Origin of the sequence: Aquamicrobium sp. NLF2-7 (genome assembly GCF_022359935.1) — a bacterium.
Lineage (GTDB): Bacteria > Pseudomonadota > Alphaproteobacteria > Rhizobiales > Rhizobiaceae > Mesorhizobium > Mesorhizobium lusatiense.
In genome coordinates this window covers 2517874-2631462 of the sequence record NZ_JAKSED010000001.1, presented here as the reverse complement: position 1 = coordinate 2631462, position 113589 = coordinate 2517874, and the positions used below count along the sequence as shown (strand labels likewise).

Below are 113589 nucleotides of genomic sequence, written 5' to 3'. Positions count from 1 at the left end.
AGGTGGAGCTGATCATGTTCGGCCCGATCCGCGAGGGCAACCGGCTGGAGCGGATGCTGTTCTGGCCCGACCGCAAGAGCATCGGCCTCAAGCAGGTTCAGGCAGCGCTCGCGGGCAGGGACCCGGACGCCACGGAGGCGGATAAGATCGCCCGGAAAAGCGTTGCCATGCAGGGCTTCGGCGCGCTGGAATATGTGCTGTACGGTACTGACGCCGATGAGCTTGCGACGGCGGATGGAGCCTATCGCTGCGCCTTCGGTGCGGCCGTGGCCGGCAACATCGCCGCCATCAGCGCCGAGGTGCGCGACGACTGGAACAAGCCGGACGGCTTTGCCGCGATCTGGGCCACCCCCGGCCCCAACAACCTCACCTACCGCAACGGCTCCGAGGCCGTGACCGAGCTTATGGGCGTGTTCATCAACGGGCTGGAAATGGTGCGCGACGTGCGCCTCAGGGGCTTTCTCGGCCTGCGCCCGGAGAAGGACAAGCCGAAGCAGGCGCTTTACTGGCGCTCGCAGGGCACCACCGCTTCGCTCGCCGCCAATCTCGAAGGTCTGGGCGACCTGTTCCGGGCCTCGCATCTGGCCGATGCGCTGTCGCCCGACGCACGATGGATCGCCGAATCCATCGAAATCCAGTTCACCAACGGCGCGGAAGCCGCCCGCTCGGTGAGCGGACCGATCGAAGAGGCGCTTGATGATCCCGCCCGGCGCGAAAAGCTCGATTATCTCAGCACCGTCACGTCCAGTCTCTCCAACCTGTTCGGTGTGCGGCTGAGCGGCGAGTTCGGGCTGACCGCCGGCTTCTCCTCTCTCGACGGAGACTGACATGCGCACGCCGCTGATCGACCGCCGCGACTTCCTGCGCGCCGCAGGCGCAAGCTTTGCAGCGGCCATGACCCCTTCGGCGTGGGCGCGCGCAATGGCAACGGACGCCGTTTTCGCCACCGCCTTCGTGCGCCGCAACGGCAGCTACGGAGCCGCCGTGCTTTCCGAGGACGGCAAGGTGCTGCATGCGATCGACCTGCCCGACCGCGGCCATGACGTGACCTTCGATCCGGTTTCGGGCCGGGCCGTGGTGTTCGCGCGCCAGCCCGGCACATTCGCCATGGTTTTCGACCACAAGGGCCGCGAGGAACCGCTGACCATTCCCAGCCTTCCCGACCGCCACTTCTTCGGCCATGGCGTGTTCTCGCAGGACGGCGCGCTGCTCTACGCGACCGAGAACGATTTCGACAATGCCGAGGGCATGATCGGGGTCTACGACGCCCGCTCCGGCTTTCAGCGCGTGGGCGAATTCCCGACCTATGGCGTCGGCCCGCATGAGCTTCTGCTGCTGGGTGACGGACGCACGCTGGCGATTGCCAATGGCGGCATCGAAACCCATCCCGATTTCGGACGCGCCGAACTCAACATCGCCACCATGCAGCCTTCCTATGTGCTGGTCGACCGCATCGGCGGCGAACTGATCGAGAAGCACGAATTGCCCGCCGAGCTGCACAAGCTCTCGATCCGCCATATGGACAGGGACGGCGCTGGCAATGTGTGGTTCGGCTGCCAGTATCGCGGCCCGGTGACGGACCTGCCGCCGCTGGTCGGCAAGGCAACGCGCGACAAGGGCATTCAGCTCATCGAAATGCCGCAGGATGTGCTGGCTGGCCTGCGCAACTATGTCGGCTCGGTTGCCGCCAACCCGCTGGCCGGCACCGTTGCCGTGACCTCGCCGCAGGGCAACACGCTTGCCGTGATCGAGGCAGCGTCCAGCAAGGTGCTGTCGGCACAGGACCTGACCGAGGTGTGCGGCATCGCCCCCGACGGCAAGGGCTTCCTGTCGACCACGGGCGGCGGCGTCATCGTCAGCCCGGATGGCGCGATGCTCAGCGATCCCGATCATGTCTGGGACAACCATATGCTGCGTATAGAGGCAGGCTGAAACCTGCACGGCCTCACAAGCTGTGCGGATTGCAATCGGGAATCTGGTTTCATGCGCACCTGCGGCATAGATTCAGGCCATGGCCAGACGTTCCGATTCGCCTCCTGTCGTTCCTGACGTGATCCCGCGCCTGCCGGGCTGGGTGACGGCGCGCGCCGACCCTGCCGATCCCGTCGGCGCGGCCTTCTCAGCCGGTGCCGCCCTTCATGCGCTCGACAGCCTCGTGCGCGCGGATCCGGTCTGGGCAGGCGCATGGCGGCACCGGCTGGCGCTCGACTGTGCGGCCGAGGCCTGCCGCATGGCGGGACGCACGGAGACGCAGGCCGCCCTTCGCGATGCCTGGTATCTTTGCCCGGCAAACGGCGACCCCGGGCCGGCCGGAAATCTTTTCGCGGCATGGCGACGGCTGGCCGGGCAGCGGCCACAGGCCGAGGCGGAAGGGCTGGCGACACTGGCCGAACTGATGGGGCTGCCCGGCGACATGGACTGGCAGGCAATCGCCGGCATGGTCGACACCGCAGCGAAATCCGGCAAGCCAGCCCCGCTGGCGGCAGCAGCTGCAACCGCCGGCATCATGGCGCTCGAACCCCGCACCGAGCTTCTGTGCTGGTGGCTTGTCGATCTGGTGCTGGCGCGCTGCCTTGGCTGGCAGCGGGCAGTGCCGCTTGCCATGACAATGGCGTTCACGCCCATCTTCCGCGTCGAAGGAGGACGTTCAAAGCGCATCAGGCCGGACGATCCGAAGTTCGGGCAGGTTCTGTGCGTGGCGCTGGTCGAGGCGGTTGCCTCCGCCCTGCGCGAGGCTACCACGCTGTCGCGCCGCGCCGCGAACCTGCTGGAAGTGGCGCCGAAGCTGAGGGCCAAGGGCGCTTCCGACGTGCTGGACATCCTGCTCGGGGACGACGCGCTGCCGGGCACCTTCGCTTCGCGCCGACTGTCGCGCTTTGCCTCCCGACGCCTTTTCGCACGGCTGGAACAGTTCGAGGCGGTGCGGGAACTGAGCGGGCGGGCTTCCTTCAGGATTTACGGGCTGTGACCATGACTGATCGCCCGCAGGATGAAGACAGGCCCCGCGCAGCGAAGCAGCCGCCTTTGCTGGACACTGAGCTTGAGCACCTTCCGCCGGAGCTGCGCTGGCGCGAGTGGATGGGCCGCGTCGAGGCGGTGATCTTCGCCGCGTCCGAGCCTGTGCCGCGCGATGTGCTGGCGCGGGTTGTGGGACGCGAGTGCAATCTCGATCTCATCATCGACGACATCCGCGAGGAACTGCGCGGCCGACCCTACGATCTGGTGCGGGTGGCGGGCGGCGTGCAGCACCGGACCCGGCCGGCCTTCGCCGAGGCGATCCGCACCGCTTCCGGTCAGGCTGCGGCAAAGTCCGCCCGCCCCCTGTCACAAACAGAGGCGCTGGTGCTCATGACCATCGCCTACTTTCAGCCGATCACGCGGGCCGAGCTTTCCTCCTTCTTCGCAAAGGAGATCAGCCGCGACCTGATCGCGGTTCTGCGCGGACAGGATTTCATCGCCTATGGCCCGCGCAGCCCAACACCCGGCGCGCCCTACACCTATGTGACGACGAAGACCTTCCTGTCCCATTTCGGGCTTGAGACCCTGCGCGACCTGCCCGATTTCGAAGCGCTGGAAGATGCCGGCCTGCTTTCACGCGAAAAGCTGCTTGCCGGCGAAATCCCGATCTCGATGGCGACGGAGGGCGGGGCGCAGGACGCGGACGAATAGTTTTCGCGCGTCCCGCAGTCTCAGGCTTCTTCGACGGGCTCCGCCGCAGGCTCCTTCACCCGATGCCAAGCCACATAGAGTGCCGGCAGGAACAAAAGTGTGATCGCGGTGCCGGCAATGATGCCGCCCATCATGGCGAAGGCCATCGGCCCCCAGAACACCTCGCGCGAGATCGGGATCAGCGCCAGACTGGCGGCGGCGGCGGTGAGCGCGATCGGCCGCATGCGGTGGGTGGAAGCGTCCACCACCGCATCCCACGGATGCTGGCCCTCGCGGATATGATCCTCGACCTGCACGATGAGAATGACCGAGTTGCGGATCAGGATGCCGATCAGCGCCAGCACGCCCAGAATGGCGACGAAGCCGAGCGGCTTGTTGCTGAGCAGCATGGCGACCGATACGCCGATGATGCCGAGGGGTGCCACCGCCACCACGAGGAACAGGCTCTGGAAGCTCTGCAGCTGCAGCATCAGGATGGTGGCCATCACGAACAGCATCAGCGGCACGACGGCCGCGATCGGCCCCTGGCTGTTGGCGCTTTCCTCTACCGTTCCGGCCGTTTCCACCTTGTAGCCGGCCGGAAGCCCGGCCGCAAAGGCATCGATCTTCGGCGAAATATCCTTCACGATCGTGTCGGGCATGGTCTTGTCGACGATGCCGGCGGAAACCGTGATGGTGGGAATGCGCCCACGCCGCCACACCACCGGCTGCTCCAGCTCGTAGCGGAAGTCGGCGATGGCGGCGAGCGGAACGGAGGAGCCCGTGCCGGTGGCGATCTGGAGATTTTGCAGCGTATCGATGGAATTGCGCTCGGCTTCGCGTGCCCTGACCACCACATCGACCAGATAAGTGGCGTCACGCACCTGCGTGATAGTAATGCCGCCGACCACGCTGTTCAGGGCGGTGGCGATGTCCTTCGACGAAATGCCGAGCTTGCGCGCCTTGTCCTGCAGCACGTCGACGCGCACCACGCGGCCGGGCTCGTTCCAGTCATAGGCGGCAACGCCCAGGCGGTCGTCGGTGTCGAGAATGGCTGAGAGCTGCTGAGCGTAACCGCGCACCGTCTGGATATCCGGACCCGAGACGCGATACTGGATCGGACGCCCGACGGGCGGCCCAAGCTCCAGATATTTGACGAAGGCATCGGTGCCGACGAATTCCCGCCGCAGCACGTCGTTGAACTGCTGGCGCAACCGGTCGCGTGCCTCGATATCTTTGGCGACGATCACCATCTGCCCGTAATAGGGATTGGAAAGCTGCACGTCGAAGGCCAGAACGAAGCGCACCGCGCCCTGCCCGACATAGCTGCTCCAGTGATCGATGTCGGGATTGTCCTTCAGCACCGTCTCCTCGAAGCGCACCATCTGCTCGCTTGTGTCGGAGATGGAGCTGTTTTCGGGCAGGCGCCAGTCGATCACCAGCTCGGGCCTGTCCGATTCGGGGAAGAACTGCCGCTCGACGAAGGTCATGCCGAAGAGCGCCACGGCAAACAGCACGACCGTGATGACGATCGTCAGCCAGCGGAACCGCATGGCGGCAAGCAGGGCGCGGCCAAAGACGCGCATCACCGGCCCCGGCTCCTCTGCCGTCTTGTGCTTCATGGTCGCGGGCAGCAGCGTCACGCCGAGCAGGGGCGCGAACAGCACCGCCACGATCCACGACACCAGCAGCGACACGCCGATGACGATGAACAGCGTATAGGTGTATTCGCCGGCCTGGCTGGAATTGAGCCCGATCGGAATGAAGCCGGCAATCGTCACCAGCGTTCCCGTCAGCATCGGGAAGGCGGTGTGGGAATAGACATAGGTGGCCGCCTTGTTGAGCGGATCGCCCTTTTCCAGCCGCGCCACCATCATCTCCACCGCGATCATCGCATCGTCGACCAGAAGGCCGAGCGCGATGATGAGGGCGCCCAGCGACACACGCTGCAAGGAGATGTCCATATAGGACATGGTCAGAAATGTGATGGCCAGCACCAGCGGAATGGATAGCGACACGACCAGACCGGCGCGCACGCCAAGGCTGACGAAGCTGACCGCCAGAACGATGACGACAGCCTCGAACAGGGCCTTGGTGAAACCTGAAACCGCGTGATCGACCACCTCCGGCTGGTCCGCCACCTTGGTGACGCCGATGCCGACCGGCAGGTCACTCATCGTCTTGTGCATCAGCTCTTCCAGAGCCTGCCCGAACTCCAGCAGATTGCCGTTCGGCTTCATGCCGATGGCCAGCCCGATGGCGTTCTCGCCATTGACCCGGAACAGGGATTTCGGCGGGTCGATATAGCCGCGGGTGATGGTGGCCACGTCCGAAAGACGGAAGAAACGGTCGTTGACGCGCAGGTTCACCGCGCGCAGATCCTCCTCCGAATTGAACTGGCCGCTGACCTGCACGCTGATGCGCTCGGGCCCCGCCTGTACCACGCCTGAAGGAGTTATGGCGTTCTGCGCCTGCAGGCTGTCCAGTATGGCCTGCTGGTCGAGACCGAGGGCTGCGATCTGCCGGGTCGAGAATTCCAGATAGATCGCCTCGTCCTGCGCGCCGATCAGCTCGACCTTGCCGGCGTTCTCGATGGTGAGGATGCGCGAGCGCACATCCTCGACATAATCGCGCAGCTGGCGCATCGACAGGCCATCGGAGGTGAAGGCGTAGATGTTGCCGAACACGTCGCCGAAGCGGTCATTGAAATAAGGGCCGTAGACGCCTTCCGGCAGCGACGAGCGGATATCCTCGAGCATGTTGCGCACACGCACCCAGCTCGGCTCCACGTCCTTCGCCTTGACGGTCGATTTCAGATTGACGAACACGACCGACTGGCCGGCCGTGGTCACCGAGCGGGTGAAATCCAGCCCGTCCAGCTCTTCGAGCTTCTTCTCGATGCGGTCGGTGATCTGGTTGAGGGTCTCTTCGACGGACGCGCCCGGCCAGTTGGCCTGCACCACCATGGTCTTGATGGTGAAGTTCGGGTCTTCCTCGCGGCCCAGCTTCACATAGGAAGCCACGCCCGCAATCAGGAACACGGCCATGAAATACCAGACGAGGGATCGGTGGTTCAAAGCCCAGTCGGAAAGATTGAAGCCCTTCAATTGCGCTTTCCTTCTCCCGCGAGCCGGACTTTCTGGCCCTCGACAAGTTCATGAACGCCCGCCGTCACCACATGGCTGCCCACCGGCACGTCATCCGTCACGAAGCCTGCCTGCGTGCGCTGAGCGACAGCGACTTCGTGGCGCGTCACCTGAAGGCTTTGCGGATCAACCAGCCATACGGACGTTGCGCCGTCCTTTTCGTAAAGAGCGCTGGGCGGAAGCACGACGGGCGCTGTTTCCGCGGCCCGGTGCGCCACGCGCACGGTGGCGCCCAGCCGGAAGCCCGGCTCGGGGTCCTGAAGCTCGATCCGGACACGACGGAGACGCGTCTGCGGATCGGCCTGCGGCGCCACCTCGCGAACCCTGCCCTTGCCGGTGACGGAAGGATCGGCCTGCAGCCGCACCTCGAATTCGGTGCCGGGGCTGAGCAGTCCGTTCAGCCGGTCAGGCACGTCGACGACCGCTTCGCGGATGTCCGGACGCGCCACCGTCAGCACGGGCTGTCCGGCTGCAACCGTCTCGCCCACCTCGGCATGAACTTCGGACACGACGCCATCAAATTCCGGGCGAAGCTGGGCATAGCTGCGCTGGTCCTCGGCCTTGTTCAGCCCCGCACGCGCTTTTTCAAGCCCAGCGGCGGCACTGTCGCGCGCCTGACGGGCTGCATCGTAGACCGCCTGCGATACGCTTCTGGAAGCCAGCAGCGCGCGCTGTCGCTCCTCGCTGGCCGCCGCACTCGCAAACTGCGCCTCGGCGCTGGCGAGATCGGCCTTTGCGGACTGCACCGCCAGATCGAGAGCCGAGGGATCTATCGCTGCGACCGTATCGCCCTTATGCACAAGGTCGCCGACATTGACCGGGCGGCTGGTGAGCCTGCCGAGCACCCGAAACGCGAGTGCAGTGCTGTAACGGGGTTCGATGGTGCCGGTAAAGCCGGTTTCCGCAACCGGGCTGGGCTCGACGATGGTGTAGATCACGGGGCGCGGCAGAGCTTCGGGTTCGGGCGCCTCAGCCTCGCTGCAGGCGGAAAGAACCAGAAGCGGGGTGGATGCAAGGAGCACACGCAGGAACAGGGATCGTCTCATGGTCACTTCCCCTCGCCGCCGGCGGACTGCTCGTTCAGTATGTCGACGACCTGCCCCTCATGCAGCATGTGGCCGCCTTTCACCACAATTGTCGCGCCCTCATCCAGCCCCGCGCGAAGGATCAGGCGCTCGCGCTCATAGGCCAGCACTTCGACCGGCGCGAGCGACACGGTGTTGCTATCGGGAGCCACCCGCCAGACCGCCGGGCGGCCGCGATCGGAGGTCAGCGAACTCCACGGCAGCACCACCACATCGTTCACCGGCAGATGCACGGCAGCGGTGGCCACCGCGCCAAGCGCCATCTGCGGCGGCGGATCGATGATTTCCACCTTGACCCGCACAGTGCCGGTGCGCGCATCGACCACCGGCGAAACCTCCCGGACACGGCCGCTCGCCTCGACTGACGGATCAGACAGGAGCTTGAGCGTGACCGGCGTTCCGGGCGGGCCGTGATTGACGAGCGTTTCCTGCACATCGAGCACCACGTCGCGGCCCCCGTCCTCGGCCAGAGAGAAGGCAGCCTGCGCTGCCTGCACCACCTGCCCCACCTCGACATTGCGTGCCGTGATGATGCCGGCCGAGGGCGCGCGCAATTCGGTATAGGAAAGCTCGTCGCGGGCATTCTCCAGCGCGCTTTCGGCGCTGGTCAGCGTGTTCTTCGCGGTCAGCCATTGCTGCTCGACCTGATCGAAACGGCTTCTGGTGGTAAAGCCCTGATCCAGCAACTGCCGCTGGCGCTGATAGGTGGCCTCAGCCTCGACCAGCAGAGCCTGCGCCGCATCGCGCGATGCCTGCGCGGCGCGCAGGTTGGTTTGCTGCTCGGCATCGTCGAGCTTCGCCAGAACATCACCCGGTTTCACATGGGTGCCGACATCGGCGGTGCGCTCCACGATCTGGCCGCTGACCCGGAATGAAAGATCGACATTGAGGCGGGCATGAATGTCGCCTGAAATTTCCAGAGGCTGGCTGTAGCTCGCATAGCCGACGGTCTGCACCGTCACCGCGAGATTTTCGGCCCTGACCGCATTCAGGGAACAACACGCAGCAAAAGCACCAGCAAGCAAGGGCATGCACAAGCGTCGAGACAGTCGAGACAATGGTTGTTTACCCATAGCGGACCCAGCTTTCCCGGCATTTCTGCGAACTTCACCGGCTGATGGAACCGGCCACATACAAGACATAACCATTCCGGGCCAGAAGTTAAAATTCCTGTATTTTCCAGCCGTTACAAGAGCATCCCTTGCAGAGGCAGAGGTAAAACTGCCCCTCATCCGATAACAAGGCAAAGATTTAGTACGCGCCACATGATTTCAAGGGCATCGCGGCCGGCAGGCGCAGCCCTTCCACAGACCGGGATGGCATGGGTGACGGCCATTGGACTCATTGAAGTTTTGAATTGGATATAAGGTGAGCGCAGAGGCTCACCTAGAGTCAGAACGGCTGAAGAAAGCGAACATCGAAGTCGCAGCCTCTGGCGGGCCAACGGAATTCCGCTGTTTCAATGGGAGATAATCGATGAAACCGTTTCAGGTATTGAAAGGCATTGCATGCGCTGCCTCGATGGCAGCATCGGTCCTCTATGCGGGGGCTGCCTTCGCCCAGACGACGATCGTTGTCGGCTACCAGCAGATCGTCGGCCCGTTCGTGGCGGCCATTGCCGACGGACGCTTCGACGAAGCACTGAAGGACACCGGCTACAAGGTCGACTGGCGCCAGTTCTCGTCGGCAGGCGATATTTCCACCGCGCTTGCGTCCGGCAACGTGCCGATCGGCGTGATCGGCTCGACAGGTGCTGCGGCAGCCGCCACGCGCGGCGTCGACATGCAGCTTTTCTGGATCCTCGACAATATCGGCAAATCGGAAGCGCTGGTGGCCCGCGAAGGCTCCGGCATCGAAAAACCGGAGGATCTGAAGGGCAAGAAAGTAGGCGTGCCGTTCGTTTCGACCTCGCACTTCCATCTGCTGGTCGGCATGGAGAAGGTGTGGAACATCGATCCGCGCGAGGTCAACATCCTTAATATGAAGCCGCCACAGATCGTGGCCGCATGGCAGCGCGGCGACATCGATGCCGCCTATGTCTGGCCGCCGGCTCTCTCCGAAATCCTCAAGACCGGCAAGGTCATCTCCGACTCCGAGGTGATCGGCAAGGAAAGCGTGCCGACATTCGACGCCCTTGTCGTGGACCGCAAGTTCGCGGCCGAAAACGCCGAATTCATGAACGCCTTCACCAAAGTTCTGGCTGACGCCTATGCCGACTACGCCAGGGACAAGGACAAGTGGACGGCGGATTCCCCGGAGGTGCAGGGCATCGTCAGGATGATCGGCGGCTCGCCCGAAGATGTGGTCGAAGCCCTCGATCTCCTCGTCTTCCCGAGCGCCGAGGAGCAGGCCTCCAATGTCTGGCTTGGGGGTGGCGCCGAAAGCGGCGCGGTGCGCGCTTTCACGGAAAGTGCTAAATTCCTGGTCGAGCAGAAGCAGATCGACCACGCGCTGGAGGACTACGCCCCCTTCGTGAACGCGGATTTCGCGACGGCGGCTTCGAAGTAGCGGCTGGAAGACCGGCCGGCGGCGAGATCGCCGTGTGTCCATCCGGACGCACAAGGGACGATCTGAAGTATTGACAGAGCATCGGAATATCCGAAATCCGGATTCCACGTTTCGGCCCGATGCTCTAACGCCGCCGGCTGTTCCCATACGGGACCGCCACGGTCCCGTAGCCACCGGCGCATGCCCTGAGGACATGGTGCGAGAAGGCAAGACATGGAAACGCTCAATGTAAGCAATGTGAACCTGACCTATCCGGGTCTCCACTCGGACGAAGCGGTGATTGCGCTGAAGGGCGTCAACCTGACGATCCACAGCGGCGACTTCGTGGTGGCGCTGGGCGCTTCCGGCTGCGGCAAGACCACGCTGCTCAACCTGATGGCCGGCTTCATGGCGCCGACCGCCGGCGACATCACGCTGGGCGGCCGACGCGTCACCGGTCCGGGCGCCGACCGCGGCGTGGTGTTCCAGAAGCATGCGCTGCTGCCCTGGCTCAACGTCATCGACAACACCGAATTCGGCCTCAAGCTTCAGGGCGTGCCGAAGGACCAGAGGCGTGAGCGCGCCGTGCGCAATCTGGCGCTCGTCGGCCTGCAGGACTTCCACAGGCACATGATCTACCAGCTTTCCGGCGGCATGCAGCAGCGCGTGGGCATTGCACGGGCGTTGACCTGCGACCCGGCCATGCTCCTGATGGACGAGCCGATGGCCGCTCTCGACGCGCTGACGCGCGAGACCATTCAGGAACTGCTGCTCAGGGTCTGGCAGCACACCAACAAGATGTTCTTCTTCATCACCCACAGTGTCGAGGAAGCGCTGTTCCTCGGCTCGCGGCTCATCGTCATGTCGCCACGGCCGGGCCGCATCACCCACACCTACGAACTCGACTTCAACCGCCGTTTCCTCGAAAGCGGGGATGCGCGCGCAATCAAGTCCAGCCCCGACTTCATCGAAATGCGGGAAACCATACTGGGGATCATCTATGGCGACGAGCGAGCATCAGGAAACCCGGAGCTGGCCCATGCTTGAGCGGCTGTCCAAGGCGAAATCCGCACAACCCGGCAAGGTCTATGGCGCACCGGGCGAGGGCTACAGCGGCCATATCAGCCTCATCACGGCACTGGTGCTGATCGCGCTGTGGTTCCTCGTCACCTCGATGGGATGGGTGAGGCCGCTGTTCCTGCCTTCTCCGATTGCCGTCTACAACAAGTTCATCCTCGCCATGACCGACGGCGTCGCCAACTCCACGCTCATCCAGCACACGCTCGCCAGCCTCGGCCGCGTCTTCGGCGCCTTCGCGCTGGCCTGCGTGACGGCCATTCCGATCGGCATCCTGATGGGCGTCAACCGCGTCGTTCGCGGCGTGCTCGACCCCATCATCGAGTTCTACCGGCCGCTGCCGCCGCTCGCCTATCTGCCGCTGGTCATCATCTGGCTGGGCATCGGCGAGTTTCCGAAAGTTTTCCTGATTTTCCTCGCCATCTTCGCGCCGATGGCGATCGCCGCCCGCGCCGGCGTGCGCTCGGTCTCGACCGAACAAATCCATGCCGCCTATGCGATGGGCGCAACCAGCCAGCAGGTGATCACGCAGGTCATCATGAAGGCGGCGCTGCCGGAAATTTTCACCGGGATGCGCATCGGCATCGGCGTCGGCTGGACGACCCTTGTCGCGGCCGAAATGGTGGCGGCCAGCCGGGGCCTCGGCTTCATGGTGCTGAATGCAGCCGAATATCTGGCGAGCGACACCGTCATCATGGGCATCATCGTGATCGGCGTCTTCGCCTTCGCCTTCGACCTGCTCATCCGCCATCTCGAAAAGGTTTTTATCCCGTGGAAGGGACGCATCTGACGGACCTTCGACCGAATGAACCTGACAAAAGCCGGCGCACCTCGCCGGCTTTTTTTATATTCGCACCCGCGTCTCGTGCTCCGTGCACATGCTTCGGGCGCGGTAGCAATTTCAGCAGAAGTGTGCTGCGGTTGTGCGCTCCGCATTGCGCGAAAATAGAGGATCGGAGCAGCCGCGCTGCTCCGCCATCCGATCAAGTGCCATTCACCACGCCGGCAAAAACCCGTCACGGACCAGTACGGCAAGCGCTGCCAATCACCCCTTGCCGAGCTCCGCGCGCGCATGCAGGGATGCTGCCACGCGCCCGATGATCAATCAGGCCGACAGCCCGGAGGCAAAGCTACGCAGCTTTCGCCATGAGCCCGGTCTCCATGCGGTAGGAGATCGCCTCCGCCACATGAATGCGGCCGATGCCCTCGCTGCCGTCGAGATCGGCCAGCGTGCGTGCCACTTTCAGCACGCGGTGATAGGCGCGGCCGGAGAAGCCAAGCTTTTCGCTGGCATCCTGCAGAAGCACCATTCCTCCCTGATCGGGGGTGGCGACCGCCTCGATCAGCGAAGGCGGGCATTGGGCGTTGGTCAGCGCTCCATCGGCACCCAGCGCCTCGAAGCGGGCTCGCTGGAGATCGCGCGCCCGCGCCACGCGCGCGGCGACGGCGGCACTCGCTTCCGACTTTCCCGGGCGGATCAGGTCGGCAGCCGAAACCGCAGGCACCTCGATCCTGAGATCAATGCGGTCCAGCAAGGGTCCGGAGATGCGGGCCTGATATTCCGTTCGGCATCGCTCGCCGCGCGCGCAGCGGAAACCGGGCTCGCCAGCCATGCCGCAGCGGCAGGGATTCATGGCGGCGACCAGCTGGATCCGTGCCGGGTAGCTGATGCGGTGATTGGCACGTGCGATCATGCAGGAACCCGTTTCGAGCGGCTGGCGCAGCGCATCGAGCGTCTGCGGCGAAAATTCGGGAAACTCATCCAGAAACAGCACGCCGTGATGGGCCAGCGATATCTCGCCGGGACGCGCCCTGAACCCGCCGCCCACCAGCGCCGCCATCGAGGCGGAATGATGCGGGGCGCGGAACGGCCGGCGATCGGTGAGCCGCCCGCCCGCCAGTTCCCCGGCAATCGACGCGATCATCGACACGTCCAGCAATTCGCGCGGGGAAAGCGGCGGCAGGATCGAAGGCAGCCGCTGGGCCAGCATGGATTTTCCCGAGCCCGGCGGACCGGTCATCAGAATATTGTGCTATATTAAATTAGATTATCTAATGGAAACCAATAGCTCTAACGAGTAGCAACGAAACCGATAACACGTTATAAACGTTATATGAATTCCATTCTCGCTTATTCCTACGTGCGTATGTCTACAAACCTTCAATTGAAGGGAGACAGCCTTCGTCGTCAGACGGAGCTCTCAAAGGCTTATGCTGAAGAACACGGGCTCCGATTGGTTTCGGATACGGAGCTTCAAGATATTGGTGTGTCTGCCTATAAGGGTGACAACGTTGCAACCGGTGCTCTTGGGAAGTTTCTAGCAAGCGCCAAGGCCGGGCAGGTCCCAGAAGGTTCCTATCTTTTGGTCGAATCTTTAGACCGACTCACACGCCAAGAATTGCTCCCTTCCGTCCAACTGCTTCTAGATATCATAGGCCTGTCTATCAACGTGGTTACTTTGCTAGATGGCAAGGTATACTCCAAAACCAACGCGGACATGGCATCAATGATGTTTTCCATCGCGTTGATGAGCCGAGCACACGAGGAGTCGCAAACCAAAAGCCGTCGAATAGGCGCAGCTTGGAAGGCGAAACGGGATCGGGCCGGGGAACAGAAACTAACAAAGATTTGCCCAGCTTGGCTGAGTCTTGCTGATGACAAGAAAACGTTTCAGGTGGTCAAAGATCGTCAAGAGATAGTACAGCGCATATTCGAATTAACCGATGAAGGCATGGGCTCATATTCCGTTACCAAATGGTTAAACCAACAGAGTATCCCGCCTTTTGGGCGAACCTCTTTGTGGAATCAATCATATGTGACGAAGATTCTACAAAATCGCGCTGTGCTAGGAGAATATCAGCCTCATGTCCTCATTGACGGAAGGCGTAGGCCAGAGGGCGATCCGATACCTGATTACTTCCCTCGCATTATAGATGAGGCGCTCTTCTATCGGGTTCAACAGGCTCGACGCTCCCGAGCATCAGGTTCAGGTGGTAGACGTGGGGAGACGCAACGCAATCTCTTCACCCATATCGCGAAATGCGGTTATTGCGGATCACCAATGCGCCTCATCAACAAGGGTAAGGGACCCAAAGGGGGCACCTATCTGAAATGTCATAAAGCATTGGCAGGCGGGGCATGTTCAAAGACCTCGTGGAGATATAATGAGTTCGAGCAGTCCTTCTTATTTTTTATTCGTGAGATCGACTTGGATGGCATCGTCAATGCCGCAGCTCGACTGGATACTAAAAAGAACTACGAACGCATCCAAAAAGGCCTCGCTGCAAAGCTTCAACATGAAAATCTGCGGCGAGAGCGATTGTTTGATCTTCTCGGCGATGAACGGCAGAATTTGTCCGTCCTTAAGGAGCGGCTTGTGACCGTTGAGCAGCAGATAAAGCAAATTCACGATGAAATTGCGTCCCTAGAACCTCCATCAGGAGAAGACAGTTCATATAAGCTGTCTTCCGCTGGGCTCCTTGATCTTATTTCCTCAATCCAAGGAGACGGTTCATTGGACAGGCGAGTAAAATTGGCTGCTCATTTAAAGTCTCTAATAAAAACCATCTCGCTAGAGACAGAAGGGGATGGCCCACGTCGCGGCGAAATCGATCGATGGATTGGAGAAGAGGACACCGAATTTAGAAACCGCTTCCTCAAATACCGAGAGGAAATGGACGAACAGTTTGGACGTACGGCACCCAGCTTTACGGTCCATTTTGTTGATGGTCGCTCACGTCTTGTTCGCGTTAGGCGCGGAAGTCCTACGAACTTTATTCAGATGCTTGCAGGCGACGGTATGGATTTCGGAGAAATCGGCAATAAAGTTGAGTGGAATGGAACTCGTGATCCAGGCTGGTACGTCGAGAATATTGAAATACATCCCCCCTCAAATCAGAGAAGTATACTGTAACATAAAAATCATATAATAATTCTCTTATATTATATTTATCTTTTCTATAACATAGTGAGTGTCTATCGACGCGTCCTGCGTGTCCCTCCCGGTGATCGCCGTTGTCATTTTCCGTCAAAGACCGGATGCCGGTTCCGAACAGAACGGAGATCAAATGATGGCAACCACAAAGAACACGTCCAAGGAACCGGTCACACTCGGTGAGAACGACATGACGGTAATCAAACAGGCGATTGCGGAGGGACGGTCACTGATCGAACAGGGGAAGACCAAGGTTGAGGCTTCCATGGCAATCTACAGCGCAATGAAAGATTACCCCCAAGAAACGGTGGTTTCAGCGATGATTGATGGAGCCGGGCTGACACCGAAAGGTGCACTGACTTACTGGTACAATTGCCGTCGTAAATTTATGAACGATATTTCATCAGAAAATATCCAAAAGTAAAATGTAGTTAAAATAAGTATAGAGGGCAGATAATGGATTATATAGCTATCTGTTGCCCTGTAACCTGTATACCTGGACATGGGAAGCGGAGGTTTCCCCATGTCCCTGATCAAACGTCCCAATTCCCGCTACTGGTACGTCCAGCTTCAAATCGATAACAGAACATTCGTACGTTCAACCAGAACCACTGAGCGTAAAACCGCCCTGAAGATCGCGGACAAGATCCGTGCTGATATTCATCAGGAAATCACTTTTGGCGAGATAAAAACCACCTCCTTCGGGGAGGCGTTAAGACGCTATGTCGATGGGAAAAGGGACACCCCGAACCACGCCAATCTCATTTCCCATGAAAAGACGATCCTTAAGATTATAAGTAGCACGACCCGGCTCGATGCCGTTACGACGTCTGTCATTGAGGAGTACATTCGTCGCAGAATGATTGAGGGGCGCAAGCCGCAAACGATAAAGCACGGGGTGAATTGTATCGTCGGCGCGATCAAAAAGGCCCGTAAGGACGGGTATGCGTGGCTGGCTGATGAAGAGCAAACTCAAGGATTTGCTGCGAGTGGCATTTGGAACCTGCCCTCCGGGCATGGTTCATCTGCTCTCGAAACTCGATCCTCGTGCTGAATCAGCGGAATTCTACAGAGCCGTGCACTTGGCGTTGAGCCGCGGGGATGTTCTCACCCGGATTTTGCAGCATTCGCGGACAATTGATCCCAGAATGGTTTTTGGGATTGCCTATCTGCCCACCGACAGGATTACCGAAAAGATCGCTGGCTATGCACTTCGGCGTGGCATCTCCGATTTCGACGTAGAGGAATTATCATGGCTGGGCAGGAGAATTGGGGATTTCGATCAATCCGGGGTGGTTTTGGATGCCATTTCCAAATCAAGCAATCCTCTCATGGCCATGCGAAAGGCAATCGCCAGTCTCACCTTTCCCAATCCTCCGTGGAGAGTGAAAGAACTTTTGCCAATCGAAACGGCAGAAGAGCTTTCGAGCATCGCCCGTCAACTGGGTAACTGCCTTGCCGATCATGACCAGTTTTATTCGTCCTGCGTCGATGTTCAGGCGGGGATCGCCTATTATTTTCGAACTCCCGGTGACGACTATCTGCTGATGAAATTCAGCAAGTTCGCTGGTCTGGGCTGGTATCTCGATGAGTGCCGGGGTCCCAAAAATCGACGGCCAACTGTGGAGGAAATCGATCATATCACCAAGACTGTATCCCACTTGGATGGCATCTGGTGCAGGCGATTGAGCTATCAAATGAGGTAGTGGATACGGGGTATGCTCTCCGTTCGGAATTCAGCAATGGAAAAAGGGGATTTAGATGAAACGACTACTTTTTACAGTATTTGCGACTTTTGTTGTTTCAGACGCAATTGCCGATGTTCCATTTAAGGAGCATTTAAACGGGGATTTAACGGTCAAAATTTCTAAGCTTACGAAGAAGCACATTAAGGAACTCGAACATGATATTCCCGGAAATCAGGGAAAGTGCGTTCGTTTCCAAATAATGGAGTTTCAGGATTACGAAATGAACGACGCTATAATGCGAATCCCAGCGAAGAGTCATGGGATTGAGTTCGAGTCACATGGTGATGGCAATATTAATATAATTTGCGCCCGGTTCACAGAAGATTACTATAATGAAAAAGGTAAACTAGATAGGTCTGTCGAATACGAGGAAATTGAGGGTTACTGAAATAGTAAAGTATCATTGGTAGCGATAAAATGAAGATCATGGTTGGTGTGCCTGCCAGAAACAAGTTGTGCCGGCGCATTTCTCAATGAAGAGTTCCCGGAACGTTCGGATGCCGTTAAATATGCTATTTTATAGGTTACAAGATTAAATGAACCATAAAACGTTATCATTGGAAATTGATGTCGGATCCGCTTCTGAGCGGGGTATGTGGAAATTCGGATAGGTACAAATCACAATTAAATGTGCAACATAACTCCGTTCGACTTCGCTAGTTGCGATCGTTAGATAGTTCCCTTTCTGGCGGGATTACGAATCCATGCAACGATACTTTCAAGAAATTGCCATACATCATCATGAGCAGGGTGAACATAATTCGGATCACTGGGATCACTACCCAACCGCTCAAGCATTGCGATGGTCCAGTCTGTCTTCTTGCCTGATACCGAAAGCATAGGAAGCCAGTTCTCAAGTTCACCTCGACGAACTGGGAATATTCCATAGTCCTCAAGATTGTTGAGTAGTTGCTCCGCTGCTGTCTTATTTTCGGCGTCAAGGATATCGATGCCACCATCTGATTTCATATTTTTCCCGGTGGCAACCAGTGCATCCTTGATAGCGGCCCTCTGCTGACCGTAACCCAAATGTAGAGCGGTTGGCACTTGGGCTGCCTTCAACCAATCTGTCCAGGTCACACCGCCATCCTTCACGAAATCGATATCGGGAATTGCTGCTGCTGGAACCCCAAATTGACGAAGCGGTGCCATCATATCCTTAATCGTCTGTTTGTTTTGCGCATTGATGAAAAGTATTGATGGATACTCAGGTTTACTAGAAGAAAGTCGATGGTAGATTTCTCCGTAAAATGCTCGATCATTATCGGATTCACAGATCACTACACCATCATGAAATAAACCCGAAATTACATTGGCGCTGCGCATGAGAGGGCGCTTGAAAAATGCTTCTAAACTTTTTGGATCGATCATCCGTGCGCGAGATTTGCTATTGCTATATTCAAGTCTCACTACACGCACAGTCGGAGAAGATTGAACGCACCCCATGAGGAAGTCGGAACTGTGAGTGGATGCCATTAGTGTGCCGCCACGTTCCTCGGCTAAACTAGCAAGACTTTTGCCAAGCTTACGAGCTAAAGGAGGATGCAAGAATGCCTCTGGTTCGTCGACAAGGATGGTATGGAACTCCCCTGAACAAATAGCTGTGACGATACCGGTAAACGCTTGCACTCCGTCGCTCGCATCTTTGATATAGACGGCATCAGCATGGAACTTACGAGCGTCTGCATTAAGCGACTGCTCATCCGCCAAGGGCTCCTTATCAGAGAGACGAATACGCAATTGCCCTAGATTGGTAGGATCTATCACAAAGTTCAGCGCAAAAGCCTCTTTAACAAGTGCCCGCACCTTTTGTCGTGCGAGGTCATCCTTGAAAAGATGCATTAGGACATTCTGAGATGGTCCAATAAGATCATGCCCCTGTTGATCATTGGTGAGGTTAAACCGTGACCTCCCATCTAATCTGATAACTCCCCACTTCAAATATTGGGTTGCCATCCAGTTTTTATCATCTTTTTCGCCTGCAATTCTAAAAAGATCATTCTCATCCATCTGAATAGTTTCTTGTCCGCCAGACGGGTTTAGTCGACCGAGAGTAACATATCCAGCTGGTAAATTCAGATTATTGAAATGTTTCATCTTATCTAGAGTAGAATTCATGCTTTCTAATGTTGGCCATTCGATCTGATAATCCTTCAGTATATGGAGACCTGTGGGAAAGGGATGAGTATTGAAAGCCTGTTCTAACTCTCGCAGGATAAGGCTTTTTCCAGAATTATTAGGTCCAACGAATATGGTTATCCCTTTTGCTGGCAAGCTAATGGGCCCAGTTTCGGTGAAATCTAGATCAATTGACTGAAGCATAGGACGGCTCGTAATTTAAGGATGTTTGTCCATATCACCACTACGGTGGAATACCACTACCGTTCTTTAGTGTGAGAGCGCACATCGCACCGAGCTGCACCGACACCGAAGCCGGCTATTCAAGGTTCACGGCCGCGCATCCCAGTGGGCCGCCGTTTCCCTGAAATCTGCTTGACGGTCAAGAAGGGCGAAGAACCGGCTTCGCTGCACTAGATGTCAAGGCGCGAGATGCCCACAAACCGGACCCCGTCGTGGTGGTTTCTTCCTGCGACTTAGAGATCGAAACCGTATGCCAGTTTGTCGTAGAATGAGCATAGCTTTCTGTAAAAAGACGAGTATGGATCGATGAAATCGCTTGGCTTATGGCCCAATATAAATTTCCTTAAAAACTCCAGATCTACGTTCTTCGGATCTTGGTAAGGAATGAATATTGCGACCTTTTCCGGAGGTGCCTCTTCTATAATTTCAGCAGTCGTCTTTCCTGACCAGTACTTTTCATACTGACTTTTGTAGGAAGACAGCGCGTAACTCTTCTTCGCAATCTTCTCGCATACAGCCCGTGCTGACGTATAGGGCGATCCATTGAGCGTTTCTGCGTTGTTAACGCCCACATCACGAAGATATCGAAAGACTGGTATAAATGTAGTGCTCGATCTTCGAAATATTGGGAATGCAAGCTTCAGAAGTTTCTCTGGATCAAAAATAGAATTATCCTTGGCAAAGTCCGTGTATACGTCGGAAAGATTTATTCCCTGATAGCCGCTCTCTGCGAGCGCTTTTTCTTCACGCTCAGCAAGTTTCTCTTTCTTTTCGATTTGAGCTTGCGCGATGCCGACACCGACGACGAATTCTACTTCCTCGCTGGTATCCAGTTCATCGATGTCAATTACCGAAAGCTTTTTCTCGGGTTTTTCGGACTTAACCAACTCATACATCTGCTCCTTGCAATATCGAAGTATGCGAGCTGGGATTGCTGTTTCTTCTTTTAGGCTTATCATCTGCTCCACTTTTTTCTGGATATTCGTCCCCAGTTTGCACCTGCTTAGGTTCAAGCAAAACTAGACGACTCTGCTCTCTGGAGAACTCATCGGACGTTCACCAACAAAATCGAGATGTCAACCGGGAAGAGGCCATCTTCGAGCGCAATCCCATGCGCAGATAGATTGTCACTTCTCCCGCGATTTCGGGGAAAGGACGGCAAGTTTCGGGTGGCGCTAGGAGCGAGCCGAACGGCGACAATTGGGGTCGAAAGCCGCCTTTACACTAATCGGCGATTGCAGGGATCGCTCTACATCCACGCAACTGATTCTCCAGCTATCTCATCAGCAGCCACAGAACGACGGCCGCCGCTATCGCGCCCGCTAGAAGCGGGGCGTGTCGCCGCAATTCCCAACCGAGATATTCCCGCCACGTCAGGGAACTCCGCCAGCGTCGGAAGCCCTTTCGCTGTGCAGCTTCGTAGGCTTTGTCAGCCCGCCAGCTCATACCGGCATCTTTCGCAATTAATATAGTACAATATCAGCAGATTGTGACCGCCTGCGGCCGCCACCTCCAGCGCCCGGCGCGCACTTTCCTGCCCCTTGATGTCGGCCAGATCCGGCAGGTCGGCGCTGCCGGCACGCACGCCCGGTTCAGGACGCGTGAGCACCTGCGTGCCCCGGAAATGATTGGCGAGCGCAATCAGGCTGCGCGGCGCCAGAAGATCGAACTCGCCGCCCGCCCACGCCGCCTCGGCCCCGCAATCATGAGGGCAGATCAGCCCCCGGCCCTCACCATTGGCGGCAATCGCCGCCGGCAGCGCCCCGGCGACCGAAGCGATGGCGCCGTCCAGCGACAGTTCCCCCAGAACCACATAGGCGCTCAGCGCCTCGCCCTGAATGACCCCGATCGCAGCCATCAGCCCCAGCGCAATCGGCAGGTCGTAATGGCTGCCTTCCTTGGAAGCTGATTAAGGCTTCCCATATACTCACGCAAACTCCTGTAAATTCCTGTCTCCTTTTAATTTCAATTATTTAATGGACGGCATATTACTTGATGCTAATTGACACTCCCCCTTGTTTCCGATGCCGTGGTGAGTATATGGTGAGTTAGAAATCATAGGCAGTCATTATCATTTGCCCAAACTCACCAAAGCCATAGTCGACCGCGCCGAGCTTCGGGAAAAACAGTACACGGTCTGGTGCTCCGAGCTGAAAGGCTTCGGGGTCTATGTCCATCCGAGCGGCCGTCGTACCTATTTTATCGACTATCGGACCGACGATGGAGTGCGGCGGCGCATGACCATCGGGAGACACGGCGCCCTAACCACGGAACAGGCGCGCAAGCTCGCAATCGAAACCATGGGAGGGGTGGTTCTCAAGAAGGCTGATCCGCTGGCTGAGCGGAGGTCCCGGCGGTCATCTATAACGGTGAGTGACCTGTGCGACCAATATCTCAAAGTAGTTGAGAGCGGCATGATTGTCGGCCGCAGTCGACGGCCGAAGAAGGCCTCGACCATCGAGATAGACCGTGGCCGCATCGAACGGCATATCAAGCCGTTGCTGGGCACGAAACGCGTCATCGATCTCACCCGTGCTGACGTGGTGAAATTCATTCGGGACGTGACCGCCGGAAAGACAGCCGTTCATAACCGCAGGGGGAAGAATGGCGCTCGCATTCTGGTTACCGGTGGGCCGGGGACAGCGGCGCGCACGGTCGGCCTTCTTGGAGCAATTCTGACCTATGCCGTTGGCGAGGGTGTCATCGAACACAATCCTGCCGCCAGTGTTCCAAAACCTGCCGACAATGTGCGCACCCGACGCCTCAGTGCTGATGAGTACCGTGCCGTAGGGAAAGTTTTATCTTACACAAGCGCTGAACTCGGGACACCGCAAGCGCTCACCGGCGCGTGGCTGTTGGCCCTGACCGGTTGCCGACTGGGTGAGATCGTCAATCTGACCTGGGATGAGGTAGATGAGACGTCAAGCTGCTTCCGGTTGAAGGACAGCAAAACCGGCCCCTCGGTACGGCCTATCGGCAAGGAGGCTTTTGACGTTCTTTCCGATGCCTTGAGAGTAGACGGAAACCCTTACGTGCTCCCGGGCCTTCGCAAGGAAGGGAATTACAATGGCCTGTCGGGCGCATGGCTGCGTTTTATGAAACAGGCGCAGTTGGAGGGAGTAACCCCACACACCATGCGTCACTCCTACGCTTCGATTGCAGGCGATATCGGTATGTCTGACAGCACCATCTCTTCCCTGCTTGGCCACTCCAGCGCGACCGTCACGAGTAAGTATGTCCATCGTCTCGACAGCGTGTTGGTCGCAGCTGCCAACAAAGTTTGCCGCGAAATCTTCCGACAGATGACTGGCAAAGGCGGCAACGTGATCGACATGCCGCGACGCGCCTAGTCGCGGCACCTCTCCGCAGTTGAACGCACCGGGGCGGAAAGCCGCTCTTCAGCCCAAGCGTCTAGGTCTTCAAGGCGATAGAGCGGGATACGCCCGTGGTATTGCATAACCGGCCCTCCCCCAATGGAGGCGAGATTGTTCAGGGTGGATACAGCAATCTCGATCCCGTGCTTCTCGGCCAGATATACAGGGACTTCTCTACGTCGCAGACGCGGTTTCTGTATGACACTCAAGGAACTGCGCGAGAAGCAGCAGACTATCGTCTCTGAGGCTCGTGAACGTCTCGACCAGATCAATGCCGCGACCGACGAGGCGCGTGCGAAGGAACTGGAAACCCAGCACGATGCAGCCATGGCCGAGTATGATCGCCTCGAAACCCAGATCCAGCGCGAGGAACGGCAGGCGAAGCTGGAAAAGGACGCTGAAGAGCGTCGCGCCCGCCAGCGTCCTATCTCCGGTGACGGCGAAGGCCGAGGGCAGGATGAAGGCGACAAGCCCGATTATCGCCATGCCTTCCACCGCTATGTGCAGGTTCGTGGCGACCTGTCGATGCTGAACGACGAAGAGCGCGCAGCACTGCGTCAGGGCGTGTCCGATCCGGAAGTGCGCATGCAGACCACGACAGGCGGTGCCGGTGCAGCCGGTGGATACACGGTGCCGACCGAACTCCAGAACCGCCTGATCGAATCCATGAAGGCATGGGGACCGATGTATGATGAGGACATCTGCACGGTGATGAACACCACCGGCGGCAATCCCATCGACATTCCGACCATCGACGACACGGCAATGACGGCCGAGCCTCACACCGAGGGTGGTGCGGTCACTGACGATGGAGGCAAGGATGCGACCTTCGGCAAGAAGACGCTCAATGCGTTTTCCTTCGATACCGAATGGGTCAAGTTCTCGTGGGAGCTGGCACAGGATTCAATCTTCAACTTCGAGACCCTGCTGGGCGGCCTGCTCGGCAAGCGCCTCGGTCGCACGGCCAACACCCAGCTGACCGTTGGCGCCGGCAGCACCACCGGGCCGAACGGCATCGTCACAGCCTCTAGCCTCGGTAAGACCGCTGTCGCGACCGCCGCCATCACCTATGACGAGGTCATCGACCTTGTGCATTCTGTCGATCCTGCCTACCGGCAGTCGCCCAAGGTGCGGTTCATGTTCAACGACAGCACCCTTGCCGCGCTGCGCAAGCTGAAGGATGGCGAGAACCGCTACATCTGGACGGCGGGCGATGTCCAGAACGGCATTCCCGGCACGATCCTCGGCTACCGCTACTCCATCAACCAGGCGATGGATTCGCTGGCGGCCGCCAAGAAGGTGATGCTGTTCGGTGACTTCGGCGCCTACTTCGTGCGTAAGGTCGGCGGCATTGTCATGTTCGTGGCTCGCGAGCGGTTCGCTCCCGACATCGGCCTGCTTGGACTGGCGCGCTTTGACGGTGAACTGGGCGACACCGCCGCCGTCAAGCACCTCATCACCGCAGCTTCGTAAGTTCGGCTTTGCAAGGCGGGCCGCTCCGGTGGCCCGCTCTCAAAACCGAAGGAGACAACCCATGAAAATCAGGATGCTGACATCCTTTGCCGGCGCTGACTTCAGCCTGTCGGTGAATGAGGAAACCGAACGGTTTTCCGAGGCGGAAGCCGTGCGCATGATCGAGGCTGGATTTGCGGTTCCGGCTGAGCGCGGCAAGGGCGAACGCGCAGTGAAGGTGCCCGCTCCGGAAAAGCGCGGCTGACGTGTCTCATCTTGTTGTCACAACTCCCGCGTCCGACATCGGTCTGGCGCCAATCGAGGCACTGCGGGCCGCTGCTGGTTTATCGGTAGGCGACACCTCGCGTGATGCTGAGTTGACAGCCCTTGGGCGTCGTATCTCGGCTGAAATCGCAGATGCGTGCCGTATCGCAGTTGGCGAAGGTGGAGAGCCGACGCTGAGGAAGGAAACACTCACCGAGACGTTTTCCGGATGTGGTGATGAGGTTCTGATCCTGTCGCGCCGCCACAATGTGAAGATCGCGACGATCACCGAAAATGGAACGATCGTGTCAATTGACGATCGTGGCCTGCAATCCGAGGCAGGACTGCTGGAGCGCTGGGTGAATGGATACAGGTCACGGTGGATCGCCCGCGAAATCATCGTCGTCTATGATGCTGGATTTGACACGGTGCCGGCCTCGCTCGTTGGCGTGGTGACAGATCTGGCAAGAATTCGCCTGTCGCAGGCATCGGTCGATCCGCTGGTCAAATCTGTGCGTGTGGAAGTCGAGGATATCGATACCGTCCAGACCGACCGATGGGTCGGTTCGGTGCCGGGATCTGCATCCAGCGGCCTGCCAGATGACATGATGGCCCGGCTCGCTCGCTTCGTAAATCCGGTGGTGTGATGGCAGATCTTTCGGACAGCCCTTCCGGCATGATCGCAAGGCTTGATGCTTCGTTGGCGAAACGCGGTGAAGATTGCACCCTGCGCCGCAAGGATGGCAATCCGCCGACTGACAAGGATGTGACGGTTCGGGCCTCCGTACGCGGCCTTCGCGGCGACGAGATCGTCGGGACCGCCACGCAGGCCTTTTCGAAGGCGGTGATTTCCATGACGCAAATTCTCGCCGCAGGATGGCCCGCTGGTCATGTTGCTGTGCCCGGTGCTGTCGATCCTCGCATTCCGCGCCCGAACGACTTCCTGATCGTGAAGGGCAAGGTGCGGCAGATCATGTTCGCGGATCCGATTGCCATTAATGGTGTCGTGGTGCGCGTCAACCTGACGGTGGCTGGCTGATGGCTTCAGGCTTCGAGTTCTTCGAGCGCGACCTGCGCGTTGCGACCGTCGGAATGGAGCCCGACGAGATCGATCGGGCGGTCGCAGCATTCGCGCGTCAGGAGCTGCGCCGGGTCATTGCCGAAGGTGTCGCATCGCCGGATTATGAGCGCTACGTCAACGGCGTTCATGGAGCGCTGGAGGAAGCCTACCGGTCTCCGGGCCAGATTCTGTACGAATTCACGAATTGGGCGCTGATGATCCGTTTTGCGCTCGACGAACTGCAGAAGCGCTCGCCGCGGCGGTCGGGCAGGTTTGCTTCATCGTTCATCGTCATCAGCTCCGGGCGCATTGTCACCGATTATCGCGCGATCGCTGCCGGGGCCGAGGTCATCATCGCCAACTTCCAGCCCTACACCCGCAAGGCGGAAACTGGCCTCCTGAAAAAGCCGAAGCGCTATGTGTTCGACGGCACGAAACGGATGCTGAATTCGCGCTTCAACGGCGTGTTCCGGGCCGAAACCCGGTTTCTGAACATCGGATCGGGTGTCCATCCGGAAATTCCATACATCCTGAAGGGTAATGTCAGGATCCGTGCTGCCGCTCAGAACAACCTCTCCAGCGCGTTCCGAGAAGGGCGTGCAACGCTTGCCAGCCGCAAGGATACCGCGGCTGGCCAGCCGCTCACCTATCCCGCAATCGTCATCAACAGCGCCACCTGATGTCCAGTCCTTCTGCATTTTCCGCCTTCAAGGGCGTTCTCGACAGTTACGCTGCCGGCACCGGTGCGCTTCCTGTCCGATATGAAAATGATTTCGTGCAGGACCTGCTCGACGAGAACACGCCTGCATGGGTGTACGTCGAGATCTACGGCGACAGCTACAATCAGGACACCATGGGCGCTCCCGGTGCCAATGTCTGGGAGGAAACCGGGGCGGTCTATCTGCATGTGATGGTGCCGAGCGGCACCGGATCGGCCGCGGCGCGCGTCCACGCAAACACGCTGCTCAACCTTTTCCGGGAAAAGCCGGTGAGCAACATCTTCATGCCTGAAATGTCGATCGGCGCCGGTGATCCGGGCCGGGATTTTCCCAATTACTTCGCGATCACGGCCACCATCGCGTGGACGCGGCGCGACATCACCTCGGCCTGAACGCGGCACTGCCGTCCATTCCACAAACTGAAGGAGAAGCGCCATGAGCTTTGCTGATGGTTCACAGGTACGGCTTGCCGATGTGTCGGAAGCCACAATCGGCACGATCCCTGCAACGCCTGCATTCCAGATCATGCGCTATCGCACCGCCAGTGTGCGCCTGTCGAAGCAGGTCGATATCTCTGATGAGGTTCGCGCCGATCGCAACGTGCCCGGCATCACCGATGTCGGCCGCAATGTCAGCGGATCGATCGAAACCCGGTTTTCGTACGGTACCTATGACAGGTGGCTTGAGCGTGTGCTGTGCTCCGAGTTCACGGGCGGGGTGCTGAAAAACGGCGTCACCCACAAGGCCGGCACCCTCGAAATGACCTACGAGCAGGGTGCGACCGACAGCTATGTCCGCTATCGCGGTTGCCGCTGGAACACGCTCGACCTCAACCTGCGCTCGCGTCAGCCTGTGCAGGCGACGTGGGGCATCATGGGCATCGGCAGTCCGACGCCGACCACGGCGATCATTACCGGCGCGACCTATGCGGCTGCGACCACCACCGAAGACTTCAACGCCGGCCTCAATGTGGCGAACCTTTCGATCCAGTCGGCGGCCATGGTCTCGTCGCCCAAGGTTCAGGCGCTGTCGCTGCGCATCAACAACAACATCTATCAGGTCGATGTCGTCGGCCAGTATGATGCCTATGGCCACGGTCTCGGCCGGTTCGAAGTGACTGGCAACATGACCGTACTGTTCGAGGATCTGTCGGCCTACACCGCGATCCTGAACCACGAAGATGTGACCATCGGTTTCGACATGGTCGATCCGGCCGGTAACAAATATGCCTTCGCCATTCCTAAGGTGAAATTCAACGATGGCGGCCCGGCCGCTCCGGGCAACGGCCAGCCTGTCGTTCTGGAGGTGCCGTTCCAGGCATTCTTCGATCCGACCAGCGCGGCCTCCATGTCCATCACGAAAACGGATGGCTGATCATGGCAAAGCGCAGCAAATCCGCCCGGCCGGAAGATGCCGGTCCCGAATCCATCCTGCCGCTGACCGATTTCCGGGGCGATCCGTGGGGCACCGGCAATGAAAAAGCCGTCGCCTTCCGGGCAGGCATCCTGTCATCGCCGGTTCCGTCCGAGTTCGCGCGGCGCATGCGCGATGAGGGCAAGGCGGAGAAATCCGGAATTGCGGGGATCGCAGATGGTCTGAACCGATCTGCGATCCTTGGCGATGTTGATGGACCGGACGCCCTGCTTGCCGCCGACACAGCATCTGATCAGTCGCAGGACTGATATCTGCGAAGATCGGCCGGGGCGCTTGTCGGGGCGCTCCGGCCACCAATCCCGACAAAGGAAATCCCCATGACGATCAAGCTCGGCAGCCTTGCGGCTGACCTGACCAAAGAACGTGAAGGCGAATGGATCGAGCCGAAGGAATGGCCCGGCCTCAATCCGGATAAGCCGCTGGACATGATGCAACTGCCCGGCGTGTCATTCCATGTCCGCTCTACGAACTATCCGCCCTATGTCACCGCGCGCCAGACCGCGCTCGAAGACATGAAGAAGGACTATCCCGACGACAAGGTTCCGCCCGAGGTTGCTGCTCGCATTGAGGGTCAGCTTGCCGTCGAACACCTGCTGCTGGGCTGGAAGGGCTTCGATATCGAGTATTCGCCCGGGGCCGTGAAAACGATCCTTGCCGCCGAAGAGCACCGCGTGCTGCGCACGATGATCTACTGGTGCGCCGGCCGTGTCGGCAAACGTCAGGTCGAGTTCGTGACGGATGCCACAAAAAACTCCGAAGCGCCTTCCGCTGGCAAATAAGCAGGAAGGCGCCAGAGCACGAAGAGTGGATCGAAGAACTCATCAGGGCCTATCCGGGCGAGAAGTGGCTGGAGCGGGCGGTTGAAAAGCCGCCTGCCGGAGCCGAGCCGGAAGCATGGCACGCCTTTTACCTGCGGGCGTGGCAGGTGCTTCGCTTCGATCGCCAGTATGGCGCATTCGGCGGGGAAACGCCGATCAGCTTCATGGCGCTGGACGGATATGCCCGCCGCTACGGCATCGAGGGCGAGGCGTTCGAGCGTTTCCTAGCATTCCTGACAGCGCTGGATGATGAGTGGCTGGAGTACACAGCAGCGAAATCAAAGATATCCATCTAGAATAAACTGAGCGCCCCAACCGCTTGGCATCTAGTAATAACTCTTGCGATCTCATTTTCGTCGCTGCCAAGTCGTTCAACTTTAAAGGGTGCGTTATCGTTCGCAAGAACGCCGACAAACGGAGAGGATCCTGCGTATCCTCCGAATGAATTTCGGGCGTTCACCGTTCCGCATACATAGATCGCACCGTCCGGGGTCATGGCCGCCGTGAAATCACCGAACCTTGCACTTTCTGGGTCCTTCAAAATCGCAGCGATGCCCTCTTTTACTCTCTCGGCTATTGCTGGCGATACAGGGATGCGGTCGTAAGCCCAACTTGCTGAACAGGTAACTGCAAATACTGCAGCGAGAATCATCGTTCGCATAACGCCCCTCCTGACACGGCAAGCAGTCTAGATCCTTCGTTGGAGAAATCCATTGGTCACACAGATTTCATCGCTGATTGTGCAGCCTGCCGTCGACGCATCAAAATATACCGCTGGTGCTCAGGACAAGGTTGCCGCCGACAAGGCCATGGCGGCATCTTCGCGCGAAGCAGGTTCGGCTGTCGTCGACACGTCGGCAAAGATCAGCACCAGTGGAGATGTGCTGGCACGGCTCTCACGTCAGTACGTCGAGGGATATGCATCGCAGCAGCGTTTCGAGCAGGGATTGCGGCAGCTCAATCGCGGGCTGGAAAGCGGCAAGATCAGCGCGGAAGGTGCTGAGCGCATCCTTGTTGGCATGAACCAGCGTCTCGGCCTGACCGCCAATGCGGCCGATCTCGCCGCCAAGGGGCAAATGTCGCTTGCTGCGGCCGTCGAGCGCGCCAACATTCAGATCGCCCGTCAGGCGAACGATCTGGTCGCTGCCGAGGCCGCCAGCCGTCGAATGCAGGCCGCGAATTCCAACACGATTTCGGCCGAGGCAAAGCGGGCTGCCGGCTTCAACGCTGGTCAGCAGTTGCAGGACATCGCCATGATGTCACTGATCGGTCAGGATCCGCGAACGCTGGCCCTCCAGCAGGGGCCGCAGCTTGCAACCGCCATTCAGCAGGGCGGCGGCCTGGCGGCGCTGGGTGCTGGTCTGGCATCCGTATTCAGCATGACAACCTTGCTGACGGTCGGGTTTACGGCTGCAACTGCTGCGACCATCCAGTGGGCCATGAAAGGCAAGGATGGAGCGAAGTCGCTTGATGATGCCCTGAAGGCTCACTCTGAATCCCTGCGGCTGCTTAAAGACCAGTACGGCGAACTTGGTGAGGCTGCGAAAACGGCAGGCAATGCTGGCGGCTTGGCCTTCACCGGCGCGACGAGCCGGGATGCTCAAACATTGATACAGGCTCAGATCCGCGAAAAAAGCGGGCCCTTTCTCGATACTCTGGGCGGCACCGGGTGGGTTAAGGGCTTTTTTGGAAATGGTGGCGGCATCGAAGCGCTGCGCAATCTGTCGGGTGATCAGAGGCAGTTCGCGGCACCCATGGCTGCTCTTATCGAGAGTGCGAAGAGCGGGAAAACCGATCTCGCGGCCTTCAATGAAGAAGTTGAGCGACTTTTTGAGCGGGCTTTGGGTAAAACCGACAATCCTGCCCGGCTGCGCGCGACGGCTGATGCTGTGCAATTGCTTGGTGCCAATGCATTCGAGGTGGGCGGGAAATTTGCTCCGTTCGCGGATGCGATCAACCGGCTGAGGGTTGAAGCGGCGGATGGGAAGCCAAACCTGTCAGCTTTCAACATCGAAATCGAACGTCTCGGCCAGCAGAAAGGCCTTCGCAAACTTGCAGATGAGGCGATCCTCGCCGGCAAGGAAATCGTCTCGCTCGCTGATAAGGCAAAGGCGCTGGAAGAAATACTGCGTCGCATCGATCGGGAGGAAACCCGCCCGGGCCTTGCCGACCGCCGCGCGCTGGGCGCCTATGTCAATCGACGCGCTGCTGATCTTGGCACTCTGAACGAACAGTTCGCGGCCGAGCAACAAATGGCCCGCGCACGCAGCAACGCCGAACGGCTCGCTGCCATAGAGGCGCAAGTGCGTGCCCGGGCGCGTGAGGATGGCGACTCCGGCGGCGGTTTGCAGGCTCGCGTCGACCGCGCCCTTGCCGAAGAGCGAACCCGACAGGAAGTCGAGGCGCGTGATGCTGCCATCCAGCGTGCCCAGTCGATAGAGCGCACGCTTCAGCAGCAGCGCATTGAACTCGACCTGATCGGCAAAACCGGTGGCGAGCAGGCTAAGCTTCGGTTCGAGTTCGAACGCATGCAGGAGCTGCGCGAGCAGGCGGCGCGCACCGGCGCTCCGATCGACCAGAAGGAGGTTGCCCTCATTCGCGCCGCTGCGGCCGAGATGGCCCGTTATGCGGATGCGCTGGCGATGGCCAAGCTCGGAAACGATTTGCAGTTCGAGCGGGATCAGTTGGCGCGCACTCCGCTCGATCAGCAGGTTGCCAGCCAGTTGCGTGGGATCGGTCAGGCCGTTGATCTGGATAGCGAGGCTGCACGCGAGATCCGTATCAATGCGATCCTCAAGCAGCGTGTGGGTATCTGGAACGAAATTCGTGACACCGGCATGGACGCGATCGACCAACTGGTGAGCAGCGCCAGCCGGGGCTTTGACGATATCGGTGAGCCGTTAATCCATCCAATCAGGGTGGCGCTGTGAGAGTTGTCGTCAACAATTACGGCGAGCCCGCAGAAGCCAGTGTCCATCAGAGCACTGACGCCGATGGTAATACCATGATCGAAGTGATGATGGAGAGGAAGATTGACGACCGTGTCCTAAGGTCGAGTTCGCCGGTACATCGGCAGCTTAAATCTATGGGACTGCAAACGCCGGTAACGCGGCGTTAGCTGGATCCGGCCGGTTTCGGCGATTTTAGCAGGATTGTGACGGGTTCGCTGCCAGCTGTGATGGTCATTATGCCGTTGATACCGACTTCCGCGACAATTTCCGTCTCGTCTGACGTTCTGATGACGTACTCGACAGGGTCAATATTCTGATTTCGCAGAACTATTTTATCACCCTTGGAGAGGTGGTGCTGCATCTTCTGGTTCATCAATACAGCCTGCGACAACCAGTTATTGAAAGCAAGGAAAAGCTTTGATGATTTCATGGCCGGCGACACTACCGCAGCGCTCGCTGCGTGATGGGTATCAGTCGGGCTTTGGCGACGGACGCGCTCGAACCGAGACGGATTCCGGCATTGCCAAGGTGCGGCGAAGGTTTTCTGCCGTTCCGAGGCCGCTGACATTCTCCATGCACATGAATGCCGCTCAGTTGGTCATCTTCAAGACGTTCATGACGACCGACACCGCTGGCGGCGTCATGCCCTTCACCTTCCCGGCGCAGGACGAGCCGGGAACATGGATTGTCCAGTTCGGCCGCGACATGCCCCGATGGGTGCCGCGCGGTATCGACTGGGTTGTAAGCTTTGATCTGGTGATTTTGCCATGAGAACCGTTTCCGAGAAATTCCGTCATGCGATGTTCGACCAGCAGACGGACGAACTGCCCGTGCTGCTGCTTACGATCGCTCACCCTGATCTGGGCAGCATATGGCGCTTGTCTTCCGACAATGCCGATCTGCTGGACGCAGAGGAGCAACTGCGCGGCACGATCAGCCGGGGACAGAACTACTATTTCTTCCCGATGGATGTGAGCCTGCCCGAGGATGGGGAGGATGCATCCAACGTCATCCAGATCACGCTGGACAACGTCACGCGGGAAATCACGCCGCTGCTCAAATCGACGGTGACGCCGGCGTCGGTGACGATCGAGATCGTGCTCGCCAGCGCACCGGATGAGGTCGAGATCGAGTTTCCGGATTTCGAACTGGCATCCGCTGATGTGGATGCCGGCTCGGTGGTGCTGTCGCTGACCGTCGATACGATGGCATCGGAGCCGTTCCCGGCTGACAATTTCACACCCTCATCCTTCGGCGGGCTCTGGGCTTCCACCTGACATGATCGATCTCAATCACTATGTCGGCCTGCCTTGGCGGGATCGCGGGCGCATGCGCGATGGCTGCGACTGCTGGGGGCTCCTGCGCCTTGTCTATGCCGGGGAGCTGGGCATTGGCCTGCCTGACCATTCGAATGGCTACGCCGACACGTCAGATCGGCCTGCCGTTGCCGGATTGATCGAGGCGGGGCTCGCAGACTGGATGCCCGTCGCTGCGGGGCGTGAGCGTCCACTCGATGCGATCCTGATCCGTCAGGCGCCGTGGCATGTCGGCATTATCGTCCGCAGGGGCCTGATGCTCCACATGCCCGAAAACCAATCGAGTTGCATCGAGCCATATGACACCGGCCGCTGGTCGCGTCGGGTCGAGGGCATTTATCGTCACAGGAGCGCAGCATGACCAAGCGAGCCAGTGTGAGCTTTCACCTGAACACCGATCTCTTCGAGGAGATGCTCAAGCGGCTATCAATGGCGCTTGATGCGGGACTTCCCGGTGATATTGCCGAGCAGTTTGTGAGCGCGGTGTATGCGGGAGCGGATATCGTCACTGTTCAGGTCGATGATGCCGTCGCAATTCGGACAGGGCATGTCTTCCTCGTCGCTCAGCCTACCGATCTCCTCACGGAATTCATGGCCGCAGTGCGCGCATATGATGCCGATCCGTCCCGTGTCCTCAAAACTCTTAGCCATCTCCAAGCCTCCGTCCCCGATGGAGATGATGAGGCTACTACGAAATGGCAGCCTTTCAAGCGAGGCGCTGAGTGGGGGCAGCCATGAACGCACTTGTCCGCGCGCCTGCCTCTGGCGAGATCCTTGGCCCGGCTGATGTGATCACCGTCACGGCTGCCGTGCATCCGCTGAAGCCGCATGCGGAGATCCTGATCCTGCCGGCGGGCCTGTCGCTGGCGGAAATCGTCGACGAGGTCTCCAGGCGCTGCCATGTCTCGCGGCTTGCACGCGGTGCGGATGTCTCCGTGTCGGGCCATGTGATCGATCAGGTCTTGTGGCCGAGGGTGCGGGTCAAATCCGGCGCCCATGTCACAGTGCGTGCGCGTGCTGGAAAAGCCATCGGCGGCATTCTGAAATCTGTACTCATGATCGCCTTGTCGGTGGCGGCGTCGTTCATCGTCGGTCCGGCCGGGCTGGGCATTGCCGCTGCTATCGGTGGCACTGCGGGGCAGGTTGTTGCCTCGCTCGCAGCCGGCGCCATCATGATGGCCGGTGGGTTTGCGCTCAACGCGCTGTTTCCGCCGACCCAGACCCGCTCGGAAAGCAATAACCCGTCCTATTCGATTTCGGCCGGAAGAAACGGTGCATCGAAATGGGGACCGATCCCGGTTGTGCTGGGCAAGGTACGCGCGCTGCCGAAGTATGCGGCGCTGCCTTACACGGAATTCGAGGGCGACGATCAGTATCTGCGGCTGCTGTTTGTCTGGGGCTATGGCCCTATAAACATCGAGGATATCCGCATCGGGGATACCTCCATCGCTGAGTTTGAAGGCGTCGAGATCGAGACGTTCGAAGGATATGGCAACGATCCGCAGCAGACCATCTATCCCTCCGAGGTGGTGCAGGACGATCTGTCGATCGATCCCGCGTACAATGTGCCGGTAACGCGCACATCGGCCGAAAACGCCGACGAGATCGTGCTGGATTTCGTGGCGCCGGCCGGTTTGTGTCATGTCAGCAAGAAGGGCAAGCGGCAGAGCAAGGTTGTCGACTTCAAGGTCGAGATGAGCCCGGCCGGCGCGAATGCCTGGGTCAACAAAGGCAATGTGCAGCTTCAGGGCGCTACGAACGATCCGGTTCGCCGCTCTTTCCGCTATGTCGTGTCAAAAGGCCGATACGACATCAGGATCACCCGCCTGACGGGCGATGAGAACACGACGACCGATTTTTCCGAAGTCACCTGGACCGCGATCAAAAGCTTCCGGGTTGGGGATCCGCCGATCTCCTTTGGCAAGCCCCTCGCCATCACGGCGTTGCGCATCAAGGCCTCGAAGCAACTCAACGGGGTGGTCGACACGCTGAATGCGCTGGTGACGTCTGTCGGCAAAAGCTGGAACGGGACATCATGGGTTGAGGCGCAGGAGACGCGCAATCCGGGCGACCTGATGCGGCTGGTGCTTCAGGGGCCGGCCAACGCGCGGGCAGTTCCCGATAGCCGCCTCGATCTGTCCGGGCTAGCCGCCTTTGCCGACCATTGCAGGGCGAAGGGCTATACCTTCGACATGTATCGCGACTTTACCGCGTCGGTGCGCGATACGCTGCGCGACATCGCGGCGGCAGGTCGGGGCGTCCCGACCTTCCGCGACGGGAAATGGTCGGTCACATGGGAGGACGCATCCGCCCCTGTCGTCCAGCATTTTACACCCCGCAACAGTCGGGATTTCCGCTGGAGCCAGACCTACAGGACCTTGCCTCAGGGCCTGCGGTGCAAGTTCGTCAATGCCGAGAAGGATTATATCGAGGACGAACTCCTGTGCTTTGCCGATGGCTACAACAAGGATAACGCCAAGCTCTATGAGCAGGCTGAGTTTCCGGGCGTCACGTCGGGTGAACTCGTCTACAAACACGGGCTCTACCGTCATGCCGACGCAAAAGAGCGCCCGGCTGTTTACACCTTCAGTGTCGATTTCGAGCATCTGGTTGCGCAGCGCGGCGATCGCGTGGCAATGGCCTACGATGTGGTGCGACAGGGAATTGCATCAGGTCGCATTCAGGCTGTGGCCGGCCAGCAGCTAACGCTTGATGAGCCGGCCATCATGGAGTCCGGCAAGCTCTACGGCATTCGCATTCGCCGCAGGGACGGCACATCGATCGTAAGGCAGGTGACGACCAATCCGGGCACCCGGACTGTCATCACCATAACCGGCACGCCGCCTGAAGCCGGAGATCTGTACACCTTCGGCATTCGCGATCAGGAAACCGGCATCTATCGCATCCTGCGCATTCGCCCCGGCAGCGATCTGTCGGCCGAGGTGGATCTCGTCGATGATGGGCCGAACGTCCAGACAGGCGACAGTGCTACCGACATTCCGTCCGGATCCGTGACGCCGCCGGCACCGGTGTCCAGTCTCACACCCTTCGGGTTGCGGGCAGAAAGCTTTGTGCAGGCCGGAGAGGTTGGCCGCACATATGTCGTGCGCCTGTATTGGCAGCCGGTTCTGGGGCCTGACTATACCTCCTTTGAAGTCAGCGGAACGAGCGATCCGGGCATCGTCCGCAAAGTTGTGGCAGGCGATCAGCAAGTTGCCGAATTCGACAACATCCAGTCGGGGCTGTGGAGCTTTACCGTCAGGGGGTTGATGTCAGACGGCGGCTATACGCTGCCGTCTGCTCCGCTCGTCGTGCCGGTCGAGGTGCCATATGACGATGTCGGCATAGAGCCCGTCGATCTCGACCGCCTTGAGCAGGACGTTAAGGGCTATTTGGATTGGGCTGGCTCCGGCATTCGCGAGATCGAACGCCGCCTTGAGGAATACGACCTCTGGATGGCCGATCAGGATTTCGGCAATGCCTATGACCGCCAGAAAATCCGCCAACAACTGACCGCGACATTCGACACGGCAAGGGCGGAGTGGACCTATGAGGTAAATGTCCTCGCTGCGGCAGATGCGGCGCTGTCCCAGCGCATTGAAACGCTGAAAGCAGACGTAGGAAACAACTCCGCTGCGATTACGGCGGAGGCGGTGGCCAGAGCGGGTGCAGATGCCGCTTTGGCATCAGATATATCCAGCCTTGGAGCCACGGTTGGTAACAACTCGGCTGCTATCCAGTCTGAGGCAACCGCACGCACCAATGCCGACAGCGCGCTTGCAGCGGACATAACAACACTCGACGCCAAGGTGTTTGACCCAGATACGGGCCTGCCATCTGTAGCGAGCGCAGTGGACGCGCTCTCGACTTATGCGGGGCCGGATGGCGTGCTGGCGGACGCGATTACTTCGCTTTCGGCGTCGAGTGTGCCCGGCGACATCGCCAAAGCAAACATGCGCATGGGTGTGATGTCTGGCCCGAGCGGTTATTCTCGGATCGCCTTCGAGACGCGATATGACGGGACCGGAGGCTATCGTGGCGCAGCCTTCGGTGCGGATACTCCTGCCGACCCGGGGCAGAAAACACGGTTCTGGATGCGGGCGGATCAGACCGTTGTCATGGATAGCGCCGGCAACGTGTCGGCAATGTTCGATGGCGGGTCTGCGTATTTCAACAATGCAAGAATCCGAAACCTGACGGCCGATCACATCAAGGCCAACTCACTGGATGCCGCGGCAGTGCTCCAGGATGGCACGCTTATAACAGACTTGATTGCAATCGACGCTCTGTCTGATCAGACCACGGCTGGTCCGTACACTGGCCAAATCCCCAGTACGGAGGCAACCATTCTCACGGTTCCGGTCGTCCGGACTTTTGCCGACAAGCCCGTGCATCTGTATCTCCGATTTATTGCGGATGTGAATGCCCGATCTGTTTCAGCCCCCGGTGCTGGTCCGATAACGCCATTTGTCAAGGTTAGTCGCAACGACGGTAAAATAGTGTACTATGAGGAATTGATTGCCTCCAAAGTACAGGGGGAGTCAGGATCAGTTTACACAGATGCAAAGTTTCGGGACTATGGTACGTGCATTGCTGATGTAGACGCGCCATTGGGCGCATTGACATACCGCATCTCTGTAGGTGGAGGTATTACAACTGGCGCTTGGTACAACCAGATAAGCGAAGCGTCGATCACCGCCCAAGCATGGAAGCGCTGATCCTCTCCCCACTAAGGTTACAAGTCACCCAAGGAAAATCTAATGGCATTGCTTGCTGATTACACGGCGGGCGCCGTCTCGGTGTCCGCTAATGGCACCGTTTTGACTGGTGTCGGGACCGCCTGGAAAACCGCCGGGTTTAAAGATGGTGACTGGTTTATCGCCAACGGCTGGGTGAACGTTGTCGCATCCGTTGCGAGCAACACCTCGTTGACGCTGGCTCAGCCGTGGCGTGGTGGGGCGTTGTCGGGTGCAGCGTACCGCCTGCGCTACATGTCGGACGGCAGCCGGGCCAGCGCACAGGCACGTCAGCTTATTGACCTGCTTGGAGGGTCCGGCAACCTCGAAGCTCTGGCGGGGTTGGATGGCGCCGCTGATCGGTTGCCTTATTTTACGGGCGTGGGGACTGCGGACCTAACTCCGCTGACCCCATATGCCCGCACCCTGCTCGATGATGCGGATACCGCGGCCGCTCAGAATACACTTGGCATATCAGGTGCCGGGCGCAGCGAGGCATTGCGAGGTGTGTTCGTGCCGCCATCTCCGTGGCCGACTGAGGACCTTACACCAGCAGCGGTGTTCGCGCAGGTTGGTGGACAAGGATATTATCAGATATCCCGTGACAAAGCCGGAGCGCCCGCTCAGACCCCGCCGGGATGGCCTCAGACATATGGGGCGATATGGGGCTTCATCAGCAGCGGGAATGGGTACACTTACAGTTGGCAGAAATTCACCGGTTGGAGTGGCAACCGCGAGTGGGTGCGCAAGGCTATTAATGCGACGACGTGGGGGCCGTGGTCTGAGGTCTACCATCAGGGCAGCGTGATCGGTGCCGTATCGCAGGTGAGTGGTGTTCCGGGTGGTGCTCTCTCGTCCGGCTGGCAGTCCAATTCCAATGGACTCTACAAAAGAGACTTTGACGGGACACAGATCTGCATAAAACTACAAGAGTTTTCCGTCGGAGTTAACTCCGCTGTGGGCGGCGAATTTGCCAGCATCGAAATCAACAGCGGCAGTTGGTCAGCGGCCTTTGTCGCCAAACCAGCGGTATCGGTATGGGCTGAGGCGGCCGATGGTGTTGGCAATTTCGGGGTGAGATCGGGCGTTGCTGCATCAGCCACACTCTGCCCGCGCTATCGCATAACCAGCCCGATCACAGTGGCGTCGAAAGCTTTCTCCAACACGATAATGGCTATTGGCAGGTGGTTCTGATGCGTATTTCATTATCCCCTCAGCGACGCGACGACGCGCTCACAGTCTCTCGCCATGGCGATATCCTGACCATCAACGGCGATACCGTCGATCTGTCAGGCATCCCGGATGGCGCCACCTTGCCGGCCGGCGCGATCGACAATGACTGGATCGTCGGCCCGGTCGAGCGGATCGAAGGCGTGCTGCATGTCACGCTGCTCCTGCCACATGGCGATTTCCCGTCGCCGGCAGTGGCCTTTCCGACTCCAATCACCCTCACCGGCAATGGCCCCGTGGCCTTGCCACACGATCCCGCACCGCAGGAGGCCGACCATGGCAACGATTGATCTGTCGCAGCTCATCACGGCCGAGACCAAGGCTGAGGCTGCGCGCTCTGCGACGCATGCCGCCATCAACGCCGAACGTCAGCGCCGGATCGAGACTGGCAAGGTCATCGACGGCGTCTATGTCACCGGCCGGGATGAGGATGCCCGCAACCTGACCAATCTGGCGCTGGCTGCCCAGATGCGCATTGCCGGCGGCGACACGTCGACAATCACCGTCTATCGCGATGGCAACAATGTCGATCACGAGCTGACACCGCCGCAGGTGCTGTCGCTATGGCAGCAGTCCGCCGATTATGTCTCGGCGCTGTATGCGGCCAGCTGGATAGTCAAAGCCATGGAGCCGCTGCCGGAAGATGTGACTGTGGATGGCCTGTGGCAGTAAACAATAGATTGCACAGGCCAACCTCTGTCTATTTTACTCTGCGTACCGTTGCCCGCATCTTTTTCATCGGAGCTACAGGCATCTGAGCGTCGCGTGCCAAACGGGATGCTCTCAGGCGCTCCGTCTTGCTGTCTCGTTTTGCGATTTCCGCATTCATTATTGCGCGGACGTTTTTAGTGATTTCGTCAGCCTTGGCCTCCTGCTTGTTGGGCTTGGGCTGAAACACGGCGTTGATCAAAGATTGGTTCATTGTCAGTCTCCCTAAAAACGAAAAAGGCCGGGAAATCCCGACCTTCTCCTAAGCGCCTCAAAGGCCAGTGCCAGTACATCCGTGGTCAAAGACCTGAAGCGCAATTCGTTAAGCGGCCTGAAGATTGGTGGCCGACATTTTGCCCGACTTTCTGTCGCGCTCAAGCTCGAAGGAAACCTTCTGGCCCTCAACCAACTCGCGCATTCCAGCGCGTTCAACTGCAGAGATGTGGACGAATGCGTCAGCATCGCCGTTGTCAGGCTGGATGAAGCCGAAGCCCTTGGTGGAATTGAACCACTTAACTGTTCCATTGTTCATAGCGATTTCCTTTCAAATCGACATAGAAGATCGCCGTCTGTCGGAATGACAAACGCCGTAAAATACGAATTTGAAGGGGAATATCGTGAGAGCGCCGAAGCGCGAAAACAAAGTTCTACAGCAAGTTCGATGGATGCTTACTATAGAGCAATTGCGGCTAACGCAAGGCTGTAAATATTTTAGGGGATTTTGTCTGGCGGCTTGGGAAGAATCCGGACCAAGTCATCATTCCCACCAGAAGCATAATTGCAGTGCCAGAGGCCCTGTATTGACGGTGCGATTCGCACGATCTGGCGCACCGTCTAGTTCCCTGCCGTATAGCGCGCCAGCCCTGCGGCTAATGGAGAAAAGCCGCAGGCGACCATATGAAAAGTTATCAGGAACGCAATGCTGTTCTGTCCGGCAATGGTTTGCTGACCCATGTCTGCATGATCATGGCGACAGTCTCGGATGAGAGCTTCAGTGTATAGCGATAGGTGGAGGCGTCGTAGATGCCTTCAGCATCGATCGTCAGCCATATTCCATCAATGTCATGCGTGATGGCTGTTGGCATCAGCGGCGAATTTCGGATCAGCTTTCTTCTTCCGGGCCTTTTGGCAGGCTCTACGTACATTTCCATGACTTGCCCCCGTAAAGATTGAAGCCCGCACAATAGCGCCGGCACCGCGGGGCCGTCCAATACCTCTTTTGGCTGATGCCAGAGAGGCCCACCTCCACAACGAAAGGAACTGACATGGACCGCAACTTTGAGCGGGCGCTTTCGCTCGTCCTGAGTCACGAAGGCGGATGGAGCGACCATAAGGACGATCCCGGTGGAGCGACCATGAAAGGCGTCACGCTGGCGAACTTCCGCCGCTATGTGAAGCCCAGCGCCACCAAAGACGATCTGCGCAGGATCACCGACGAGCAGGTCGCCACGATCTACAAGCGCCACTATTGGGACGCTGTGCGCGGTTCTGACCTGCCGGGGGGGATTGATTACGCCGTCTTTGACTTCGCGGTGAATTCGGGGCCTGACCGCGCAATCAAGTACCTTCAGGCGGTCGTCGGAGCCAAGCAGGATGGCCGGATCGGCCCTGATACGCTGGCAAAAACCCGCAGCATGATGCGTGCTACAATCATCAACAGCCTGTGCGACAAGCGCATGGCCTTCCTGAAGCGCCTCAAGACTTGGCCTACCTTCGGAAAGGGTTGGACCTCGCGCGTCTCTGGGGTGCGTTCCGAGGCCCTGAAGATGGCCGTTCAGCCCGACACGCCGCCACCGGTGGTGAAGGAGGTCGAAAAGGAAGTAGTCCCTGAGCGCGTCGAAACCAAGGTGAAAGAGAAATCCGACCTCTGGACCAAGCTCACCGGCGGTGGCGGTATAGCGGCCCTCGGCCTTGGCGGCATCTTCGGCATGGACTGGCAGGCGATTGTCGCCGGCGGCGTGGTCCTTCTGGTCATCATTCTGGTGCTTCTTCTCCTTCGCAGCCAGATCGTCGCTGCAGTTCGTCAGATCAAATCCGAGGTGTCGGGATGATGTCCTTCATCCTTTCACCCCTCGGCCGCCTGCTGCTCGGCCTTGTGTTTGTCGCCGGCCTTCTCGCTGCCGCGTGGTTCGATGGGTACGCATCGGGCCTGACGGGCTTTTCTGCGCCAACTCACTCTACCGTCACGGAAGCCGTAGGACTGGGATCGACTTCTGCTAGGGGAATGGCAACAACCACAAGCGCGCCAATGACGGCGACCGTGAAGGCGACTATCATGACGTGGATTGCGGTTTTCATGTTGCTTTGCTCCCACGAAGATGTTCCGCGCAAGCCATGACAGGCTCAAAGGCTGAAGCCGGGCGGGATAGACACTCGTCTGCCAATTCGTTGGCCAGCAGAGGAAACCGGGAAAATTCTGCTGTTTGCCATACCGCCGAGCCCGGTTGACGCGGCTTCAGCGTAAAACCAACGAGCGCTTTGGCGCAGGGTTCCCAAGAAATGCGGACAGTTTCAGCAGATTCGGTCCCTGCAAGGTCATCTATAGGTGGTTCGGATCGTTCTCTTGCACGATGTGGCGAGCGTCTCGTTCCAGAATGGCACCTAAAATATCTGCGACCTGTTTCAGCAGCGCCTGTGTCTCGTTGGTGTCAAGCTTTTCTACATGATCTGCCGCATCCATGACCTTCAGAAGAAGTTCGACGCCTCGTTGATGAAGCTGCATGTTCCCCTCCTATTGCTGGCCGATTTTATCGCGTTCAGCGCTTTAGAAAAGAGTGGGGAACCTTCTTGAACCGTGATCGTTAACAGGGTTCATTACGAGAGATATTGCCATCCTGCCCGCTGTCGAACGATCCCCTCGGCAGCGGGCTTTTTTTGCACTGGCATGGCCCATATGCTTATAGGGAGCTGGTCCCGGAGGGTTACACATGCCGATTTTCCAATCCGAGTGTTACGTCGTCGTCACTCCCGATAGTGATGCCAGGCACATCACACGGTTCAAAGACGAAAACGGAACGATCATTGAAGTCTCGGTGATCGCCTCTGATGTCACGTTGGAAAATCATGAAGTCATTAGCCGAGCTGCTTCCCTTATGAACCGAGCGGCATCTCCATACGTCTCGCGTCCGATTTTCTCTTTCGCTTACCCAGATGGTAAGGGCGGAGAGCTTGCCCTTGTGCAGAGTGAATTTCCAACCCCAGAAGCAGCCCGCGCTGAAGCCCTGCGCTCAGCGAAGGACCTCTACGACGAGGCTGTCGAGGCTGGGCAGCAGCCGTCAGGATGGGCGGTCAAGGTGCGCGATAATGACGGCAAACAAATCTGCGAGATATCGTTCGATGACGTGAAGGGAATGGCGGTTGCCTCCCCGTTATGAGCGCCTGTGGTGGCTCTCTACTTGGTCAGCGCGCTCATCTGCGGGAGCCGGATGGGTCGCGCTCTGCAAATAGCCGAGCTTGATACTCAAACCTTTCGCTGACGAGCTCTTGGCTTCGCCGTTTGTTCCTTAGCTCTCCCCAGACCCAATTCCTTCGCAAGGCGGGAGCGGGTTGCGGAATAGCCGGGAGCAACCATCGGATAATCGGCCGGCAAACTCCACTGTGCGCGATTCTCTTCCGGCGTCATGCCATGGTGCGTTGAAAGGTGCCGCTTGAGCGTTTTGAACTTTTTGCCGTCATCATGTGAGATGATGTAATCATGGTGGACCGATTTTTTTTTGGGGTTCACCGCAGGGATGAGGGAGGCGTGGGAGGCTCGTGCACGTGAAAAATATAGGTCCAAAAAACGAGCAGTTTCATAGTGGCCTTGATCAAGTGTTTGAACGCCTGAAAGACCTCATGGGTTCTGACCGCTCAGTGGCTTCCGCTGTCGAGCTTATAGCGATTGGCCAACGGCTGGAGAAAGACGGAAAGTTCGACGTCGGCGCCGCGGCAGAAATAGCCGACATATTAATGCGCAATCGTGATCCAAATGCTGCATTGGAATTTCTGGATCGTGTAGGCAATTATGGTCCGAAGACCCTGCTCCATCGAGCCGTGATAGGTGAGATCACCCGTCGAGCACGGGTAGGGTGCAGCTGAAGCTCTGCGCCACAGCAACAATGCAGGGGATCGCAACCTTGGCCACCAGAAGAAAGCTGTCTCGTGATATCCGCAGATCCCGCCTTGAGAAGAGGGAAGAACTTGAATCCAAGGTGGCAAGCTTAATCACAGAGCTGCTAAAAGCTCATGATCCAACACTACAAGCGCCGGGGATCAAAACAGCTTCGCACTTGGCTGCGGTAATTGCCGCCCAAATCGCCGTCCAGCCACAGTCAGTTCTGCGCTCTATGAACTCGCTGGAAGACTATCTAACGGAAATGGCCACTGATTTCGTGGTTGCTGTTGTTGACGCAGCGAAGAGCAATCGCGCTTATGGGATTAAGCGCTTCCATGCGGCAGCTCCGACTAAATCCGATGGTGTCCCGCTACCTGACGACTGGGCCGGACCAGTAGCGGGCTCAACACTTATTGAGCGACATTTTGGCATAAGCCGATCCACTCTGCATCGGTGGCACAAGCGGGGTGAGTGCGTCGCACTAAATGCCAAGACCAGCAAAAAGGCTGTGTTTCCGCTAAAGCAATTTCTCGATGGTAGACCGGTGGACGGCCTTGCAGAGGTAATCATCGCTTTCGGCAATCAAAGAAATGCCTGGCAATGGCTGGTTACTCCACATGAGGATTTGGACGGCCGGCTGCCTATCGATCTACTGATTGAAGGTGAACGCGATCTTGTGACAAATTTGGCGCGCCGTTCCCAAACATAACAAAGAAAAAGCCCGGCAGTTGCCTGCCGGGCTCTTTTGTTCAGACGGTAGAACCGATCTTAGAACGAGCGCTGGAAGCGGAGGTAACCACCCCAACCGTCCTGCTTGCCGCCGATCTTGTCGCCATTGATGTCACGTGCATAGCCAGACTCATAGACAACTTCCGGACGGATGTTGAAGCCGGGAACCAACGCGTAGTTGACACCAACGGCAGCACCGAAGTTCTCGTAGTCGTCATAGGCGAGCTGAACGTCGAGAGCAGCCTTTTCGCTGAACTGGTACTTGCCGCCACCCCAGACAGCCCAGTCACCTTCCCAGGTGCCGTAGTAATTGCTGCGGCCGATAACCCAAGCGCGATCATAGTCGTAGTCCTGAAGACCAGCCATGACCCAGAGGCTCAGAGCTTCATTGACGTTGAAATCAACGCGCAGCTTGCCAGCAACTTCACCGTAGTTGGAGTCGTAGCCGATGACGCCCGAGACCTTGCCCCAGCCCTGCGTGAACGAGGCGCCAGCCACGACATGCGGAACGTAGGAGTCGATCGTGAACGCTTCACCCGATCCTTCTTCCACGCCGATCGTGGCGGAGAAGCCGTTGCCACCGTCGAAGGTGTAGGCGATCAGATGGGTCTTGCCCGGCGTGTAGTTGACGCCAATGCCGTCGTTGATGACCGAGCCGGCCGAATCGGTCAGCGTCTCCATCAGCGAGTCGGTGTAGGCGATGGTCAGGCCACCGAGCTGGATGATCGCATGCTCAAGAGCCCAAGCCGACCCAGTGTCGGAGTAACCAACGGTGTTCTCAAAGGAATCGCGCTGGTAGTAAGTGGCGATGTAACCGCGCAGGGTACCGTATTCGGTCTCCGAACGGGCGTCGAAGGTGAGCTGAGCGCGCATGCGCTTGAAGTAGGTGTCGTTCCTATCGGCGATGCCGGCAAGGGCGTCCTTCTTGTCCCAGCTTTCGATGCCCAAAACGTCGCCCACGCCGATGTCGTAGCGCAGGTAGCCGCCGATCTTCAGGCAGGTCTCGGTGCCGGGGATGTAGAAGTAGCCAGCGCCGTACACGTCGCAGATGCGGACGTATTCAGCGGGTTCCGGCTCGGCCACGACGATAGCGTCGGCAGCACGGGCGCCGGAGACTGCGACGAGTGCCGCAGCGGAGCCGAGAAGCAGGCTCTTGATGTTCATATGTCTCTCCAGTCCAAAACTGAATTGTTTCCTAGTTGCCCGAAGGCAGATGGGTGAAAAGATCGTGCGAGTCGCCCCTCTTTCCGAAGCGATTGATTTCCCACTGAGACGATTCATTCAAGTCGAATTCGCCCCAAGATGGCTTCGCGCACTGTCATTCAGACGGGCGTGTTGCAATTTTGACACGATTGTGGCGGCGCCATTAATAATCCAGTAAGGATTTGCCATGCCACTCAGGCTAGACCAGCAATGACAGATATGCTTATTAGGATGCCTCGATCTCCAGTCGAGAGGAGGCCTTGCCGTGGGTGCCCTGCTCCCCGGTGAGGCTTCTGCTTTTTTGACAGCGAAATAATAGCCAACCATCCAAACACCGGGCAAAGGTACTGACTGGCAAGGGCGTGCGCACAGATGGACCGATACCCCCCCCCCCCGCAGAACCTGATTTCACTTTCTCAAGTTCATGGTGAGCAGGCGGTGAGTTATTATCTTTTCGTCGAGCTATCCAGTTGATTTTATTCAGATAATTCATCTTAGTGGCTGCCTTCCTTGGGCAGATCGGCAGGCGCCAGATTGACCGTCACGCGTTTGGCGGGCATCGACAGGCCGGAGGCATGAAGGGCGGCCTGCACACGCTCGCGGCTTTCCGCGACCGCCTTGTCGGGCAGGCCGACGATGGACATGCCCACCTTTCCCGGCGCCACCATGATCTGCACGTCGACGGGCACCGCCTCGATGCCCTGAAAGGCCACCGTTCGCACGCGTGAAACCATGCTATACCTCCCCTGTGCGTCCCCGGATCGCGCCCCGCGACGCCAAAACCCGACCTCGCCCGTCAGGCCGGACCTTCCCCTTGGTCAGGCACACAGGAAAGCACGATTTCTCAAAGCGCGCAAGAACAATACAGGAACAAATACCAGTTCCGGATGCACTCAGGTTGCAGACAATTGCAAAAGCGGAACAGACGTTCCTGCTGCCCCTGCGTCAGAATTTTCTCGATTCCCCTTGGGAAGCGCTCCGACCCGGGCGGCCGGCCAAAACCTTTCAGGTTCCGCGAGGCTTCGCCCTGCTGGTGGCCTGTGCCTGAAGCGGGTTCTCCGGCCAGACATGCTTGGGATAACGCCCGCGCATGTCGGAGCGCACATCGGCCCATGAGCCGCGCCAGAAGCCCGGCAGATCACGCGTGGTCTGGATCGGCCGGTGCGCCGGGGAGAGCAGTTCCAGCGTAAGCGGCACAGTGCCGCCGGCAATGGCCGGGTGGGTGGCGAGACCGAACAGTTCCTGTACGCGGATGGCCAGCACCGGCTGCTCGCCATCATAGCGGACCGGCACGTGGCTGCCCGATGGCGCATCGAAATGGGTGGGCGCCAGCACATCGATGCGCCGCTGAAGATCGTGCGGCACCAGCGCGGTGAGGCCGGCGATGAGCGCGCCGCCGCTGATGGAGGCGAGCGAGGCCGAGCCGGTGAGAAAGGGCAGCAGCCAATCCTCAAGCCGGGCGGTCAGCGCCTCGTCGCTCATATCCGGCCAAGGATCGCCAAGACCCTTGTGGAGCCATGACAGGCGCTGGCGCAGCGCCATTGCCTCCTTGCCCCATGGCAGGATGGAGACACCGTGCGCACGCACAGCATCGAGAACGGCTTCATTCGCCGCGTCGCCGGTCGGGGCGGGCAGCATGCGCTCGGCAAGCACGATGGAGCCCAGACGGCTCTGCTCACGCACCCGCACGCTGCGGCGCTCCAGATCGAACAGCGTGTCGCGGCGGCTTTCGATGGCATGGCCGAGAAGCGCGCGGATGTCGTCCTCGCCTACGGCGGCCGCGGCCGTGATGCGCGCATTCTGCGCCTTGCCCTGCAGATCCGCGACGACGAGAAAGGGTTCCGCAGCCAGCGGATCGGCCGCATCGAGCATCGCGCCCGAACCGTTGGCGAGCACGAAGCGCCCGCGCTCGCCGCGCGCCTTGGCGACGCGATCCGGCCATGCGTGCAGCAGCAGTGTGCCGGGCGAGGATGGGGCGTCGCTGTTCACGCCTCTGCCGGCGCTGCGCGTCAGCCGCTGCGCCAATTGCCGCGCCGCATTGGCGCGGGGGGATTTCTCGCCGGCAAAGCGCATCAGCCGCCGTTCCAGATCCACGCTGTCGCCGCCCAATCCGCGTTCGGTCAGGAGCACGGCGAGAAGGGCCGCGCCCCGCTCATGTCCACTTCGGGCAGCCTCGGCCACCATATGGGCAAGCCGCACCGGCAGAGCGAGGCGCCGCATCGCCTGCCCGGTTCCGGTCAGGCGGCCATCCGCATCGATGGCGTCCAGCGTGCGCAAAAGATTGCGCGCCTCATTGAGCGCCGGGCCGGGCGGAGGATCGAGGAAGGCAAGGCTTGCGGGATCGACAACGCCGAAGGCCGCGCAGTCCAGCAACAAGCCGGAGAGGTCGGCGGCGAGGATTTCGGGCGGCGTGAAGGCGGGCAGCGCCGCCGTCTGCTCGGCCCGCCACAGCCGGATCGCCCGGCCGGGCTCCGTGCGCCCGGCACGCCCGGCGCGTTGATCGGCCGAGGCGCGCGATACGCGCACCGTCTCCAGCCGGGTGAGGCCGCTGGCCGGCTCATAGGCGGGCAGGCGCGCCAGTCCGCTGTCGATGACGACGCGCACCCCGTCTATGGTGATCGAGGTTTCGGCGATGGCAGTGGCCAGCACCACCTTGCGGCGGCCGGCGGGAGGCGGGCGGATGGCGGCATCCTGCACCTTCGCGTCCATCATGCCGTAAAGCCGCACAATGTCGGTGTCGGCCGCGACGCGCCCCTCCAGCCGTTCGGCGGTGCGCTCGATCTCGCGCTGGCCAGGCAGGAAGGCAAGCACGCTGCCCGCCTCTTCCGACAGGGCCGCGCGGATGGCGGCGGCCATGGCATCCTCGACCGGCGTGCCGGCGGGGCGTTCCCGATAGCGGATGTCAACGGGAAAGGCGCGGCCCTCGCTCTCGATCACCGGGGCACCGTCCAGCAGCTTGGCCACGCGTACGCCATCCAGCGTCGCCGACATCACCAGCAGGCGCAGATCGGGACGCAGCGCGCCCTGTACGTCGAGCGCCAGCGCGAGGCCGAAGTCGCCGTCCAGCGAGCGTTCGTGGAACTCGTCGAAGATGACGGCCTTTATGCCGGGCAGTTCGGGATCGTCGAGGATCATGCGCGCCAGCACGCCCTCGGTGACAACAAGGATGCGGGTTCGCTCCGACACGCGCTTTTCCATGCGCATGGCATAGCCGACCGTCGCGCCCGGCTCCTCGCCCAGAAGTGCGGCCATGCGCCGCGCAGCAGCGCGGGCGGCCAGCCGCCGTGGTTCCAGGAGCACGATGGTGCCACCCTCACGCCAGCCGGCATCTAGCAGGCTCAGCGGCACCAGCGTCGTCTTGCCCGCGCCTGGCGGTGCAACCAGCACCGCCTTGTTGCCCCGCTCCAGCGCCGTGCGCAGATCGGCCAGAACGACGGTAACCGGAAGCTCCGGCAGCGAAACCTTGCTCATCGGGGGATCAGACCGGCTCCCAGCCGTCATGTTCGCCGGCACGGAAGATGGCGTCGATGACCTTCTGGTTCAGAACCGATTCCTCCAGCGTGAAGATGCGGTCTGTCCCTCCGCGAGCAGCCCGCACGAACGCCTCGACCTGAAGGCGATATTGCTGCGCGCCGGGGAAGCGGAACAGCTGCGCCGCATCGTGGTTCTGGTTGTGCAGCGTCACCACATGATCGTCATAGAGCCCGGCATTGAAGGGCGAAGCGATCTCGATGAAACCCCTGTCGCCATGGAAAACCATGATCTGGCGCGCGGCCATCTGCGTCGACAGATAAAAGGACAGCTCGAAGCTGCCGAAATCGGCGCGCACCGAGGAATAGATATCGGTGCCGAATGTCCGGTCACGCTCGATGCTGGCCTGCACGCGCTGCGGCTCGCTGCCGGTCGCAAAGCGCGTCGTCACCGTAGGGTAGACGCCGATGTCGGGCAGCGCGCCGCCGCCGAGATCGGGCTGGTTGCGCATGTTGTGCGGATCAACGTTGAAATAGGAAAAAGCACCCTGCACATGGCGCAGCCGGCCGATGGCCCCTTCCGCGATCAGTTCCCGCACCTTGATCCATTGCGGATGGTGAACGACCATGAAAGCTTCGCTGACCAGCACATTGTGACGGTCGCGCAGCCCAATCAGCGGGGTGATATCTTCCGCCTTCAGCGCCAGCGGCTTTTCCACCAGCACATGCTTGCCGGCCCCGATGGCCTTTGCCGTCCACTCGACATGCTGCGAGGTCGGCAGGGGAATGTAGACGCCGTCCACATCCGGGAAGGCCAGCAGTTCCTCATAGGAGCCGAAGGCATGGGGTGCGTTCCACTGGTCGGCCAGTTGCCGGGCACGGGCCGCATCGCGGCTGGCGATGGCCGCCACCACGCCATTGTCGGAACCGGCGATGGCCGGCAGCAATTGCTCGCGCGCGATCTTCGCCGTTGAAAGGACGCCCCAGCGGAACATGGTCCTGCCTCCAGAATTATCGGCCCGGATTTGCCCCAAAGGAGCGGAAAAGCCAAGCGGCCGGAAGATTACCTTTTAGCCGCGCCAGCGAAAGAAATCCACGAAGGCCCTGAGCGCCGGGCGCATCTGCTTGCGGCTGGGATAATAGACGAAGAAGCCGTCAAAGGGCGGGCACCAGTCCTCCAGCAGGCGCACCAGCCGCCCGTCGGCCAGAGGCTGGCGCACATAATCCTCGAAGACGAAGGCGATGCCCGCGCCATCGAGCGCGGCCTGGACGATCACCCGGTCCTCGCCGAGGATCAGCGGGCCATCCACGTCCATGACGATCTCCTCGCCTTCCTTTTCGAACTCCCAGCGATAGATGACGCCGCTGGAAAAGCGGAAGCGGATGCAGCGATGGCCAGCAAGGCCGCGCGGATGCCGGGGCCGTTCCCTGCCCTCGAGGCAGGAGGGAGCGGCCACCACCGCCCCACGCAGCTGGGGGCCGATGCGCACGGCGATCATGTCGCGTTGCAGGCTTTCGCCGAGCCGCACGCCGGCATCGAAGCCGCCTTCCACCACATCGGTGAAGCGGTCCTCGCTGACGATCTCCAGCGTGATCTCCGGATAGGCGGCGGCGAAGGCGGCAAGGCGCGGGGCGAGCGCCAGCTCGGCGGCAGTGCGCGGCACGTTGAGGCGCAGCTTTCCGGCAGGCCTGTCGCGCGCCTCGACCGCCTGTTCCAGCGCAAGATTGATTTCGGACAGGGCCGGCCGCAGCCGCTCCAGCAAGGCAACGCCTTCTTCAGTCGGGGCGACGCTGCGCGTGGTGCGGGCCAGCAGCCGCACCCCAAGCCGCGCCTCCAGCACCGACACGGCATGGCTGACTGCCGATGGGGCAATGCCCAGTTCCCGCGCGGCGGCGCGGAAGCTGCCGTGCTGCGCAACGACCGAAAGAACGGCGAGATGGGAAAGCTGGTTACGCGACATTGATCTAAAATATAGAATAGCCAATGCACAAACAAACGGATTATCGAACGATGATCCGGCTCCTATCTCTGCCTCATCCCACACAGGAGGCTTGCAGATGCAACCACGCAAACTTGGAACAGAACTCACCGTCAATCCCATCGGCCTCGGCTGCATGGGCATGAGTTTCGCCTATGGCGGACAGGAGGAAAAAGACTCCATCGCCACCCTGCACCGGGCCGTGGAGATCGGTGTCGATTTCTTCGACACGGCGGAAGTCTACGGCCCGTTCGAGAACGAGCGCCTCGTCGGCAAAGCGCTGAAGGGCGTGCGCGACAAGGTCACCATCGCCACCAAGTTCGGGTTCAGGATCAGCGACGAAGGCACCGGGGCCGGGCGCATGGCGGGCGTGGACAGCCGCCCCGAGCATGTCAAGGCGGTGGCGGAAGCTTCGCTGAAGCGCCTCGGCACCGATGTCATCGACCTCTATTACCAGCACCGCGTCGATCCCTCGGTGCCGATCGAGGATACGGTCGGCGCGATGGCCGATCTGGTGCGCGAGGGCAAGGTGCGCGCGCTCGGCCTTTCGGAAGTGAGCCCGCAGACCCTGCGGCGTGCCCATGCGGTTCACCCGATCGCCGCCGTGCAGAGCGAGTATTCGCTGTGGAGCCGCGAGCCGGAAGAGGAGATCTTCGCCGTCTGCCGGGAACTTGGTGTCGGCTTCGTGCCTTACAGTCCCCTGGGACGCGGCCTGCTGACGGGCACGATCCGCAAGACCGATGCACTGGGCGAAGACGACTGGCGCCGCACCCTGCCGCGTTTTCAGGCAGAGGCCATGGAAGCCAATGAACGGCTGGTGGCGCTGCTGGAACAGATGGCAGAGGGCAAGGGCGTGACGGCAGCGCAACTGGCGCTGGCCTGGGTGCTGCATCAGGGCGATTTCATCGTACCGATCCCCGGCGCGCGCCGCATCGCCCATCTCGAACAGAACGTGGCGGCAGCGCAGATCGCGCTGAGCGAGGCCGAGGTGGCCGAAATCGGGGCTGCCCTGTCACCGGACAAGGTGGCCGGCAAGCGCTACACGGAAGAAGCGCTGTCGCTCACCAACGGCTGATACGACTGCGGGCAGGCGGAGCGATCCGCCTGCCCGCTTCATCATGTCTTCAGGCCGTTCAGCCGCGCAGCGCGCCGCCGGTCTGCTTCTTGACATTCTCGACGATGCGGCCAGCCAGCGCCTCGAAATCCTCTTCGGTCAGCGTCTTTTCGACGGGCTGGATGGTGACTTCGATGGCGATGGATTTTTTGCCCTCGCCCAGCGAAGCACCCTCGAAAATGTCGAACACATTGACGTCGGTGACCAGCTTCCTGTCGGCGACAAGGGCTGCCTTGACCAACGACCCTGCCTCCACAGCCTTTTCAACTACGAAGGCGAAGTCGCGCTTCACCGCCTGGAAGGCGGAAAGCTCCAGCTTCGGCTTGGTGCGGGTCGGCTTGGCCTTGGCTTCAGGAACAGCGTCCACGAACACCTCGAAGCCGGCCAGCGGGCCGCTGGCGTCGAGTGCTTCCAGCACCTTCGGATGGAACTCGCCGAAATGGCCGAGCACCACCTTGGGACCGAGTTTTATCACGCCCGAGCGGCCCGGATGATACCAGCCAGGCGCGGCGGCCTCGATCTGCAAGCGGTCCACCGGCGCGCCGCAGGCTTCCAGCGCGGCGATGGCATCGGCCTTGGCGTCATAGACGCCGACCGGTGCGGCATTGCCGCTCCAGTAGCGGCCTGAGCCTTCCAGCTTCGCGGTGCCCCGGCGGATGCCTGCCGCAACGCGGCGCTGCTTTTCCGGCGTGTCGCCCTCATAGGTGCCGGAGACCTCGAACAGGGCGACGTCGCCCATGCCGCGATCCGCGTTGCGCTGGGCCGCCGCAATCAGGCCGGGCAGCAGCGAGGGGCGCATGTCCGACATGTCGGAAGCAATTGGGTTGGCGAGCTTCAGCGCCGCCTGCCCGCCGCCGAACAATTCAGCGTGCTTTGCCGGGATGAAGGACCACGTGACCGCCTCCAGCATGCCGCGCACGGCCAGAGCGCGCCGGGCGAAGCGGCTGCGGATCTGCAGCGTGGTGAGGATCTTGCCGTTGACCGCATCGTGGCTGGACAACGGCCGAGACTCGATCTCGTCGACGCCGTGGATGCGCATCACCTCTTCCACCAGATCGGCCTTGCCATCGACATCCGGCCGCCATGACGGCACCTCGACATCGACCACATCGCCATTGCCGAGCGGTTTGAAGCCGAGGCGGGTGAGGATCGACAGGCTCTCGTCCTTGGGCACGTCGAGGCCGGTCAGCCGCTTCACTTCCGCCAGCGGAAAGGAGACGATCTTCGGCTTATGTCCGGCATAGCCGACAACCTGCGCCTCGGTCGGCTCGCCGCCGCACAGGTCGAGAACCATGCGGGTGGCCAGTTCCAGCCCCGGCACCATGTATTCAGGGTCGGCACCGCGCTCGAAACGATAGCGGGCGTCGGTGATGATGCCGAGCGCGCGACCGGTGCGGGCGACGTTGAGCGCATCCCAGAGCGCGGATTCGATCAGCACCTCGGTGGTGTTCTCGTCACAGCCGGAAAGCTCGCCGCCCATGATGCCGGCGATGGATTCCACGCCATTGTCATCGGCGATGACGCACATCTCCGGCGTCAGCTGATACTCGCGCCCATCGAGCGCCAGCACTTTTTCGCCATCCTTTGCACGGCGCACCACGAGATTGCCGGCGACCTTCTTCGCATCGAACACATGCAGCGGACGGCCACGGTCGAAGGTGATGTAGTTGGTGATATCGACCAGCGTGTTGATGGGGCGAAGGCCGATGGCGATCAGCCGCTTCTGCATCCATTTCGGCGACGGGCCGTTCTTCACTCCACGCACAAGGCGCAGCGCGAAGCCGGGGCACAGGTCGGGCGCCTCGATGGTCAGCTTCACCGGCGTCTCGCCCTTGCCGGCGACGGCTGAGACCGGGCCGGTCTTCAGTGTGCCAAGGCCAGATGCCGCGAGATCGCGCGCGATGCCGTAGACGCCGGTGGCATCGGGACGATTGGGCGTCAGGTTGATCTCGATGACCGGATCGTCCAGTTCCGCCCAGCTTGCGTAAGACGTGCCGACCGGCGCATCGGGCGGCAGATCGATGATGCCGTCATGCTCGTCGGAAAGCTGCAGTTCGCGCTCCGAACACATCATGCCGTGGCTCTCGACGCCGCGGATCTTGCCGACCGAAAGCGTGACGTCGATGCCGGGCACATAAGTGCCGGGAGCGGCGAAGGCGCCAACCAGACCGGCCCGCGCGTTGGGCGCGCCGCAGACGACCTGTATGGGAGCGCCGGCACCAGTGTCCACCGACAGAACGCGCAGCTTGTCGGCGTCGGGGTGCTTTTCGGCGGTCAGCACCTTTGCAATGACGAAGGGCTTCAAGGCCGCCTTGTCGTCGACGGATTCGACTTCGAGGCCGATGGCCGTCAGCCGCTCGACGATCTCGTCCAGCGTGGCGTCGGTTTCGAGGTGCTCTTTCAGCCAGGAGAGGGTGAATTTCATGTGTCTGTTCCTTGCCGCGCGATCAGTTGCTCAGTCCGCCGAACAGGGTCGGCAGGTCGAGCGGGCGGAAACCGTAATGCTGGAGCCAGCGCACATCGGCGTCGAAGAAGGCGCGCAGATCCGGCATGCCGTATTTCAGCATGGCGATGCGGTCGATGCCCATGCCCCAGGCAAAGCCCTGATACTCGTCCGGATCGAGGCCTCCGGCGCGCATGACATTGGGATGGACCATGCCGCAGCCGAGAATTTCCATCCAGTCATTGCCCTCGCCGAAGCGCACCTCGCCCGGCCGCGAGCGATCGCACTGGATGTCAACCTCCAGCGACGGCTCGGTGAAGGGGAAGAAGCTCGGACGGAAGCGCATTCTGACCGACGGCACCTCGAAGAAAGCCTTGCAGAATTCCTCCAGCACCCATTTCATGTTGGCGACATTGGCGGTCTTGTCGATGACCAGCCCCTCGACCTGGTGGAACATGGGCGAATGAGTGGCATCGGAATCCTGCCGGTAGGTCTTGCCGGGAATGACGATGCGGATCGGCGGCTTCTGCTGTTCCATCGTGCGGATCTGCACCGGCGAGGTGTGGGTGCGCAGCACCTTGCGCTCGCCCTTTTCGTCCGGCTGGAAGAAGAAGGTGTCGTGCATTTCGCGCGCCGGATGGCCTTCGGGGAAGTTCAGCGCGGTGAAATTGTAATAGTCGGTCTCGATATCCGGCCCTTCGGCGATGGCGAAGCCGAGGTCGCCGAAGATGGCGGCGATCTCATCGATCACCTGGCTGATGGGGTGGATGCGGCCGCGCTCGGCCGGAGAGGAACGCACCGGCAGCGTGACGTCTACCTTCTCGGCCTCCAGCCGCGCGGTGATGGCGACGTCGCGCAATGCAGTCCGGCGGGCGGAGAGCGCCTCGGTGATGCGGTTCTTCAGGCCATTGATTGCCGGGCCCTTCACCTGCCGCTCCTCGGCGCTCATGGCGCCCAGCGTCTTCAGCAGTTCCGAGATCGAGCCCTTCTTGCCGAGTGCCGAAACCCTGACCGCTTCGATCGCGGCCTCGTCACCCGCGCCGGCAATCGCGTCCGACAGCGTTCGTTCCAGTTGATCGATATCAGTCATGATTGTCCTCTGGGCCGCTCGTGGCCGGTAGCTTGAAGAGATGGCGCGGATGCCGGTTCGGCATCAAGCGCATTTTTCAGGAAAGACGTGGCCTTCACCGCATAAAGCGCGTCCTTGCCCAGCAGCGTTTCCGGCAAAAGCCGCAATGGCGTCAGCCAGAGATGAAAGAAGGCGACGAGGCGGGCCAGCGGCGGCATGACGGCCGACGGAGCTGCGCCATGATAGGCGGCAAACGCATGGGCCGGCGTATCGGGAGAGATCGCACGCGCGGTAATTTGCAGGAACAGCAGCCACAGGTCGCGCGCCTGCGCCATCGCAAGCGGCATCACCGCTTCCGGCTCTTCCTCGAAATCCAGGAAACCGACGCGCCCGTCACCTTTCGCCGGATCAGGCAGGAACATGTCGCGCGGATGCGGCCTGCCATGGCAAAGTCCGGCCCGATGCGCATCGCCCAGCCCTTCGGCGAGCGTCACCAGCAATTCGTCGTGGGCGACGGGGTCGGCGGCGTGCAGGTCGCCGAGGCGCGCCTGCGTTACCCTGCCGACATCGGAAAGCACCAGAACAGCCTCGTTGCCGAACACGATGTCGGCCACCGGCAAACCGGCCTCCCGAAACAGGTTCATCTTGCGCCGTTCCCGCTCCACGCCGAGCGATCCCGGCGCGGCGCGCGAGGAGCGCAGGAAAACCGGCAGAAGCGGAGAAATGGCGCGATGAAGGAGCTTGCCGAAAGGCTGGCGCTCGACATCATAGCGCTTGATCCAAACGTGGCGCCCGTCGATATCGGCCCGCGCAACGCGCGCACGTGCATTCGCCGCCAGAAGGCGCACCAGCGTCGCCAGCCCTTCGGCGGAAAGCATATCCGTGCTGTCGTCCTGTACGGCCTTGCTCATCTCGTTCCATAAGAAAAACCCGCGCCAGCCCTGCCAGCGCGGGTTTCCCAAATCGTAGTGTTGCAGAACTTCGGGAAAACGCTGGCTTAAGCTACAGCGCTTTCAAAAGCGTTCGGCGTGGTGTCCTTGAGATACTCAAGCGCAGTCTTCGACTTCGCAACCAGAGCGGCGAAAGCCTGCGGCTCATGGATGGCCATGTCGGACAGAACCTTGCGGTCGATCTCGATGCCGGCCTTGTTCAGGCCGTCGATGAAGCGGCCGTAGGTCAGGCCGTGCTCACGCACCGCAGCGTTGATGCGCTGGATCCACAGGGCGCGGAAATTGCGCTTGCGGGCCTTGCGGTCGCGGTAGGCGTACTGCAGCGACTTCTCGACCGCCTGCTTGGCGATGCGGATGGTGTTCTTGCGACGGCCGTAAAAGCCCTTGGCGGCTTTCAGAACCTTCTTGTGCTTGGCGTGGCCGGTAGTGCCTCTTTTCACGCGCATGTCATGATCTCCTTAATATCGTTCCAACCGGCTCAGATGCCGCCGCCGTTAGGCAGGAAATTCCTGATGACCTTCTTGGCATCCGGCTCTGCGAGAACCATGGTGCCGCGGGCATCGCGGATGAACTTGTTGGACCGCTTGATCATGCCGTGGCGCTTGCCGGCGGCGGCCGAAAGCACCTTGCCGGTGCCGGTGATCTTGAACCGCTTCTTGGCGGAAGATTTGGTCTTCATCTTGGGCATTTTGCTTGTCTCCTTATCGGGCGGGTTCGCCCTTGTCTTCGCTCCGGACCGACCAAAGTCCGGAAAGCAAGCGAAACCGCCACGGCATGCCCTGCCGGGCGGTTTTCATGAACGGCGGGTCTATACGGCAATGCCGCACAAAGCGCAACACCCCGTCGTCAGCGACATGGCTTCAGGGCACCGTGAACAGAACCGGCAGCACGCCCGCCATCTGGGCGCTGTCGATCGATTCGAAGAAAGGCATGGCGAGCAGGAAGACCAGCCCGTCGAGAAGGGTGGTCTTCAGAAGTTTCGGCTGGAACGAACCGGTGTCGCCCTCCTCATAGAGCGACAGCCGGGGGAAGAAACGCGGCACCCGTGCCAGATAGGCTTCATAGGGCGCGCCGAGAACCTCCTTGAGAAACCGCTCCTCGCGCAGGATGACGACGTGAAAGGCCAGAGCGCACAAAAGCGCGAAGCCGAACATGGCGGTGAACGAGCCCATCTGGGCGCCGACGCCGGCAGCCGCCACGGTCGAGAACACATAAAGGGGATTGCGTGTGATCGAATAGGGACCGCCAGTCACCACCTCGGCAGATTTGCGGCCACCGATATAAAGCGTCGACCAAAGGCGGCCGACGATGCCGAGAAAGATCAGCAGAACACCGAACATCTCGATGGTCTCGTGCACCACGGATTCCGGCGGGAAAGTCGACTGCCCGAACAGCAGCAGGGCGCACAGGAGAACCAACAGCCCCGCCAGCATGTAACGGCGGGTGCGCTGATAGCGACTGAGGCTTTGCCCCTGTTGCTGCCGGCCGGAATCGGGAGTGGCATTCTGAACAGCAGGCATGGGCGGCATCCTCTCCACGGTTGGATGCCTCTGCAGCACAGTTGCGGCATAACGATGGCAGCAGCGCCGCAATGCGACCATCTCCTCTGCCATTTTCGATCATGCCCGGGTGATGCAGCGCCCGGAGGAGATAGCGTCAAAAGCAAACGGCGCCGCCATTTCTGGCAGCGCCGCAAAACTTTGCCGGCTCACGCGTCAGCGCGGTGCCAGCACCATCATCATCTGGCGGCCTTCGAGCTTGGGCTCGGCTTCGACCTTGGCGATCGTGGCGGTCTCTTCGCGCACCTTGTTGAGAAGCTGCATGCCGAGTTCCATGTGAGCCATTTCGCGGCCACGGAAGCGCAGGGTCACCTTGACCTTGTCACCCTCATCGAAGAACCGGCGCGCCGCCTTCATCTTGACCTCGTAATCGTGGTCGTCGATGTTCGGGCGCATCTTGATCTCCTTGATCTCGATGACCTTCTGGTTCTTGCGGGCTTCAGCCGCCTTCTTCTGGGTGGCATATTTCAGCTTGCCGAGATCGAGAATCTTGGCGACCGGCGGATTGGCATTGGGAGAAATCTCGACGAGGTCCAGCCCGGCCTCTTCAGCGAGCAGGAGAGCCTCGCTTGTGGCGATTTCGCCGCGATTGTTGCCGTCGGCATCGATGAGCTGGATACGGGGAACCTTGATGTCCCGGTTAGCGCGCGGCCCGTCCTTGGTGGGCGCTGCTGCTTTGAAAGGTCTGCGAATGGTCGTATTCTCCTCGAATTATTGATATGCGAGTGCGGAGGCGCCTTTGCGGGGAACGCCTATGTGGGGAACGGGTGCGCGGTGTCAATAGCACAGCAAACAACGAAAATCACGAAAATCCGTTGCGCCTGTCAGCATGAGGTGCAGAAAGCGCATGAGCGCTTTTTCATGCAGCCAGGCGCTGCGAGCAAGATCACCTTCCAGGGAAGCATAACATGAATACACGCCAAGTCGAGTTCGTGGATGTCGACGGCACAAGCATCGCCGTGCGCCGTCAGGAAGGCGACGCGCCGGGGGTCATGTGGCTTGGGGGCTACAAGTCCGACATGCTGGGCACCAAGGCCGAAGCGCTTGCCGAATGGGCAACGGGACAGGGTCGCGCCTTTCTGCGCCACGACTATTCGGGCCATGGCGAATCAGGCGGCGAGTTCGCAGACGGCACCATCTCGAAATGGCTGCGCGAGAGCCTTGCCGTTTTTGCCCGCCACACGCGCGGACCGCAGGTGCTCGTCGGCTCGTCCATGGGCGGATGGATTGCGCTGCGCATGGTGCAGGAACTGCTGAAGGCGGGCGAAAGCCGCGTCCGGGGGCTGGTGTTGATCGCGCCCGCGCCGGACTTCACCGCTGAACTGGTAGAACCGGCCATGACCGATGAACAGCGCCGCGAACTCGCGGAACAGGGTTATTTCGAGATCCCCTCAGACTATGTCGACGAGCCCTATATCTACACGCGCGACCTGATCGAGGACGGGCGGGCGAATCTCATGATGAATGCCCCGATCGACACGCACTGCCCGGTTCACATCCTGCAGGGCATGCAGGATGAATCGGTGCCGCATTCCCATGCGCTGAAGCTGGTCAGCCTCCTGCCGGCCGACGACGTCACGCTCTCGCTGGTGCCGGATGGCGACCACCGCCTGTCGCGGCCGCAGGACATCGAGCTGCTGATTTCAGCCGTGCGCGACATGGCAGCGCAAGCCAGCCGGCAAAATACCTGATCCCTTTCCCTCGCGAGCTTCCGCCATATGCGCATATCCATTCCCGTATCGGCCTTCGTGGCCGCCATTGTCGGCTTCGGCGGAACGCTCGCCATCGTCATTGCCGCCGCCGTGGCGGTGGGCGCTACCCAGTTGCAGACGGCAAGCTGGGTCACCGCGCTCTGCCTTGCCATGGCTTTCGAGACGGCATGGCTTTCATGGCGCACGAAAATGCCGGTCATCACCGCCTGGTCGACACCGGGCGTTGCGCTGATTGCCGCTTCCAGCGGCTTTTCCATGAACGAGGCGGTTGGCGCCTTTCTCATTGCCGGCGCGCTCCTCGTGGCCACGGCTCTTTTCCGTCCGCTGACCACGCTGATCTCGCGCATCCCGGCCTCGGTCGCCTCCGGCATGCTGGCCGGCATCGTCGTGACCTTCGCCACCGAAGCGGCAAAGACGGTGCCGCTCGACCCGTGGCTGATCGTGCCGCTGATTGCCGCCTTCTTCGTGCTCAGGCTGATCAACCCGGCCATTTCCGTTCTGGCGGTGCTGATCGGCGGCGGGGCCGCGGCTTTCCTGACCGGCCGCGTGGGCGGCCTGCCAACGCCGGAGATTTCGACGCTGACATGGATCTGGCCGGAATTTTCGGCCGGCGCCGTCGTCGGCCTCGCCGTGCCGCTTTATCTGGTCACCATGGCCTCGCAGAACCTGTCGGGCCTCGCCGTGCTGCGTGCCTCCGGTTATGAGCCCGACCCCGCCCCGCTGATTGGCGTCACCGGCCTTTTTTCGGTGCTGACCGCGCCTTTCGGAGCCTCGACCACCAATCTCGCGGCGATCTCGGCTGCCATCTGCACCGGACCGGACGTGCATCCCGATCCGGCCGAGCGCTGGAAGACCGGGCCATTCTATGCGCTCGCCTATCTGATCTTCGCTTTGTTCGGCGCCTCGCTGGTGGCGATCTTCGCGGTGCTGCCGCAAAGCCTCATCGCGCTGGTGGCGGGACTGGCGCTGCTCGGCCCCCTCACCAACGCCCTCACCATCGCCCTCCAGAAAGAAAACGAGCGCATGGCCGCGACCGTCACCTTTGCCGTCACCGCTTCGGGGCTTGTGCTGTCCGGCATCGGTTCCGCCTTCTGGGGGCTGGTGGCGGGCCTTGCCGTCCTCGCGCTCGACCACGTCAAAAAAGCCTAACGAAACCGGGAGCCTGCAAGGTTTCCGGCGGCTTTATCTTGAATCGCCATTTTTCGCTTCCCATGTTTTTTTCAGGCGGCCGGACCGGCCCGCTCCAACTGAAGGAACGCGAAGAACATGAACACGACTGCACTGATCCGCCCGGCATGGACGCCGGCGACCATCGCGCTGATGGTGATCGGCTTCATGGTGTTCTGGCCCCTCGGCCTCGCCATGCTCGCCTACATCATCTGGGGAGACAGGCTGGAAGGCTTCAAGAAGGACGTCAACCGGGCGACCGACGGCATCTTTGCCGGCTGCCGCCGTGGTGCCGACAAGGCGCAAGGCTGGGGCCGCACCCGCACCGGCAATGTCGCCTTCGACGACTGGCGCGAGAGGGAACTCTCCCGCCTTGACGAGGAACGCCGCAAGCTCGACGAAATGCTGAGCGAGTTCGATGAGTATGCGCGTGAGTTGCGTCGCGCCAAGGATCAGGAAGAATTCGATCGCTTCATGGCGAACCGCAACCGCTCGACCGCTCCGGCGACCACCGCAAGCACACCGAAGAAGCGTGGCGGGAAGTCGGACGACACCCTGCTCGACGACTGATCTCAGCCTTTCCTGCAACGAACGGCGTCGCCTTGCGGCGCCGTTTTCGTTTGTTCCTTCCGCCCGGCTTCAAATCACCCTTCATCCCGCCCGTTCATCCGGGGGACGAATCGACTATGGTGAGGTCATGTCATTCGGCTTCTTCCGCAATCTCAACCGACCTGCGAAGCCCGTGCCGCAGCAGCCGGAGCTGCGCGAGCATACGGTTGCCGGGCGCACGCTGCCGCTGCGCATCGTGGAGAACGGCCGCGCCCGCCGCCTGACCCTGCGCATCGATGCCGGCGGACAGGGATTGCGCATCACCGTACCGCCCGGCCTGCGCCGCAGCGAGGTGGACAATTTCCTGCATCGCCATCAGGGCTGGCTGGAAGAGAAGCTGGCGAAAGTGCCGGACAGGCCCAATGTGCGCCCCGGCGTGAAGATACCGCTTTACGGCGTGCCGCATCTGATCGTGCATGAGCCGGGCAGGCGCGGCACGGTCAGCGTGCAGGAGGATGAAGGCGGCCGGACCATCGTCGTGCATGGCGAGCGCATTCACCTGCCGCGACGGGTGGCCGATTTTTTGAAGCGCGAAGCCCGCCGCGAGATTGGCGCTCTGGTGGAAAAACACACCGCAACCGTCGGCCGCAAGGCCAAAGCCGTGCGCTTCAGGGATACCACCAGCCGCTGGGGTTCCTGCACCTCGGACGGTACGCTGTCCTTCTCATGGCGCATCATGATGGCGCCGCGACCGGTCATCAATTACCTGGTCGCCCACGAGGTCGCGCATCTGCGCGAGATGAATCACGGGCCGAAATTCTGGAAACTGTGCACGGAACTGTGCCCCGACACCGAGCGCTGCAAGGCATGGCTGAAACGCAACGGCTCCGCCCTTCAGGCGATCGCCTTCGAGTGACCGGCGCACCCGCCCTCAGCCGGCGGCGTTTCAATTGTCCCCGTCAATCGTCCCCGTCAATCGTCATTGGCGGCGTTGAGTTCGTCGGGATGAAGCGATTCGCCCGCGTGGCGCGGCCATGGCAGAAAATCGCGGTCGAAACCCTCGCCACCGAAGTAGTCCAGCGCCCGCTGACCTTCCGCACCGTCCATGCCGGCGCGCTGCAACAGCCAGGCGATGACCTCGCGGGCCTGCTCCAGCTTTTCTCTCGCTTCGCGTGCGGTGTCGCCGGTCATCGTCGTGTTCTCCTTTGCAAGGAGTATCAGGCGCGCTTGGCCTCGACGCAATCCCAGAACAGGGCTGCGATGTCGGCGCCGCCGAAGCGCTTCACCTCACGGATGCCGGTCGGCGAGGTCACGTTGATCTCGGTCATGTAGTCGCCGATCACGTCGATACCGACCAGAATGAAGCCACGCTCTTTCAGCGACGGGCCGATCGCCGCGCAGATCTCACGCTCGCGAGCGGTCAGCTCGGTCTTCTCGGCGCGCCCGCCGACATGCATGTTGGAGCGCGATTCATGGTCGGCCGGCACGCGGTTGATGGCGCCCACCGGCTCGCCGTCGATGAGCAGGATGCGCTTGTCGCCCTTGCGGACGTCCTTGAGATAACGCTGGACGATGAAGGGCTCGCGGAACATCTGCGAGAACATTTCCAGCAGCGACGACAGGTTCTGATCGTCGTCGCGCAGGTGGAAGATGCCCGCACCGCCATTGCCGTAAAGCGGCTTGATGATGATGTCGCCATATTGCCGGCGGAAATCGGCCACTTCCTGCGGATCCTTGGTGATCAGCGTCTCCGGCATCAGGTCGGCGAATTCGGTGACGAAGATCTTTTCAGGGCTGTTGCGCACCCAGGCCGGATCGTTGACCACCAGCGTGCGCGGATGGATGCGCTCCAGCATGTGGGTGGTGGTGATGTAGTCCATGTCGAAGGGCGGATCCTGCCGCAGCAGAATGACGTCCATCTCCGACAGATCGGTGCGCACCGGCTCGCCCAGCGTGAAATGACTGCCCTTTTCATCCCGCACCGTCATGTCCTCAAGACGGGCATATACCTTGCCATCCAGCAAAGAGAGGCGGTCAGGCGTATAGTGATAAAGCGCATGGCCGCGCCGCTGCGCCTCCAGAGACAGCGCGAATGTGGTGTCGCCGGCAATCGACACCGTGGAAATATGGTCCATCTGAACCGCAATTTTGAGGGGCATGGAAGGCTCTCCGTCGTCCTGAGGCGTGAGATATAAGGAACTTGATCTCACCTGCCAATGCGGAGGCTGGCGAACATTGTTACAGCCGTGAAATAAGATTTCATCAGATACTTTTCCTAAAGGCTTTTCTGGCAGGGTGGCCAAAGTTTCTTTTAAAACTTTTCAGGGTTCGCAATGCATATGCCGTTTGGCAGCCGGCAAACAAACAGAGACGGAAACGATCTCGCATTCACCGACCCCCTGACGGGACTGGGCAATCACCGCCGCTTCTTCGACCGGGTGGAGCGGCTCATCCGCGACAGGGCCGACGATCCTGCCCCGTTTGCCATCGGCATACTCGATCTCGACGGCTTCAAGCCGATCAACGACCTCTTCGGCTATCAGGCCGGCGACGAGATCCTGACCCAGATCGCCATGCGTCTCAGGGCTTCCATGGACAGCCAGTCTTCCGTGTGCCGGATCGGCGCCGATGAGTTCGCCGTGCTCTGCCCGATGGTGTTCAGCGAGGAAGCCGCGATAGAAAAGGCGCGCACGCTCATCGAGATCCTGTCCGCTCCCTATGATGTCGGCGACCGCACGGCCCGCCTGTCGGCCTCGGCGGGCTGCTCGCTGTTCTATTCGCAGGACGAGACAACCGAGATCCTGCTCAACAAGGCAGAAACCGCGCTCTATCACGCCAAGCGCTCCGGGCGCGGGCAGGTGGTGGTCTACACCCGCGAGATGGAAGAAGCAGCCAGAAGGCTGACGCATATCGAGCAGGCCCTGCGCCGCGCCGTTTCGGCCGGCGAGGTGGAGCCGCATTTCCAGCCTATCGTCGACCTGACGACGCGCCGCATCATCGGCTTCGAGACACTGGCGCGCTGGACCGATCCGGATATCGGGCCGGTCTCGCCCGCCGTTTTCATCCCGATCGCCGAAGAACGCGGCATCATCGGCCCGTTGTCTCAACTGGTCCTACGCAAGGCCGTGGAGGCCGCGAAGGCGTGGCCGGCAGACCTGTTCCTGTCGTTCAACCTGTCGCCGTCCCAGCTTGTCGACAACAACACCGGCAAGGACATACTGGCCATGCTGGAGCGCACCGGTTTCGACCCGCTACGGCTGGAAATCGAGATCACTGAAACCGGCCTGATGAGCGACCCGACCTCGGCCGGCAGAATCATCGATGATCTGCGCCAGCACGGCATCCGCATCGCGCTTGACGACTTCGGCACCGGCCAGTCATCACTGGGGCGGCTGCGCGAATTTCCTTTCAGCAAGCTCAAGATCGATCGCTCCTTCGTCTCCTCCATGCTCGATGACATGCCCTCGCAGCACATCATTCGCGCCATACTGGCGATGTGCGAGGGCCTTGGTATCGAGGTGGTGGCCGAGGGCATCGAAGAAGAAGAGCAGGCGGCCTGCCTGCTTCAGTTCGGATGCCTGTCCGGACAGGGCTATCTGTTCGGCAAAGCGGCCGACGCCGCCACCACGCTGGTCATCGTTCGCGAAGCCATGCGCACCGTTCTGCTGCCTGCCGCCAACTGACTTCTTGCCGCCTGCGAATGCGGCTTCTACTGGCGCCAGCTACAGGCGCATCTCCTCCCGATTCATCATAACATGAAACTGCAATGGCATTGCCTTACCTGACGGAAGGTGAATCGGAAGGCTTTCCTCAATATTGACGTTTACGCAAACGTCAAAGTTTGTTATGGCTTGGCTATTGTCGATTTCAGTGCGCGACGAGCGCCCTCATCATAAACAGGGGTGGAGGAACTGCATGCCCATCTACCAGTCACCGGTCCGCAACACGCTCTATCTTCTCAACGACGTGCTGGGCTATGAGCGCCATGCCGACCTGCCCGGCTTTGCCGATGCATCTGCAGACGTTGTCGAGGCCGTTCTGGCCGAAGGCGCGAAGCTTGCCGAAAATGTCATGCTGCCGCTCAACCGCGTCGGCGACACGGAAGGCTGCACACGCCACGACGACGGTTCCGTGACCACGCCGAAGGGCTTCAGCGAAGCCTACCGCCAGTATCGCGAAGGCGGCTGGATGGGGCTGGCAGCACCGGCCGAATATGGCGGACAGGGCCTGCCCTACACGCTCCATGCCGCTGTCGGCGAATATCTGTCGGCGTCCAACATGGCGCTGATGATGTATCCGGGCCTCACCCAGGGCGCGATCGCCGCGATCGTCGAGCATGGCAACGAGGAACAGAAGCAGACCTTCCTGCCGAAGATGATCGACGGCGCCTGGACCGGCACCATGAACCTGACCGAGCCGCATTGCGGCACCGATCTCGGCCTGCTGCGCACCAAGGCGGTTCCGAATGGCGACGGCACCTACCGCATTTCCGGCCAGAAGATCTTCATCTCGGCTGGCGATCACGACATGGCCGACAACATCATCCATCTGGTTCTGGCCCGCATCGAGGGCGCGCCGGAAGGCGTGAAGGGCATTTCGCTGTTCATCGTGCCGAAGTTCAGGCTCGATGCAGAGGGAAATCCCGGTGCCGCCAACGGCGTGTCCTGCGGCTCGCTCGAAGAGAAGATGGGCATCCACGGCAACGCCACCTGCGTCATGAACTATGATGAGGCCGAGGGCACGCTGCTGGGCGCCGAGAATGGCGGCCTCAAGGCCATGTTCGTGATGATGAACGAAGCCCGCCTCGGCGTCGGCCTGCAGGGCCTGTCGGTTTCGGAGATCGCCTATCAGAACGCCGTCGCCTATGCCCGCGAACGCCTTCAGGGCCGCTCGCTCTCCGGGCCGAAGAATCCGAATGGCAAGGCCGATCCGATTATCGTTCACCCCGACATCCGCCGCGCGCTGATGACCATGCGCGCCTTCAACGAGGCCGGCCGCGCGCTGATACTGTGGACGGCGCTCAACTCCGACATCGCCCACCGCTCGGACGACCAGAAGGCGCGCCAGACAGCCGACGACATGCTCGGCCTGATGACCCCGGTCATCAAGGGCGTGCTCACCGACAAGGGTTTTGAGCATGCCGTGATGGCGCAGCAGGTATTCGGCGGCCACGGCTATATCGAAGAGCATGGCATGAGCCAGTTCGTGCGCGATGCCCGCATCGCCATGATCTACGAGGGCGCAAACGGCATCCAGGCGCTCGACCTCGTCGGCCGCAAGCTGGCGCTGAACGGCGGTCGCGCCGTCCAGGCCTTCTTTAAGGAAGTTGGCGAGTTCTGCGATGCGAACCGCGCGGACGAAAACCTCGCGCCCTTCACCAAGGGCATCAAGAAGGGCCTCAACGACCTGCAGGCCGCCACCATGTGGCTGATGCAGAACGCCATGGCCAAGCCCGACAATGCCGGTGCGGCCTCGACCGACTACCTGCATCTCTTCGGCCTCGTCGCGCTCGGCTATATGTGGGGCCGCATGGTCAAGGCCTCGCAGGAGAAGCTGGCCTCCGGCGCCGACGATACCGCCTTCCACGAGAACAAGATCGTCACCGCGCGCTACTTCATGGAGCGCGTGATGCCGGAAACCAGCGCGCATCTCGCCCGCATTTCCACCGGCGCCGACACGATGATGGCGCTGCCAGCGGAGGCGTTCTAGAGTTTCAGGATTGGATCGTCCCCCTCCGCTTTTCTCATGAGGGGGACACTGGAGGAAAAGCATGACCAGTCCCGCCGAAATTCTGTCCGTTCCGAAACCCGACTGGGCGCAGGAAGACGTCGCCATGCTCTACGACATGGCGCACCGCTTCATGTCGGACGAGATCGCGCCGCATTACAACGCCTATGAGAAGAACGAGATCGTCGACCGCACCGCCTGGGAAAAGGCCGGCGCGGCCGGCCTGTTGTGCCCCTCCATGCCGGAGGAGTATGGCGGCGCGGGCGGCAGCTTCGCCCATGAGAGCGCGATCATCGAGGCCATCGGCCATGTCGGCGTCGACGGTTTCGGCATCGGCCTGCACAACGCGATCGTGGCCCCCTACATCCTCCATTACGGCTCGGAAGAGCAGAAGAAGAGGTGGCTGCCGAAGCTGGCGAGCGGCGAGCTGATCGGCGCCATCGCCATGACCGAACCGGGTGCCGGTTCTGACCTTCAGGGCGTACGCACCCGCGCCGACAGGGACGGCAACCAGTACCGCATCAACGGCTCCAAGACCTTCATCACCAACGGCCAGCTCGCCAACCTGATCATCGTCGTCGCCAAGACCGATCCGGACAAGGGCGCCAAGGGCACCTCGCTGATCGTGATCGAGACCGACGGGGCCGAAGGCTTCGAGCGCGGCCGCAACCTCGACAAGATCGGCCTCAAGGCCAACGACACCTCCGAACTGTTCTTCAACGATCTGCGCGTTCCCACCTCCAGCCTGCTCGGAACGGAGGAAGGTCAGGGCTTTATCCAGCTCATGCAGCAGCTTCCGCAGGAGCGGCTGATGATCGGCACCACGGCCATCGCCATGGCCGAGCGGGCACTGGCGCTGACCATTGACTATGTGAAGGAACGCAAGGCCTTTGGCCAGCCGATCCTCAATTTCCAGAACACCCAGTTCAGGCTGGCGGAACTGAAGACCGAGATCACCATCGGCCGTGTCTTCTACAATGACTGCGTGAAGCGCCATATCGAGGGCGGCCTTGATCCGGCCACCGCCTCCATGGCCAAATACTGGCTCTCCGACCTGCAGGGCAAGGTCATGGACGAGTGCCTGCAACTGCATGGCGGCTATGGCTACATGAACGAATATCCGATCGCGCGCATGTGGCGCGATGCCCGCGTGCAGCGCATCTATGGCGGCACCAACGAGATCATGAAGCTTCTGATCGCAAGGAGCCTGTGAGGAATTCCATGTCCACCTATGTCGCGGAAATCGAATGGAAGGCCAATCCGGAAGAGGATTTCCGGCGCGGCCGCTATTCCCGCGTACATGAAATCCGCTTCGACAACGGCCTTGCCATCAGGGCGTCGGCCTCGCCCTCGGTGGTGCCGCAGCCCTTTGCCGATCCCACCGCCGTCGACCCTGAAGAACTCATGGTGGCAGCACTTTCCTCCTGCCACATGATGTCCTTCCTCGATCTCGCCCGTCGCGCCGGCGTCACCGTACGCGCCTATCACGATGCGGCGGAAGGTATTCTGGAAAAGAACGCGGATGGCCGTGTCGCGCTGACCAAAGTGACGCTGCGGCCCCGCATCGACTGTGACGCGGACCGCGCCACGCTCGACGACTTGCATCACCAGGCGCATGAGGTCTGCTACATCGCCAATTCCGTCAGGACCGACGTTCGCGTCGAGCCGGTTTTTGAATCTACAGGGAAGGAAGCACATCATGGCTGAAGCCTATGTCTATGACGCGGTACGCACCCCGCGCGGGCGCGGCAAGAAGGACGGATCGCTGCACGAAGTGCCGGCGGTGCGGCTTGCCGCAAAGACGCTGGAAGCGATCCGCGACCGTAACGGGCTCGACACCGGCACGGTGGACGACATCATTTTCGGCTGCGTCGACCCGGTCGGCGAAGCAGGTGCGGTGATTCCGCGCGCCGCCGCCTTCGAGGCCGGCTATGACGACAAGGCACCCGGCATCCAGCTGTCGCGCTTCTGCGCGTCGGGCCTCGACGCCATCAATCTGGGCGCGGCCAAGATCGCGCAGGGCGCGGACGACATCGTGATTGCCGGCGGCGTGGAATCGATGAGCCGCATCGGCATGGGTGCCGCAGGCGGCGCATGGTTCATGGACCCGTCGGTCGGCTTCCCCGGCTGGTTCGTGCCGCAGGGCATTTCGGCGGATCTCATCGCCACCAAATATGGCTTCTCCCGCGACGACGTCGATGCCTATGCGGTGGAAAGCCAGAAGCGCGCCGCCCATTCGTGGAAGAAGGGCTGGTTCAAGAACTCGGTCGTTCCGGTCAGGGACCAGAACGGCCTCGTCATTCTCGACCATGACGAACACATGCGCCCCGAGACCGACATGCAGGGTCTTGCCTCGCTCAACCCCTCCTTCGTAATGCCTGGCGAAATGGGCGGCTTCGATGCGGTCGCCGTGCAGAAGCACCCGGAGATCGAGGCGGTCAATCACGTCCACCATGCCGGCAATTCCTCCGGCATCGTCGATGGTGCCGCTGCCGTGCTGCTCGGCTCGAAAAAGGCCGGCAAGTCGATGGGCCTGAAGCCCCGCGCCCGCATTCGCGCCTTCGCCAATATCGGCTCCGAGCCGGTGCTGATGCTGACCGGCCCGGTCGACGTCACCGAGAAGCTGCTCAAGCGGGCCCGCATGAAGATTTCCGACATCGACCTGTTCGAGCTGAACGAAGCCTTTGCCTCGGTGGTGCTGCGCTACATGCAGGCTTTCGACATTTCGCACGACAGGATCAATGTCGCCGGCGGCGCGATCGCCATGGGCCATCCGCTGGGAGCCACCGGCGCTATGATCCTCGGCACGGTGCTGGACGAACTGGAGCGGCGCGACCTCAACACCGCGCTGGTGACGCTGTGCATCGGTGCGGGCATGGGCACCGCCACCATCATCGAACGCGTCTGATCGGAGGGCAGAAGAATGACCTACAAGAATTTCACCGTCGAAACCGACGCCGATGGCATCGCCCTCGTTACCTGGGACATGCCCGACCGCTCCATGAACGTCTTCACCGAAGAGGTGATGCGTGAGCTGGACAGCATCGTCGACCGCGTGACCGGCGACGCCGCCATCAAGGGCGCCGTCATCACCTCCGGCAAGGACACGTTCTCCGGTGGCGCCGACATCACCATGCTGCAGAAGATGCTGTCCATCTTCGCCGAGGAAAAGGACAGCGATCCGGCCAAGGCCACGCAGAAGCTGTTCGAGACGGCCGGCTACATGACCGGCCTGTTCCGCAAGCTTGAAACCAGCGGCAAGCCGTGGGTCTCGGCCATCAACGGTACCTGCATGGGCGGCGCCTTCGAGCTTTCGCTGTCCTGCCATGCGCGCGTGGCGGCCGACAGCGACAAGGTGAAGATGGCGCTTCCCGAAGTGAAGATCGGCATCTTCCCGGGCGCCGGCGGCACCCAGCGCGTGCCGCGCCTGACCGACCAGCAGCAGGCCCTGCAGATGCTGACCACCGGCCAGACGCTGACGCCGAAGAAGGCCAAGTCGATGGGCCTGATCACCGAGGTCGCCGAGCCGGCCAAGCTGGTCGAGACCGCCAAGGGCCTCATCAGGAATGGCCTTTCGGCCGTGCAGCCGTGGGACCAGAAGGGCTTCAGGCTGCCCGGCGGGCCGATCTACTCGGCGGCGGGAGCCAATCTGTGGCCGCCGGCGATCGCCATCCTGCGCCGCGAGACCTATGGCAACTATCCGGCTGCGGCCGCGATCCTGAAATGCGTCTATGAAGGCCTGCTGGTGCCGTTCGACACCGCACTTCGCATCGAGCAGCGCTATTTCACCCAGATCATGCAGAGCCAGGAAGCAGCGGCGATGATCCGCTCGCTGTTCATCTCGCTGCAGGAGCTGAACAAGGGCGCACGCCGCCCCGAGGGCGTGCCGGAAACGAAGTTCAAAAAGATCGGCGTCATCGGCGCCGGCTTCATGGGCGCCGGCATCGCCTACGTCACCGCCAAGGCCGGCATTCCGGTGGTGCTTCTCGACCGCGATCAGGCGGGAGCCGAAAAGGGCAAGGCCCATTCGGAAAGCCTGATGGACGGCGCGATTAAAAAGGGCCGCGCCACGCAGGCCGACAAGGAAAAGCTGCTCGCGCTGATCACGCCCAGCGCCGACTATGCCGACCTCAATGGCTGCGACCTCGTGGTCGAGGCGGTGTTCGAGGATTCGGGCGTGAAGAAGGCCGCGACCGAGCAGGCGGAAGCCGTGCTGAAGTCGACGGCCGTGTTCGCCTCCAACACCTCGACCATTCCGATCACCGCGCTGGCGAAGAATTCGGCGCGCCCGAAGAACTTTGTCGGTATCCACTTCTTCTCGCCGGTCGACAAGATGATGCTGGTCGAGATCATCCTCGGCAAGAAAACCGGCGACAAGGCGCTGGCCGTGGCCATCGACTATGTGCGGGCGATCAAAAAGACGCCGATCGTGGTCAACGACACGCGCGGCTTCTTCGTCAACCGCTGCGTGCTGCGCTACATGGCCGAGGCCTACAAGATGCTCATCGAGGGCGTTCCCGCGCCGATGATCGAGAACGCCGCCAAGGCTGCCGGCATGCCGGTCGGCCCGCTGTCGCTCAACGACGAGACGGCTATCGACCTTGCCCAGAAGATCATGAAGCAGACCATTCGCGATCTGGGCGACAAGGCCGTCGATCCCCGGCAGATGGAGCTGGTCGACACCATGGTCGACAAGCACGGCCGCCTCGGCCGCAAGAACGGCAAGGGCTTCTACGATTATCCGGAAAAGCCGGCTAAGAAGCATCTGTGGGCGGGGCTGAAGGATCTCTATCCGCAACAGGACGCCGACAAGATCGACTTCGAGGAACTGAAGCAGCGCTTCCTGTTCGTCATTGCGCTGGAAGCCGCGCGCGTGATGGAGGAAAAGATCGTTACCGACCCGCGCGAGGCGGATGTCGGCTCGATCCTCGCTTTCGGTTTCGCGCCCTATACCGGTGGCGTGCTGTCCTACATCGACGGCATCGGCGTGGCGAAGTTCGTCAAGATCGCCAAAAAGCTGCAGAAGAAATACGGAGCCGAGTTCAAGGCGCCGAAGCTGCTGCTTGAAATGGCGGACAAGGGCGAGACCTTCTACCAGCGCTTCAACCCCTATGCTGGCACCGAGGCTAAGAAAGCCGCCTGATTCCATCAGGCGACTTTGTCTGAACCGGTAGCGGGCGTGGTGCAATGCACTGCGCCCGCGACCATCCCACCCGGTCCCACACCGGAAGGCAAAAGCGATGTATGTCTGGGCGCGACTGGCACGGGTGCTGGCCACGGCGAAAAGCCGGGGCGACTATCAGGTCGGCACCGAAACCCGCCTCACCTTCCGCTGCCTGCCGACGGACATCGACCTCAACCTGCATCTCAACAACGCGCGCTATATGATGCTGGCCGATGTCGGCCGTATCGACCTGTTCATGCGCGCCGGGCTCGGCAAGATGATACGCGAGCGCAAATGGGCGCCGATGCTGGGCGGCCTGCAAGCCGTCTATGTGCGCGAGATCCGCCTGTGGCAGCGCTTTCACGTCTATTCCGCCATCGAGACATGGGAGGGCACGCAGGCGCTCGGGCGTCACCGCTTCGTGCTCGAAAGCGGCGAGACCGCCGCCACGGTCGTCACCACGGCCGGCGTCTACGACCGGCCGGGCCGGCGTTTCCTGGAGATCGACGAAGTGGTCTCCGCCCTTGGCAGCGATGTCCGGCCGCGGCCCCTCAATGAGGACGAGAGCGCCTTCATGGCCTCACATATGGCCATGCGTTCCGCCGCGCGGGCGCAAAGCTGACGGCAAGCCTTGCCGCGGGTGGACAAGCCGGGGAGGTGGGGATAAAAATCGAAAGGTATTTTTTCCTGTTCAGGAGCTTCGAGGCGCATGCTCTCGCATGACCGCGTATGGGCCGCCATAGACGCGCTTGCCGAGCGTCATTCCCTGTCGGTATCGGGCCTTGCGCGGCGTGCGGGGCTCGATTCCACGGCCTTCAACAAGTCCAAGCGCCTGTCCGCAGACGGAAGGCCGCGCTGGCCGTCGACCGAATCGCTGGCCAAGATCATCGAGGCGACGGGCTCCTCGCTGGATGAATTCATCTCGCTCATCGATGGCAGGAAGGCCCTCGCCGACGCCCTGCCCGTTCAGCGGCCGTCCGTGCCGCTCGTCGGTTTTGCGCAGGCCGGCGCCGGCGGTTTCTTCGATGACGCCGGCTTTCCCGTCGGCCATGGCTGGGACCTGATCGAGCTGCCGGCACCCGCCGGCGGCCCCGCCTATGCGCTGAAGGTTCAGGGCGATTCCATGCTGCCGCTCTATCGCGACGGCGACGTGCTGATCGTCGAGCCCGGCGCCAGCGTGCGCAAGGGCGACCGCGTCGTGGTCAAGACGGTTTCCGGCGAGGTCATGGCAAAAGTGCTCAGCCGCCAGACGGCGCGGACGATCTCGCTGGTGTCGCTCAATCCCGCGCATGCCGACCGCGAGCTTTCCGTCGAGGAGGTGGACTGGGTGGCGCGCATCGTGTGGGCGAGCCAGTAGTGATGCGGCCCTTGCATGCCGCATTTGCAGTGACCTGCCTTCTGGGCATGGGCATGCTGGTCATGGCGGGCGGGCAGGCGCTGAACTCGCAGCCATCCGGCGCAATACCATCCGAAAGCGAAATCGTGGTCGACACGGACGTCGGCGATGTCATTTTCGGCGAGGACGTGCAGGACAGCGAACCCGATGCTCCCGAGACCCCGACGCAGGAGCCGCAGCCCGCCCTCCCCTTGCGGCCGATCGAGCCGGACATCATCGCCCCGCCGGAACTGGAACCGGCGGAGTTGGAGCGGTTGCCGCCGCGGGAGCCGCTGAGCGATCTGTCGCAGGCCGTGCCGCCCAAACCGAAGCCGAACGCCGAATGGCAGGGTGCAACGCTGTTCCGGCCTGTCGCCAGCGCGGCCGGGCGCATCTCGGCGCAGAACCGCTCGGTGACGATTGCCGGCATCGATCTTGTGGCTGCCGGGGAAACCTGTACCGATCAGGGCCGGCAATGGCCGTGCGGCGCCCGCGCGACGACCGCGTTTCGCGCCTTCCTGCGCGGCCGCGCGGTGATCTGCGATATTCCACAGGAAGCCGGCAGCGGCGAGTTCACCGTCCGATGCCGTCTGGGCAAGCAGGATATCGGCGAGTGGCTGGTGGCCAATGGCTGGGCGCGTGCCGACGCCGATGGCCCCTATGCGCAGGCAGCCGAAAAGGCGCAAAAGAGCGGCAAGGGCATATATGGCCATGCGCCGGACCTTTCGGGCCTGCCGCCGGCTCCACCTTCGGGCAGCGTGGAACTTCCGGAGGTGCCGGACAGCATCATCGAACTGCCCGGCCCCTCCGAAACCATCCCGCCTATGCAGCCAGACGACCTTCCAGCGCCTTCCCGATAAGCTCGCGCGTCTCGGCAATGCCGTAGAGGGCTGCGAAGGAGCCGAAGCGCGGACCACGCTCCTGACCGATCAGCACCTGATAGATCATCTGGAAGAAGGCGACGGAGACACCCGGTCCGCCCTCGGGGCTCTTTTTCGCATGATCCTGATAGCGCTCGATGGCGCGTGCCACATTGAGCGCCGCGTTCTGGATCGCCTCGCCGTCAGCGTCCTCGGGCAGGTCAGCCAGCGCCTGCGACAGCTTCGCCAGCGCATCGCGCTCCACCTCGTCGGGCGCGCGATAGACCTTGGACGGCTTCACGAAATCGTCGAAATAGCGGATCGCGTAGCCGGTCAGACGATCCAGCTCCGGATGCGTCTGCGGCGTCACGCCTTCAGCATAGCGCGAGATGAAGCCCCACAGCACGTCCTTGTTCTGGGCGTTGGAGACACTGACCAGATTGAGCAACAGCGCGAACGGCACTGGCAGGTCGATGGCCGGCGGGTTGCCGCTATGGATGTGCCAGACCGGATTGCCGAGACGGTTCTTCCAGTCCTGCTTTGGATAGGCCGACAGGAACTGGTAATATTCGTCGACAGCGCGCGGGATGACGTCGAAGTAGAGTTTCTTGGCCACGCGCGGCTTCTGGAACATGTAGAGCGCGAGGCTCTCGGTGGGCGCATAGGTCAGCCACTCGTCGATGGTGAGCCCATTGCCCTTCGACTTGGAAATCTTCTGGCCGTTCTCGTCGAGGAACAGTTCATAGACGAAATGTTCCGGCGCGCGACCGCCGAGGATCTCGCAGATGCGGTCATAGATCGACGCGTTGGTCTGGTGATCCTTGCCGAACATCTCGAAGTCGACGTTGAGGGCTGCCCAGCGCATGCCAAAATCCGGCTTCCACTGCAGCTTCACCGCGCCGCCGGTTACCGGGAGCGTGGTCTCGGTGCCGTCCTCGTCGTCGAAGGTGATGGTGCCGGCCTTCGCATCGACATGCTTCATCGGCACGTAGAGCACACGGCCGGTCTTCGGCGAGATCGGCAGGAAGGGGCTGTAGGTCGCCTGGCGTTCCTCGCCCAGCGTCGGCAGCATCACCTTCATGATGTCGTCGAAGCGCTCCGCAGCACGCAGCAGCACCTCATCGAAGCGGCCCGCCTTGTAATACTCGGTCGCGCTGGCGAACTCGTAATCGAAACCGAACGTATCGAGGAAACGGCGCAGCATGGCATTGTTGTGATGGCCGAAGCTTGCGTAGTCGCCGCCGAACGGATTGGGCACCGAGGTCAGCGGCATGTGCAGATAGGGTTCCAGAAACGCGCGATCAGGCACGTTGTCGGGAATCTTGCGCATGCCGTCCATGTCGTCGGAGAAGACGAGAAGCCGCGTCTTCACCTTGCCTTCGGTGAGGATGTGAAAGGCGTGGCGCACCATGGTGGTGCGGGCAACTTCACCGAAAGTGCCGATGTGCGGCAGGCCCGATGGGCCATATCCGGTTTCGAACAGGATCGTCTCCGGCAAGCCGGTTTTGGCATAGCGTGCGATGATTTTTTTCGCTTCCTCGAACGGCCAGGCTTTGTTCTCGCCGGCAGCGGCGAGAAGTTCCGGGTTGAGATCGAGGGCGTCGTTTTCGGCCATGTCGTTGGTCCTGTTGGTGAAGCCGGCTTCGGTGCCGGTCGCATTGCTCTATGCGGGCCGGCACGCAAGGTCAAATTTTTCCCATGCACAGGCCGGCTCAAACCCTTTAAATAAGCCAGAAAGCGGGATTTTTGGTGTTTTTCGTGCCTATTCGCCGCGCTCTTCCAAACTGACGCGCTCAAGCCCGCGCAGAACGCTTGCACGCCGCGAAGCCTGTTCTTATATACGCCGCAGTTCCATACGGGGCTGCTGCATGCCAGTGGACTGGTAAGGAAAACAAAGTGAACAGGGGCTTTCGCCGGAACGCCTGACAGGGTCCTTGAAAGCCTGCTTGAAGGAGAGACTGAGTAAATGGCTAAAGTAATCGGCATCGATCTCGGAACCACCAATTCCTGCGTCGCCGTCATGGACGGCAAGGACGCCAAGGTGATCGAAAACGCGGAAGGCGCGCGCACCACGCCTTCGATCGTCGCCTTTACGGCAGACGGCGAACGCCTTGTGGGCCAGCCGGCCAAGCGCCAGGCTGTCACCAATCCCGAAAACACCGTCTTCGCGGTCAAGCGCCTCATCGGCCGTCGTTACGACGACCCGGTCACCAAGAAGGACAAGAAGCTCGTCCCTTATCACATCGTCAAGGGCGACAATGGCGACGCATGGGTCGAAGCGGGCGACAAGAAGCAGTCGCCTTCGCAGATCTCCGCCATGATCCTGCAGAAGATGAAGGAAACGGCTGAAGCCTATCTCGGCGAAAAAGTCGAGCAGGCCGTCATCACCGTTCCCGCCTATTTCAACGACGCCCAGCGTCAGGCCACCAAGGACGCCGGCAAGATCGCCGGCCTTGAAGTGCTGCGCATCATCAACGAGCCGACCGCGGCCGCGCTCGCCTATGGCCTCGACAAGCGCGACGGCAAGACCATCGCCGTCTACGACCTTGGCGGCGGCACCTTTGATATTTCCGTGCTGGAGATCGGCGACGGCGTGTTCGAGGTGAAGTCGACCAATGGCGACACCTTCCTCGGCGGCGAGGACTTCGACATGCGTCTGGTCGAGTATCTGGCCGACGAGTTCAGGAAGGAGCAGGGCATCGACCTGCGCAACGACAAGCTCGCCCTGCAGCGCCTGAAGGAAGCGGCCGAAAAGGCCAAGATCGAGCTGTCGTCCACGACGCAGACCGAGATCAACCTGCCTTTCATCACCGCCGATGCCAGTGGCCCGAAGCACCTGACGCTGAAGCTGACCCGCGCCAAGTTCGAGAGCCTGGTCGACGACCTCGTCCAGCGCACAATCGAGCCGTGCAAGGCAGCCCTCAAGGATGCCGGCCTCAAGGCGGGCGAGATCGACGAAGTGGTTCTGGTCGGCGGCATGACCCGCATGCCCAAGATCCAGGAAGTCGTGAAGCAGTTCTTCGGCAAGGATCCGCACAAGGGCGTCAATCCCGATGAGGTTGTGGCCATGGGTGCTGCGATCCAGGGCGGCGTGCTTCAGGGCGACGTCAAGGACGTTCTGCTGCTCGACGTGACCCCGCTGTCGCTGGGCATCGAGACGCTGGGCGGCGTGTTCACACGCCTCATCGAGCGCAACACGACGATCCCGACCAAGAAGAGCCAGACCTTCTCGACAGCTGAGGACTCCCAGTCTGCCGTGACGATCCGCGTCTTCCAGGGCGAGCGTGAAATGGCGGCCGACAACAAGCTGCTCGGCCAGTTCGATCTGGTCGGCATTCCGCCGGCACCGCGTGGCGTGCCGCAGATCGAGGTCACTTTCGACATCGACGCCAATGGCATCGTCAACGTTTCGGCCAAGGACAAGGGCACCGGCAAGGAGCACCAGATCCGCATTCAGGCCTCCGGTGGCCTGAGCGATGCCGACATCGAGAAGATGGTGAAGGACGCCGAAGCCAACGCCGAGGCCGACAAGCAGCGCAAGGCGCTGGTCGAGGCCCGCAACCAGGCCGAGTCGCTGATCCACTCCAGCGAGAAGTCGCTGAAGGATTACGGCGACAAGGTTTCGGAAGCAGACCGCACCGCCATCTCGGAGGCCATCGCTGCGCTGAAGACCGCCACCGAAGGTGACGATCCGGCCGATATCGAGGCGAAGACCCAGACGCTGGCCGAGGTTTCCATGAAGCTCGGGCAGGCCATGTACGAGGCTTCGCAGAAGGAAGCCGCCGAAGCCGACGCCAAGGCGGATGCCGCCAAGGACGGCGACGTGGTCGACGCCGACTTCGAGGAGATCGACGAGGACGACGACGGCAAGAAGTCGGCCTGATCTGCGACAAAAACAGGAAAAGCCCGGTTCCGGCCGGGCTTTTCTGCAACTGTCAGCTTAAAAACGCGGCCATATCTTTGCCGGCTCTGGCATCAGGGCGGTGAAATACCTAAATCGAAGGCCGCAAAAGAAGAGCAGAGTGCCGGTTTCACGCGCGGCAGGCGCGTGAGGGGCCGGAAATATGCCGGGAACAGCGACCTTGGTCGCGCCGAGCGACAGCATTGCCGTTTCGGCGATTTGGAGCCATCGGGCAGAAGAACCAGGACAGGCTTTAAATGAAGGTTGATTTCTACGAGACGCTGGGCGTCAGCCGCAGTGCGGACGACAAGGAACTGAAGAGCGCGTTCCGCAAGCTCGCCATGCAGTTTCATCCCGACCGCAATCCGGGCGATGACGCCTGCGAGCATAAATTCAAGGAAATCAACGAGGCCTATGAATGCCTCAAGGACCCGCAGAAGCGGGCCGCCTATGACCGTTTCGGCCATGCGGCCTTCGAGAATGGCGGCATGAATGGCGGCGGCGGGTTTGCGGCCGGCGGCTTTGCCGACATCTTCGAGGACATTTTCGGCGAAATGATGGGTGGCGGGCGGCGGCGCTCGTCCGGTGGGCGCGAGCGCGGCGCGGACCTGCGCTACAACATGGAAATCTCGCTTGAGGAAGCCTTCACCGGCAAGACGGCGCAAATTCATGTGCCGGCCTCGATGTCCTGCGACGAATGCTCGGGCTCGGGCGCGAAGCCCGGCACCCAGCCGGTCACCTGCACCATGTGCGGCGGCCACGGCAAGGTGCGCGCATCGCAGGGTTTCTTCTCCATCGAGCGCACCTGCCCTCAGTGTCACGGACGCGGCCAGACCATCAAGGATCCGTGCGGCAAGTGCGCCGGGCAGGGTCGCATCACCGAGGAGCGCGCGCTGTCGGTCAACATTCCGGCCGGCATCGAGGATGGCACCCGCATCCGGCTCGCCGGCGAAGGCGAAGCGGGGCTGCGCGGCGGCCCATCCGGCGATCTCTACATCTTCCTGTCGGTGAAACCGCACGAATTCTTCCAGCGCGACGGCGCCGACCTTTACTGCAAGGTGCCGATCTCCATGACGACGGCAGCGCTCGGCGGCTCCTTCGAAGTCACGACGCTCGATGGCAGCCAGACGCGCGTGAAAGTGCCCGAAGGCACCCAGAACGGCCGTCAGTTCCGTCTCAAGGGCAAGGGCATGCCGGTGCTGCGCCAGACGCAGGTGGGCGATCTCTACATTCAGACTGCCGTGGAGACGCCGCAGAATCTCACCAAACGCCAGCGTGAATTGCTGGAAGAATTCGAGCAGCTTTCCAGCCAGGAAAATTCGCCGCAATCGAGCGGTTTCTTCAGCCGCATGAAGGATTTCTTCGAGTCCTTCGCTGAAAAATAAAGGCTGCTCCGTAACCGCCTTTTCCTGACGCAATCAGCAAACAGGCCCGGATTTTTCTTGAACCGGGCTCATCAGATGCTAAGTACCACCTTGGGGAGCGCAGGAGATTTGCATGGCTAAGGGAACCGGACTGCGCAAGACGCTTGCGGCAAAGTTCGACGACGAACTCAAGTTCTTCAAGGGCTGGATAGACAAGCCAAAGGCGGTCGGAGCGATCGTTCCCACCAGTTCCGTTACTGCGAGGCGCATGGCCTCTGTCATCGATCTCGGGTCCGGTCTTCCGGTTCTGGAACTCGGCCCCGGCACCGGCGTCATCACCAAGGCCATCCTGCGCCATGGCGTGAGGCCGGAGAACCTCTACGCAGTCGAATATTCAGCCGATTTCGCGCGCCATCTGCGCAACAATTTTCCCGGCGTGAACGTCATCGAGGGCGACGCCTTCAATCTCGACACCACGCTCGGCAAGGACGCCGATCTCACTTTCGACGCTGTGATCTCCGGCGTGCCGCTGCTCAACTTCCCGGTTCCACGGCGCGTGGAATATCTCGACGGTCTTTTGTCGCGCATGCCGGAAGGCCGGCCCGTGGTGCAGATCACCTATGGCCCGATGTCACCGATACCGCCCGGCCGTGGCGACTACACGGTCGAGCATTTCGATTTCATCCTGCGCAACATCCCGCCGGCACGGCTGTGGATCTACCGCCGCCGCACGCACTGATTTTCTGGCATTCAGCTTTCGCTCACCAGCCGGACGAATTCGCGTTCGGCTGCCGTCTCGTGATGCTGGCTGTGGCGAAGCATGAAGAACTTGCGCCGCGGCACTGGATAGTCCACCGCGACGAGCCGTCCCGCCTTCAGCGCATTCGACACCACCAGCCGCGACATGACCGTCGCACCAGCCCCCGATTCGACGGCCACGCGCACTGACTCGTTGGTGGGCAGCACAAGGCTGATTGAAACATCGGAGAGGCTGTGGCCATGCGCCGCCAGCATCGCCTCCAGTATGGAGCGGGTGCCGGATCCATGCTCGCGCATCACCCATGGCGAGGACCTGAGGTCCAGCGCATTTCCGTTTTTTCCAGTCGCCCATGGATGCGAAGGTGCGACCACCAGCGCCATGTCGTCATCGGCCACCGGCATCACGCCCAGCGCGTGGGCGTCCACCTCGCCTTCAACGAAGCCGATATTGGCCTCGCCCTTGCGCACCATGGCCGCTACCGTCTCGGTGTTGCCCATGGTCATGTCCACCGCCAGACCGGGATAGGCGGAACGAAACGCATGAATGATGCCGGGAAGCCAGTAATTGCCGACGGTCTGGCTGGCGGCGAGGCGCAGCGAGCCGACCTTGAGCCCGGCCAGATCGGCCAGCACCAGTTCGGCGCTGGCGGCACGCGCGAGCACGGCTTTCGCCTCTGCAAGGAAGGTGCGGCCGGCATCGGTCAGCGCGATGCGCCGCCCAACCCGGTCGAACAGCTTCGTCGCATAGCGCGCTTCCAGCGCCGAGACGGCAGCACTCGTGGCCGACTGGGTGAGATTGAGATCGGCGGCGGCCCGCGTCACATGCTCGCGCTCGGCGACGGCAACGAAAATGCGCAACTGCTCGAGCGTCATCGCCTTGTTCTCAGACCAGAAGCTTCACCAATACCAGACTGAAGCCAGCGATAAACACAAACGCGGAAAGCGCAAGCAGAAGCGGCCGCAGGCCGCGCGACCTGATCTCCGATACATTGGCGTTCAGGCCCATGGCGGCGAGCCCCATGGTGAGCATCAGCGTGGTGATGAAGGCCACATGCGGGCGCAGCGCATCCGGGATGCCGACAAAGCTGTTCCACAGAACCACGGCGATGAAGCCCAGCACGAACCAGGGCATCGGCGCGCGTCCTCCTGCCTCGCCTGCACCGGCCTCGCCTCCCTTTGGCCGACGGGCGGCAAAGCCCATGGCGAAAACCATCGGCGCCAGAAGCGCGACACGGGTAAGCTTGGCCACGGTTCCCGCCTCGCCGGCCTGCGGCCCATACTGGAACGAAGCGCCGATGACCTGTGCCACCTCATGGATGGAGGCGCCGGCCCACAGGCCGAAGGCGTTCTGGTCGAGACCGGCCAGCGCGCCCAGCAGCGGATAGGCCAGCATGGCAACGGTGCCGAACAGGGTGATGGACGCCACCGCGTAAGCAACATCTTCGTCGCGCGCATTGGTGACGGTATTGGCCGCCACGATCGCCGAGGCGCCGCAGATCGAGGTGCCGGCGGCGATGAGTTGGGCAAGCCTGCGCTCGACGCCAAGCAGGCGCGCCACCGCCATGGTGAACAGGAAGGTCGCGGCCAGCGTCACCGCGACGATGCCGAAGCCGGCAATACCGATCGAAGCGGCCTGATCGACGGTCAGCTGGAAGCCCAGCAGAACGATGGCCAGACGCAGCAATGTCTTCTGGCTGAAACGGATGCCATCCTTCGTATTGGCGGCAACGCCCACCGTGTTGGCGAACAGCATGCCGATGATGACGGCCAGAATCATGGGGCTGAAGATGACGAGACCCGGCATTTCACGCAGCGAATAGCCGGCTCCGGTAATCACGCCGACCAGCACCAGACCGGGCCAGATTCCACCGAAACGCCTGGCATTTGGGGCGGCGGCTATCGGTCCCGGCAGAAGGTTCTCGCTTGCAGACAATGCATTCTCCATTTCCTGTCATATGGGGAATGACATTTCCTGGATGAGCGATCCAACGCATTATTTGTATCGTAACGTTCGATTTTTCCGAACGATCGCCTTACGGGAACTATTGACGGCTTCTTTTCGGGCTTGATGCGGGCCGCACTCGCCGCCATGGTGCATGTGATATGCCCTTCGAGACACTTACCCCGCACCAACCCGATCTGCCGCATGCCGCGCCTGAGGCTTTGCGGGCGAGCGCTTTCATGGGGCTTTGGCAGGTGCGGCGCAGGCTGGTCGATCATCTGGGCCAGACACACCTTGCCTTTACGGGGCAGGCGCGCATCGGTGCGGATAGCTTTACCGAGACGGGCGAGCTTCACAGCAACCGCGGCATGATGGAATCGAAACGCTTCTATCTGCTCGCCATGGACGATACGGGCGCCGATGTGCGCTTTGCGGGCGGACCGGACTTCATCCGGCTTGATCTTGCGCCCGATCAGCGTGTGGTTCATCACTGCGGCGACGACCTTTACGAAGGCCGCTTCATGTTCCGCAGCCTCGACTGCTTCATCGAGTTCTGGCGCGTTGCCGGGCCCCGCAAGCGCTATGCCAGCCTCACCCGCTACGAACGGATTCCAGCCACGCCATGAACCCGCGACAAGATGCGGCTTGTGCAGTGCGGCATAGGGTGGTTCGCTGATCGTGGAAGCAGTTCGGGGGGTTATGGCGATGTACGAGCACATTCTGATTTCCAGCGACGGCTCGGAGGCCGCGCAGGCGGGCGTCGACCACGGACTGACGCTGGCGAAGAAGCACGGCAGCAAGGTGACGGCGGTCACCGTGACGGAGCCGCTCGGCGGCCAGTTCGCCTTCGCATCGGAATTGTGGGCGCCCAGCGAAACCGAGATCGCGGCCTTCGACGAATCGCAGGCCCGCATAGCCCAGCGCATTCTTGAACCGATCCGCCGCAAGGCCGAGGCGCTCGGCATCCCGATCGAGACCGTGCATATACCGTGGCGACTGGTGGCAGGCGCGCTTTGCGAAATCGCCGAGCAGAAGGGATGCAGCCTGATCGTCATGTCTTCCCATGGCCGAACGGGCATGAACAGGGTTATGCTGGGAAGCCAGACCGCCGAGGTGGTGGCCAAAGCCAAGGTGCCCGTTCTGGTGGTGCGCTGAGGCGGGAAAATTTCGCGTCAAATTCGGGGTGAAAGGAAAATGCCTGTAATCATCACCGAAATGAACCGATCCGAATCCTTAAGTCTGCTGTCCTCACAGCGGCTCGGACGTCTGGCCTGCTGCCTTGATGGCCAGCCCTATGTGGTGCCGGTAACTTTCGCGTCCGACGGAAATTATCTTTACGGCTTCTCGCTGACCGGAAAGAAGATCGAGTGGATGCGCACCAATCCGCGCGTCTGCCTTCAGGTGGATGAATTCGCAAGCCACGGCGAATGGCGCAGCGTGATTGTCGATGGCAAGTTTGAGGAACTGCCCGACCGGATGGGCTGGAAGCACGCACGCGACCATGCGTGGTCGCTGCTCAGCCAGCACGCCAACTGGTGGGAGCCCGGCGGCCTCAAGCCCGCCGACGAAAACCCGACGCCACATGTCTTCTATCGCATCATCATCGAAAATCTGACCGGCCGCAAAAGCGTGACCGAACCAGACTGATTCGTCACGGGGCAACACAGGCTCCAACCGCCTGCGCCAGCGCCTCGATCTCATCCTCGCCCGCGCCATTGCGCCGCCATGCAAGGCCGATCTCGCGCGACGGCTGCGGCTCGGCGAAGGGCACGATGCGGATGTCATTGCGGGCCGTCTCGGCCGGCACGGCAATCTCCGGGATCAGGGTCATGCCCATACCGTGCGACACCATCTGCAGCAGCGTCGCCATAGAGGTGGCGCCGAAATTGACGAGGCTGCGCCTGCCGGCCATGCCGCACACGGCCAGCGCCTGATCGCGCAGGCAATGGCCCTCTTCCAGAAGCAGCAGGCGCCCGGTGTCGACCTGCGCTTCCGTCAGCGGCGACATCAGCACGTCACTGTCATTCGTGGCGGTCGCCATGAAGAAGCGGTCGCGAAACACCGGCCGGGTGGCGATGCCTTCATGATCGATCGGCAGGGCTGCCACCACCACATCCAGCCGGCCCTCGGCCAGATCGGTAATCAGCCGGTCGGTCACGGCCTCCTTCAGCTCAACCTCGATGGCGGGATAGGCGCTGCGCAGATGCGGCACCAGCTTCGGCACGAGATAAGGCGCGACCGTCGGAATGATGCCGATGCGGACGGGACCGTCGAGCAGGCCTCCGCCACGACGGACCGCCTGCTCGAGCCGCTCGACGCCGGCAAGCACGCCGCGCACATGTTCCAGCACTTCCTCGCCCTTGCGGGTGAGCAAAATGTTGCCCCGGTTGCGCTCGACCAGCGTGACACCGAGAAAAGCCTCCATCTCCCGGATCTGCGACGACAGCGCCGGCTGGCTGACATGAACGAGTTCGGCAGCACGGCCAAAGTGAAGGACGGATGCGAGCGCCTCGAAATAGCGCATCTGGCGGAGCGTAATCATGATAAGAAAATCCTATCGAAGATAGTTGGAAATACAATTGGAAATTATCGTGAGGGCGTGGGAAAAGTGTTGTTAGAAGAGTTCTAAACGGACGTGAGCCGGCGCACAGCCTTTTCCGGTTCGTTGTCATGGCGGTGAAGAAACCGACGATCATCGTCCGGATCGCCGCCCGATTTTCACGAAGGCAGATCGAAACAGGAGGAACCATGTCTGATCGACCCACGCTGACCACCACCGCCGGCGCACCGGTGCCCGACAACCAGAACTCGATCACCGCCGGCGAGCGCGGCGGCGTCATGCTGCAGGACTACCAGCTCATCGAGAAGCTGGCCCACCAGAACCGCGAGCGGATCCCCGAGCGCGCCGTCCACGCCAAGGGCTGGGGCGCTTTCGGCACCCTGACCATCACCGGCGACATCTCGAAATACACCAAGGCCGCGGCGCTGCAGCCGGGTGCGGTGACACCGATGCTCGCCCGGTTCTCGACCGTTGCCGGCGAGATGGGCGCGGCCGACCATGAGCGCGACGTGCGCGGTTTTGCCCTGAAGTTCTACACGCCGGAAGGCAACTGGGATCTGGTCGGCAACAACACGCCGGTGTTCTTCGTGCGCGATGCCTACAAGTTCCCGGATTTCATCCACACGCAGAAGCGCCATCCGCGCACCAACATGCGCTCCGCCACCGCCATGTGGGACTTCTGGTCGCTGTCCCCGGAAAGCCTGCATCAGGTGACAATCCTGATGTCGGACCGCGGCCTGCCGGTCGACCCCACCTTCATGAACGGCTATGGCTCGCACACCTATTCGCTGATCAACGCCGCCGGCGAGCGCGTCTGGGTGAAATTCCACTTCAAGACCCAGCAGGGCCACAGGCACCACACCAACACGGAAGCCGAGCAGATCATCGGCCGCACCCGCGAAAGCTATCAGGAAGCGCTGTTCGGCAAGATCGAGAAGGGCGACTATCCACGCTGGAAGCTGCAGGTGCAGATCATGACGGAGGAAGAGGCCGAAAGGACGTCCTACAATCCCTTCGACATCACCAAGGTGTGGCCGCATGGTGAGTTCCCGCCGATCGACGTCGGCATCATGGAACTGAACCGCAACCCGGACAATTATTTCGCCGAGATCGAGCAGGCGGCCTTCTCGCCGTCCAACATCGTGCCCGGCATTTCCTATTCGCCGGACAAGATGCTGCAGGCCCGCATCTTCTCCTATGCGGACGCCCACCGCTACCGGCTGGGCACCCACTACGAAAACATTCCGGTCAACCAGCCGAAATGCCCGGTGCATCACTACCACCGCGACGGCCAGATGAACACCTATGGCGGCATCCGCACCGGCAATCCGGACGCCTACTACGAGCCGAATTCCTTCAACGGCCCGTTCGAGGACACCTCGGCCAAGGAGCCGCCGCTGAAGATCGAGGGCGATATGGCGCGCTTCGACCATCGGGTCGGCAATGACGACTACGTGCAGGTGCGCGCCCTGTTCAACCTGTTCGACGACGGCCAGAAAAGCCGCCTGTTCAGCAACATCGCTGCCGCCATGGGCGGCGTGCCGGGCCACATCGTTGAACGCCAGCTCGGCCACTTCCACAAGGTGCATCCCGACTATGCGGCCGGTGTGCGCAAGGCCCTGAAGGAAGCCCATGGCTACGAGGCCGACACGCTGAGTGCAGCAGAATAAAACCGCACGCATTTGCAGGACAGGAGCCGCGGGGTCCCTCCCCGCGGCTCTTTCTTTGTCGCCGGCTTTTGTGGCTGGCCCTTGCGTGCGGCAAGGTTCCGGACGGCCAAAGGGTTGTGCCGCTGCATCCGGCAGCTTAGACCCTGTTTGAGCTTCACGAACGGATCGAACATCACATGCGCATGGGCGGAAGGCTGGCGGCAGCCATGGAAGTGCTGGCGGATATCGAGGGGCGGCAAAGGCCGGCCGCCGATGCGCTGCGCGACTGGGGCATTGCCCACCGCTTCGCCGGCGGCGGCGACCGGGCTGCCATCGGCAACATCGTCTATGACGCGCTGAGGCGCAGCCGCTCCGCCGCATGGCTGTTCGACAGCGGCAACCCGCGTGCGCTCGCCATCGGCGCGGTTCTGCTGGAATGGGGCGAGACGCCCGAGGGCATCAACGCCATGCTGGAGGGTGACAAATTCGCCCCCCCGCCACTGGATGAAAACGAATTGCACATCCTGCGCGAAAGACTGTCCGCCGACATGCCGCACGAAGTGCGCGCCGACTGCCCGGACTGGTGCGCACCCTTGCTGCAACAGGCTTACGGCGAAGACTGGACCGACGAAGCGGCAGCCCTTGCCCGCCGCCCGCCGCTCGACCTGCGCGCCAACCTGCTCAAAGGGGGCCGCGACGCCGTTCTCACCGCGCTTGCCGCCACGGGCGCGACCGCCACCGAAATCGCACCGCACGGCATCCGCATTGCGCCGATCGAAGGCAGCGGCCGGCATCCGAACGTGCAGTCCGGCGAGGCCTTCGCCGAAGGGCTCTTCGAGGTGCAGGACGAGGGCTCGCAGATCGTTTCCGAACTGGCGGGCGCGCGCCCCGGCATGCAGGTGCTGGACTATTGCGCGGGCGCCGGCGGCAAGTCCCTCGCCCTTTCGGCGGCCATGCGCAATCAGGGCCAGGTCTTCGCCCATGATGCGCTGAAACCCCGTCTCGCACCGATCGTGGAGCGCATGAAGCGCGCCGGCAGCCGCAACATTCAGCTGGCCGCCGGAGCAGGTGAGCTTGCCCCGCTGGAAGGGCGCATGGACATCGTGCTGGTCGACGCGCCCTGCACCGGCTCCGGTACATGGCGGCGGCGGCCGGACACCAAATGGCGGCTCACGCGCCAGCAGCTCGACCAGCGCATCGCCGAACAGGCCGAAATCCTCGACATCGCCGCCGCCTATGTGAAGCCGGGCGGCCTGCTCGCCTATGTCACCTGCTCGGTGTTCAGGCAAGAGAACGGCGAACAGGTAAAAGCGTTTCTGGGCCGCACGCCGGGTTTCACCCCGGAGGACCATGCGAAGCTGTGGAACCGGCATTTCCCCGGCCACGAGGATCGCGCCGGCGTCGGGACAGGCATTTCCCTGTCGCCGGAGCGCACCGGAACCGACGGCTTTTACTTCTGCGCCCTGCGCCGCACTTGATCGTTGCCGCCGGCGCCCCAGTTTGAGATGGCAGGCGCCATTGCCTGCCATCTCAGGGGCCGATCGTGAACAAATATCTGTCGCTTGGCGTTTTCCTCGTTGCCGTGGTCGGAATCGGCATGTTCATCGGCATCGCGACGCCGCCCGGCGACTGGTATGCAGGGCTTGCCAAGCCGTCTTTCAATCCGCCGAACTGGCTGTTCGCTCCGGTCTGGACAATCCTCTACATCCTGATCGCCATCGTCGGCTGGCGCACATGGCGGCGCGAGCCGGCCGGCATCGACATGAAGCTGTGGTTTGTCCAGATGGCCCTCAACTTCGCGTGGTCCCCAGTGTTTTTTGCCGCCCATGCGCCTGCTGCCGCGATCATCATCATCGCCCTGCTTCTCTGGACCATCGGCATCTTCATTGCCCGAACCCTGAAGTCCGACCCGCCCTCGGCCTGGATGTTCCTGCCCTATTTCGCCTGGGTGAGCTTCGCCACGCTGCTCAACGCCGCCATCCTGCGGCTGAACTGAGGGGTTTCCCATTGCGCCCCCCGGAAACGGTTCCCTCTTTTGCCGCGCATGTTCTATGTTCGCGGCCCATCAGTGATTCCGGGACAGGCATGAAGACCGACATCAAGCGCATCGCAGCGATCATTTCCGCCGAGATCAACGCACGGCCCGATCAGGCCGCCGCCGCGATCACGCTGCTGGACGACGGGGCGACCGTGCCCTTCGTCGCCCGGTACCGCAAGGAAGCGACAGGCGGGCTGGACGACACGCAATTGCGCACGCTTTCGGAGCGGCTTGCCTATCTGCGCGAGATGGATGCAAGGCGCGACACCATCCTGTCGTCCATCCGCGAGCAGGGAAAGCTGACGCCGGACCTGGAAGACAAGATCGCAGGCGCCGCCACCAAGGCCGAGCTTGAGGACATTTATCTTCCCTATAAGCCGAAGCGCCGCACCAAGGCTGAAATCGCCCGCGAGCGCGGCCTTGGCCCGCTGGCGGAAGCGATCCTTGCCGACCGCGCCGCCGTGCCGGCCGATCTGGCCGCCGCCTACATCACCGACGAGGTGGCGGACGTGAAGGCAGCACTTGAGGGCGCGCGCGACATCATCGCCGAGCAGTTTTCGGAGAACGCCGACCTCGTCGGCCGCCTGCGCGGCTACATGCACGAACGCGCCGTGCTGCGATCCCGCGTGGTGGACGGCAAGCAGGAAGAGGGTGCAAAATTCTCCGACTATTTCGATCATTTTGAGCGCTGGTCCGGCGTGCCCAGCCACCGGGCGCTCGCCATGCTGCGCGGCCGCAACGAGGAGGTGCTGTCGCTCGACATAGAAGTCGATGCCGACGACACCTCGCCGATGCGCCCCACCGTGCGCATGATCTGCGACGCATATGCCATCGGCCGCACGCTTCCGGGCGATCTCTGGCTCGCCGAAGTGGCTGGCTGGACGTGGCGCGTGAAGCTGTCGCTGCACCTGTCGCTCGACCTGATGCGCGACCTGCGTGAGCGGGCCGAGGAAGCGGCGATCCACGTCTTCGGCCGCAACCTCAAGGATCTTCTGCTGGCAGCCCCCGCCGGCTCGCGCGCGACCATGGGCCTCGATCCGGGCATCCGCACAGGTGTGAAGGTCGCCGTGGTCGATGGCACCGGCAAGGTGCTCGCCACCAGCACGGTCTATCCGTTCCAGCCGCGCAACGATCTGCGCGGCGCACAGGCGGAATTGTCGTCGCTGATCCGCAAACACGGCGTGGAGCTGATCGCCATCGGCAACGGCACCGCCAGCCGCGAAACGGAGCGGCTGGTTGCCGACATGCTGTCAGATATGCCAGCTTCCGGCACGGCATCGAAGCCCACCAAGGTCATCGTCTCGGAGGCCGGCGCTTCAGTCTATTCGGCATCGTCCACGGCGGCAGCCGAATTCCCCGATCTAGACGTGTCGCTGCGAGGCGCGGTCTCCATCGCCCGCCGCCTTCAGGACCCGCTGGCGGAACTGGTCAAGATCGAGCCGAAATCTATCGGCGTCGGCCAGTACCAGCACGATGTCGACCAGTTCCGGCTGTCAAAGACGCTGGACGCCGTGGTCGAGGATGCCGTGAACGCGGTGGGCGTCGATCTCAACACGGCGTCGGCCCCGCTGCTGGCGCGGGTGTCGGGCCTCGGCACCTCGCTGGCCGAAGCCATCGTGCTGCACCGTAATCTCAACGGGCCCTTCGCCACCCGCAAGGAACTGCTGAAGGTGGCGCGCCTCGGGCCCCGCGCCTTCGAGCAATGCGCCGGCTTCCTGCGCATTCCAGACGGTTCCGAGCCGCTCGACGCGTCTGCCGTTCACCCGGAAGCCTATGACGTCGCCAAGAAGATCGTGGCGGCCTGCGGCCGGGACGTGCGCGCGCTGATGGGCGATAGTGCTGCTCTGAAGGCGCTCGATCCGCGCGTCTTCGCAGACGAGCGCTTCGGCCTGCCGACTGTGCGCGACATCATTTCCGAACTGGAGAAACCCGGCCGCGACCCGCGACCCAGCTTCCGCACCGCGACTTTCACCGAGGGCGTCGACGACATCAAGGACCTGAAGCCCGGCATGCTTCTGGAAGGCACCGTCACCAATGTCGCGGCCTTCGGCGCCTTCGTCGACATCGGCGTGCATCAGGACGGTCTGGTGCATGTCTCGCAGCTTGCCGACCGCTTCATCAAGGATGCGCATGAAGTGGTGAAAGCGGGCGACGTGGTGAAGGTGCGCGTGGTCGAGGTGGACGTGAAGCGCAAGCGCATCGGGCTTTCCATGCGCAAGGATGGCGGAGCCCCGCAGCACGAGCGGCGTCACAATGACGATGCCCGAGACAATACGGGCCGGCGCGGCTCCCATTCCGCAGCCAAGCCAAAACCCGACCGGGCCGGTCAAGGCACACCCCAGCAGGGCGCATTCGGCGCTGCCCTTGCAGAGGCGATGCGACGCAAATAAGCAGGGGGTTCGGGAGTCAAATCTGGCCCCGGCACGGTTTCGCCGGCGGCATTGCCAAAGGATGCTGGTCATGCAGATCGGAATGATGGGCCTCGGCCGTATGGGCGGCAACATGGTGCGCAGGCTGATGCGCGCAGGTCATGAATGCGTCGTCCACGACATCGACCCCAAGAGCGTCGCGGCGCTTGCGAGCGAAGGAGCTGTCGGCGCTTCGTCCATGGAGGAGCTGGTCGCAAAGCTCGACAAGCCGCGCCACATCTGGCTGATGCTTCCGGCCGCCATCACCGGCGGCGTGGTGGAGCAGCTCGCCGCCCTCATGGAGCCCGGCGACACCATCATCGACGGCGGCAATTCCAATTACCGCGACGCGGTCGATCTTGCCGCGCGCCTCGCGGCGCAACAGATCAGCTTCGTCGATGTCGGCACCAGCGGCGGCGTGCACGGGCTGGAGCGCGGCTATTGCCTGATGATCGGCGGGCCGGACGAGGCGGTGCGCCAGCTCGATCCCGTCTTCGCCACGCTCGCCCCCGGCGGCGATGACAGCGCGCCCGGAACCGCTGCGCGCGGCTATCTGCATTGCGGCCCGAGCGGTGCCGGCCACTTCGTCAAGATGGTCCATAACGGCATCGAATACGGCATGATGGCCGCTTATGCCGAGGGCTTCAACATCCTGAAAGCCGCCAATGCCGGCAAGCAGGAACGCAGCGCAGACGCCGAGACCAGCCCGCTTTCCGAACCGCAATATTATCAGTTCGACATCGATGTCGGGCAGGTCGCGGAAGTGTGGCGTCACGGCAGCGTCATCAGCTCATGGCTGCTCGACCTGACGGCCGATGCGCTGGCCGACGATTCCGAACTGTCGCAGTTCGGCGGGCGCGTCTCGGATTCCGGCGAAGGGCGCTGGACGGTGAAGGCCGCCATCGACACCGGCGTGCCAACGCCGGTGCTGTCGTCGGCCCTCTACAGCCGCTTCGCCTCGCAGGGCCATTCGGTCTATGCCGAGAAGCTGCTTTCCGCCATGCGGCTGGCCTTCGGCGGCCATTTCGAGAAGAAGGGCTGAGGCCGCCGCCTCACCACCTCATCGGCGACACATGATGGACGGGCCTGCGCGGCCCGCCTCCCCCGTACGGGACCGGCGTAAAGCACCACGGACAGCGCGATGCCGCGCGCGGCAGATCGCGATTGCAGCCTCTGCAAACGGGGTCGTTCTGAATGAAAATCATGGAAATGCTCCTTCTGAGCAACGCAAGGCGCTGCGGGGAATGAGCCGCTTTCAGGCTTGTCCCGGTGCGAAAAGAGCGCGGCCGTCAGGATTCAGTCGCTTCGCCCCGGGCCATATGCCGTGCTTTGCCGGCAAGCCTCGTCATTCGTATGAAAGTTTCCATGCACATGGCTGAAAAGCTAACCTCCAATAGCGGCTTTTCAAGGGCCGGGAGACTGCGGCGCGGCCATTTTCTGCTTTTATTCCAGCAGGTTGGAAGTATCTCGTTGTGACACGCCATGCAGAATTCGACAGGCAGGGCGACAAAGCGAAGAAAAGAGGCAGCAAATAGCCTCAAGGCGGCTGGACAGCCGAGAATCTCGTGCTATAACCCACGCGCTCTCGCAGAGTTTTCATGCCCTGCCGAGATCGGCCCAGGTAGCTCAGTTGGTAGAGCATGCGACTGAAAATCGCAGTGTCGGCGGTTCAATTCCGTCCCTGGGCACCACTGTTCCCCTCTCAGGACATTTTCTGGACCGTCCACGACTGATGGTCGCGCCTCTTTGCGATCGCCCTCCACTCGTGACGCGCCTCACTCGCAAAAAAGAGCGACCGGCGATGTTTCAGTTTCGCCGGCCGCGCTTCGGTTCATTGCTTCAGCAAGGCTGCTTTCAGCGGTCGAGAATCTCTTTAGACGCCACGGTGGAATCGGCGTTCAGGCGGTAGATGATCGGCACGCCGGTGCCCAGTTCCACCTTCACCACCTCTTCACCCGTCAGCCCGTCCAGCGCCATGATGAGGGCGCGCAGCGAATTGCCGTGGGCGGCGACCAGAACCGTTTCGCCGCGCAGCACATGCGGCTGCATGTCGTGCAGATAGTAGGGCCAGACGCGCGCGCCGGTATCCTTCAGGCTCTCGCCGCCGGGAGGGGGAACATCGTAGGAGCGGCGCCACACATGCACCTGATCCTCGCCCCACTTGTCGCGGGCATCGTCCTTGTTGAGGCCGGCGAGATCGCCATAGTCGCGCTCGTTAAGCGCCTGATTGCGAACCGTCTCCAGATCGCTCTGGCCGACAGCGTCGAGAATGTGCTGGCACGTCTTCTGGGCGCGCTGCAGATCGGAGGTGAAGGCGATGTCGAACTTCAGCCCGCGCTCCTTCAGCTTCTGTCCGGCAGCGCGCGCCTCGCCATGGCCCTGCTCGGTCAGATCGACGTCGCGCCAGCCGGTGAACAGGTTCTTCAGGTTCCATTCGCTCTGACCATGACGCACGAGCACGAGGGTTCCGGACATGTTTGCTCCTTAACAGTTGCGTTGCCGCGAAACGGTCCGGCTCAGAGGCCGAGCACGTCGCGCATCGAATAGAGGCCGGGCTTCCTGCCGCGCGCCCACAATGCGGCCTTCACCGCACCGCGCGCGAAGATCGCCCGATCCTGCGCGTGATGGGAAAGGGTGATCGTCTCGCCATTGCCGGCGAGGATCACCGAATGATCGCCCGGCACCGAACCGCCGCGCAGCGAGGCAAAGCCGATGCTGCCGGTGTCGCGGGGACCGGTATGGCCATCGCGCACCCGCACATCGTTGCCGGAGAGCGGAATGCCGCGTCCGGCCGCAGCAGCCTCGCCCAGCAGAAGGGCCGTGCCGGAGGGCGCATCGACCTTGTGGCGATGATGCATTTCCAGAATCTCGATATCGAAATCCCCGGCAGCCAGCGCACGCGCCGCCTGTTCCACCAGCACCGCCAGCAGATTGACGCCGAGGCTCATATTGCCGGACTTCACGATGGTGGCGTGACGCGCCGCAGCTTCAATGCGGGCGTTGTCATCCGCTGAAAAGCCTGTGGTGCCGAGCACATGCACGATGCGCGCCTGCGCGGCATAGCCGGCGAATTCCACGCTGGCCGCCGGCACCGTGAAATCGAGCACGCCGTCGGCCTTCGCGAAGGCTGCCAGCGGGTCATCGCTGACTTTCACGCCGCTGGGGCCAAGGCCGGCCAGTTCGCCGATGTCCTTGCCGATCGCTTCCGAACCCGGCCGCTCGATGGCCGCAACGACGCGCGCGCCAGCGGTTTCTTGGACAGCGCGCACCAGCGCCAGCCCCATGCGGCCGGCTGCGCCGACGACGACCAGACCCATATCGCTCATATGTCGCTTCCCTTTACTTCCAGTTCGGTGCCGTCCGCTTCTGTTCCGTCCCCGACAAGACCCAGCCCGTTGTCGCCCTGATAGCGGAAGAAGCGGGCATAGACACTGCCCGGGTCAGCCATCAGGCCCTTGTGGGTGCCCTGCTCCACCACCCTGCCCTGATCGAGCACGACGATGTGGTCGGCATTCACCACGGTCGACAGCCTGTGGGCGATCACGATGGTGGTGCGGCCGCGCATCGCCTCGTTCAGCGCCTGCTGGACACGCGCTTCGGATTCATTGTCGAGTGCGGATGTCGCCTCGTCGAGCAGCAGGATCGGCGCATTGCGCACCATGGCGCGCGCGATCGACACGCGCTGGCGCTGGCCGCCGGAAAGGGTCGCGCCATTCTCGCCGATCTCTGTGTCATAGCCCTGCGGCTGCTGGCGGATGAAGTCATCGGCCGCGGCAAGCCGTGCGGCCAGCTCGATTTCCGCATCGGTGGCGTCCGGACGGCCATAGCGGATGTTGTCACGGATCGAGCCCTCGAACAGATAGGGCTGCTGCGAGACATAGGCGATCGACCGGCGCAGCGACTGCTTGGTCACGGCGGCCACGTCCTGCCCGTCGATGGTGATCGACCCGCCGTCCACATCGTAGAAGCGCTGCAGCAACGCCACCAGCGTGGACTTGCCTGCCCCCGAAGCGCCGACGATGGCCGTGGTTCTGCCCGGTGCGGCGGTGAAGCTCACCCCATGCAGCACGGGCTGCCCGGCCGCATAGGAGAACGACACGTCCTCGAAGCGGACCTCGCCCTGCCGGACCGAAAGCGTCGCCGCATCGGGCGCGTCGCCCTGCCTCGGCTCAAGGTCGAGGATTTCATAGATCATGCGCGCATTGACCAGAGCGCGCTCGACATTAACCTGCGTGCGCGCCAGCCGGCGGGCCGGATCATAGGCCAGAAGCAATGCGGTGATGAAGGCCAGCACATCGCCCGGCGGGTGATTGGTTGTGGAGGCCTTGTAGGACGCGTAGCCGATGACGCTTGCCACGGCGAAGCCGGCAAGGCTTTCGGTGATCGGCCCGAGCCGCTCGGAAACGCGGGCGATCTTGTTGTAGCGGCCTTCCGCCTGATCAACCAACTGGCCGATTCGTGCCGAAAGCTGATCCTCCATGGTGAAGGCCTTGACCACGGCGATGCCCTGAACGGCTTCCTGCATGGCGCCGATCAGATGCGAATTGATGTTGACGGATTCGCGCGTCACGCTCCTGACGCGGCGCATGATATAATTCACCGCCCACACCAGCGGCGGACCGATAATCAGGATCGAGGCCGCGAGATAGGGCTGCTGCCAGACCATCACCCCGATCAGGCCGATCAGCGTGACCAGATCGCCGGCAACGGCGCGCAGCGTCATGCTCATCAGATCGCGGATGCCGGCGACATTCTCGTTGATGCGCGCAGCCAGCCTGCCCGAGCGGGTGTCGCTGAAGAAATCGACGCCGAGCCGCATCAGATGCTGGAAGATCCGCTTCTGGTAGCGCGCCACGACATTATTGCCGATCTTCGCCAGCGTGACCGAATAGCCGTAGGTGGCCAGACCGCGGATCAGGAAGATGGCGATGATGCCGCCGCAGATCACAGGCGCCAGATCATAGCGCTGCGCCACGAAAATCTCGTCGACCAGTGGCTGCATGATCCAGGCGGCAAGGCCGGCGGTGGCGGCCGAGATCAGCAGGCAGATGACGGTGAGGGTATAGTGTCCGACATACTCACGGCCGTTCTCAGCGAAGATACGCTTCAGAACGGCGATGACTTCACCGGGCTCGGGCTTGTTGCTTTTCTTGCCGACGGTCAAAACACGATCCGCTGCGTATATCTGCGTCTGAGAACGCCGGATGGCGCCCGGCACCCTATTAGAGCTTTTGTGGGCGTTTGCCTATGGTCGGTGCTGAAAAATGGCGGGGGCATCTCCCGGTCACACCCGCCAGCGCCGCCCCTGCGTTTCGACACCGAAACCCGCTGGCGCCCGGGCGAAAGCGGCCAGCCCGGCAAGGGCGGCAAGCGGGTGGCTGACGACACAGGCGGGGATCCTGCGCATCAGTGCATTGTGGGGCGCCTTGTCCTCGAAGGCGGCGCGAAAGCTTCCGGCTTTCAGCGCGGGCACGATCTTCTGTGCAATGCCGCCACTGAGGAACACACCACCCCGTGCCTTGAACACCAGCGCCATGTCGCCGGCAACGCGCCCAAGCAGCGTGGCGAACATGTCCAGCGTTTCGGCGGCGATGGCGTCGCTTCGCGCCAGCCCGGCGGCAGTGATGTCGGAGGGGTTGGTCAGCGCAATCTGCCTGCCGTCGGCGCGCGCAATAGCCCGATAGAGATTGACCAGACCACGCCCGCACAGCACATCCTCGCCCGAGACACGACCGTCGATCGTTTCCAGATGGGGAAACACCTCGTAGTCGCGCGCCGTGCGCGGCCCCAGATCGACATGCCCGCCCTCGCCCGGCACCGGCACCCAGCCGCCAAAGGCATGGACGAGACCGGCGACACCGAGCCCCGTGCCCGGCCCCAGCACCACCCGCGCCGCACCCGGCTCGGGCTCACCGCCGCCGATTTTTTCCATGTGTTCAGGGCCGAGGGCCACGACAGCCAGTGCCTGCGCCTCGAAATCGTTGAGCAACACCACATCGTCCAGCCCCAGATCGGCCAGCATGCGCTTCGGACGGATGATCCACGGGCAGTTGGTGAGAGGAATGTCATCGCCCTCGATCGGGGCTGCGACAGCCAGAATGGCCGTGCGCGGTCGCAGCGAAGCATCCTGCAGCACCGTGGCGCGGATCGCGTCGTCGACGCTGGCAAAATCGGCCGTCCTGACGATGAAAGGCTCGCCCGCCTCTGCCGTTTCATCGCGAACGACGCAGAACCGGGCATTGGTGCCGCCTATGTCACCGATCAGCACCGGAAATGCGAAACGCATTGCCCCAGCATCTGAATCCGTCATCGCAATCCCCGGACTCTCATTCGTTGCCATGCGGTTTAGCGCATGGCCTGAAAAAGGAAAACGGGTTTTCGTCGCCGGTTAAAACGATTTAACAACGGCGATCGTGACGATTTCCAGCCTGCGTGTCAGTTGACCGGGCGTGGGAAAGGCACCGGCACGCCGATTTCGGGCGTCGGCGCAAAAGCACTCGCCGCGGCCGGCAGACCACCGGATGACGCCAGCGCCGCAATCGGATCGGCCCTCGAGATTGTCGCTGGACCACCGCCGGGATAGGTGACGGACGCCAGCGAAAGCGGATCCGGCGCCTGCAGCACGGCGAGGCAGGCCTTCGGCAGGGACGCCATGGTCATGACGTCGCGGGCCTTCGGCGCATCGGGGTTCTTGTTGGGCCGCCACGGCTCTTCCGTGAACCACCATGCCAGCGACTTGTCGCAGCCTTCGCCCGCCGCCACCGTTTCCTGACGCTTGCAATCCGGGGAACCCGGCTGGCATCCGATGCGGATGTGGAAATGATAGTCATGGCCCCAGAACGGCCGGATCTTGCGCAGCCATGTGCGGTCTCCCGTCACCGTGTCGCAGAGCTTCTTCTTGATGCCGGGATGGACGAGGATGCGCTCGACCTCCCCGTAGCTTGCGGCACGCTTCAGCAGGCGGGCATGGGCCGGCGTCCAGCGCTTTTCGATCACCCTGCGGGTTTTCGGATCGATGAGCGACACGGCCGACATGTTCTCACGCTCCTGCGGCGTCAGGCGGCGGTCCGGCATGGGCGTGAACCAAATGTCAGCATCGAGCCCGATCTGGTGCGAGGCATGGCCGGTGAGCATGGGGCCACCGCGCGGCTGCGAAACGTCGCCCAGCAAAAGCCCCGGCCAGCCATCCTGCACCGCGTCGCGCGAGAACTTCTCGATCAGCGAGATCATTGCCGGGTGGCCCCAGCGGCGATTGCGCGACAGGCGCATGGCCTGCCATGTCGGCCCATCCGTGGCGATGGCGACACCGCCGGAAAAGCAGCCCTTGGAATAGAAACCGATGGATTGGGGCTTCGTCGCAGCGGGCAACCGGTGCGAGCCGAACAGGTCCTTGGCCAGTTCCTGCGCGCCGGCCTGCTGTGGAAGTGCGGAGACGAGCATGGAAAACGCGGCAATCGCCGCAGCGCCCTTCATCATTCTCGTCCAGATTTTCCGCATGGCCTGCCTCCGGTCCGGTGCCCTGCACCGCAAATTCGCGAATCACATAATGTCGGGAACTGTGCCGCGATCAAGGCAAACGCATTTTGCTGCGCGATAAGCCTTCGCTCCAGTTGCCGTCATCCCACAGCGCGCGCAGTGCGGCCCGATAGTCCGGGAAACGGAAATCATACCCCGCCGCCCTGAGCGCCCTGTTGGAAACACGCTTGTTCTCGCCATAGAAAGATCGTGCCATCGGCGTCAGCTCGGCCTGATCGAACGGCACTTCCGGCGGAGGTTGAACGCCCATCAGGTAAGCCGCGTAGCTTACCACCTCCTGCGGCGGGGCCGGCTCATCATCGGTGACGTTGAAGATGCCGCCCCTGTCCTGTCCCGCCAGATGCGCCAGCGCGCCGGCAATGTCGGCGACATGGATGCGGTTGAAGACCTGTCCCGGCTTGACCAGACGCCGTGCCGTGCCGTCACGCAGATTGATGAAGGCGTTGCGGCCGGGGCCGTAGATGCCGGCCAGACGCAGGATCGCGATCGGGATGCCGATCGTCCGGCCAAGCTCCAGCCATTGCTGCTCGGCATCGACACGCAGGACCGAGCGGCGCGATACCGGCCGGCACGGCGTCGTCTCGTCCACCCACGCGCCGCCATGGTCGCCATAAACGCCGACCGTGGAGAGATAGCCGATCCAGCGCAGGTGCGGCATGGCGCTGGCGATCGTCGCGCGCGCGGCATTCAGCACGGGATCGCCGTCCTCGCCCGGCGCGACCGAGACGACGAGATGTGTCGTTTCCTTGAGCCGCGTGACGACTTCCGGGATCAGTTCGCCCTCGAACAGCAGCGGGCTGATGCCGCAGGAGCGCAGCAGATCGAATTTTTCGCGCGAGCGCGTCGTGCCCCAGACGGAAACGTCCGGCCCGCACAGGCCGGCGAAGGCACGGGCCGAATAGCCGGCGCCAAAGATGAAAACCTGTCCGACAGTCATGTTGCACCGGCTCCGATCGCTGATCGCCGTTGGTAGCCCTGTTGCCTGCCGCTGCGCAAGCAGCCACCCGGCCCCGCGTGATCAGGCGCGGAACCGGGCAAGGCTGGTTTAACGAGGGTGCCGCGGGAGCAACGCCAGCGCTGCAAGGGTCACGAGCGGCATGAAGGTGGCGAAACCGGCCAGCGGCCACACACTCGCTCCATCCAGAAGCACCACGAAGGCGGTGCCGATCAGGCTGACAATCAGGCTCTGGATGCAGAAATAGAGCCCGACCGCCGTTCCGGCCTGATCCCCGAAGGATTGCAGCGCTCCGTTGGCGCTGACAGACACGGTAAAGACGATCCCGACCGCAGCCACCCACATGGGCAGAATGAATGCGGCCACGGGCGAGGAGGCCCAGAACGGGCCGATGAGCAGAGCCCCCGCCGAAGTGACCAGCAGGACCATGCCGCAGGTCAGGCCGCGCGCGTTGCCCCAGCGCCCGGCCATGCGCGGCACGATCCGGGTTGCAAGGATCATGACCACGGCCACGCTGGCAAAGGCGAGGCTGAATTGCATCCGGGTGAGGCCTGCCTTGTCGATCAGCACGCGCGGTGCCGTCGAGAAGAACACGAAGAAGGTGCCCATGGCGCTGCCATAGCCAAGCGTATAGACCCAGAATGTCCTGTCGCGCAGCACATAGCCGAAGCGACCCTGCCGGGCCTGTCGCGAAGGCCGATGCGTTTCGTGCCAGCCGAATATGGCCGGCACCAAAGCCGCCATCCCCGCGACCGCCAGAAACAGGAAGATCGCCCTCCAGCCGAAAGTCACGGCTATGAGAGACCCCGCAACCGGCCCGATCGCAGGCACGAAGGCGAGGATGGCGCCGAACAGGCTGTAGATGATGCGGCCATCATCGGTATCGGCATAAACGTCGCGCACGGTGGCGAACATGGCCACCAGCGCCGCCGAAGCCCCACAGGCCTGCACGAAGCGCAGCCCCACAAAGACCCAGGCGTTTGCGGTGAATGCCAGCGCCAGCGAAGCCAGGCTGAAGACCACGGCCCCGCCGAGCAGAACCGGCCTGCGGCCGAGGCGATCGGACAAGGGGCCAAATACGATCTGCCCGGCACCCAGCATGACCATGTAAAGGCTGAGCGTGAGCTGGATGACGGCTGGACTGGTGCCAAGTGCTGTCGGCATTTCCGGAATAACCGGCAGGTAAATATCCATCGCCAGCGAGGCGAGGATGTCGAAAGGCGCCATAAGGGCGAGCGCCCACGGGAACGTGTAGCTCCACGATCTGGAAAGATTGGAAGACATGAAGGCTTATCCGCTAATCGGGTTCAATCGGCGGCGGCCTTGCTGACGCGAAGGGAGATGGTCGGGCAAAGGCCGCAACAGCAAAAGCAAGCTGTTGCGGCTTATCTGTCTGAGATTTCGACCTTGTTCATCGTAATGCCCCTGAATTGCAGACTGGTTTTTAAGCACTGGGAGCGGAAAAGTAAACGTACGCTCGCAGCGCCTCAGGAGGCATCTGCCCATGCGCCTTTGACGGGGCGCCATTCTTCACGAACCTGCGGGTCGGCTTCGACGGGCAGTCTCTCTCCTGCCAGCACAGCAAAATCTTCAGCCGAAACCAGCCGCGACAGCGCCCAGACGGCAGCGCCCCGCACCAGCGGCGAGGCATCTGCGATCAGCTCCCGCACCGCTCCGGCAAGCCCCGGCTCGCCGGAATTGCCGGCGGCGATCAGCACGTTGCGGATGAAACGGTCGCGGCCGATGCGCTTGATCGGCGACCCTGAGAAGAAGGCGCGAAAGCCGGCGTCGTCAAGCTCCAGAAGGTCTGCCAGCTTCGGCTCGCGCAGATCGGCGCGGGCCGCAAGCTTCGCCTCGGAAGCGGTCTGCGCGAACTTGTTCCAGGGGCAGGCGGCAAGGCAGTCGTCGCAGCCATAGATGCGGTTGCCCATCGCCTCGCGAAACTCCGGCGGGATCGGCCCCTTGTTCTCAATGGTGAGATAGGAAATGCAGCGGCGGGCATCGAGCCTGTAGGGCACCGGAAAGGCATTGGTCGGGCAGGCGTCCATGCAGGCGCGACAGGACCCGCAGCGGTCGGTGTCGCGCGTGTCCGGCTCCAGCTCGGCCGTGGTGAAGATGGAGCCCAGAAACAGCCAGGAACCATGGGTGCGGCTGACCAGATTGGTGTGCTTGCCCTGCCAGCCAAGCCCCGCCGCTTCGGCAAGCGGCTTTTCCATGACCGGTGCGGTGTCGACGAACACCTTCACGTCGCCGCCGGCGCGGGCGACGATCTTGCCGGCAATCTCCTTCAGCCGCCCCTTCATCACGTCGTGATAGTCGCGGTTGCGGGCGTAGACGGAGATGGCAGCCCTGTCGCGCAGCTTCAGGATGCCGCGCGGATCATGGTCCGGCCCGTAGTTCATGGCCAGAACGATGATGGAACGCACCTCCGGCCACAGCACGCTGGGGCTGGCGCGGCGTTCCAGCGTCTCGGCGATCCAGTCCATGGAGCCGTGGAAGCCGTCGGCGACGAACTGCGCCAGCCGTTCCGGGGCTTTGGGTATCGCATCCGGCGAGGTGACGGCACACAGGTCGAAGCCGGCGCGCGAGGCTTCCCTGTCGATCAGCGCCCGCAGCTTGCCGGCGCCGGAAGTGCCCGTGCGAGAAGTCCCCCGGTCAGAAATCAAGGTCCGCATAATGGGACACCGGCGCCAGACCGCGCACCCTGTCAGAAAGCAGGGGTCGGAAGGAAGGGCGCGATTTCACCCGCATGTACCAGTCGCGGGCCGCGTTCTGCTCGCGCCAGTCGATCTCGCCCAGATAATCCAGAACCGAGAAGGCGGCAGCGGCGGCGAAGTCGGCATAGGTGATGCGCGAACCCGCCAGCCAGTGGCGCGTTCCCGCCAGCCAGTTGGTGTATTTCAGGTGCTGGCGGATGTTGGCGCGGGCTGCACGGATGGCCGCCGAATCGGGCGAACCGCCGCCGGCGGCCTCCGGCATCAGCGGCTTCAGCACCCGCTCGCGCACCAGATGGCGCGTCACTTCGCTCTCGGTCTTGACCAGATACCAGTCGACCAGCCGGCGGATTTCGGCACGGTCCATGGGGTTTTCGGCAAAAAGCCGCCGTTCGCGTTTCAGGACGCCGCGCGTTTCGTCCAGATATTCGGCAATGACGGTCGCACCTATGATCGGCACATCGCCCTCGGCCAGCAGGATCGGCAATGTGCCGGCCGGATTGAGCGCGAGGAACTCCCGGCGACGCGACCATGGGTTCTCTTCGACAAGAGCCAGTTCCTCGCCATACTCGCCGAAGGCAAGTCGGACGAAGCGGCAGGCAGCGGACATCGGATGATGAAAAAGCGTCAGCATGGTCTCTTGGGTCAAAAAAGCGCACTGGCGAATCGATATCCGCGCCGGTAAGTCATGGCGGTCCAAACCAACGGACTGTCAAGCTTTGCGAGCTATAGGGTCAGAACGCCGTTCTGACAAGCAAACTGGGATCATCCACACTCATGGAAAACCAGACGATCATCGAAGCCCTTCTGCTTGGACTGCTGGAGGGCCTGACCGAGTTCATTCCGGTCTCCTCCACGGGCCATATCCTGCTTGCAGGGCACTTTCTCGGCTTCGAATCCACGGGCAAGGCCTTCGAGGTGCTGATTCAGCTTGGCGCCATCCTCGCCATATTGTCGGTCTATGCCGCCCGCTTCTGGGCATTTCTGAAGAGACCTGATCGCTTCAAGGTCATCGGAGAGGTGATCGTTGGCGTGATTGCGGCACTGATCTGGATGGGCGGCTGCGCCTTCGAGTTCGTTTCCGCCCTCGTCCGGCGCAGGCGTCCGAATCTCTTCCTGCCGCCCCAGCTTCCCGACGATCCGGCGGTGCGCATGCTTGTCGGCCTCGCCATCGGCTTTCTGCCCGCCGCCATCATCGGCGTCATGGCGCATGGCTTCATCAAGTCGGTGCTGTTCGAGACGCCGAAGCTGATCTGCGTGATGCTTATCCTGGGCGGCATCGTGCTTCTGTGGATCGACAAGCTCGATCTCAAGCCGAAATATCATGAGGTGAGCCAGTTCCCGCTGTCGCTCTATCTCAAGATCGGATTTTTCCAGTGCCTTGCCATGATCCCCGGCACCTCGCGCTCCGGCGCCACCATCGTCGGTGGCCTGCTAATGGGCGCGGACAAGCGCGCAGCTGCGGAATTCTCGTTCTTCCTCGCCATGCCGACGATGCTCGGCGCGTTCACGCTTGATCTCTACAAGAACTGGAATGCGCTTTCCGCGTCCGACCTGCACATCATCGGCGTCGGCTTCATCGCCGCCTTCTTCGCTGCCGTGATCGTGGTGCGCGGCCTGCTCGGCTATGTCAGTCGCCACGGCTACAAGCTGTTCGGCTGGTGGCGGCTGGTGGTGGGCACGGTCGGCCTCGCCGCCCTCTACATCGTCGGCTGACGGAAACTCCGTCAGCCCTGATGCTGCCTGCTATATTTGCCTCAGGCCGTCTGGCGGCGCTGGAACTGGCCGGCGGCGCGGAAACGCCACAGATAGCTCGGCAATATGGTGGCCATCGACTGCGCCTCGATGCCGAGACCTGAAAGCGTGCGTCCTTCAGCTTCGGCTCCCTGCGATACGACGTTGTCGGAGCGCAGCTGCTCAAGCTGATCGCGGGTCAGCAGGGGCTTCGGCAGAAGGCCAAGGAACGAAGCGGCCAGTTTCGACACCCACCATGGCAGCGGAACCAGCAGGCGCTTGCGCTCGACCACGGCAAGCATTTCTTCCAGGCACTGGCGGAAGCTGGCCACCACCGGACCGCCAAGCTCATAGGTGCTGCCGGCAACGGCAACACCATCGACCGACAGCGCCACCGCTTCTGCCACATCGGCGACATAGACGGGCTGGAACCGCGTTTCACCGCCACCGATCAGCGGCAGCGCCGGTGAATAGCGGGTCATGGCGGCAAAGCGGTTGAAGAAGCGATCTTCGGGACCAAAAATGATGGAGGGCCGGAAGATAGTGGCATCGGGCACAGTGTCCCGAACCGCCTTTTCGCCTCGCGCCTTGGTGCGGGCATAAGCGGACGGAGACTGCATGTCGGCTCCGAGCGCTGAAACATGGGTGAGACGTGCGCCGACGCCACGGGCGGCCTCAGCCACGGCACGGGCGCCGAATTCATGCACCGAACCGAATTTCTGGCGTCCGCTCTCGGTCAGGATGCCGACGAGGTTGATCACATGATCGGCCCCGATCACCGCCTGATCGACAGACTTGCGGAACCGCAGATTGGCCTGAACGGCCTGAATCTGGCCGACATTGCCTAGCGGCTGGAGATGTCCGGCAAGGTCGGGGCGGCGGCAGGCGACGCGGACGCGATAGCCGCGCCGCGCCAGCGCGCGCACGACGTGCCTTCCTACGAATCCAGACCCACCGAAAACGACCACGAGTTTGGGAGTTTGCAGGATTTCTGTCATGACGGGCTCCGGCTATGCGCCCCGGCACCGCCGGGGCTTGGCTGAAGCCGCTTCATAGTCCGTTTCTTGGCCGAGGCAAAGTGCGATCGGTGGTCGCTCCCACCGATCGCAGTGGATCAGAACGCCTTGCCCAGCCGTGCATCCACGGAATGGCGGTTCGGACCACGGATGACGAAGTAGAAAAGCATCGCCGACCACAGGATCGACTTCTCGGCGCCCGCATAGCCCTGACCGATGGTGACCCAGTGGAACCACACGGTGACCAGCAGTACGATCAGCCCAGCAAAGGCCGACGGACGGGTCAGGAAGCCGAGCAGGAGGAAGATGCCGCCGAAGAACTCGGTGCACGACAGAAGCAGGGACCAGAAGGCGCCGGGATAGAAGCCGAGCCCCTGAACCATTTCGGCAGCTCCGAACGGATCGACGATCTTGGACGAGCCATGGATGGCAAGGATGCCGCCGGTGACGACGCGGAGCAGGGTTTCCGAGCCTTCGTGAAGCGCTGCATAGATGCTGCCGAGGCCGGGAATGATCAGGCGCGGACGCCCGTTTTCGGTGGTGATGGACATAAATTTTCTTCCTGTTGCGGAGGCGCTCCTAACGCCTGAAGCCCTCTTCACGGTCAAATGAAATAAAGTTGAGTGAGAAAGCAAGGTTCAGCCCGGTGACAGTGCGTTTCAAAAAAGTGGCCATCCGCCATGCGAAAAGGCAAGGCAGGCTCAACGAAATAGCATTTGAGTGATGCACAAAAACGCGCAACGCTGTGCGGATGCGCTGAGCACCTTGCATCCTGACGGATCAGCAATGGTTGTTTCAGCATTTTTATTGGGCGTCGAACCGATCCGGAAACAAATTGCTTCGGCCTGGTGATGACGTGAGGGGTGAGGAGAGATCAATCGCTGATGTCGGGACCATTTGACGGAAAACATATTATCGTGACCGGCGGCACCGGGGCGCTGGGCAGCGTCGTCGTCGGCAGACTCATTGAGCAGGGCGCTATCTGCCATGTGCCCAATACCCACGCGGAACCGCCCGCGCATTTTCCCTATGCCACTCATCCTAATGTCAGGCTGAGCCACAACATCTATCTGGCCGACGCCAAGACCGTGGATGCCTTTTATGCGGGCGTGAATGATCTTTGGGCATCCATCCATCTGGCCGGCGGTTTCGGTGCCGCGCCAATCGACAAGACCGAATCCGCGTCCTTCGAGGAGCTTCTGGAAACCAACGTCCACACCAGCTTCTTCTGCTGCCGGGCAGCGGTGCGCAGCATGATGGCACGCGGCAAGGGTGGCCGCATCGTCAATGTCGCCGCCAAGCCCGGCCTAAACCCGCGCCGCGGTTCGGGCATGGTCGCCTACACCACCAGCAAGGCGGCAGTTGCCGCCATGACGGTGTCGCTGGCCGAAGAGGTCAAGGCCCGCAACATTCTGGTCAACGCGATCGCACCTTCCATTCTGGACACGCCTGCCAACCGGGCGGCGATGCCGGATGCGGACTTCGGCAAATGGGTCAGCCTCGAGACCGTGGCCGCGACGATCGCCTATCTGGTCGCCCCCGCCAACGAGGCGATGAGCGGCGCTCTTATTCCGCTCTACGGTCAGTCCTGAAGACCAGCCCGAACTGCAAGGACAGTAAAAAAAGACCCGCCGGATCGCTCCGGCGGGTCTTTTTTTATTCAGCCCCGAACTCCGCCGCAAACGGCGGAGCCGGAAGACACAACGTCTTAGTTGGTCTGCTTCTTCAGCGCGGCGCCCAGAATGTCGCCCAGCGAAGCGCCGGAGTCGGTAGAACCGTACTGAGCGACGGCTTCCTTCTCCTCGGCGATTTCCAGCGCCTTGATCGACACCTGAACCTTGCGGCTCTTCTTGTCGTAGACGATGACGCGGGCATCGACCTTCTGGCCGACGGTGAAGCGCTCGGGGCGCTGCTCGTCACGGTCGCGCGACAGGTCGGAGCGCTTGATGAAGCTTTCCAGACCGCTTTCGACCAGACGAACGTCCAGACCGCCATCCTTCACGCCGGTGACTTCGCAGGTCACGACGGCGTTCTTGCGCAGTTCGCCGGAAGCGGCGGCGTCGCCGGCCGCGTCACGCGAAAGCTGCTTGATGCCGAGCGAGATGCGCTCCTTGTCGATGTCGACGTCGAGCACCTGAGCCTTGACCATGTCGCCACGGTTGTACTCTTCGATGACCTGCTCGCCCGGACGGGTCCAGTCGAGGTCGGAGAGGTGAACCATGCCGTCGACATCGCCTTCGAGGCCGATGAACAGGCCGAACTCGGTCTTGTTCTTGACCTCGCCCTCGACTTCCGAACCAACCGGATGGTTGCGGGCGAAAGCTTCCCACGGATTCTCAAGCGTCTGCTTGAGGCCGAGCGAGATGCGGCGCTTGGCCGGATCAACCTCGAGCACGACCACGTCAACCTGCTGCGAGGTGGACAGGATCTTGCCGGGATGCACGTTCTTCTTCGTCCACGACATTTCCGAAACGTGGATGAGGCCCTCGATGCCCGGCTCCAGCTCGACGAACGCGCCGTAGTCGGTGATGTTGGTGACGGTGCCGGTGATCTTCTTGCCGATCGGGAACTTGGTGCCGATGTCGGACCACGGATCGCTCTCGAGCTGCTTCATGCCCAGCGAGATGCGGTGCGTCTCCTGGTTGATGCGGATGATCTGCACCTTGACCGTCTGACCGATGTTGAGGATCTCGGTCGGATGGTTGACGCGGCGCCATGCCATGTCGGTGACGTGCAGCAGGCCGTCGATGCCGCCGAGATCAACGAACGCACCGTAGTCGGTGATGTTCTTGACCACGCCCTCGACGACCTGACCCTCTTCGAGGTTCTGGACGATCTCGGAGCGCTGCTCGGCACGGCTCTCTTCAAGCACGGTGCGGCGCGAAACGACGATGTTGCCGCGGCGCTTGTCCATCTTGAGGATTTCGAAGGGCTGCGGGTTGTGCATGAGCGGGGTGACGTCGCGGATCGGACGGATGTCGACCTGCGAACGCGGCAGGAAGGCGACGGCGCCGTCCAGATCGACGGTGAAGCCGCCCTTGACCTGGTTGAAGATGACGCCTTCGACGCGCTCACCCTTGCCGAACTTCTCTTCCAGACGGACCCAGCTTTCCTCGCGGCGAGCCTTTTCGCGCGACAGCATGGCCTCGCCCAGCGCGTTCTCGATGCGCTCGACATAGACCTCGACGGTGTCGCCGACCTTCAGCGTGCCGTCCTTGGCCTTGGCGCCGAATTCCTTCAGCGGAACGCGACCTTCGACCTTCAGGCCGACGTCGATGATGGCCATGTCCTTTTCGATGGCGGTGACGATACCGCGAACGACCTGGCCTTCACCGGCATGACCGTCGGCAAAAGATTCTTCGAGCAGGCTCGCGAAATCATCGCGAGTAGGGTTTGAAACTGACATATGTTCTCCTGAAATGCCTCTTTACCGGAGGCGGCGCCGTGGGTTCGTGTTGCGTTTGCCCGACCGATATTCCGGACCCTCGGGTCCCGGACCGCACAGGGCGGTCGAAATACGGCGCGTAGAATGCCGGCAGGCAGTTTAATCTCAAATCGAATGAGAAGCGGACTTCATATCGTCCACAATCCCGTTCAGCTTTCGCTTTCTGCTGCCACTATACCATCAATGATGGATCTGGCGGCAATAAACGCGGTTTCTATATCCATTTCGCTGGTATCGAGCAAGTGCGCATCGGCGGCAGGCCGCAGTGGGGAGTCGGCGCGGCCCATGTCGCGCTCGTCGCGACGGGCGATATCGGCAAGAATGGTGGCGAAATCGCCGGTGCCGTCACGCGCCTCGATCTCGGCCAGCCGCCGCCGCGCCCGCACCTCGGCGCTCGCCGTCACATAAAGCTTCACCGTCGCATCCGGGCAGACGACCGTGCCGATGTCGCGGCCATCCAGCACGGCACCGGAAGCCTGCGCGGCGAAGGCGCGCTGCTTGTCCACCAGTATGCGCCGCACCTCGGGGATGACGGCTATCTTCGAGGCCGCCTCGCCAACGGCGTGGGCGGAGAGCACGTTACGGTCCAGGCCGCCGAGATCGACGAGACGCGCGGCCTCTGTCGCATGCGGCGCATCACCCAGCGGCCAGCCCTTCGTCAGCAGCATATGGGCGACCGCCCTGTAGGTCAGGCCGGTATCCAGATGCGGCAGGTGGTAATAGTCGGCCAGCCGCCGCGCCAGCGTACCCTTGCCGGAGGCGGCGGGTCCGTCGATGGCGATCACGAGAGGAGCGGCCGTCATGCTGCGGCTTCCACCGCTTCGATCTGCGCTCCAAGTCCGGTCATCAGGCCCATGAACTCGGGAAACGAGGTCGCGATCATCGCCAGATCATCGATGGTGACCGGCTTTTCCGCAGCGAGCCCCATGATCAGGAAGCTCATTGCGATGCGATGGTCGAGATGGGTCCTGACCGCTTCACCACCACCCAGGCCCTTTCCGCCCGGAACACCGCGCACGGCGAGCGTCGCCTCGCCTTCCGTGCAGTCCACATGGTTCTGGCGCAGACCGGCAGCGACTGCCGCAAGCCGGTCGCTTTCCTTCACGCGCAACTCTTCAAGCCCCTGCATCAGCGTTTCGCCTTCCGCAAAGGCGGCGGCAACGGCCAGCACCGGATATTCGTCGATCATCGACGGCGCACGCTCGGCCGGCACGGTGACGCCCTTCAGCTGCGAATGGCGCACACGCAGATCGGCAACATCCTCGCCACCCTCGCTGCGCGGGTCCTGCACCTCGATATCGGCACCCATTTCCTGAAGCGTGAGAATCAAGCCCGTCCGCGTCGGGTTCATCAGCACATTGCGGATGACGATGTCGGAACCGGGCACGATCAGGGCCGCAACCAGCGGGAACGCGGCCGAGGACGGGTCACCGGGAACGGCAATCGTCTGGCCGGCAAGCCTGCCCTGCCCCTCGATGAAGATATGGCGCACGCCGCGTTCGTCGGTTTCCACATCGATATTGGCGCCGAAACCCTTCAGCATCTTTTCGGTGTGGTCGCGGGTCATCACTGGCTCGATGACAGTGGTGATGCCGGGCGTGTTGAGCGCGGCCAGCAGCACCGCCGACTTCACCTGCGCCGACGGCATCGGCACGCGGTAAGTGATGGGTGCGGCATGTTTGGGCCCGCGCAGGGTCAGCGGCATGCGATCGCCGGGGGCTGCATTCAGCACCTGCACGCCCATCTGGCGCAGCGGATCGAGCACACGGCCCATGGGGCGCGAATGCAGCGACGCGTCACCGATGAAGGTGGTTTCCATGTCATAGGTGCCGACAAGCCCCATGGTCAGGCGCGAGCCGGTGCCGGCATTGCCGAAATCAAGCGGACCCTGGGGCTGCAGGAGCGCACCGTTGCCGGTGCCGCGAATGATCCATTCGTCGCCCTGCTTTTCGATATGGGCGCCCATGGCCTTCATCGCTTCGCCGGTGCGCAGCACATCCTCGCCCTCAAGCAGGCCGGTGATGCGCGTCTCGCCGGAAGCGAGCCCCCCGAACATAAAGGAGCGATGCGAAATCGACTTGTCGCCGGGAACCCGCGCCTCGCCCCGGAGGGCGGAAGAGCGGCGGGCAATGGCCGGTTGCGGGGCGGCGGAATGCGACATGACTATTCCTCTTGCGAAGATCCCGGTTAGCGGGCAATTTCAAAGGGAGCGCGGCGGTCTCGTATCATGACCGGATGCGACGGTCATCCCCCTTGGTAAGCTGCAGGAAACTCCGGTTTTCCGGTGGCGGCATTTGGCTTTGACAGGCTTGCAAGGAGCCGTTAAGGGGACCAAACTTTTTTCGACGAGGCTTGTCGTGGCAAAATCCGAACTTGGCACCAAACGAATCGACCCGGAAACGGGCCAGAAATTCTATGATCTGAACAAGGATCCGATCGTCTCGCCCTATACGGGCAAGACCTATCCGCGTTCCTATTTCGAGGACACCAAGGCTTCGATCCTTGAAGAAGAGGACGAAGTTGCAGAGAAGGAGCTGGACGCCGAGGAAGATGGCGCCGTTCTGGTTCCGCTCGAAGACGCCGACGGTGATTCGAAGGACGACGATCTGCCGGATCTCGGCGACGACGACGATGATGTCGATCTGGGCGACGATGACGACACCTTCCTTGCCGACGAGGAAGAGGGTGACGACGACGACGTTTCCGACATGATCGGCGTTGGCGACGACGACGAAGACGACATCTGATCGGGACGATGTCCACATGCCGCGTTTTTATGCGCGCGGCATGAAAAAAGCAGGCTGAAGAGGCTTGCTATTCACAACGGGCGGCGCTAGAAGCCGCCCACATCGGGTGAAGATGCTTTGCCCGGTACCTAGCCGGAAACGGCTCCCGGCAAACAAACCGGGTGTGGGGCCATAGCTCAGCTGGGAGAGCGCCTGCATGGCATGCAGGAGGTCAGCGGTTCGATCCCGCTTGGCTCCACCAAATTTTCTCCGATCTGCAACATATGCCGCCGTTACGGGCTGCCGCTCGCTCGTCCTGCATGTGACGTGGTCTGCAAGGTCGCGCGCCTCGCCGCCCTTTTTCATTTGTGTTGCAAATATGCAAATTGTTCACGCTTTCGGTGAGACAGGGCGGTTTGTATCTTGCCACAAAAACATGAGTTTATTAATCAACAAAATCATATTTGCCGGGTCTGGCTGGTCTCGATGGTCAATGCCGGATTTGTTCTGCCAGTTCCCGGAAGCGGCACAGGAAACAGCGCGGTAAAGACGGGCATCGTTACGGCCCTTTGTCCCACCTGCTGCCCTCGACGAGCAGGAACAGATTGCCAATGTGGGATTTGCAGCATCTTTTCAGGAAGCATGCGCGTGACATTGCCCAATCGCTGCGCCGCCGTGGCATAGCAGAAGAGACCGCCGCCGATCTCACGCAGGACACGTTCGTGCGCGTGCTCGTCTCACCGCCGGCCAGCGGCACGGTCGCGCACAATCCGGCCGGCTATCTGTTCCGCGTTGCCCGCAATCTCGGCATCGACCATCAGCGCCGCGAACGGCGCGTCACCTTCGTGGACCTCGCCCCGGAGGCGTTTGCCGCACTGGCCGACACCGCCCCTTCTGCGGAGACCATCGTCTACGACCGGCAAAAGCTCACCCTTACGAAGGCCGCGCTTGCCGAATTGCCCGAGCGGACCCGCAAGGCTTTCGAGATGCACCGCCTTGAGGCGATGACCATTGCAGCGGTAGCGGCAGAGCTCGATCTTTCCATATCGCGCACATGGTCTCTCATCCGCCATGCCTATGAGCATATCGACATGCGGCTTTCCGCAGTGCGATAAGTTTTCCCTGCCTCCGCAGAAAATTTCTGCCCGCTAACCGTATTAGGTGTTACGGGCATTTTTTGCTTGCCCTGAACCGGCATTGGGAGAGCCGCATGAATGACGAAACGGATGGTCGCCAGTTGTTTCTTGAGGCAGCCGATCTCGCCATCCGCTTGCAGAACGACCCTGCCAATCCCGTTTCGGTCGAGACCATTCGCAACTGGGTGGCGCGCAGCCCGCATCATGCCGCTGCGTGGACACGGGTGGCTGAAATCCATGGCATGACCGGAAAGATACTGGCCGGCCAGCGCACACAAAGCGCGGACGGCAAGCTTTCGCGCCGCAAACTGTTGATGGGCGGTGCGGCAGGTCTGGCCGCGGTCGCCGTCGGTACCTGGGCCGTTCCGCTGGCGCTCTTGCATGCCAGGGCCGACCACATCACCACCACAGCCGAAATCCGCCAGATTACCCTTCCGGATGGCAGCATGGCGACACTGGGGCCCGATACCGCCATTGCCACGCTTTACAGCGATTCACAGCGCATGATCGAATTGCTGGCCGGAATGGCCTTCTTCGAGGTGGCGCCCAATCCTCATCGTCCTTTTATGGTCAGCGCGGGGCCGGTGACGGCGAGAGCAGTTGGCACCGCCTTCGATGTCTCGCAGGATGCAGGTTTCATTTCCGTATCCGTTTCGCACGGCATGGTGGAGGCACGAACCGCCGATGCGCTGTCCGCACAGGCAACCCGCCTGTCGGCAGGAGACTGGCTCACCCTCGACCCCTCCACGCACCTTCTGAAGCGGGGCACGCGCGAGGCGGATCAGGTTGCCGCATGGCGCGAAGGCCTGATCGTGGCCGAGCAGGAGACCGTCTCGGCCATGGTGGCGAAGATCGCGCGCTGGTTGCCGGGCCGCGTCTTGCTGGCCGATCCTTCGCTCGGCAGGCGCGAGGTCAGCGGCGTTTTCGACCTTGGCGATCCTGCCCGCGCACTGGAAGCGGTGGTGAGCCCGTTCGGTGCGAAACTGCGCACCGT

Annotated in this window: 109 protein-coding genes, 2 tRNA genes and 4 pseudogenes (2 of these 115 cut by a window edge); 68 read left to right on the top strand and 47 right to left on the bottom strand. The window is 61.7% G+C overall.

Annotation, left to right across the window (positions count from 1 at the left end; translation table 11 throughout):
• The 4 genes from MIC97_RS12940 to MIC97_RS12925 form a co-directional block, all read left to right on the top strand.
• On the top strand, positions 1-827 hold the 3' portion of the coding sequence (locus MIC97_RS12940) for an imelysin family protein (RefSeq protein WP_239800365.1). 244 nt of this gene lie to the left of the window's left edge; only the last 827 of its 1071 coding nucleotides appear in the window; the start codon falls outside the window, past its left edge; the stop codon is at positions 825-827.
• A 1-nt stretch (position 828) separates the two neighbouring features.
• The gene (locus MIC97_RS12935) at positions 829-1932 is read left to right on the top strand and encodes a DUF1513 domain-containing protein (RefSeq protein ID WP_239800364.1); all 1104 of its coding nucleotides are present in this window, start codon (positions 829-831) and stop codon (positions 1930-1932) included.
• Positions 1933-2011: 79 nt separating this feature from the next.
• Complete coding sequence (locus MIC97_RS12930; protein WP_239800363.1) at positions 2012-2968, top strand: DUF1403 family protein; 957 nt, start codon at positions 2012-2014, stop codon at positions 2966-2968.
• A gap of 2 nt (positions 2969-2970) precedes the next feature.
• On the top strand, positions 2971-3669 hold the full coding sequence (locus MIC97_RS12925; RefSeq protein ID WP_183831332.1) for an SMC-Scp complex subunit ScpB: 699 nt from the start codon (positions 2971-2973) through the stop codon (positions 3667-3669).
• A 20-nt stretch (positions 3670-3689) separates the two neighbouring features.
• Here MIC97_RS12925 and MIC97_RS12920 read toward each other — a convergent pair whose 3' ends face one another.
• The 3 genes from MIC97_RS12920 to MIC97_RS12910 are packed head-to-tail and all read right to left on the bottom strand — an operon-like array spanning position 3690 to position 8841.
• Positions 3690-6755, bottom strand: a complete 3066-nt coding sequence (locus tag MIC97_RS12920) for an efflux RND transporter permease subunit (RefSeq protein WP_275592344.1) — start codon at positions 6753-6755, stop codon at positions 3690-3692.
• Positions 6752-7840 carry an efflux RND transporter periplasmic adaptor subunit gene (locus MIC97_RS12915; RefSeq protein WP_239800362.1) on the bottom strand — a complete coding sequence of 363 codons (1089 nt, stop codon included), beginning with the start codon at positions 7838-7840 and terminating at the stop codon, positions 6752-6754. Before MIC97_RS12915 ends, MIC97_RS12920 begins: the two co-directional genes overlap by 4 nt.
• A gap of 2 nt (positions 7841-7842) precedes the next feature.
• A complete protein-coding gene (locus MIC97_RS12910) occupies positions 7843-8841 on the bottom strand; it encodes an efflux RND transporter periplasmic adaptor subunit (RefSeq protein WP_239800361.1) in 999 nt (332 codons plus the stop codon).
• Between the two features lie 514 nt (positions 8842-9355).
• Between MIC97_RS12910 and tauA the strand changes: the two genes are divergently transcribed.
• From tauA to MIC97_RS12895, 3 genes are all read left to right on the top strand, one after another.
• Positions 9356-10387, top strand: a complete 1032-nt coding sequence (gene tauA / locus MIC97_RS12905; RefSeq protein ID WP_239800360.1) for a taurine ABC transporter substrate-binding protein — start codon at positions 9356-9358, stop codon at positions 10385-10387.
• Between the two features lie 213 nt (positions 10388-10600).
• Positions 10601-11413 carry a taurine ABC transporter ATP-binding protein gene (locus MIC97_RS12900; protein WP_239800359.1) on the top strand — a complete coding sequence of 271 codons (813 nt, stop codon included), beginning with the start codon at positions 10601-10603 and terminating at the stop codon, positions 11411-11413.
• On the top strand, positions 11406-12233 hold the full coding sequence (locus MIC97_RS12895) for an ABC transporter permease subunit (RefSeq protein WP_239800358.1): 828 nt from the start codon (positions 11406-11408) through the stop codon (positions 12231-12233). Before MIC97_RS12900 ends, MIC97_RS12895 begins: the two co-directional genes overlap by 8 nt.
• Before the next feature lie 340 nt (positions 12234-12573).
• On the opposite strand, the pseudogene MIC97_RS12890 reads toward MIC97_RS12895, so the two are convergent.
• Positions 12574-13476, bottom strand: a pseudogene (locus MIC97_RS12890) (ATP-binding protein); the annotation flags it as partial.
• 81 nt (positions 13477-13557) lie between these two features.
• On the opposite strand from MIC97_RS12890, the gene MIC97_RS12885 reads away from it, so the two are divergent.
• The 5 genes from MIC97_RS12885 to MIC97_RS12865 all read left to right on the top strand — a co-directional run bounded on the left by MIC97_RS12885 (position 13558) and on the right by MIC97_RS12865 (position 17514).
• Positions 13558-15357, top strand: coding sequence for a recombinase family protein (locus MIC97_RS12885; RefSeq protein ID WP_239800357.1), 1800 nt, complete (start codon positions 13558-13560; stop codon positions 15355-15357).
• A gap of 154 nt (positions 15358-15511) precedes the next feature.
• Entirely contained in the window at positions 15512-15802 is a 291-nt protein-coding gene (locus tag MIC97_RS12880; protein ID WP_239800356.1) for a hypothetical protein, read from the top strand.
• 99 nt (positions 15803-15901) lie between these two features.
• Positions 15902-16432: a hypothetical protein gene (locus tag MIC97_RS12875; RefSeq protein ID WP_239800355.1), complete on the top strand. Its 531-nt coding sequence runs from the start codon at positions 15902-15904 to the stop codon at positions 16430-16432.
• Positions 16395-17084, top strand: a complete 690-nt coding sequence (locus MIC97_RS12870) for a hypothetical protein (protein ID WP_239800354.1) — start codon at positions 16395-16397, stop codon at positions 17082-17084. Before MIC97_RS12875 ends, MIC97_RS12870 begins: the two co-directional genes overlap by 38 nt.
• Before the next feature lie 55 nt (positions 17085-17139).
• Positions 17140-17514, top strand: a complete 375-nt coding sequence (locus MIC97_RS12865; protein WP_239800353.1) for a hypothetical protein — start codon at positions 17140-17142, stop codon at positions 17512-17514.
• Between the two features lie 281 nt (positions 17515-17795).
• On the opposite strand, the gene MIC97_RS12860 is transcribed toward MIC97_RS12865, so the two are convergent.
• The 3 genes and pseudogenes from MIC97_RS12860 to MIC97_RS12850 all read right to left on the bottom strand — a co-directional run.
• A complete protein-coding gene (locus MIC97_RS12860; protein WP_239800352.1) occupies positions 17796-19448 on the bottom strand; it encodes an AAA family ATPase in 1653 nt (550 codons plus the stop codon).
• Positions 19449-19720: 272 nt separating this feature from the next.
• Complete coding sequence (locus MIC97_RS12855) at positions 19721-20455, bottom strand: hypothetical protein (RefSeq protein WP_239800351.1); 735 nt, start codon at positions 20453-20455, stop codon at positions 19721-19723.
• A gap of 509 nt (positions 20456-20964) precedes the next feature.
• A pseudogene (locus tag MIC97_RS12850) lies at positions 20965-21387 on the bottom strand (magnesium chelatase domain-containing protein); the annotation flags it as partial.
• A 175-nt stretch (positions 21388-21562) separates the two neighbouring features.
• Between MIC97_RS12850 and MIC97_RS12845 the strand changes: the two are divergent.
• The 11 genes from MIC97_RS12845 (at position 21563) to MIC97_RS12795 (ending at position 28904) form a co-directional block, all read left to right on the top strand.
• Positions 21563-22837 (top strand): site-specific integrase, encoded by a 1275-nt coding sequence (locus tag MIC97_RS12845; protein WP_239800350.1) that lies wholly within the window; start codon positions 21563-21565, stop codon positions 22835-22837.
• A 222-nt stretch (positions 22838-23059) separates the two neighbouring features.
• Positions 23060-24334 (top strand): phage major capsid protein, encoded by a 1275-nt coding sequence (locus tag MIC97_RS12840; RefSeq protein ID WP_239800349.1) that lies wholly within the window; start codon positions 23060-23062, stop codon positions 24332-24334.
• 61 nt (positions 24335-24395) lie between these two features.
• Entirely contained in the window at positions 24396-24578 is a 183-nt protein-coding gene (locus MIC97_RS12835) for a hypothetical protein (protein ID WP_239800348.1), read from the top strand.
• A 1-nt stretch (position 24579) separates the two neighbouring features.
• The gene (locus MIC97_RS12830) at positions 24580-25224 is read left to right on the top strand and encodes a hypothetical protein (RefSeq protein ID WP_239800347.1); all 645 of its coding nucleotides are present in this window, start codon (positions 24580-24582) and stop codon (positions 25222-25224) included.
• Complete coding sequence (locus MIC97_RS12825) at positions 25224-25616, top strand: hypothetical protein (protein WP_239800346.1); 393 nt, start codon at positions 25224-25226, stop codon at positions 25614-25616. The genes MIC97_RS12830 and MIC97_RS12825 overlap by 1 nt, the downstream gene beginning before the upstream one ends.
• On the top strand, positions 25616-26317 hold the full coding sequence (locus MIC97_RS12820; RefSeq protein WP_239800345.1) for a hypothetical protein: 702 nt from the start codon (positions 25616-25618) through the stop codon (positions 26315-26317). Before MIC97_RS12825 ends, MIC97_RS12820 begins: the two co-directional genes overlap by 1 nt.
• Complete coding sequence (locus tag MIC97_RS12815; RefSeq protein WP_239800344.1) at positions 26317-26748, top strand: hypothetical protein; 432 nt, start codon at positions 26317-26319, stop codon at positions 26746-26748. The genes MIC97_RS12820 and MIC97_RS12815 overlap by 1 nt, the downstream gene beginning before the upstream one ends.
• Before the next feature lie 43 nt (positions 26749-26791).
• A complete protein-coding gene (locus tag MIC97_RS12810; RefSeq protein WP_239800343.1) occupies positions 26792-27730 on the top strand; it encodes a phage tail tube protein in 939 nt (312 codons plus the stop codon).
• Between the two features lie 2 nt (positions 27731-27732).
• A complete protein-coding gene (locus MIC97_RS12805; RefSeq protein WP_239800342.1) occupies positions 27733-28038 on the top strand; it encodes a hypothetical protein in 306 nt (101 codons plus the stop codon).
• Between the two features lie 69 nt (positions 28039-28107).
• Positions 28108-28569, top strand: a complete 462-nt coding sequence (locus MIC97_RS12800) for a hypothetical protein (RefSeq protein WP_239800341.1) — start codon at positions 28108-28110, stop codon at positions 28567-28569.
• Between the two features lie 146 nt (positions 28570-28715).
• Positions 28716-28904: a hypothetical protein gene (locus MIC97_RS12795; protein WP_239800340.1), complete on the top strand. Its 189-nt coding sequence runs from the start codon at positions 28716-28718 to the stop codon at positions 28902-28904.
• Here the strand turns inward: MIC97_RS12795 and MIC97_RS12790 are convergent.
• Positions 28901-29269, bottom strand: a complete 369-nt coding sequence (locus MIC97_RS12790) for a hypothetical protein (RefSeq protein WP_239800339.1) — start codon at positions 29267-29269, stop codon at positions 28901-28903. The genes MIC97_RS12795 and MIC97_RS12790 overlap by 4 nt on opposite strands.
• A gap of 358 nt (positions 29270-29627) precedes the next feature.
• Between MIC97_RS12790 and MIC97_RS12785 the strand changes: the two genes are divergently transcribed.
• Complete coding sequence (locus MIC97_RS12785) at positions 29628-31538, top strand: phage tail length tape measure family protein (protein ID WP_239800338.1); 1911 nt, start codon at positions 29628-29630, stop codon at positions 31536-31538.
• A 184-nt stretch (positions 31539-31722) separates the two neighbouring features.
• On the opposite strand, the gene MIC97_RS12780 is transcribed toward MIC97_RS12785, so the two are convergent.
• Positions 31723-31932: a hypothetical protein gene (locus tag MIC97_RS12780; protein WP_239800337.1), complete on the bottom strand. Its 210-nt coding sequence runs from the start codon at positions 31930-31932 to the stop codon at positions 31723-31725.
• 47 nt (positions 31933-31979) lie between these two features.
• Between MIC97_RS12780 and MIC97_RS12775 the strand changes: the two genes are divergently transcribed.
• From MIC97_RS12775 to MIC97_RS12740, 8 genes are read left to right on the top strand one after another with little or no spacing between them, the layout of a single operon-like run.
• Positions 31980-32330 carry a hypothetical protein gene (locus MIC97_RS12775; protein ID WP_239800336.1) on the top strand — a complete coding sequence of 117 codons (351 nt, stop codon included), beginning with the start codon at positions 31980-31982 and terminating at the stop codon, positions 32328-32330.
• Positions 32327-32836, top strand: a complete 510-nt coding sequence (locus MIC97_RS12770; RefSeq protein WP_239800335.1) for a DUF1833 family protein — start codon at positions 32327-32329, stop codon at positions 32834-32836. The genes MIC97_RS12775 and MIC97_RS12770 overlap by 4 nt, the downstream gene beginning before the upstream one ends.
• Position 32837: 1 nt before the next feature.
• Positions 32838-33236, top strand: a complete 399-nt coding sequence (locus tag MIC97_RS12765) for an NlpC/P60 family protein (protein WP_239800334.1) — start codon at positions 32838-32840, stop codon at positions 33234-33236.
• On the top strand, positions 33233-33613 hold the full coding sequence (locus MIC97_RS12760; protein ID WP_239800333.1) for a hypothetical protein: 381 nt from the start codon (positions 33233-33235) through the stop codon (positions 33611-33613). Before MIC97_RS12765 ends, MIC97_RS12760 begins: the two co-directional genes overlap by 4 nt.
• Positions 33610-37593 carry a host specificity factor TipJ family phage tail protein gene (locus tag MIC97_RS12755; protein ID WP_239800332.1) on the top strand — a complete coding sequence of 1328 codons (3984 nt, stop codon included), beginning with the start codon at positions 33610-33612 and terminating at the stop codon, positions 37591-37593. Before MIC97_RS12760 ends, MIC97_RS12755 begins: the two co-directional genes overlap by 4 nt.
• A 42-nt stretch (positions 37594-37635) precedes the next feature.
• The gene (locus MIC97_RS12750; protein WP_239800331.1) at positions 37636-38805 is read left to right on the top strand and encodes a pyocin knob domain-containing protein; all 1170 of its coding nucleotides are present in this window, start codon (positions 37636-37638) and stop codon (positions 38803-38805) included.
• Positions 38805-39131, top strand: coding sequence for a hypothetical protein (locus tag MIC97_RS12745; protein WP_239800330.1), 327 nt, complete (start codon positions 38805-38807; stop codon positions 39129-39131). The genes MIC97_RS12750 and MIC97_RS12745 overlap by 1 nt, the downstream gene beginning before the upstream one ends.
• A complete protein-coding gene (locus tag MIC97_RS12740; protein ID WP_239800329.1) occupies positions 39118-39513 on the top strand; it encodes a DUF4376 domain-containing protein in 396 nt (131 codons plus the stop codon). The genes MIC97_RS12745 and MIC97_RS12740 overlap by 14 nt, the downstream gene beginning before the upstream one ends.
• A 28-nt stretch (positions 39514-39541) precedes the next feature.
• Here the strand turns inward: MIC97_RS12740 and MIC97_RS12735 are convergent, their stop codons facing one another.
• The 3 genes from MIC97_RS12735 to MIC97_RS12725 form a co-directional block, all read right to left on the bottom strand.
• A complete protein-coding gene (locus tag MIC97_RS12735) occupies positions 39542-39763 on the bottom strand; it encodes a hypothetical protein (RefSeq protein WP_239800328.1) in 222 nt (73 codons plus the stop codon).
• 108 nt (positions 39764-39871) lie between these two features.
• Positions 39872-40081: a cold-shock protein gene (locus tag MIC97_RS12730; RefSeq protein WP_239800327.1), complete on the bottom strand. Its 210-nt coding sequence runs from the start codon at positions 40079-40081 to the stop codon at positions 39872-39874.
• Between the two features lie 376 nt (positions 40082-40457).
• Entirely contained in the window at positions 40458-40634 is a 177-nt protein-coding gene (locus tag MIC97_RS12725) for a hypothetical protein (protein ID WP_239800326.1), read from the bottom strand.
• Between the two features lie 180 nt (positions 40635-40814).
• Here MIC97_RS12725 and MIC97_RS12720 point away from each other — a divergent pair, with 180 nt between their 5' ends.
• On the top strand, positions 40815-41600 hold the full coding sequence (locus MIC97_RS12720; RefSeq protein ID WP_239800325.1) for a glycoside hydrolase family 108 protein: 786 nt from the start codon (positions 40815-40817) through the stop codon (positions 41598-41600).
• 121 nt (positions 41601-41721) lie between these two features.
• On the opposite strand, the gene MIC97_RS25100 is transcribed toward MIC97_RS12720, so the two are convergent.
• Positions 41722-41847 carry a hypothetical protein gene (locus MIC97_RS25100; RefSeq protein WP_275592342.1) on the bottom strand — a complete coding sequence of 42 codons (126 nt, stop codon included), beginning with the start codon at positions 41845-41847 and terminating at the stop codon, positions 41722-41724.
• A gap of 241 nt (positions 41848-42088) precedes the next feature.
• Complete coding sequence (locus tag MIC97_RS12715; protein WP_239800324.1) at positions 42089-42271, bottom strand: hypothetical protein; 183 nt, start codon at positions 42269-42271, stop codon at positions 42089-42091.
• A gap of 205 nt (positions 42272-42476) precedes the next feature.
• On the opposite strand from MIC97_RS12715, the gene MIC97_RS12710 reads away from it, so the two are divergent.
• Positions 42477-42923: a hypothetical protein gene (locus MIC97_RS12710; RefSeq protein ID WP_239800323.1), complete on the top strand. Its 447-nt coding sequence runs from the start codon at positions 42477-42479 to the stop codon at positions 42921-42923.
• A gap of 86 nt (positions 42924-43009) precedes the next feature.
• Here MIC97_RS12710 and MIC97_RS12705 read toward each other — a convergent pair.
• A pseudogene (locus MIC97_RS12705) lies at positions 43010-43282 on the bottom strand (MucR family transcriptional regulator); the annotation flags it as partial.
• A gap of 26 nt (positions 43283-43308) precedes the next feature.
• On the opposite strand from MIC97_RS12705, the gene MIC97_RS12700 reads away from it, so the two are divergent.
• Both MIC97_RS12700 and MIC97_RS12695 read left to right on the top strand, forming a co-directional pair.
• Positions 43309-43626: a hypothetical protein gene (locus MIC97_RS12700; protein WP_239800322.1), complete on the top strand. Its 318-nt coding sequence runs from the start codon at positions 43309-43311 to the stop codon at positions 43624-43626.
• Entirely contained in the window at positions 43617-44351 is a 735-nt protein-coding gene (locus tag MIC97_RS12695) for an antitoxin Xre/MbcA/ParS toxin-binding domain-containing protein (RefSeq protein WP_239800321.1), read from the top strand. Before MIC97_RS12700 ends, MIC97_RS12695 begins: the two co-directional genes overlap by 10 nt.
• A gap of 59 nt (positions 44352-44410) precedes the next feature.
• Here the strand turns inward: MIC97_RS12695 and MIC97_RS12690 are convergent, their stop codons facing one another.
• The 5 genes and pseudogenes from MIC97_RS12690 to MIC97_RS12670 all read right to left on the bottom strand — a co-directional run bounded on the left by MIC97_RS12690 (position 44411) and on the right by MIC97_RS12670 (position 51005).
• Positions 44411-45535: a porin gene (locus MIC97_RS12690; RefSeq protein WP_239800320.1), complete on the bottom strand. Its 1125-nt coding sequence runs from the start codon at positions 45533-45535 to the stop codon at positions 44411-44413.
• A gap of 536 nt (positions 45536-46071) precedes the next feature.
• Positions 46072-46308, bottom strand: a pseudogene (locus MIC97_RS12685) (magnesium chelatase domain-containing protein); the annotation flags it as partial.
• A gap of 271 nt (positions 46309-46579) precedes the next feature.
• Positions 46580-49045 (bottom strand): ATP-dependent helicase HrpB, encoded by a 2466-nt coding sequence (gene hrpB / locus MIC97_RS12680; RefSeq protein WP_239800319.1) that lies wholly within the window; start codon positions 49043-49045, stop codon positions 46580-46582.
• Positions 49046-49052: 7 nt separating this feature from the next.
• Positions 49053-50039, bottom strand: a complete 987-nt coding sequence (locus MIC97_RS12675) for a Gfo/Idh/MocA family oxidoreductase (protein ID WP_239800318.1) — start codon at positions 50037-50039, stop codon at positions 49053-49055.
• A 75-nt stretch (positions 50040-50114) separates the two neighbouring features.
• A complete protein-coding gene (locus tag MIC97_RS12670; RefSeq protein ID WP_239800317.1) occupies positions 50115-51005 on the bottom strand; it encodes a LysR family transcriptional regulator in 891 nt (296 codons plus the stop codon).
• Positions 51006-51102: 97 nt separating this feature from the next.
• Here MIC97_RS12670 and MIC97_RS12665 point away from each other — a divergent pair, with 97 nt between their 5' ends.
• Positions 51103-52098 (top strand): aldo/keto reductase, encoded by a 996-nt coding sequence (locus MIC97_RS12665; RefSeq protein ID WP_239800316.1) that lies wholly within the window; start codon positions 51103-51105, stop codon positions 52096-52098.
• Positions 52099-52156: 58 nt separating this feature from the next.
• Here the strand turns inward: MIC97_RS12665 and pheT are convergent, their stop codons facing one another.
• From pheT to infC, 7 genes are all read right to left on the bottom strand, one after another.
• Positions 52157-54562: a phenylalanine--tRNA ligase subunit beta gene (gene pheT / locus MIC97_RS12660; RefSeq protein ID WP_239800315.1), complete on the bottom strand. Its 2406-nt coding sequence runs from the start codon at positions 54560-54562 to the stop codon at positions 52157-52159.
• 22 nt (positions 54563-54584) lie between these two features.
• Positions 54585-55670 (bottom strand): phenylalanine--tRNA ligase subunit alpha, encoded by a 1086-nt coding sequence (pheS, locus tag MIC97_RS12655; RefSeq protein WP_239800314.1) that lies wholly within the window; start codon positions 55668-55670, stop codon positions 54585-54587.
• Positions 55667-56560, bottom strand: a complete 894-nt coding sequence (locus tag MIC97_RS12650) for a lipopolysaccharide kinase InaA family protein (RefSeq protein ID WP_239800313.1) — start codon at positions 56558-56560, stop codon at positions 55667-55669. Before MIC97_RS12650 ends, pheS begins: the two co-directional genes overlap by 4 nt.
• Before the next feature lie 86 nt (positions 56561-56646).
• The gene (gene rplT / locus MIC97_RS12645; protein WP_183826710.1) at positions 56647-57045 is read right to left on the bottom strand and encodes a 50S ribosomal protein L20; all 399 of its coding nucleotides are present in this window, start codon (positions 57043-57045) and stop codon (positions 56647-56649) included.
• A gap of 32 nt (positions 57046-57077) precedes the next feature.
• Positions 57078-57287, bottom strand: a complete 210-nt coding sequence (gene rpmI / locus MIC97_RS12640; RefSeq protein WP_239800312.1) for a 50S ribosomal protein L35 — start codon at positions 57285-57287, stop codon at positions 57078-57080.
• A 172-nt stretch (positions 57288-57459) separates the two neighbouring features.
• A complete protein-coding gene (locus tag MIC97_RS12635) occupies positions 57460-58032 on the bottom strand; it encodes an isoprenylcysteine carboxylmethyltransferase family protein (protein WP_239801125.1) in 573 nt (190 codons plus the stop codon).
• A gap of 282 nt (positions 58033-58314) precedes the next feature.
• Positions 58315-58851, bottom strand: a complete 537-nt coding sequence (gene infC / locus MIC97_RS12630) for a translation initiation factor IF-3 (RefSeq protein WP_239801124.1) — start codon at positions 58849-58851, stop codon at positions 58315-58317.
• 215 nt (positions 58852-59066) lie between these two features.
• Here infC and MIC97_RS12625 point away from each other — a divergent pair, with 215 nt between their 5' ends.
• From MIC97_RS12625 to MIC97_RS12610, 4 genes are all read left to right on the top strand, one after another.
• Positions 59067-59849 carry an alpha/beta hydrolase gene (locus tag MIC97_RS12625; protein ID WP_239800311.1) on the top strand — a complete coding sequence of 261 codons (783 nt, stop codon included), beginning with the start codon at positions 59067-59069 and terminating at the stop codon, positions 59847-59849.
• 27 nt (positions 59850-59876) lie between these two features.
• On the top strand, positions 59877-61019 hold the full coding sequence (locus tag MIC97_RS12620; protein WP_239800310.1) for a benzoate/H(+) symporter BenE family transporter: 1143 nt from the start codon (positions 59877-59879) through the stop codon (positions 61017-61019).
• A gap of 117 nt (positions 61020-61136) precedes the next feature.
• A complete protein-coding gene (locus MIC97_RS12615; protein ID WP_239800309.1) occupies positions 61137-61607 on the top strand; it encodes a DUF2852 domain-containing protein in 471 nt (156 codons plus the stop codon).
• 127 nt (positions 61608-61734) lie between these two features.
• Positions 61735-62502, top strand: a complete 768-nt coding sequence (locus MIC97_RS12610) for a M48 family metallopeptidase (protein WP_239800308.1) — start codon at positions 61735-61737, stop codon at positions 62500-62502.
• Between the two features lie 56 nt (positions 62503-62558).
• Here the strand turns inward: MIC97_RS12610 and MIC97_RS12605 are convergent, their stop codons facing one another.
• Positions 62559-62777: a hypothetical protein gene (locus tag MIC97_RS12605; RefSeq protein WP_183826689.1), complete on the bottom strand. Its 219-nt coding sequence runs from the start codon at positions 62775-62777 to the stop codon at positions 62559-62561.
• 26 nt (positions 62778-62803) lie between these two features.
• Positions 62804-63745 carry a glutathione synthase gene (gene gshB, locus MIC97_RS12600; RefSeq protein ID WP_239800307.1) on the bottom strand — a complete coding sequence of 314 codons (942 nt, stop codon included), beginning with the start codon at positions 63743-63745 and terminating at the stop codon, positions 62804-62806.
• A 174-nt stretch (positions 63746-63919) separates the two neighbouring features.
• Between gshB and MIC97_RS12595 the strand changes: the two genes are divergently transcribed.
• From MIC97_RS12595 to MIC97_RS12555, 9 genes are all read left to right on the top strand, one after another.
• Entirely contained in the window at positions 63920-65269 is a 1350-nt protein-coding gene (locus MIC97_RS12595) for an EAL domain-containing protein (protein ID WP_239800306.1), read from the top strand.
• 232 nt (positions 65270-65501) lie between these two features.
• The gene (locus MIC97_RS12590; RefSeq protein ID WP_239800305.1) at positions 65502-67295 is read left to right on the top strand and encodes an acyl-CoA dehydrogenase C-terminal domain-containing protein; all 1794 of its coding nucleotides are present in this window, start codon (positions 65502-65504) and stop codon (positions 67293-67295) included.
• A 61-nt stretch (positions 67296-67356) separates the two neighbouring features.
• Entirely contained in the window at positions 67357-68526 is a 1170-nt protein-coding gene (locus MIC97_RS12585) for an acyl-CoA dehydrogenase family protein (RefSeq protein ID WP_239800304.1), read from the top strand.
• A gap of 8 nt (positions 68527-68534) precedes the next feature.
• Entirely contained in the window at positions 68535-69020 is a 486-nt protein-coding gene (locus tag MIC97_RS12580) for an OsmC family protein (protein WP_239800303.1), read from the top strand.
• The gene (locus MIC97_RS12575) at positions 69013-70221 is read left to right on the top strand and encodes an acetyl-CoA C-acetyltransferase (protein ID WP_239800302.1); all 1209 of its coding nucleotides are present in this window, start codon (positions 69013-69015) and stop codon (positions 70219-70221) included. Before MIC97_RS12580 ends, MIC97_RS12575 begins: the two co-directional genes overlap by 8 nt.
• Before the next feature lie 15 nt (positions 70222-70236).
• The gene (locus MIC97_RS12570; protein WP_239800301.1) at positions 70237-72456 is read left to right on the top strand and encodes an FAD-dependent oxidoreductase; all 2220 of its coding nucleotides are present in this window, start codon (positions 70237-70239) and stop codon (positions 72454-72456) included.
• A gap of 97 nt (positions 72457-72553) precedes the next feature.
• A complete protein-coding gene (locus MIC97_RS12565) occupies positions 72554-73099 on the top strand; it encodes a thioesterase family protein (protein ID WP_239800300.1) in 546 nt (181 codons plus the stop codon).
• An 87-nt stretch (positions 73100-73186) separates the two neighbouring features.
• Positions 73187-73834: a helix-turn-helix transcriptional regulator gene (locus MIC97_RS12560; RefSeq protein ID WP_239800299.1), complete on the top strand. Its 648-nt coding sequence runs from the start codon at positions 73187-73189 to the stop codon at positions 73832-73834.
• A 29-nt stretch (positions 73835-73863) separates the two neighbouring features.
• A complete protein-coding gene (locus MIC97_RS12555) occupies positions 73864-74712 on the top strand; it encodes a thermonuclease family protein (protein WP_239800298.1) in 849 nt (282 codons plus the stop codon).
• Here MIC97_RS12555 and MIC97_RS12550 read toward each other — a convergent pair.
• Complete coding sequence (locus MIC97_RS12550) at positions 74675-76327, bottom strand: lysine--tRNA ligase (RefSeq protein WP_239800297.1); 1653 nt, start codon at positions 76325-76327, stop codon at positions 74675-74677. The genes MIC97_RS12555 and MIC97_RS12550 overlap by 38 nt on opposite strands.
• Before the next feature lie 351 nt (positions 76328-76678).
• Here MIC97_RS12550 and dnaK point away from each other — a divergent pair, with 351 nt between their 5' ends.
• The 3 genes from dnaK to pmtA all read left to right on the top strand — a co-directional run bounded on the left by dnaK (position 76679) and on the right by pmtA (position 80716).
• On the top strand, positions 76679-78595 hold the full coding sequence (gene dnaK, locus MIC97_RS12545; protein WP_239800296.1) for a molecular chaperone DnaK: 1917 nt from the start codon (positions 76679-76681) through the stop codon (positions 78593-78595).
• 275 nt (positions 78596-78870) lie between these two features.
• Positions 78871-79998 carry a molecular chaperone DnaJ gene (gene dnaJ / locus MIC97_RS12540; protein WP_183826651.1) on the top strand — a complete coding sequence of 376 codons (1128 nt, stop codon included), beginning with the start codon at positions 78871-78873 and terminating at the stop codon, positions 79996-79998.
• A 112-nt stretch (positions 79999-80110) separates the two neighbouring features.
• Entirely contained in the window at positions 80111-80716 is a 606-nt protein-coding gene (gene pmtA, locus MIC97_RS12535; RefSeq protein ID WP_239800295.1) for a phospholipid N-methyltransferase PmtA, read from the top strand.
• 11 nt (positions 80717-80727) lie between these two features.
• On the opposite strand, the gene MIC97_RS12530 is transcribed toward pmtA, so the two are convergent.
• Both MIC97_RS12530 and MIC97_RS12525 read right to left on the bottom strand, forming a co-directional pair.
• On the bottom strand, positions 80728-81609 hold the full coding sequence (locus MIC97_RS12530) for a LysR family transcriptional regulator (protein WP_239800294.1): 882 nt from the start codon (positions 81607-81609) through the stop codon (positions 80728-80730).
• 10 nt (positions 81610-81619) lie between these two features.
• Positions 81620-82669: a YeiH family protein gene (locus MIC97_RS12525; RefSeq protein WP_239800293.1), complete on the bottom strand. Its 1050-nt coding sequence runs from the start codon at positions 82667-82669 to the stop codon at positions 81620-81622.
• A 170-nt stretch (positions 82670-82839) separates the two neighbouring features.
• Between MIC97_RS12525 and MIC97_RS12520 the strand changes: the two genes are divergently transcribed.
• The 3 genes from MIC97_RS12520 (at position 82840) to MIC97_RS12510 (ending at position 84325) form a co-directional block, all read left to right on the top strand.
• Complete coding sequence (locus MIC97_RS12520; RefSeq protein ID WP_239800292.1) at positions 82840-83304, top strand: DUF6314 family protein; 465 nt, start codon at positions 82840-82842, stop codon at positions 83302-83304.
• Positions 83305-83383: 79 nt separating this feature from the next.
• Positions 83384-83833 carry a universal stress protein gene (locus MIC97_RS12515; RefSeq protein ID WP_183826635.1) on the top strand — a complete coding sequence of 150 codons (450 nt, stop codon included), beginning with the start codon at positions 83384-83386 and terminating at the stop codon, positions 83831-83833.
• Between the two features lie 39 nt (positions 83834-83872).
• Positions 83873-84325, top strand: a complete 453-nt coding sequence (locus tag MIC97_RS12510; protein ID WP_239800291.1) for a pyridoxamine 5'-phosphate oxidase family protein — start codon at positions 83873-83875, stop codon at positions 84323-84325.
• Between the two features lie 4 nt (positions 84326-84329).
• On the opposite strand, the gene MIC97_RS12505 is transcribed toward MIC97_RS12510, so the two are convergent.
• The gene (locus MIC97_RS12505; protein WP_239800290.1) at positions 84330-85220 is read right to left on the bottom strand and encodes a hydrogen peroxide-inducible genes activator; all 891 of its coding nucleotides are present in this window, start codon (positions 85218-85220) and stop codon (positions 84330-84332) included.
• A 206-nt stretch (positions 85221-85426) separates the two neighbouring features.
• Between MIC97_RS12505 and katA the strand changes: the two genes are divergently transcribed.
• The 6 genes from katA (at position 85427) to MIC97_RS12475 (ending at position 93024) form a co-directional block, all read left to right on the top strand.
• On the top strand, positions 85427-86908 hold the full coding sequence (gene katA / locus MIC97_RS12500; protein ID WP_239800289.1) for a catalase KatA: 1482 nt from the start codon (positions 85427-85429) through the stop codon (positions 86906-86908).
• 176 nt (positions 86909-87084) lie between these two features.
• On the top strand, positions 87085-88365 hold the full coding sequence (locus MIC97_RS12495) for an RsmB/NOP family class I SAM-dependent RNA methyltransferase (RefSeq protein ID WP_239800288.1): 1281 nt from the start codon (positions 87085-87087) through the stop codon (positions 88363-88365).
• A gap of 65 nt (positions 88366-88430) precedes the next feature.
• Entirely contained in the window at positions 88431-88883 is a 453-nt protein-coding gene (locus tag MIC97_RS12490) for a TspO/MBR family protein (protein WP_239800287.1), read from the top strand.
• A gap of 89 nt (positions 88884-88972) precedes the next feature.
• A complete protein-coding gene (locus MIC97_RS12485) occupies positions 88973-91315 on the top strand; it encodes a Tex family protein (protein ID WP_239800286.1) in 2343 nt (780 codons plus the stop codon).
• Entirely contained in the window at positions 91290-92375 is a 1086-nt protein-coding gene (gnd, locus tag MIC97_RS12480) for a phosphogluconate dehydrogenase (NAD(+)-dependent, decarboxylating) (RefSeq protein ID WP_239800285.1), read from the top strand. The genes MIC97_RS12485 and gnd overlap by 26 nt, the downstream gene beginning before the upstream one ends.
• 573 nt (positions 92376-92948) lie before the next feature.
• Positions 92949-93024, top strand: a tRNA-Phe gene (locus MIC97_RS12475).
• A gap of 163 nt (positions 93025-93187) precedes the next feature.
• Here MIC97_RS12475 and MIC97_RS12470 read toward each other — a convergent pair.
• The 9 genes from MIC97_RS12470 to MIC97_RS12430 form a co-directional block, all read right to left on the bottom strand.
• Positions 93188-93808: a 2,3-bisphosphoglycerate-dependent phosphoglycerate mutase gene (locus MIC97_RS12470; protein ID WP_239800284.1), complete on the bottom strand. Its 621-nt coding sequence runs from the start codon at positions 93806-93808 to the stop codon at positions 93188-93190.
• Between the two features lie 41 nt (positions 93809-93849).
• Positions 93850-94659: a 4-hydroxy-tetrahydrodipicolinate reductase gene (gene dapB, locus MIC97_RS12465; protein ID WP_239800283.1), complete on the bottom strand. Its 810-nt coding sequence runs from the start codon at positions 94657-94659 to the stop codon at positions 93850-93852.
• The gene (locus MIC97_RS12460; RefSeq protein WP_239800282.1) at positions 94656-96497 is read right to left on the bottom strand and encodes an ABC transporter ATP-binding protein; all 1842 of its coding nucleotides are present in this window, start codon (positions 96495-96497) and stop codon (positions 94656-94658) included. Before MIC97_RS12460 ends, dapB begins: the two co-directional genes overlap by 4 nt.
• A gap of 120 nt (positions 96498-96617) precedes the next feature.
• Positions 96618-97643, bottom strand: a complete 1026-nt coding sequence (locus MIC97_RS12455; protein ID WP_239800281.1) for a glucokinase — start codon at positions 97641-97643, stop codon at positions 96618-96620.
• Positions 97644-97768: 125 nt separating this feature from the next.
• A complete protein-coding gene (gene mepA / locus MIC97_RS12450; protein ID WP_239801123.1) occupies positions 97769-98773 on the bottom strand; it encodes a penicillin-insensitive murein endopeptidase in 1005 nt (334 codons plus the stop codon).
• 127 nt (positions 98774-98900) lie between these two features.
• Positions 98901-99806 (bottom strand): SDR family NAD(P)-dependent oxidoreductase, encoded by a 906-nt coding sequence (locus MIC97_RS12445; protein WP_239800280.1) that lies wholly within the window; start codon positions 99804-99806, stop codon positions 98901-98903.
• 108 nt (positions 99807-99914) lie between these two features.
• The gene (gene cml / locus MIC97_RS12440) at positions 99915-101108 is read right to left on the bottom strand and encodes a CmlA/FloR family chloramphenicol efflux MFS transporter (protein ID WP_239800279.1); all 1194 of its coding nucleotides are present in this window, start codon (positions 101106-101108) and stop codon (positions 99915-99917) included.
• Between the two features lie 203 nt (positions 101109-101311).
• Positions 101312-102499, bottom strand: a complete 1188-nt coding sequence (gene queG / locus MIC97_RS12435) for a tRNA epoxyqueuosine(34) reductase QueG (protein WP_239800278.1) — start codon at positions 102497-102499, stop codon at positions 101312-101314.
• On the bottom strand, positions 102480-103172 hold the full coding sequence (locus tag MIC97_RS12430) for a glutathione S-transferase family protein (protein WP_239800277.1): 693 nt from the start codon (positions 103170-103172) through the stop codon (positions 102480-102482). The genes queG and MIC97_RS12430 overlap by 20 nt, the downstream gene beginning before the upstream one ends.
• A 143-nt stretch (positions 103173-103315) precedes the next feature.
• On the opposite strand from MIC97_RS12430, the gene MIC97_RS12425 reads away from it, so the two are divergent.
• Positions 103316-104254, top strand: a complete 939-nt coding sequence (locus MIC97_RS12425; RefSeq protein ID WP_183826592.1) for an undecaprenyl-diphosphate phosphatase — start codon at positions 103316-103318, stop codon at positions 104252-104254.
• A gap of 41 nt (positions 104255-104295) precedes the next feature.
• Here MIC97_RS12425 and MIC97_RS12420 read toward each other — a convergent pair whose 3' ends face one another.
• Positions 104296-105270, bottom strand: a complete 975-nt coding sequence (locus MIC97_RS12420; protein ID WP_239800276.1) for a complex I NDUFA9 subunit family protein — start codon at positions 105268-105270, stop codon at positions 104296-104298.
• A 116-nt stretch (positions 105271-105386) separates the two neighbouring features.
• On the bottom strand, positions 105387-105839 hold the full coding sequence (locus MIC97_RS12415) for a DoxX family protein (RefSeq protein WP_239800275.1): 453 nt from the start codon (positions 105837-105839) through the stop codon (positions 105387-105389).
• Positions 105840-106172: 333 nt separating this feature from the next.
• Between MIC97_RS12415 and MIC97_RS12410 the strand changes: the two genes are divergently transcribed.
• Positions 106173-106880, top strand: a complete 708-nt coding sequence (locus MIC97_RS12410; RefSeq protein WP_239800274.1) for an SDR family NAD(P)-dependent oxidoreductase — start codon at positions 106173-106175, stop codon at positions 106878-106880.
• A 116-nt stretch (positions 106881-106996) separates the two neighbouring features.
• On the opposite strand, the gene rpsA is transcribed toward MIC97_RS12410, so the two are convergent.
• The 3 genes from rpsA to aroA all read right to left on the bottom strand — a co-directional run bounded on the left by rpsA (position 106997) and on the right by aroA (position 110894).
• Positions 106997-108694 (bottom strand): 30S ribosomal protein S1, encoded by a 1698-nt coding sequence (rpsA, locus tag MIC97_RS12405; RefSeq protein WP_183826580.1) that lies wholly within the window; start codon positions 108692-108694, stop codon positions 106997-106999.
• A gap of 188 nt (positions 108695-108882) precedes the next feature.
• Positions 108883-109536, bottom strand: a complete 654-nt coding sequence (cmk, locus tag MIC97_RS12400; RefSeq protein WP_239800273.1) for a (d)CMP kinase — start codon at positions 109534-109536, stop codon at positions 108883-108885.
• Positions 109533-110894 carry a 3-phosphoshikimate 1-carboxyvinyltransferase gene (gene aroA / locus MIC97_RS12395; protein WP_239800272.1) on the bottom strand — a complete coding sequence of 454 codons (1362 nt, stop codon included), beginning with the start codon at positions 110892-110894 and terminating at the stop codon, positions 109533-109535. Before aroA ends, cmk begins: the two co-directional genes overlap by 4 nt.
• Positions 110895-111090: 196 nt before the next feature.
• Here aroA and MIC97_RS12390 point away from each other — a divergent pair, with 196 nt between their 5' ends.
• The 4 genes from MIC97_RS12390 to MIC97_RS12375 all read left to right on the top strand — a co-directional run.
• On the top strand, positions 111091-111480 hold the full coding sequence (locus MIC97_RS12390) for a TIGR02300 family protein (protein ID WP_239800271.1): 390 nt from the start codon (positions 111091-111093) through the stop codon (positions 111478-111480).
• 165 nt (positions 111481-111645) lie between these two features.
• Positions 111646-111721: transfer RNA gene (locus MIC97_RS12385), tRNA-Ala, on the top strand.
• A 349-nt stretch (positions 111722-112070) separates the two neighbouring features.
• On the top strand, positions 112071-112574 hold the full coding sequence (locus MIC97_RS12380; protein WP_239800270.1) for an RNA polymerase sigma factor: 504 nt from the start codon (positions 112071-112073) through the stop codon (positions 112572-112574).
• A gap of 95 nt (positions 112575-112669) precedes the next feature.
• Positions 112670-113589: the 5' portion of a FecR domain-containing protein gene (locus MIC97_RS12375; RefSeq protein ID WP_239800269.1), read on the top strand. The gene runs 34 nt beyond the window's last position; the window shows 920 of its 954 coding nt (coding positions 1-920); it begins with the start codon at positions 112670-112672; its stop codon lies off the right edge, out of view.

Coding starts and splice junctions, on each gene's coding strand:
- MIC97_RS12510 (WP_239800291.1), top strand. CDS start 83,873: ATGCCTGTAATCATCACCGAAATGAACCGATCCGAATCCTTAAGTCTG.
- MIC97_RS12825 (WP_239800346.1), top strand. CDS start 25,224: ATGGCAGATCTTTCGGACAGCCCTTCCGGCATGATCGCAAGGCTTGAT.
- MIC97_RS12805 (WP_239800342.1), top strand. CDS start 27,733: ATGGCAAAGCGCAGCAAATCCGCCCGGCCGGAAGATGCCGGTCCCGAA.
- MIC97_RS12495 (WP_239800288.1), top strand. CDS start 87,085: ATGCGCATGGGCGGAAGGCTGGCGGCAGCCATGGAAGTGCTGGCGGAT.
- MIC97_RS12725 (WP_239800326.1), bottom strand. CDS start 40,634: ATGCCAACAGCCATCACGCATGACATTGATGGAATATGGCTGACGATC.
- MIC97_RS12755 (WP_239800332.1), top strand. CDS start 33,610: ATGAACGCACTTGTCCGCGCGCCTGCCTCTGGCGAGATCCTTGGCCCG.
- MIC97_RS12925 (WP_183831332.1), top strand. CDS start 2,971: ATGACTGATCGCCCGCAGGATGAAGACAGGCCCCGCGCAGCGAAGCAG.
- MIC97_RS12585 (WP_239800304.1), top strand. CDS start 67,357: ATGACCAGTCCCGCCGAAATTCTGTCCGTTCCGAAACCCGACTGGGCG.
- cml (WP_239800279.1), bottom strand. CDS start 101,108: ATGTCTTCCAATCTTTCCAGATCGTGGAGCTACACGTTCCCGTGGGCG.
- tauA (WP_239800360.1), top strand. CDS start 9,356: ATGAAACCGTTTCAGGTATTGAAAGGCATTGCATGCGCTGCCTCGATG.
- MIC97_RS12870 (WP_239800354.1), top strand. CDS start 16,395: ATGGTTCATCTGCTCTCGAAACTCGATCCTCGTGCTGAATCAGCGGAA.
- MIC97_RS12875 (WP_239800355.1), top strand. CDS start 15,902: ATGTCCCTGATCAAACGTCCCAATTCCCGCTACTGGTACGTCCAGCTT.
- MIC97_RS12415 (WP_239800275.1), bottom strand. CDS start 105,839: ATGTCCATCACCACCGAAAACGGGCGTCCGCGCCTGATCATTCCCGGC.
- pmtA (WP_239800295.1), top strand. CDS start 80,111: ATGGCTAAGGGAACCGGACTGCGCAAGACGCTTGCGGCAAAGTTCGAC.
- MIC97_RS12800 (WP_239800341.1), top strand. CDS start 28,108: ATGACGATCAAGCTCGGCAGCCTTGCGGCTGACCTGACCAAAGAACGT.
- MIC97_RS12470 (WP_239800284.1), bottom strand. CDS start 93,808: ATGTCCGGAACCCTCGTGCTCGTGCGTCATGGTCAGAGCGAATGGAAC.
- MIC97_RS12670 (WP_239800317.1), bottom strand. CDS start 51,005: ATGTCGCGTAACCAGCTTTCCCATCTCGCCGTTCTTTCGGTCGTTGCG.
- MIC97_RS12780 (WP_239800337.1), bottom strand. CDS start 31,932: ATGAACCAGAAGATGCAGCACCACCTCTCCAAGGGTGATAAAATAGTT.
- MIC97_RS12935 (WP_239800364.1), top strand. CDS start 829: ATGCGCACGCCGCTGATCGACCGCCGCGACTTCCTGCGCGCCGCAGGC.
- MIC97_RS12560 (WP_239800299.1), top strand. CDS start 73,187: ATGCTCTCGCATGACCGCGTATGGGCCGCCATAGACGCGCTTGCCGAG.
- MIC97_RS12785 (WP_239800338.1), top strand. CDS start 29,628: ATGAACCAGCGTCTCGGCCTGACCGCCAATGCGGCCGATCTCGCCGCC.
- gshB (WP_239800307.1), bottom strand. CDS start 63,745: ATGCCCCTCAAAATTGCGGTTCAGATGGACCATATTTCCACGGTGTCG.
- MIC97_RS12745 (WP_239800330.1), top strand. CDS start 38,805: ATGCGTATTTCATTATCCCCTCAGCGACGCGACGACGCGCTCACAGTC.
- MIC97_RS12570 (WP_239800301.1), top strand. CDS start 70,237: ATGACCTACAAGAATTTCACCGTCGAAACCGACGCCGATGGCATCGCC.
- MIC97_RS12735 (WP_239800328.1), bottom strand. CDS start 39,763: ATGAACCAATCTTTGATCAACGCCGTGTTTCAGCCCAAGCCCAACAAG.
- MIC97_RS12605 (WP_183826689.1), bottom strand. CDS start 62,777: ATGACCGGCGACACCGCACGCGAAGCGAGAGAAAAGCTGGAGCAGGCC.
- MIC97_RS12815 (WP_239800344.1), top strand. CDS start 26,317: ATGTCCAGTCCTTCTGCATTTTCCGCCTTCAAGGGCGTTCTCGACAGT.
- pheS (WP_239800314.1), bottom strand. CDS start 55,670: ATGACTGATATCGATCAACTGGAACGAACGCTGTCGGACGCGATTGCC.
- MIC97_RS12410 (WP_239800274.1), top strand. CDS start 106,173: ATGTCGGGACCATTTGACGGAAAACATATTATCGTGACCGGCGGCACC.
- dnaK (WP_239800296.1), top strand. CDS start 76,679: ATGGCTAAAGTAATCGGCATCGATCTCGGAACCACCAATTCCTGCGTC.
- MIC97_RS12885 (WP_239800357.1), top strand. CDS start 13,558: ATGAATTCCATTCTCGCTTATTCCTACGTGCGTATGTCTACAAACCTT.
- dapB (WP_239800283.1), bottom strand. CDS start 94,659: ATGAGCGATATGGGTCTGGTCGTCGTCGGCGCAGCCGGCCGCATGGGG.
- rpmI (WP_239800312.1), bottom strand. CDS start 57,287: ATGCCCAAGATGAAGACCAAATCTTCCGCCAAGAAGCGGTTCAAGATC.
- MIC97_RS12835 (WP_239800348.1), top strand. CDS start 24,396: ATGAAAATCAGGATGCTGACATCCTTTGCCGGCGCTGACTTCAGCCTG.
- MIC97_RS12420 (WP_239800276.1), bottom strand. CDS start 105,270: ATGACAGAAATCCTGCAAACTCCCAAACTCGTGGTCGTTTTCGGTGGG.
- MIC97_RS12430 (WP_239800277.1), bottom strand. CDS start 103,172: ATGCTGACGCTTTTTCATCATCCGATGTCCGCTGCCTGCCGCTTCGTC.
- MIC97_RS12760 (WP_239800333.1), top strand. CDS start 33,233: ATGACCAAGCGAGCCAGTGTGAGCTTTCACCTGAACACCGATCTCTTC.
- MIC97_RS12740 (WP_239800329.1), top strand. CDS start 39,118: ATGGCAACGATTGATCTGTCGCAGCTCATCACGGCCGAGACCAAGGCT.
- MIC97_RS12615 (WP_239800309.1), top strand. CDS start 61,137: ATGAACACGACTGCACTGATCCGCCCGGCATGGACGCCGGCGACCATC.
- MIC97_RS12810 (WP_239800343.1), top strand. CDS start 26,792: ATGAGCTTTGCTGATGGTTCACAGGTACGGCTTGCCGATGTGTCGGAA.
- MIC97_RS12710 (WP_239800323.1), top strand. CDS start 42,477: ATGCCGATTTTCCAATCCGAGTGTTACGTCGTCGTCACTCCCGATAGT.
- MIC97_RS12515 (WP_183826635.1), top strand. CDS start 83,384: ATGTACGAGCACATTCTGATTTCCAGCGACGGCTCGGAGGCCGCGCAG.
- MIC97_RS12380 (WP_239800270.1), top strand. CDS start 112,071: ATGTGGGATTTGCAGCATCTTTTCAGGAAGCATGCGCGTGACATTGCC.
- katA (WP_239800289.1), top strand. CDS start 85,427: ATGTCTGATCGACCCACGCTGACCACCACCGCCGGCGCACCGGTGCCC.
- MIC97_RS12775 (WP_239800336.1), top strand. CDS start 31,980: ATGATTTCATGGCCGGCGACACTACCGCAGCGCTCGCTGCGTGATGGG.
- queG (WP_239800278.1), bottom strand. CDS start 102,499: ATGCGGACCTTGATTTCTGACCGGGGGACTTCTCGCACGGGCACTTCC.
- MIC97_RS12675 (WP_239800318.1), bottom strand. CDS start 50,039: ATGTTCCGCTGGGGCGTCCTTTCAACGGCGAAGATCGCGCGCGAGCAA.
- dnaJ (WP_183826651.1), top strand. CDS start 78,871: ATGAAGGTTGATTTCTACGAGACGCTGGGCGTCAGCCGCAGTGCGGAC.
- MIC97_RS12900 (WP_239800359.1), top strand. CDS start 10,601: ATGGAAACGCTCAATGTAAGCAATGTGAACCTGACCTATCCGGGTCTC.
- MIC97_RS12590 (WP_239800305.1), top strand. CDS start 65,502: ATGCCCATCTACCAGTCACCGGTCCGCAACACGCTCTATCTTCTCAAC.
- MIC97_RS12790 (WP_239800339.1), bottom strand. CDS start 29,269: ATGCGAACGATGATTCTCGCTGCAGTATTTGCAGTTACCTGTTCAGCA.
- MIC97_RS12610 (WP_239800308.1), top strand. CDS start 61,735: ATGTCATTCGGCTTCTTCCGCAATCTCAACCGACCTGCGAAGCCCGTG.
- MIC97_RS12620 (WP_239800310.1), top strand. CDS start 59,877: ATGCGCATATCCATTCCCGTATCGGCCTTCGTGGCCGCCATTGTCGGC.
- aroA (WP_239800272.1), bottom strand. CDS start 110,894: ATGTCGCATTCCGCCGCCCCGCAACCGGCCATTGCCCGCCGCTCTTCC.
- MIC97_RS12915 (WP_239800362.1), bottom strand. CDS start 7,840: ATGAGACGATCCCTGTTCCTGCGTGTGCTCCTTGCATCCACCCCGCTT.
- MIC97_RS12595 (WP_239800306.1), top strand. CDS start 63,920: ATGCATATGCCGTTTGGCAGCCGGCAAACAAACAGAGACGGAAACGAT.
- MIC97_RS12665 (WP_239800316.1), top strand. CDS start 51,103: ATGCAACCACGCAAACTTGGAACAGAACTCACCGTCAATCCCATCGGC.
- hrpB (WP_239800319.1), bottom strand. CDS start 49,045: ATGAGCAAGGTTTCGCTGCCGGAGCTTCCGGTTACCGTCGTTCTGGCC.
- MIC97_RS12485 (WP_239800286.1), top strand. CDS start 88,973: ATGAAGACCGACATCAAGCGCATCGCAGCGATCATTTCCGCCGAGATC.
- MIC97_RS12550 (WP_239800297.1), bottom strand. CDS start 76,327: ATGGCCGAAAACGACGCCCTCGATCTCAACCCGGAACTTCTCGCCGCT.
- MIC97_RS12650 (WP_239800313.1), bottom strand. CDS start 56,560: ATGAGCAAGGCCGTACAGGACGACAGCACGGATATGCTTTCCGCCGAA.
- MIC97_RS12770 (WP_239800335.1), top strand. CDS start 32,327: ATGAGAACCGTTTCCGAGAAATTCCGTCATGCGATGTTCGACCAGCAG.
- MIC97_RS12625 (WP_239800311.1), top strand. CDS start 59,067: ATGAATACACGCCAAGTCGAGTTCGTGGATGTCGACGGCACAAGCATC.
- pheT (WP_239800315.1), bottom strand. CDS start 54,562: ATGAAATTCACCCTCTCCTGGCTGAAAGAGCACCTCGAAACCGACGCC.
- mepA (WP_239801123.1), bottom strand. CDS start 98,773: ATGCTCGTCTCCGCACTTCCACAGCAGGCCGGCGCGCAGGAACTGGCC.
- MIC97_RS12880 (WP_239800356.1), top strand. CDS start 15,512: ATGATGGCAACCACAAAGAACACGTCCAAGGAACCGGTCACACTCGGT.
- MIC97_RS12730 (WP_239800327.1), bottom strand. CDS start 40,081: ATGAACAATGGAACAGTTAAGTGGTTCAATTCCACCAAGGGCTTCGGC.
- MIC97_RS12690 (WP_239800320.1), bottom strand. CDS start 45,535: ATGAACATCAAGAGCCTGCTTCTCGGCTCCGCTGCGGCACTCGTCGCA.
- cmk (WP_239800273.1), bottom strand. CDS start 109,536: ATGACGGCCGCTCCTCTCGTGATCGCCATCGACGGACCCGCCGCCTCC.
- MIC97_RS12635 (WP_239801125.1), bottom strand. CDS start 58,032: ATGCTGGCGGGGCTGTTGGTTCTCCTGTGCGCCCTGCTGCTGTTCGGG.
- MIC97_RS12860 (WP_239800352.1), bottom strand. CDS start 19,448: ATGCTTCAGTCAATTGATCTAGATTTCACCGAAACTGGGCCCATTAGC.
- rplT (WP_183826710.1), bottom strand. CDS start 57,045: ATGCGCGTGAAAAGAGGCACTACCGGCCACGCCAAGCACAAGAAGGTT.
- MIC97_RS12575 (WP_239800302.1), top strand. CDS start 69,013: ATGGCTGAAGCCTATGTCTATGACGCGGTACGCACCCCGCGCGGGCGC.
- MIC97_RS12520 (WP_239800292.1), top strand. CDS start 82,840: ATGCCCTTCGAGACACTTACCCCGCACCAACCCGATCTGCCGCATGCC.
- MIC97_RS12455 (WP_239800281.1), bottom strand. CDS start 97,643: ATGACGGATTCAGATGCTGGGGCAATGCGTTTCGCATTTCCGGTGCTG.
- MIC97_RS25100 (WP_275592342.1), bottom strand. CDS start 41,847: ATGAAAACCGCAATCCACGTCATGATAGTCGCCTTCACGGTCGCCGTC.
- MIC97_RS12715 (WP_239800324.1), bottom strand. CDS start 42,271: ATGCAGCTTCATCAACGAGGCGTCGAACTTCTTCTGAAGGTCATGGAT.
- MIC97_RS12895 (WP_239800358.1), top strand. CDS start 11,406: ATGCTTGAGCGGCTGTCCAAGGCGAAATCCGCACAACCCGGCAAGGTC.
- MIC97_RS12820 (WP_239800345.1), top strand. CDS start 25,616: ATGGCTTCAGGCTTCGAGTTCTTCGAGCGCGACCTGCGCGTTGCGACC.
- rpsA (WP_183826580.1), bottom strand. CDS start 108,694: ATGTCAGTTTCAAACCCTACTCGCGATGATTTCGCGAGCCTGCTCGAA.
- MIC97_RS12505 (WP_239800290.1), bottom strand. CDS start 85,220: ATGATTACGCTCCGCCAGATGCGCTATTTCGAGGCGCTCGCATCCGTC.
- MIC97_RS12750 (WP_239800331.1), top strand. CDS start 37,636: ATGGCATTGCTTGCTGATTACACGGCGGGCGCCGTCTCGGTGTCCGCT.
- MIC97_RS12445 (WP_239800280.1), bottom strand. CDS start 99,806: ATGACTGTCGGACAGGTTTTCATCTTTGGCGCCGGCTATTCGGCCCGT.
- MIC97_RS12720 (WP_239800325.1), top strand. CDS start 40,815: ATGGACCGCAACTTTGAGCGGGCGCTTTCGCTCGTCCTGAGTCACGAA.
- MIC97_RS12530 (WP_239800294.1), bottom strand. CDS start 81,609: ATGACGCTCGAGCAGTTGCGCATTTTCGTTGCCGTCGCCGAGCGCGAG.
- MIC97_RS12765 (WP_239800334.1), top strand. CDS start 32,838: ATGATCGATCTCAATCACTATGTCGGCCTGCCTTGGCGGGATCGCGGG.
- MIC97_RS12580 (WP_239800303.1), top strand. CDS start 68,535: ATGTCCACCTATGTCGCGGAAATCGAATGGAAGGCCAATCCGGAAGAG.
- MIC97_RS12425 (WP_183826592.1), top strand. CDS start 103,316: ATGGAAAACCAGACGATCATCGAAGCCCTTCTGCTTGGACTGCTGGAG.
- MIC97_RS12930 (WP_239800363.1), top strand. CDS start 2,012: ATGGCCAGACGTTCCGATTCGCCTCCTGTCGTTCCTGACGTGATCCCG.
- MIC97_RS12840 (WP_239800349.1), top strand. CDS start 23,060: ATGACACTCAAGGAACTGCGCGAGAAGCAGCAGACTATCGTCTCTGAG.
- MIC97_RS12565 (WP_239800300.1), top strand. CDS start 72,554: ATGTATGTCTGGGCGCGACTGGCACGGGTGCTGGCCACGGCGAAAAGC.
- MIC97_RS12865 (WP_239800353.1), top strand. CDS start 17,140: ATGAAACGACTACTTTTTACAGTATTTGCGACTTTTGTTGTTTCAGAC.